This is a genomic window from Luteococcus sediminum (assembly GCF_054783495.1).
The window spans coordinates 388,590-502,210 of record NZ_BAAGQL010000013.1; the positions used below are offsets into that span (position 1 = coordinate 388,590).

At 69.3% G+C, this 113,621-nt stretch carries 99 protein-coding genes, 1 tRNA gene and 8 pseudogenes (2 of these 108 cut by a window edge); 45 read left to right on the forward strand and 63 right to left on the reverse strand.

Translation table 11 applies throughout. From position 1 onward, the window contains the following. The 3 genes in view from ACYVKA_RS08720 to ACYVKA_RS08730 are tightly spaced (each overlapping or abutting the next) and all read left to right on the forward strand, a layout consistent with a single transcriptional unit that may run on beyond the window. On the forward strand, positions 1-474 hold the final stretch of the coding sequence (locus ACYVKA_RS08720) for a lycopene cyclase family protein (RefSeq protein ID WP_460704639.1). The gene continues 654 nt to the left of window position 1, outside the view; 474 of the gene's 1,128 nt are visible here — the last part of the coding sequence; the start codon falls outside the window, past its left edge; the stop codon is at positions 472-474. Then, on the forward strand, positions 471-1,370 hold the full coding sequence (locus ACYVKA_RS08725; RefSeq protein WP_460704641.1) for a hypothetical protein: 900 nt from the start codon (positions 471-473) through the stop codon (positions 1,368-1,370). Before ACYVKA_RS08720 ends, ACYVKA_RS08725 begins: the two co-directional genes overlap by 4 nt. Then, on the forward strand, positions 1,277-1,771 hold the full coding sequence (locus ACYVKA_RS08730) for a hypothetical protein (RefSeq protein ID WP_460704643.1): 495 nt from the start codon (positions 1,277-1,279) through the stop codon (positions 1,769-1,771). The genes ACYVKA_RS08725 and ACYVKA_RS08730 overlap by 94 nt, the downstream gene beginning before the upstream one ends. Before the next feature lie 20 nt (positions 1,772-1,791). Here the strand turns inward: ACYVKA_RS08730 and ACYVKA_RS08735 are convergent, their stop codons facing one another. The 5 genes from ACYVKA_RS08735 to ACYVKA_RS08755 all read right to left on the reverse strand — a co-directional run bounded on the left by ACYVKA_RS08735 (position 1,792) and on the right by ACYVKA_RS08755 (position 8,016). Then, complete coding sequence (locus ACYVKA_RS08735) at positions 1,792-2,958, reverse strand: glycosyltransferase (protein WP_460704645.1); 1,167 nt, start codon at positions 2,956-2,958, stop codon at positions 1,792-1,794. A gap of 78 nt (positions 2,959-3,036) precedes the next feature. Continuing rightward, positions 3,037-4,314, reverse strand: a complete 1,278-nt coding sequence (locus tag ACYVKA_RS08740; RefSeq protein WP_460704647.1) for a glycosyltransferase — start codon at positions 4,312-4,314, stop codon at positions 3,037-3,039. Then, a complete protein-coding gene (locus ACYVKA_RS08745; protein ID WP_460704649.1) occupies positions 4,304-6,274 on the reverse strand; it encodes a glycosyltransferase in 1,971 nt (656 codons plus the stop codon). Before ACYVKA_RS08745 ends, ACYVKA_RS08740 begins: the two co-directional genes overlap by 11 nt. After that, positions 6,271-7,407 (reverse strand): glycosyltransferase, encoded by a 1,137-nt coding sequence (locus tag ACYVKA_RS08750; RefSeq protein WP_460704651.1) that lies wholly within the window; start codon positions 7,405-7,407, stop codon positions 6,271-6,273. Before ACYVKA_RS08750 ends, ACYVKA_RS08745 begins: the two co-directional genes overlap by 4 nt. A gap of 105 nt (positions 7,408-7,512) precedes the next feature. Beyond that, positions 7,513-8,016 carry a DUF3253 domain-containing protein gene (locus ACYVKA_RS08755; RefSeq protein ID WP_460704653.1) on the reverse strand — a complete coding sequence of 168 codons (504 nt, stop codon included), beginning with the start codon at positions 8,014-8,016 and terminating at the stop codon, positions 7,513-7,515. Positions 8,017-8,136: 120 nt separating this feature from the next. Between ACYVKA_RS08755 and ACYVKA_RS08760 the strand changes: the two genes are divergently transcribed. The 4 genes from ACYVKA_RS08760 to ACYVKA_RS08775 all read left to right on the forward strand — a co-directional run bounded on the left by ACYVKA_RS08760 (position 8,137) and on the right by ACYVKA_RS08775 (position 11,921). After that, complete coding sequence (locus ACYVKA_RS08760) at positions 8,137-8,610, forward strand: pyridoxamine 5'-phosphate oxidase family protein (protein WP_460704655.1); 474 nt, start codon at positions 8,137-8,139, stop codon at positions 8,608-8,610. 48 nt (positions 8,611-8,658) lie between these two features. Beyond that, a complete protein-coding gene (locus ACYVKA_RS08765) occupies positions 8,659-9,855 on the forward strand; it encodes an FAD-dependent oxidoreductase (RefSeq protein WP_460704657.1) in 1,197 nt (398 codons plus the stop codon). Between the two features lie 70 nt (positions 9,856-9,925). Beyond that, positions 9,926-10,639: a class I SAM-dependent DNA methyltransferase gene (locus ACYVKA_RS08770; protein WP_460704659.1), complete on the forward strand. Its 714-nt coding sequence runs from the start codon at positions 9,926-9,928 to the stop codon at positions 10,637-10,639. A 64-nt stretch (positions 10,640-10,703) separates the two neighbouring features. Continuing rightward, positions 10,704-11,921: a glycosyltransferase gene (locus tag ACYVKA_RS08775; RefSeq protein ID WP_460704661.1), complete on the forward strand. Its 1,218-nt coding sequence runs from the start codon at positions 10,704-10,706 to the stop codon at positions 11,919-11,921. On the opposite strand, the gene ACYVKA_RS08780 is transcribed toward ACYVKA_RS08775, so the two are convergent. The 7 genes and pseudogenes from ACYVKA_RS08780 to ACYVKA_RS08810 form a co-directional block, all read right to left on the reverse strand. Beyond that, a complete protein-coding gene (locus tag ACYVKA_RS08780) occupies positions 11,918-12,664 on the reverse strand; it encodes an ABC transporter permease (RefSeq protein ID WP_460704663.1) in 747 nt (248 codons plus the stop codon). The two genes, ACYVKA_RS08775 and ACYVKA_RS08780, sit on opposite strands and share 4 nt — an antisense overlap. Next, complete coding sequence (locus tag ACYVKA_RS08785; protein ID WP_460704917.1) at positions 12,661-12,948, reverse strand: hypothetical protein; 288 nt, start codon at positions 12,946-12,948, stop codon at positions 12,661-12,663. Before ACYVKA_RS08785 ends, ACYVKA_RS08780 begins: the two co-directional genes overlap by 4 nt. A 23-nt stretch (positions 12,949-12,971) precedes the next feature. After that, positions 12,972-13,415: pseudogene (locus ACYVKA_RS08790) on the reverse strand (ATP-binding cassette domain-containing protein); the annotation flags it as partial. After that, complete coding sequence (locus ACYVKA_RS08795) at positions 13,408-14,034, reverse strand: glycosyltransferase (RefSeq protein WP_460704665.1); 627 nt, start codon at positions 14,032-14,034, stop codon at positions 13,408-13,410. The pseudogene ACYVKA_RS08790 and the gene ACYVKA_RS08795, both read right to left, overlap by 8 nt. Before the next feature lie 91 nt (positions 14,035-14,125). Then, positions 14,126-14,638, reverse strand: coding sequence for a hypothetical protein (locus ACYVKA_RS08800; protein WP_460704667.1), 513 nt, complete (start codon positions 14,636-14,638; stop codon positions 14,126-14,128). Further along, a complete protein-coding gene (locus ACYVKA_RS08805) occupies positions 14,635-16,140 on the reverse strand; it encodes a cryptochrome/photolyase family protein (protein WP_460704669.1) in 1,506 nt (501 codons plus the stop codon). The genes ACYVKA_RS08800 and ACYVKA_RS08805 overlap by 4 nt, the downstream gene beginning before the upstream one ends. Positions 16,141-16,719: 579 nt before the next feature. Beyond that, positions 16,720-17,370 (reverse strand): L-serine ammonia-lyase, iron-sulfur-dependent, subunit alpha, encoded by a 651-nt coding sequence (locus tag ACYVKA_RS08810; protein ID WP_460704671.1) that lies wholly within the window; start codon positions 17,368-17,370, stop codon positions 16,720-16,722. 176 nt (positions 17,371-17,546) lie between these two features. On the opposite strand from ACYVKA_RS08810, the gene ACYVKA_RS08815 reads away from it, so the two are divergent. Next, complete coding sequence (locus ACYVKA_RS08815; RefSeq protein WP_460704673.1) at positions 17,547-18,122, forward strand: hypothetical protein; 576 nt, start codon at positions 17,547-17,549, stop codon at positions 18,120-18,122. A gap of 1,262 nt (positions 18,123-19,384) precedes the next feature. Here ACYVKA_RS08815 and ACYVKA_RS08820 read toward each other — a convergent pair. Beyond that, positions 19,385-19,709 (reverse strand): annotated as a pseudogene (locus ACYVKA_RS08820) (aerotaxis receptor Aer); the annotation flags it as partial. A 227-nt stretch (positions 19,710-19,936) separates the two neighbouring features. On the opposite strand from ACYVKA_RS08820, the gene ACYVKA_RS08825 reads away from it, so the two are divergent. From ACYVKA_RS08825 to ACYVKA_RS08840, 4 genes are all read left to right on the forward strand, one after another. Beyond that, positions 19,937-21,343, forward strand: a complete 1,407-nt coding sequence (locus ACYVKA_RS08825; RefSeq protein ID WP_460704675.1) for an amino acid permease — start codon at positions 19,937-19,939, stop codon at positions 21,341-21,343. A gap of 121 nt (positions 21,344-21,464) precedes the next feature. Further along, the gene (locus ACYVKA_RS08830) at positions 21,465-22,952 is read left to right on the forward strand and encodes a threonine/serine exporter family protein (protein ID WP_460704677.1); all 1,488 of its coding nucleotides are present in this window, start codon (positions 21,465-21,467) and stop codon (positions 22,950-22,952) included. A 126-nt stretch (positions 22,953-23,078) separates the two neighbouring features. Then, positions 23,079-24,479 carry a threonine/serine exporter family protein gene (locus ACYVKA_RS08835; protein WP_460704679.1) on the forward strand — a complete coding sequence of 467 codons (1,401 nt, stop codon included), beginning with the start codon at positions 23,079-23,081 and terminating at the stop codon, positions 24,477-24,479. Between the two features lie 138 nt (positions 24,480-24,617). Beyond that, on the forward strand, positions 24,618-25,340 hold the full coding sequence (locus ACYVKA_RS08840; RefSeq protein ID WP_460704681.1) for a hypothetical protein: 723 nt from the start codon (positions 24,618-24,620) through the stop codon (positions 25,338-25,340). A 120-nt stretch (positions 25,341-25,460) separates the two neighbouring features. On the opposite strand, the gene ACYVKA_RS08845 is transcribed toward ACYVKA_RS08840, so the two are convergent. Further along, positions 25,461-26,210, reverse strand: coding sequence for a YaaA family protein (locus tag ACYVKA_RS08845; RefSeq protein WP_460704683.1), 750 nt, complete (start codon positions 26,208-26,210; stop codon positions 25,461-25,463). Between the two features lie 154 nt (positions 26,211-26,364). Here ACYVKA_RS08845 and ACYVKA_RS08850 point away from each other — a divergent pair, with 154 nt between their 5' ends. The 3 genes from ACYVKA_RS08850 (at position 26,365) to ACYVKA_RS08860 (ending at position 29,106) form a co-directional block, all read left to right on the forward strand. Next, complete coding sequence (locus ACYVKA_RS08850) at positions 26,365-26,820, forward strand: DoxX family protein (RefSeq protein ID WP_460704685.1); 456 nt, start codon at positions 26,365-26,367, stop codon at positions 26,818-26,820. A gap of 91 nt (positions 26,821-26,911) precedes the next feature. Next, complete coding sequence (locus tag ACYVKA_RS08855) at positions 26,912-27,643, forward strand: response regulator transcription factor (RefSeq protein ID WP_460704687.1); 732 nt, start codon at positions 26,912-26,914, stop codon at positions 27,641-27,643. Beyond that, positions 27,640-29,106, forward strand: a complete 1,467-nt coding sequence (locus ACYVKA_RS08860; protein WP_460704689.1) for a sensor histidine kinase — start codon at positions 27,640-27,642, stop codon at positions 29,104-29,106. The genes ACYVKA_RS08855 and ACYVKA_RS08860 overlap by 4 nt, the downstream gene beginning before the upstream one ends. A 3-nt stretch (positions 29,107-29,109) precedes the next feature. Here ACYVKA_RS08860 and ACYVKA_RS08865 read toward each other — a convergent pair whose 3' ends face one another. Further along, entirely contained in the window at positions 29,110-30,519 is a 1,410-nt protein-coding gene (locus ACYVKA_RS08865) for a hypothetical protein (RefSeq protein ID WP_460704691.1), read from the reverse strand. Between the two features lie 232 nt (positions 30,520-30,751). On the opposite strand from ACYVKA_RS08865, the gene deoC reads away from it, so the two are divergent. Beyond that, positions 30,752-31,426, forward strand: coding sequence for a deoxyribose-phosphate aldolase (gene deoC / locus ACYVKA_RS08870; protein ID WP_460704693.1), 675 nt, complete (start codon positions 30,752-30,754; stop codon positions 31,424-31,426). 82 nt (positions 31,427-31,508) lie between these two features. On the opposite strand, the gene ACYVKA_RS08875 is transcribed toward deoC, so the two are convergent. Both ACYVKA_RS08875 and ACYVKA_RS08880 read right to left on the reverse strand, forming a co-directional pair. Beyond that, on the reverse strand, positions 31,509-31,772 hold the full coding sequence (locus ACYVKA_RS08875) for a metal-sensitive transcriptional regulator (RefSeq protein WP_394276966.1): 264 nt from the start codon (positions 31,770-31,772) through the stop codon (positions 31,509-31,511). Positions 31,773-31,776: 4 nt separating this feature from the next. Further along, entirely contained in the window at positions 31,777-32,364 is a 588-nt protein-coding gene (locus ACYVKA_RS08880; RefSeq protein WP_460704695.1) for a rhodanese-like domain-containing protein, read from the reverse strand. Positions 32,365-32,435: 71 nt separating this feature from the next. Between ACYVKA_RS08880 and ACYVKA_RS08885 the strand changes: the two genes are divergently transcribed. Then, complete coding sequence (locus ACYVKA_RS08885) at positions 32,436-34,091, forward strand: FAD-dependent oxidoreductase (protein WP_460704697.1); 1,656 nt, start codon at positions 32,436-32,438, stop codon at positions 34,089-34,091. Between the two features lie 129 nt (positions 34,092-34,220). Then, positions 34,221-36,062 carry a glycoside hydrolase family 127 protein gene (locus ACYVKA_RS08890; protein WP_460704699.1) on the forward strand — a complete coding sequence of 614 codons (1,842 nt, stop codon included), beginning with the start codon at positions 34,221-34,223 and terminating at the stop codon, positions 36,060-36,062. 592 nt (positions 36,063-36,654) lie between these two features. On the opposite strand, the gene ACYVKA_RS08895 is transcribed toward ACYVKA_RS08890, so the two are convergent. The 8 genes and pseudogenes from ACYVKA_RS08895 to dnaK all read right to left on the reverse strand — a co-directional run bounded on the left by ACYVKA_RS08895 (position 36,655) and on the right by dnaK (position 42,770). Beyond that, complete coding sequence (locus ACYVKA_RS08895) at positions 36,655-36,879, reverse strand: hypothetical protein (RefSeq protein WP_460704701.1); 225 nt, start codon at positions 36,877-36,879, stop codon at positions 36,655-36,657. Between the two features lie 23 nt (positions 36,880-36,902). Further along, the gene (locus tag ACYVKA_RS08900; RefSeq protein ID WP_460704703.1) at positions 36,903-37,289 is read right to left on the reverse strand and encodes a transposase; all 387 of its coding nucleotides are present in this window, start codon (positions 37,287-37,289) and stop codon (positions 36,903-36,905) included. Beyond that, positions 37,231-38,494 (reverse strand): annotated as a pseudogene (locus ACYVKA_RS08905) (NAD(P)/FAD-dependent oxidoreductase). The gene ACYVKA_RS08900 and the pseudogene ACYVKA_RS08905 overlap by 59 nt, the downstream one beginning before the upstream one ends. Continuing rightward, positions 38,469-38,639, reverse strand: coding sequence for a hypothetical protein (locus tag ACYVKA_RS08910; RefSeq protein WP_460704705.1), 171 nt, complete (start codon positions 38,637-38,639; stop codon positions 38,469-38,471). The pseudogene ACYVKA_RS08905 and the gene ACYVKA_RS08910 overlap by 26 nt, the downstream one beginning before the upstream one ends. Before the next feature lie 43 nt (positions 38,640-38,682). Further along, entirely contained in the window at positions 38,683-39,102 is a 420-nt protein-coding gene (locus ACYVKA_RS08915) for a MerR family transcriptional regulator (RefSeq protein WP_394274965.1), read from the reverse strand. A 2-nt stretch (positions 39,103-39,104) separates the two neighbouring features. Further along, on the reverse strand, positions 39,105-40,205 hold the full coding sequence (locus ACYVKA_RS08920; protein ID WP_460704707.1) for a DnaJ C-terminal domain-containing protein: 1,101 nt from the start codon (positions 40,203-40,205) through the stop codon (positions 39,105-39,107). Continuing rightward, positions 40,205-40,771, reverse strand: a complete 567-nt coding sequence (gene grpE, locus ACYVKA_RS08925; RefSeq protein ID WP_460704708.1) for a nucleotide exchange factor GrpE — start codon at positions 40,769-40,771, stop codon at positions 40,205-40,207. The genes ACYVKA_RS08920 and grpE overlap by 1 nt, the downstream gene beginning before the upstream one ends. Before the next feature lie 160 nt (positions 40,772-40,931). Further along, positions 40,932-42,770, reverse strand: coding sequence for a molecular chaperone DnaK (gene dnaK / locus ACYVKA_RS08930; protein ID WP_460704710.1), 1,839 nt, complete (start codon positions 42,768-42,770; stop codon positions 40,932-40,934). Positions 42,771-43,009: 239 nt separating this feature from the next. Here dnaK and ACYVKA_RS08935 point away from each other — a divergent pair, with 239 nt between their 5' ends. Continuing rightward, positions 43,010-43,921: a universal stress protein gene (locus ACYVKA_RS08935; protein WP_460704712.1), complete on the forward strand. Its 912-nt coding sequence runs from the start codon at positions 43,010-43,012 to the stop codon at positions 43,919-43,921. Between the two features lie 81 nt (positions 43,922-44,002). On the opposite strand, the gene ACYVKA_RS08940 is transcribed toward ACYVKA_RS08935, so the two are convergent. The 5 genes from ACYVKA_RS08940 to ACYVKA_RS08960 all read right to left on the reverse strand — a co-directional run bounded on the left by ACYVKA_RS08940 (position 44,003) and on the right by ACYVKA_RS08960 (position 48,275). Continuing rightward, a complete protein-coding gene (locus ACYVKA_RS08940; protein ID WP_460704714.1) occupies positions 44,003-44,887 on the reverse strand; it encodes a S1C family serine protease in 885 nt (294 codons plus the stop codon). A gap of 275 nt (positions 44,888-45,162) precedes the next feature. After that, positions 45,163-45,741 carry a DUF308 domain-containing protein gene (locus ACYVKA_RS08945; RefSeq protein ID WP_460704716.1) on the reverse strand — a complete coding sequence of 193 codons (579 nt, stop codon included), beginning with the start codon at positions 45,739-45,741 and terminating at the stop codon, positions 45,163-45,165. A 60-nt stretch (positions 45,742-45,801) separates the two neighbouring features. Next, the gene (locus ACYVKA_RS08950) at positions 45,802-46,431 is read right to left on the reverse strand and encodes a response regulator (RefSeq protein WP_460704718.1); all 630 of its coding nucleotides are present in this window, start codon (positions 46,429-46,431) and stop codon (positions 45,802-45,804) included. 32 nt (positions 46,432-46,463) lie between these two features. Beyond that, complete coding sequence (locus tag ACYVKA_RS08955) at positions 46,464-47,429, reverse strand: sensor histidine kinase (protein ID WP_460704720.1); 966 nt, start codon at positions 47,427-47,429, stop codon at positions 46,464-46,466. 105 nt (positions 47,430-47,534) lie between these two features. Then, positions 47,535-48,275, reverse strand: coding sequence for an adenine nucleotide alpha hydrolase family protein (locus ACYVKA_RS08960; protein ID WP_460704722.1), 741 nt, complete (start codon positions 48,273-48,275; stop codon positions 47,535-47,537). 320 nt (positions 48,276-48,595) lie between these two features. On the opposite strand from ACYVKA_RS08960, the gene clpB reads away from it, so the two are divergent. Further along, positions 48,596-51,178, forward strand: coding sequence for an ATP-dependent chaperone ClpB (gene clpB, locus ACYVKA_RS08965; protein WP_460704724.1), 2,583 nt, complete (start codon positions 48,596-48,598; stop codon positions 51,176-51,178). A gap of 62 nt (positions 51,179-51,240) precedes the next feature. Here clpB and ACYVKA_RS08970 read toward each other — a convergent pair whose 3' ends face one another. From ACYVKA_RS08970 to ACYVKA_RS08990, 5 genes and pseudogenes are all read right to left on the reverse strand, one after another. Then, a complete protein-coding gene (locus ACYVKA_RS08970; RefSeq protein ID WP_460704726.1) occupies positions 51,241-51,978 on the reverse strand; it encodes a hypothetical protein in 738 nt (245 codons plus the stop codon). 97 nt (positions 51,979-52,075) lie between these two features. After that, positions 52,076-52,288 (reverse strand): hypothetical protein, encoded by a 213-nt coding sequence (locus ACYVKA_RS08975; RefSeq protein WP_460704728.1) that lies wholly within the window; start codon positions 52,286-52,288, stop codon positions 52,076-52,078. Between the two features lie 43 nt (positions 52,289-52,331). Further along, a pseudogene (locus ACYVKA_RS08980) lies at positions 52,332-52,562 on the reverse strand (polysaccharide deacetylase family protein); the annotation flags it as partial. Between the two features lie 6 nt (positions 52,563-52,568). Next, positions 52,569-52,994: a thioredoxin gene (gene trxA, locus ACYVKA_RS08985; RefSeq protein WP_460704730.1), complete on the reverse strand. Its 426-nt coding sequence runs from the start codon at positions 52,992-52,994 to the stop codon at positions 52,569-52,571. Between the two features lie 237 nt (positions 52,995-53,231). After that, complete coding sequence (locus tag ACYVKA_RS08990) at positions 53,232-53,462, reverse strand: hypothetical protein (RefSeq protein WP_460704732.1); 231 nt, start codon at positions 53,460-53,462, stop codon at positions 53,232-53,234. 43 nt (positions 53,463-53,505) lie between these two features. Here ACYVKA_RS08990 and ACYVKA_RS08995 point away from each other — a divergent pair, with 43 nt between their 5' ends. Continuing rightward, positions 53,506-53,775 (forward strand): hypothetical protein, encoded by a 270-nt coding sequence (locus ACYVKA_RS08995; protein WP_460704734.1) that lies wholly within the window; start codon positions 53,506-53,508, stop codon positions 53,773-53,775. A 121-nt stretch (positions 53,776-53,896) separates the two neighbouring features. Here the strand turns inward: ACYVKA_RS08995 and ACYVKA_RS09000 are convergent, their stop codons facing one another. Further along, on the reverse strand, positions 53,897-54,196 hold the full coding sequence (locus ACYVKA_RS09000) for a hypothetical protein (RefSeq protein ID WP_460704736.1): 300 nt from the start codon (positions 54,194-54,196) through the stop codon (positions 53,897-53,899). A 216-nt stretch (positions 54,197-54,412) separates the two neighbouring features. Here ACYVKA_RS09000 and ACYVKA_RS09005 point away from each other — a divergent pair. The 3 genes and pseudogenes from ACYVKA_RS09005 to ACYVKA_RS09015 form a co-directional block, all read left to right on the forward strand. Further along, positions 54,413-54,706, forward strand: a pseudogene (locus ACYVKA_RS09005) (integrase core domain-containing protein); the annotation flags it as partial. A gap of 28 nt (positions 54,707-54,734) precedes the next feature. Beyond that, a complete protein-coding gene (locus ACYVKA_RS09010) occupies positions 54,735-54,971 on the forward strand; it encodes a hypothetical protein (RefSeq protein WP_394276530.1) in 237 nt (78 codons plus the stop codon). Positions 54,972-54,983: 12 nt separating this feature from the next. Continuing rightward, positions 54,984-55,822, forward strand: a pseudogene (locus tag ACYVKA_RS09015) (IS1634 family transposase); the annotation flags it as partial. A gap of 76 nt (positions 55,823-55,898) precedes the next feature. Here ACYVKA_RS09015 and ACYVKA_RS09020 read toward each other — a convergent pair. The 3 genes from ACYVKA_RS09020 to ACYVKA_RS09030 all read right to left on the reverse strand — a co-directional run bounded on the left by ACYVKA_RS09020 (position 55,899) and on the right by ACYVKA_RS09030 (position 60,135). Then, a complete protein-coding gene (locus tag ACYVKA_RS09020) occupies positions 55,899-56,306 on the reverse strand; it encodes a citrate lyase holo-[acyl-carrier protein] synthase (RefSeq protein ID WP_394276528.1) in 408 nt (135 codons plus the stop codon). 154 nt (positions 56,307-56,460) lie between these two features. Then, positions 56,461-59,109 (reverse strand): pyruvate, phosphate dikinase, encoded by a 2,649-nt coding sequence (ppdK, locus tag ACYVKA_RS09025; RefSeq protein ID WP_460704738.1) that lies wholly within the window; start codon positions 59,107-59,109, stop codon positions 56,461-56,463. Positions 59,110-59,244: 135 nt separating this feature from the next. Further along, positions 59,245-60,135, reverse strand: a complete 891-nt coding sequence (locus ACYVKA_RS09030) for a pyruvate, water dikinase regulatory protein (RefSeq protein ID WP_394277120.1) — start codon at positions 60,133-60,135, stop codon at positions 59,245-59,247. Between the two features lie 93 nt (positions 60,136-60,228). Between ACYVKA_RS09030 and ACYVKA_RS09035 the strand changes: the two genes are divergently transcribed. From ACYVKA_RS09035 to ACYVKA_RS09065, 7 genes and pseudogenes are all read left to right on the forward strand, one after another. Beyond that, the gene (locus tag ACYVKA_RS09035) at positions 60,229-61,284 is read left to right on the forward strand and encodes a class I SAM-dependent methyltransferase (protein ID WP_394277121.1); all 1,056 of its coding nucleotides are present in this window, start codon (positions 60,229-60,231) and stop codon (positions 61,282-61,284) included. 46 nt (positions 61,285-61,330) lie between these two features. Next, a complete protein-coding gene (locus ACYVKA_RS09040; RefSeq protein ID WP_460704740.1) occupies positions 61,331-62,119 on the forward strand; it encodes a YwiC-like family protein in 789 nt (262 codons plus the stop codon). A 138-nt stretch (positions 62,120-62,257) separates the two neighbouring features. Then, positions 62,258-63,182 (forward strand): annotated as a pseudogene (locus tag ACYVKA_RS09045) (IS481 family transposase); the annotation flags it as partial. Positions 63,183-63,483: 301 nt separating this feature from the next. After that, positions 63,484-64,554, forward strand: coding sequence for an IS110 family RNA-guided transposase (locus ACYVKA_RS09050; RefSeq protein ID WP_460704742.1), 1,071 nt, complete (start codon positions 63,484-63,486; stop codon positions 64,552-64,554). A gap of 112 nt (positions 64,555-64,666) precedes the next feature. Beyond that, entirely contained in the window at positions 64,667-65,542 is an 876-nt protein-coding gene (gene serB / locus ACYVKA_RS09055; protein ID WP_394277123.1) for a phosphoserine phosphatase SerB, read from the forward strand. A gap of 195 nt (positions 65,543-65,737) precedes the next feature. Continuing rightward, positions 65,738-66,829, forward strand: a complete 1,092-nt coding sequence (locus ACYVKA_RS09060) for a hypothetical protein (RefSeq protein ID WP_460704744.1) — start codon at positions 65,738-65,740, stop codon at positions 66,827-66,829. 152 nt (positions 66,830-66,981) lie between these two features. Then, positions 66,982-68,496 carry an acetyl-CoA hydrolase/transferase family protein gene (locus ACYVKA_RS09065; RefSeq protein WP_460704746.1) on the forward strand — a complete coding sequence of 505 codons (1,515 nt, stop codon included), beginning with the start codon at positions 66,982-66,984 and terminating at the stop codon, positions 68,494-68,496. Between the two features lie 106 nt (positions 68,497-68,602). Here ACYVKA_RS09065 and ACYVKA_RS09070 read toward each other — a convergent pair whose 3' ends face one another. Then, positions 68,603-69,250: an HAD family hydrolase gene (locus ACYVKA_RS09070; protein ID WP_460704748.1), complete on the reverse strand. Its 648-nt coding sequence runs from the start codon at positions 69,248-69,250 to the stop codon at positions 68,603-68,605. A gap of 80 nt (positions 69,251-69,330) precedes the next feature. Between ACYVKA_RS09070 and ACYVKA_RS09075 the strand changes: the two genes are divergently transcribed. The 3 genes from ACYVKA_RS09075 to ACYVKA_RS09085 are packed head-to-tail and all read left to right on the forward strand — an operon-like array spanning position 69,331 to position 71,302. After that, positions 69,331-69,927, forward strand: a complete 597-nt coding sequence (locus ACYVKA_RS09075; protein WP_460704750.1) for an NUDIX hydrolase — start codon at positions 69,331-69,333, stop codon at positions 69,925-69,927. Next, positions 69,924-70,655 carry a TetR/AcrR family transcriptional regulator gene (locus ACYVKA_RS09080; protein ID WP_460704752.1) on the forward strand — a complete coding sequence of 244 codons (732 nt, stop codon included), beginning with the start codon at positions 69,924-69,926 and terminating at the stop codon, positions 70,653-70,655. Before ACYVKA_RS09075 ends, ACYVKA_RS09080 begins: the two co-directional genes overlap by 4 nt. Before the next feature lie 38 nt (positions 70,656-70,693). Continuing rightward, complete coding sequence (locus ACYVKA_RS09085; protein ID WP_460704754.1) at positions 70,694-71,302, forward strand: hypothetical protein; 609 nt, start codon at positions 70,694-70,696, stop codon at positions 71,300-71,302. A gap of 224 nt (positions 71,303-71,526) precedes the next feature. On the opposite strand, the gene ACYVKA_RS09090 is transcribed toward ACYVKA_RS09085, so the two are convergent. Both ACYVKA_RS09090 and ACYVKA_RS09095 read right to left on the reverse strand, forming a co-directional pair. Continuing rightward, the gene (locus ACYVKA_RS09090) at positions 71,527-72,498 is read right to left on the reverse strand and encodes an IS3 family transposase (protein ID WP_460704755.1); all 972 of its coding nucleotides are present in this window, start codon (positions 72,496-72,498) and stop codon (positions 71,527-71,529) included. A 38-nt stretch (positions 72,499-72,536) separates the two neighbouring features. Further along, positions 72,537-72,758 (reverse strand): hypothetical protein, encoded by a 222-nt coding sequence (locus ACYVKA_RS09095; RefSeq protein ID WP_394275130.1) that lies wholly within the window; start codon positions 72,756-72,758, stop codon positions 72,537-72,539. A 244-nt stretch (positions 72,759-73,002) separates the two neighbouring features. On the opposite strand from ACYVKA_RS09095, the gene ACYVKA_RS09100 reads away from it, so the two are divergent. Further along, the gene (locus ACYVKA_RS09100) at positions 73,003-73,389 is read left to right on the forward strand and encodes a type II toxin-antitoxin system PemK/MazF family toxin (RefSeq protein ID WP_460704757.1); all 387 of its coding nucleotides are present in this window, start codon (positions 73,003-73,005) and stop codon (positions 73,387-73,389) included. Here the strand turns inward: ACYVKA_RS09100 and ACYVKA_RS09105 are convergent, their stop codons facing one another. Next, positions 73,390-74,235, reverse strand: a complete 846-nt coding sequence (locus ACYVKA_RS09105) for a glycerophosphodiester phosphodiesterase (protein WP_394276439.1) — start codon at positions 74,233-74,235, stop codon at positions 73,390-73,392. Between the two features lie 136 nt (positions 74,236-74,371). Between ACYVKA_RS09105 and ACYVKA_RS09110 the strand changes: the two genes are divergently transcribed. Next, positions 74,372-74,445, forward strand: a tRNA-Gly gene (locus ACYVKA_RS09110). A gap of 250 nt (positions 74,446-74,695) precedes the next feature. Next, positions 74,696-75,133 carry an RNA-binding S4 domain-containing protein gene (locus ACYVKA_RS09115; protein WP_460704759.1) on the forward strand — a complete coding sequence of 146 codons (438 nt, stop codon included), beginning with the start codon at positions 74,696-74,698 and terminating at the stop codon, positions 75,131-75,133. Here the strand turns inward: ACYVKA_RS09115 and ACYVKA_RS09120 are convergent. Beyond that, complete coding sequence (locus ACYVKA_RS09120; RefSeq protein WP_460704913.1) at positions 75,130-75,906, reverse strand: GNAT family N-acetyltransferase; 777 nt, start codon at positions 75,904-75,906, stop codon at positions 75,130-75,132. The two genes, ACYVKA_RS09115 and ACYVKA_RS09120, sit on opposite strands and share 4 nt — an antisense overlap. Continuing rightward, a pseudogene (locus tag ACYVKA_RS09125) lies at positions 75,895-77,127 on the reverse strand (peptide MFS transporter); the annotation flags it as partial. The gene ACYVKA_RS09120 and the pseudogene ACYVKA_RS09125, both read right to left, overlap by 12 nt. Before the next feature lie 287 nt (positions 77,128-77,414). Between ACYVKA_RS09125 and ACYVKA_RS09130 the strand changes: the two are divergent. The 3 genes from ACYVKA_RS09130 (at position 77,415) to ACYVKA_RS09140 (ending at position 80,292) form a co-directional block, all read left to right on the forward strand. Continuing rightward, positions 77,415-78,074, forward strand: coding sequence for a DUF1707 SHOCT-like domain-containing protein (locus tag ACYVKA_RS09130; RefSeq protein WP_460704761.1), 660 nt, complete (start codon positions 77,415-77,417; stop codon positions 78,072-78,074). Between the two features lie 32 nt (positions 78,075-78,106). Beyond that, on the forward strand, positions 78,107-78,592 hold the full coding sequence (locus ACYVKA_RS09135; RefSeq protein ID WP_460704763.1) for a PH domain-containing protein: 486 nt from the start codon (positions 78,107-78,109) through the stop codon (positions 78,590-78,592). Positions 78,593-78,798: 206 nt separating this feature from the next. Further along, the gene (locus ACYVKA_RS09140; RefSeq protein WP_460704765.1) at positions 78,799-80,292 is read left to right on the forward strand and encodes a PH domain-containing protein; all 1,494 of its coding nucleotides are present in this window, start codon (positions 78,799-78,801) and stop codon (positions 80,290-80,292) included. Between the two features lie 7 nt (positions 80,293-80,299). On the opposite strand, the gene ACYVKA_RS09145 is transcribed toward ACYVKA_RS09140, so the two are convergent. The 6 genes from ACYVKA_RS09145 to ACYVKA_RS09170 form a co-directional block, all read right to left on the reverse strand. Continuing rightward, complete coding sequence (locus ACYVKA_RS09145; RefSeq protein WP_460704767.1) at positions 80,300-81,268, reverse strand: GDP-L-fucose synthase family protein; 969 nt, start codon at positions 81,266-81,268, stop codon at positions 80,300-80,302. Between the two features lie 74 nt (positions 81,269-81,342). Next, entirely contained in the window at positions 81,343-82,389 is a 1,047-nt protein-coding gene (gmd, locus tag ACYVKA_RS09150; RefSeq protein ID WP_460704769.1) for a GDP-mannose 4,6-dehydratase, read from the reverse strand. Between the two features lie 3 nt (positions 82,390-82,392). Next, positions 82,393-83,655: a glycosyltransferase family 4 protein gene (locus tag ACYVKA_RS09155; protein ID WP_460704771.1), complete on the reverse strand. Its 1,263-nt coding sequence runs from the start codon at positions 83,653-83,655 to the stop codon at positions 82,393-82,395. A 200-nt stretch (positions 83,656-83,855) separates the two neighbouring features. Next, positions 83,856-84,971: a glycosyltransferase gene (locus ACYVKA_RS09160; RefSeq protein WP_460704773.1), complete on the reverse strand. Its 1,116-nt coding sequence runs from the start codon at positions 84,969-84,971 to the stop codon at positions 83,856-83,858. Then, the gene (locus tag ACYVKA_RS09165) at positions 84,968-85,387 is read right to left on the reverse strand and encodes a DapH/DapD/GlmU-related protein (protein WP_460704775.1); all 420 of its coding nucleotides are present in this window, start codon (positions 85,385-85,387) and stop codon (positions 84,968-84,970) included. Before ACYVKA_RS09165 ends, ACYVKA_RS09160 begins: the two co-directional genes overlap by 4 nt. A gap of 250 nt (positions 85,388-85,637) precedes the next feature. Next, a complete protein-coding gene (locus ACYVKA_RS09170; RefSeq protein ID WP_460704777.1) occupies positions 85,638-88,211 on the reverse strand; it encodes a right-handed parallel beta-helix repeat-containing protein in 2,574 nt (857 codons plus the stop codon). A gap of 240 nt (positions 88,212-88,451) precedes the next feature. Between ACYVKA_RS09170 and ACYVKA_RS09175 the strand changes: the two genes are divergently transcribed. From ACYVKA_RS09175 to ACYVKA_RS09185, 3 genes are all read left to right on the forward strand, one after another. Further along, positions 88,452-89,630 carry a polysaccharide biosynthesis protein gene (locus ACYVKA_RS09175; RefSeq protein ID WP_460704779.1) on the forward strand — a complete coding sequence of 393 codons (1,179 nt, stop codon included), beginning with the start codon at positions 88,452-88,454 and terminating at the stop codon, positions 89,628-89,630. Between the two features lie 274 nt (positions 89,631-89,904). Then, positions 89,905-90,534, forward strand: coding sequence for a YveK family protein (locus tag ACYVKA_RS09180; RefSeq protein WP_460704781.1), 630 nt, complete (start codon positions 89,905-89,907; stop codon positions 90,532-90,534). A 5-nt stretch (positions 90,535-90,539) separates the two neighbouring features. Further along, entirely contained in the window at positions 90,540-91,979 is a 1,440-nt protein-coding gene (locus ACYVKA_RS09185) for a hypothetical protein (protein ID WP_460704783.1), read from the forward strand. A gap of 90 nt (positions 91,980-92,069) precedes the next feature. Here ACYVKA_RS09185 and ACYVKA_RS09190 read toward each other — a convergent pair whose 3' ends face one another. The 4 genes from ACYVKA_RS09190 to ACYVKA_RS09205 all read right to left on the reverse strand — a co-directional run bounded on the left by ACYVKA_RS09190 (position 92,070) and on the right by ACYVKA_RS09205 (position 95,794). Next, positions 92,070-93,380, reverse strand: a complete 1,311-nt coding sequence (locus ACYVKA_RS09190) for a glycoside hydrolase family 71 protein (RefSeq protein WP_460704785.1) — start codon at positions 93,378-93,380, stop codon at positions 92,070-92,072. A 196-nt stretch (positions 93,381-93,576) separates the two neighbouring features. Continuing rightward, positions 93,577-94,452 carry a glycosyltransferase family 2 protein gene (locus ACYVKA_RS09195; RefSeq protein ID WP_460704787.1) on the reverse strand — a complete coding sequence of 292 codons (876 nt, stop codon included), beginning with the start codon at positions 94,450-94,452 and terminating at the stop codon, positions 93,577-93,579. Between the two features lie 129 nt (positions 94,453-94,581). Next, entirely contained in the window at positions 94,582-95,508 is a 927-nt protein-coding gene (locus tag ACYVKA_RS09200; protein WP_460704788.1) for an IS3 family transposase, read from the reverse strand. A gap of 13 nt (positions 95,509-95,521) precedes the next feature. After that, positions 95,522-95,794 (reverse strand): transposase, encoded by a 273-nt coding sequence (locus ACYVKA_RS09205; protein ID WP_460704789.1) that lies wholly within the window; start codon positions 95,792-95,794, stop codon positions 95,522-95,524. Between the two features lie 99 nt (positions 95,795-95,893). On the opposite strand from ACYVKA_RS09205, the gene ppgK reads away from it, so the two are divergent. Further along, entirely contained in the window at positions 95,894-96,646 is a 753-nt protein-coding gene (ppgK, locus tag ACYVKA_RS09210; protein ID WP_460704791.1) for a polyphosphate--glucose phosphotransferase, read from the forward strand. Positions 96,647-96,678: 32 nt separating this feature from the next. Here ppgK and ACYVKA_RS09215 read toward each other — a convergent pair whose 3' ends face one another. Then, positions 96,679-97,257, reverse strand: coding sequence for a YdcF family protein (locus ACYVKA_RS09215; protein ID WP_460704793.1), 579 nt, complete (start codon positions 97,255-97,257; stop codon positions 96,679-96,681). A 301-nt stretch (positions 97,258-97,558) separates the two neighbouring features. Between ACYVKA_RS09215 and ACYVKA_RS09220 the strand changes: the two genes are divergently transcribed. Further along, entirely contained in the window at positions 97,559-98,941 is a 1,383-nt protein-coding gene (locus tag ACYVKA_RS09220) for a lipopolysaccharide biosynthesis protein (protein WP_460704795.1), read from the forward strand. Between the two features lie 52 nt (positions 98,942-98,993). Here ACYVKA_RS09220 and ACYVKA_RS09225 read toward each other — a convergent pair whose 3' ends face one another. From ACYVKA_RS09225 to ACYVKA_RS09255, 7 genes are all read right to left on the reverse strand, one after another. Further along, positions 98,994-100,265 carry a hypothetical protein gene (locus ACYVKA_RS09225; RefSeq protein ID WP_460704797.1) on the reverse strand — a complete coding sequence of 424 codons (1,272 nt, stop codon included), beginning with the start codon at positions 100,263-100,265 and terminating at the stop codon, positions 98,994-98,996. Position 100,266: 1 nt separating this feature from the next. Next, positions 100,267-101,595 (reverse strand): tyrosine-protein kinase domain-containing protein, encoded by a 1,329-nt coding sequence (locus ACYVKA_RS09230; RefSeq protein ID WP_460704799.1) that lies wholly within the window; start codon positions 101,593-101,595, stop codon positions 100,267-100,269. Between the two features lie 269 nt (positions 101,596-101,864). Further along, on the reverse strand, positions 101,865-102,587 hold the full coding sequence (locus ACYVKA_RS09235; protein ID WP_460704801.1) for a hypothetical protein: 723 nt from the start codon (positions 102,585-102,587) through the stop codon (positions 101,865-101,867). Next, positions 102,587-107,551: a PKD domain-containing protein gene (locus ACYVKA_RS09240; RefSeq protein ID WP_460704803.1), complete on the reverse strand. Its 4,965-nt coding sequence runs from the start codon at positions 107,549-107,551 to the stop codon at positions 102,587-102,589. The genes ACYVKA_RS09235 and ACYVKA_RS09240 overlap by 1 nt, the downstream gene beginning before the upstream one ends. Before the next feature lie 154 nt (positions 107,552-107,705). Then, complete coding sequence (locus ACYVKA_RS09245; RefSeq protein WP_460704805.1) at positions 107,706-111,002, reverse strand: PKD domain-containing protein; 3,297 nt, start codon at positions 111,000-111,002, stop codon at positions 107,706-107,708. Positions 111,003-111,289: 287 nt separating this feature from the next. Beyond that, positions 111,290-112,417, reverse strand: coding sequence for an acyltransferase family protein (locus tag ACYVKA_RS09250; RefSeq protein WP_460704807.1), 1,128 nt, complete (start codon positions 112,415-112,417; stop codon positions 111,290-111,292). Beyond that, positions 112,414-113,621, reverse strand: the 3' portion of a protein-coding gene (locus ACYVKA_RS09255; protein WP_460704809.1) for a glycosyltransferase. The gene runs 937 nt beyond the window's last position; the window shows 1,208 of its 2,145 coding nt (coding positions 938-2,145); its start codon lies beyond the right edge, outside the window; the stop codon is at positions 112,414-112,416. Before ACYVKA_RS09255 ends, ACYVKA_RS09250 begins: the two co-directional genes overlap by 4 nt.

Consider the following 113,621-nt stretch of genomic DNA (forward strand, 5'->3'; position numbering starts at 1 on the left):
GGCGACGCAGAGCTGGCCGGCGCCGAGGTCGAACGCGTCCACATCGCGATGCTGCCGCCGACCCCGGTGCTGGCGACCCCGGTGGTGGCGCCCGGGCCGGCACGGCTGCTGCGCTTCGGCGCGGCGGGAGAGCAGGTGAACCCGATCACCGGCTACAGCGTGTTCGCCTCGCTGGCCGCCGCCGACGACCTGGCCGCCACCCTGGCCGCCGGGCGCCTCCCGGCACCACCCGACTCCACCGCTGGCTGGATGCGCCGCACCGCGCTGGAAGCCCTGCTCCAGCTCGACGGCGACGGCACCCTGGAGCTCTTCGACGCTTTCGGCCGGCTGCCCGGCCACCTTCAGCGCGCGGTGCTGGAACCCGACACCCCGGCCCCCGGCGTGCTGGCCGCGCTGGGCCGCCAGGCCACCCTGCTGCCACCGCGTCGCCAGGCCGGGCTGGTGGCCGCCACCGCGAAGGGACTGCTGCGATGACCCAGGCCCCCCGCTGCCCGATGGGTGGCCAACGCCGCTCGTCACGGCCCGGTGAGGGGGACGGGCCCAGCGTCGAGCAGGCCGGTGGGCTGTGGCGGCTTCGCGCCCTGCAGCCGGCCCGCGACCTGCTGCGCGCCCGACAACAGACCACCCAGGCAGGGTTCACCGCCGAGTACATCCCGCAGGCCGGCATGAGGCGCCGGCCCATCCTCATCGCCGACGGCCCCGGCCACGACGAGCAGCGCAGTGCCGTGGCGCGCTTCTTCGCCCCCGCCGTCGTCCGCGAGCGGTACACCCAGGCCATCGCCGCCTGCGCCGACCGGCTCCTCGACGGCGTCGCGGGCCCAGCCGGGTTCGACCTCGACGACCTGGCGCTGCACTACACCGTCGAGGTGACCGCCGACATCGTCGGGTTGACCCATGAGCCCCGCCGGCCCCTTTCCCGGTTCCTGGGCTTGTCGGGCTCCCGGCCCCTGAGCCTGTCGAAGGGACGCCAGGACGCACGCGATGCCCAGGTCGCCGCCATGGCCCGACGCCTGGTCTCCTTCTTCGACCAGCCCGCCTTCGACCTGTCCCGCAAGGACCTCGGGCGCAGCCGTCGCCAGTGGATGCAGGCCGCCGGCAAGGGTCTCGTGCCGCTGGCCACCTTCTGGTGCTTCGACGTGCGGCCCGCCGTCCGGCAGCGCCGCCGCACCCCCTCGTCCGACCTGCTGGGGCAACTCATCGCCTCCGGGGCCTCCGACATCGACCTGCTGGTACCTACGGCACCGCCGGAATGGTCACCACCCGCGAGTTCATCGCCATGGCCGCCTGGCACCTGCTCACCACCCCCGAGCTGGCCGAGCACTACCGCAGCGCCGACGACAACGAGCGCCTGGCCGTGCTGCAGGAGGTGATCCGGCTGGAACCCGTCGTCGGGCACCTCTACCGACGCGTCACCGAACCGGTGACGATCACCGACGGCGAGCACGAGGTCGTCCTGCAGCCCGCCGACCTTGTCGACGTCGACGTGCGACGGGCCAATGCGGACGTGCCCGGCGCCGACAGTGGGGGAGCCGACCCGCTGCGGCTGTGCCCGGGGCGGCCGATGCCCCCGGGGGTGCGCCCGGTCGGCCTGGCCTTCGGTGACGGCGCCCACAAGTGCCCCGGTGAACCGCTGGCCCTGCTGGAGGCCGACATCCTGCTGACCCGGCTGTTGGAACGCGACCCACGGCTGGTGCGCGAACCGCAGCTGGGATGGGACGATCTGGTCAGCGGCTATGAGTTGCGCGGGATGAGGATCAAGCTGGACGGTTGACCCGTCGCATGGCCAAGACGTCAGGACTGCCGGGTCGGGCCAGCGGAACGCCCCTGGCCGGCGGCGACCATCCGGTCGTAGAGCGTCTCGTAACCGGAGACCATCGCGGCAATGCCCAGCCGCTTCATCGCATCCTGGCGGATCTGCAGACGGTCGCTGGCCACCGCCGACTCCAGCGCTGCGGCCAGCCGGTCCAGCCCCGCCGCCAGGGCGTGCCGGGTGGGTGCCGAGGGAATCGGGGCTGCCAGGTGCGCCGCCCCGTGCCGACCCAGCACCTGGGGCAGCCCGCCGTGCGCCAGGGCGGCCACCGGGGTGCCACACATCAGCGCCTCCGCCGCCACCTGACCGAAGGGCTCCTCCCACACCGGGGTCACCAGGGCGGCGGCGCTGCCTCCAACGAGCCGGGCGAGCTCCGGCTGGCGCAGGTGGCCTTCGTAGCGGATGCGGAAATCCAGCTGGGGGCGGATGGCCTGGTCGAAATAGGCCTGGTCGCTCACCGGGCCGGCCAGTACCAGGGTGCAGCCCGCCCGCCGGGCGGCCCCGATCGCCAGATGGGGTGCCTTTTCCGGGGTGATGCGGCCAGTCCAGACCAGGTCCTCCCCGCCCGGGCCCAGCGGCCACACCTCAGGGTCCACCCCATTGGGCACCACGGCTGCCGGGCTGGGCAGGCGGCTCCACAAGCCGGCGGAGAAGGCACTCACGGCAGCGAAGTGCATCTGGCCCTGGCGTCTGGCGGCCAGCGCCGATTCCAGCCACGGGGTGGGGGGTGTGTGCAGGGTGGTCAGCCACGGCGTCACGCCACGGCCCCCGAGGGTCATCGGCAGATGATGGTAGGCGTGGCTGTGCACCACATCCACGTCCAGATGGTCGATCTCGGCCACGGCGCTGAGGTAGGCGTGGTGTTCCCGCAGCACCTGCTCCTCGGGCATCGACACGTCCCGTCGGGCCGCATCGGAAGGCGCCCATAGTTCCTCGAACTCCAACCGACGGGTCGCCACCGCTGGGTCACTGCCGGCGCGGGCAACGAGCGTCACGTCGTGGCCCCGATCGGTCAGCGCACGGCTGAGCGACCACAGATGAGACTCCACCCCACCGGCGAAGGGTTCCGCGATCGGGTAACGCCACGACGCCAACACGACGATGCGCCGACGGTGGCGCGGCGGTGGCGAAGAAATTTGCAAGGGCACGGATCGACGATAGTGCTCCGCCGCTGCCCACCGCCCCCCCTTCCCACCTCTCCCAAGGGTGGATCCATGGTGACGGGATCACACACCCCTGGACCAGTGTTCCTCCAGGGTCCTGGTGGGCTCCGGCAGATCCGCCCACAGCCCCGGCGCAAGGATCAGGTGGCGGCAGGCGCCAGTGGGGACGTGCCGCACGCCAAGCGTCACCGCCGGGTCTCCAGCAGCAGCCCGGACCACCAGATCTGGCAGCTTCGTGACCCCAGAGGGCGCATCATCGAAGGCATCGGTGACAACCTCGGTCAGCGTCGCGCCGCTGAGTGCCCCTGAACGGTGCACCTGCACCAGCCAGGTGCTCTGCCACGGGTCCCCGTCGCCGGCGCGGCGAATGCGCGGATCGGACAGCTGGGCATGCACCGATTCCGGCAGGCCCTCCACCCACACCGCGGCATCACTGCCGTCCACCAGCGAGGCCAGGAAGTCCAGGGCCTGGGCGGTGGTCAGCCCAGACACGTCGGCCAGCACCGCCACCAAGGGCACCCGCCACAGCAGACGGGGGTCCCGGGCCCCGGGCACGGGCAGCAGGGGTGCCAGCCGCAGCGTCTCGTGATCCTTGATCCGGCGGCGCTGCTCGGCGTCGTGTCGGCCGGAGAAATCCGTGCCGTCCTGCCAGGCGACGGCCCCCGGGGCATGGCGCAGCCGCCCGCCATGATGGCGCCACCGATGGGCGAACTCCCAGTCCTCACCCCCATAGCCGCTGAACTCGACGAAGCCGCCCAGCTCCAGGAAGCGCTGGCGTGGCACGGCCATCACCGCAGAGATGACGAAACGGTAGGAACGGTCGTCGGCGCGGCGCAGGTCGTCGCTGCCCCGGTAGCCGTCGGTCAGCCACTGGGGATCTCCCAGCGGCCGGGGTGAGGGCCCGCCGCCACTGAGCCAGGTGCGAACCTGCCCGGCATCCCAGCCGTCGAGGTCTGCGTGACGGCGTCGCCCCACCACCAAGGTCTCCTCCGGCACTTCGAGCATCGCCTGCAGCAGCGCGCCCAGGTAGTCAGGTTCGGGGATCATGTCGCCGTCGAGGAAGACCAGGTATTCTCCGCTGGCCTCCCTCGCACCCAGGTTGCGTGCGGCCGCGGCCCGGAAACCCTCGTCCTGCTGGCGCACCACCCGAACCGGGAAGGGCCTCTGCCCGATGAACGGCGCGATGGCAGACCCGTCGTCGGCGACGACCATCTCGGCCACCGGCACGCTCTGCAATTCCAGGGCGGCCAGCAGCAGGTTCAGGCCCTGTTGGTCCTGGTAATAGGGCACGACCACGCTCGCCGTCACGTCTGGCGTGGTTGAGGGGTGCTCAGCATCCATGACGTCCCCTTGCCGTCTGGGAGGGCTGGTGGAAGAACTCGATCGCCTCCGCGGTGGACTGCCAGGCCTGCGCCGCCGAAGGTTCCAGGCGCGTGCCCAGTGCCAGGAAGCTGGACGACTCACCGGCCAGCACGCGCCGTGCCGCCTGCACCAACTCGGCCTCGTCGCGCACCAGGGTGAGCGTGCCGGGGCAGCGCTCGGCCAGTTCGCGGGCCCAGCCTCCGTCGGCCACCAGGGGGCGACGGCCCGCCTCCAGCCATGTCCCGATCGAGCCGGAGGCGGAGGCGTGGGCATGCCAGGCCAGCGGGAGGGCCACCCGACGGGCTCGTGCCATCAGTTCCTGGTCGTCCAGGAAGCCCGTCATCTCCCAGCCGATGCCGGCCTCGAAGGCCTGCCGGGCCAGGTCGTCGGCCAGCTGCTCATGGCCTGCCGAGGTGGTGCCCAGGGCCACCACGGCCCGCATGCCCACGGCCGCAGCCAGCCGGATCGCCTGCTCATGGCCCTTGCCGGGGTAGAGATAGCCGAGCACCGCCACAACGGGCTCCAGCCCAAGCGCCCGCTCTCCGGCACCAGACGCGCCGGTGCCGCCCGGCAGCCCAGGGGATGCGGGAGCCGACGCGGCGTCGAGGGGCAGCGGCATCACCCTCACGGGCGGCAGCTGCCCGGGCTGCGCGCCCACCTGCCGTGCCGCCTCCTCCAGCAGTCCACGTTCGTGCCGGGAGGCCACCACCACACCGCTGCTGGCCCGCCACAGGTCGGTGCAGGCGAGGGCCCGCCGTTCGTAGCGCGCGGCGCCCTCCCGGAGATCGGGGAGGTCGTGCAGGGTGAGGCTCGCCGTCAGGACCTCGGCCACACGCTGCACCACCTGCACCGTGTTCTGTCCCATCAGCTGGTCATTGAGGTGCAGGTGGACACCACGCCTGGCGGCGCAGCCGATGATGGTGTGCGCCAGCTGTTCGGGGGATGTGGCTGCCGCCGACGGCAGTCGCAGCACCGGCGCCTCGCCCTGGCGCAACAGGTGCAGGGCATGGCGGGTGATGCCGTGGTCCTGGGGGCCGGGCACCACGTGCAGCACCTGGCCGGCCAGCGCCTCGGCGGGCCTGCGCCGCCACTGGCCGTCGCCGTGGTGCTCCACCAGACCCAGCTCGGCGAAGGCGGCCAGCCAGCCGTTCATGCACGGCCCTCCCCAGCGGTCCTGGAAGAGGGCCACATTGCGCACAATGTCGTCGAGGTGTTCCACAGGCGGGGTGGAGACGGGATGGTACTGGTGGAAGGCGTCGGCCCCACCGACCCACCACAACCGACCCCCGGCACGCTCCAGACGCTTGGCGAAGTCGGTGTCCTCCCCGCCATAGCCCAGATAGGCCTCGTCGAAGCCACCGATGCGCCAGAAGTCCTCGGCCCGGACGGCGAAGGACAGTGACCAGAACAGCTCCAGCCGGTCCTCCGGCTGCAGCTGCCCCGGCTGCGGGTCCGGCCTGGCCCCATGCGGCTGCCGCAGGGTGCTGAGCTCGTCACCGCCCTGCCCGGCACAACGCTGCTGCCAGTCCTGTGGCAGATAGGTGACCGGGCCGCCAACCACGAAGGGCCGCTCGGGCGACGTGCTGGCCAGCCGATCCACGGCCCCCTCATAGTCGCCGACCAGGCTGGGGCCGGCCAGGCAGTCGACATCGAGGAAGACCAAGGTCGACGCGGCGGCGGTGCGGGCACCGAGATTGCGGGCCGCCGCCAGGGCCAGCCGGTAGGGATCACAGTCCAGCTCCACCACCCGGACCTCCAGCCCCGGCAGGTCCAGTTCGCCGACCAGCGCCCCGATCCCGGGATCGGCCATCGCCACCACCACCACCTGCTCTGGCAGCCGTCGACCCTGTGCCAGCGAGCGCAGGGTCCGGCGCAGGTGCTGGTACCGGCCGTGGGCGATGATGACGACGGCCAGCCCCGGGGCCGTACCGCCGCTCATGCCGATGCTCCCGCCGTGAGGGCGGCGTAGACCCGGCGGTGGGCTCGGCGCACCTGCAAGGCCTGCTCGTGACGGCCCTGCCGGTCGACGAACCAGCCCGGCGGGGCCGTGGTGCCACACTGCCCCCGCATGGCGGCGAGGGCCGCGGGCAGCGTGCCGGCGATGTCGTGCGGCTGGTAGGTGATCGAGGGCGCCTGCGATTCATAACAGCCCACCTCGGGCACCAAGGCCACGGTGTGCACGTCACGGCAGGCCTCCAACACCCCGGAGTGGGTGCCAAAGCGGTAGGGCAGGATCACCAGGTCGGGGGCCTGCAGCTCGTCGAGGAAGGCCTCGTCGTCCAGGCGTTGGTGGACCCTCACCTGCGCGCTGCCCGCACCGGATTCGTCGCCCTGCCCAAGCCGCACCAACAGCTCGGCCAGCTGCGGATCATGACGCAGGAAGGCGGGGTCCAGTGCTTCGGGGTGGATGCTCACCTCCAGCTCACACCCGGATGCGCGCACCACCTCGACGACCTGATGCACCTGGCCGGCGGTGAGGGTGTTGGCCCGCAGGGACTTCAGGGGCAGCAGCACCCGCAACGCATCTCCTGCCCGGCGCGGGCCGGACTCGACGATGCGGCGCAGCGGCGCCACGTGAGGGTGGGCGATGACGGTGGCAGGACGCCCCCAGCGCTGCTGGATCTGGTCGGCGGCAGCCCCGGTCAGGGTGATCAGCGCATCGGCCGCCCCCACCAGCAGGTCCAGCCGGGCGGCATAACCGTCGTCGTCGGCCAGGTGCGGATTGCGCAGGTCGTGGACGGTGAGCACCAGCGGCACCCCATGGTCCCGCAGCAGCTGCGCGCACGCTTGCAGGTCAGCCGGGTCGACCCCTTCGAAGCCGAAGTGGACGTGGACCAGGTCGATGGATTGCGCGTGCTCGCCCCAGCCCTGCTCGAGCCATCGCTCAAGGGTGGCGGGGTCCAGGGCCACCGGCGGCCACCACTGGCCTCCCGGCCGGTCAGGAGGCAGCACGTCCGGCAGCACCAGCAGACCGTCGTCCACCTCACCGGGCACTGCGATGCTGTTGGCCACATAGGGGTGGCCAGCGGGGACGCTCAGCACGGCGAGGAAGCCGCGGTCAGGGTCGGTCATCGGCCCACCATGGACGATGATCGATGCCGGCGCAACTGGAACCCCGGGGTCAACGCGATCGGTACCAGTGGGTGTGAGATCCCGACACCTCGTCGACTGCGCTACTCACCGGCCCAGCGACGGCCCCGGTGCCAGCCGGATCGGCCCCCGGACGTCGGCCAGCTCCACTTCCACGCCCTTCTGCTGAACCACGAGCTCACCGGCGGCGGCGAGCTCTTCGGCCACTTCGCGGGCCATGTCCATCAGTTCGCGCCACCCCTCGCCCCCGGCGACGCGGGCAGCGTCACTGGGACAGATGGTGCTGCCCGCACGGTACCGCAGCAGCGTGCGCATCGTCGCCGCGAGCCGCACCCTGGTGCCCTCGGGCGTCGGCTCCCACCACGGGTCGCCGCGCTCCCCCAGCGCTACCTTGGCATCCTGGACGCAGGGCCGCACCGCATCGCCGCGGGTGCGCACCTCGCGGCGGGCCCGCATCAACTCCGCCACCAGCTCCGCCCGCAGGGACTCCGGGATGGCGGGGTCGCTCGCGCGCCACCTGCGGCCGTCCACGACGATGTGGCGCCCGTCGGGGGTGGTTTCGACGGGCCGGCGAGATGCTGATTCAGCCATGGGAAAAGTTTGCCCCATGGAAGCTCGCCGACTGGTGGAATGGAAGCTGTGACCCGGCGCCCCGTGGCGCGCCCCCTCCACCCCGCTCACTCCACCCCGCTCACGACACGAGGAGATGACATGGCCGAGCAGACCGACCAGCAGAAGGTGCACGAGCTGATCAAGGACATTCGCTTCGCGATGCTCTCGACCAATGACGCCGGCCAGATCGTCAGTCGGCCCATGACACCGCAGCGCATCGAGGACGACCTGGCGATCCTGTTCATCACGCAGCGCGGCACCGACGTGGCCCAGCAGTCCGACGGCCAGCCGGTGAACCTGGCCTTTGTGGACGATGGAACCTTCGTTTCGATCACCGGCACCGGCGAGCTGCGTGACGACGTCGAACTGAAGAAGCAGCTGTGGAGCACCGCCACCAGCGCCTACACCGAGACCGGCCCGGAGGATCCTGAGAACGTGGTGCTGGCGGTGGTGCCCGAGACGGCCAGCTACTGGGATTCCGCCTCGGCGCCGGTGACGGTCTTCAGCATGCTCAAGGCGGCCGTGGTCGGGGGCAGGCCCGGCGCCGGGGAGCACGACACCGTCGAGCTCTGAGGCCCCATCCCACGACGACCCCGCCCCACCGATCCCCGGAGGACACCCATGACCGACCATGACGTGATCGTGGTGGGAGCTGGCTTGGCCGGACTCGCCTGCGCCCGGGCCTTGCGCGAGCACGACCTGCGCCCGGTGGTACTGGAGTCCCAGGGACGGGTCGGTGGTCGCGCCACTAGCGACGAGGTGGACGGCTTCGTGGTGGAACGCGGCTTCCAGGTGCTCAACCCTGCCTATCCGCACCTGCGCGCCACGGGCGTGGTGGGCCAGCTGGGACTGCAATCCTTCCCGCGGTCGGTACGGGTGCGCCACGCCGGGCGCCTGGACGAGCTCACCGACCCGACGCGCCATCCCGCCTCGCTGCCGGGCGACCTGCGCACCGGCCTGGTGGGTGCACGCGACGTGGCCCTGGCCCGCGTCGCCACCCGCCTGGTGGGAGCCGACCGTCGCCGGGGCGATGCCTTCGACGCGGCCGGATTCACCGGACCGCTGCGCCACAAGGTCGTCGATCCCTTCCTGGCGGGGGTCCTGTGCGAGGACGACGGCTCCACCTCGGCCCGCTTCACCGCCTGGCTCGCATCGATGTTCCTGCTGGGCACCCCCGGTCTGCCGACGGGTGGCATGCGCCGGCTGGGGGAGGCGCTGGCGGAGGGCCTCGACGTCCGCCTGGACCATCCGGTGACCGGCATCGACACCGATGACGGGCATGTCAAGACCCCCCATGGCAACCTCACCGGCCGGGCCGTGGTGCTGGCCGCAGGGCCGGTCCCCACCGCCGATCTCGCCGGACAGGGCCGCCCGAGCACCCATCCCACAACGACGTGGTGGTTCGCCACTGAGCAGGCCCCCAGCCCGAGCGGGGCGATCCACGTCGACGGCGAGCAGTCCGGGCCGATCGTCACCACCTCGGTGGTCAGCCATGCGGCGCCCGACCACGCCCCCGCCGGGCAGCACCTGGTGGCGGCGCTCACCCTGGCCGACGGCGAGGTGGACGAACAGGCGGTGCGCGCCCACGCCAGCCACATCTACGGCATCGGCACCGAGGCCTGGCGCACCCTGGCCGTACACCACATCCCCCACAGCCTGCCGACCGTCGCACCTGGGCAGTTCGCCCAGGACCGCATCGGCTTCCAGGGGGAGGCCGTACTGTGTGGTGACCAGTTCGGCAATGCCTCCATCGACGGGGCGATCGCTTCCGGCCGGGCGGCCGCGGCCGAGGTGGCGCGTCGGCTCGGCGCCCGCTGACGCGGGGACGGCGCACGCACAGCACGCACCAGCCACCCGGTGGTGGCACCCTGCTCACGACGGGAATCCCATGGACGACACCACCCTCAGCCTCTCCAGTGGCTTCGACAGGGCCTCGGCCCGCTATGACCTGATGGTGGCCCTGAACCCGGGATACCGTCGCCACCTGCGACGGGCGGCCGAGGCCGTCGTGGCCGAGGTGACCGACCCGGTGCCCACCCTGTTCGACCTGGGTTGCGGGTCGGGCCTGAGCACCCGGGAACTGCTGCGGGCCGCCCGGCGCCGTGGCCTCACGCCGCGCATCATCGGCGTGGACGCTTCGCAGGGGATGCTCGGCCGGGCCCGGGCCAAGCGGTGGCCTGAGGGGGTGGTCTTCGTCCAGGGTCGCGGGGAGTCCTTGGACGAGCTGGGCCTTCCCCCCGGCGACGGCGCGCTGGCCTGCTACCTGCTGCGCAATGTTGACGATCTCGATGCCACCGTGGCCGGGATTCGTCGCGCCCTGCGCCCGGGGGCGTACCTGGTCGCCGAGGACTACTCGGTACGCGACTCACCCGCTGCCACCCGCCGCTGGGCACGCGTCAACCGACTGGTGATCGAACCCTTGGCCGCCCTGGTCGGCCAAGAGCGCGAGCTCTACCGCTACCTGCACCGCTCCGTCGAGGACTTCTGCGGTGTCGGCGAGCTCACGGGGCGGTTCTCGGCGGCTGGCTTCCACGATGTCGCCTCGCGCACCGTGGACGGCTGGCAACGAGACATCCTGCACCTGGTGCGCGGCCGCGCATGAGCAGGCCGAGCATCGGGGCAGCCAGGTGAGGTGCTGCCTGGTCGCCCTGGGTTCCCGTGGCGACGTGGCCCCTTTCGTCGCCATCGGCACGCGACTGGTGGCTGCCGGGCACCAGGTGCACCTGGTCGTCCTCGCCGACTATGCCCATCTCGCCGAGGGCACCGGCGTGGTGGTGCACCCCACAGCCCCCGGGTCATCCCAGGCCCTGTGGCCCGAGAACTCGTGGCTGCGCCGTGCTGCGCTGGCCCAGCCCGGCTTCATGTACCTGATGATGCGACGCCACCTGGGCACGAGTGCAGCTGCCCTGGCGGATACCGTGATCGAGGCCTCCGAGGGCTGTGAGGTGCTCGTGGCCGGCACAGCGTCACGTCGGATGGTGCGCCGTCTGGCGGCGGCGCGCGGCAGTGCGGTGGTGACGGTGCTGATGGCACCGTTGCGTCCCTCGACCAGTGCCGACCAGGCTGTCCTGGCGCCGCCGATCGGACCACGGGCGACGGCCTGGATCATCTCGACGGTGATGTGGCGCCTCACCTCGGGCCTGGGTGCCGGGCCCGACCGGGCAATGCGCAGCCGACTCGGGCCCGGTGGTGGCCGCCCGGCCCGTCATCGTGACCTCGGCGAAGACCTGGTGTGTGCCACCAGCGCGACACTGTCGGCCGGCGCCGCCGATGCGGGCTGGATCGACACCGGACCCGCCACCACACAGCCCCTGGACGCAGGCCTGGAAGGCTTCCTGGACGACCATCCTGATGCGGTGCTGATGGGCTTCGGGTCCTGCCCGTCACCGGACCTCCAGGCAGACCTGGAGCTCTTTCGGCGCGTCGCGCGCCGAGTGGGGCGTCCACTGGTGTTGCAGACCCCGCTGCTGCCACCCGGCCGACTCGACGATATGACGTGGAATGCGCCGGGCGCCGACCACCGTCAGCTGCTGCGACGTGTGGCAGCCGTCGTGCACCACGGCGGGGCCGGCACCACCCTGACGGCACTGGCCTCGGGCACCCCGGCCGTGGTCGTGCCCCATCTGGGCGACCAGGCCTGGCATGCCCGACGGGTGGCCGAGCTGGGTGCCGGGATCGCCGCCCCGCCCCGCTGGCGCCTCTCCTGCCATGCCTTGGCAGCCTGTCTGCACCGCGCGCTGCAAGAGCCCGTCAGCCACACCGCATCCCAGCTGGCTCCCGTGATCGCTGCCGAGGCAGGGGGTGCTGACCAGCTGGCCCAGATGATCATCGAGGCCGGCAGAGCCGGACCATGCGCGCCCGCCACCGACGCGGCAGGAACCTAGCCGCGCTCCCGCGAGCGCGACACCTGCCGCAGGGCAAGCAGGGCAAAGACAGCACCCCAGGCCCCGGCCACCAGCACGGACTGCCACCAGGGATCGGCGAGCTGGCCGTCGAACAGGGGCTGTCCCCCGTCGACGGGAAAGCGTGCGAGCTGCACAGAGCCGTACATCGGGCTCACCCGGCCCAGTTGCTGCAGCGGTCCGGCCAGGGGCAGGAAGACGTCACCGACGAAGGCGAACAGCACCAGCCCTGCCGAAGCGGTGGCCGTGGCCGACTGGGTGCGTCCCATGAGCCCGACGGTCATCCCGTACAGGGCCCACGGCCAGGCTCCCAGGACCACCAGCGCGCCACTGAGCAGCCATGCCGACGGCGACATCCGCACCCCGGTGAGCGCACCGGCCAGGTAGACCACGGCGGTGGGCAGGAGCCCCGCCCCCGCCGCGACGGCACCCTTGACCGCGATGTGGTCCACGTCCCGCAGCGGAGTGAGTGCGAGCTGACGCCCCCATCCCTGCACCCGGTCGACGGCGGCCTGGCCTGCCAGGGAGGAGGCAGCGGTGGCAGCTCCGTAGGAGGCCATGCCCACCATCAGGCTGGCCGGCACCAGCGCTCGATCAGCGCCCGGGGCCGGCACACCCAGGGCGAAGCCCAGGTAGAAGACCACGGGCAGGGCAATGACCACGAGCAGGCCCACCGGGTCGCGCGACAGTCTCAGCAGCTCGAGCTGCAGCAGGGCACGCCTCATCTCGGGTGGCCTTCGGTGCCGGCTGGCTCCCGGCCACATGTGCTGTGTCCGGCCAGGGCCGACAGCCCGGTGAACAGCCCGGCCCCACCCACCTCCTGGTTGCCGGCTGCGCGGATCTGGGCGGGGCTGGCGAGCGAGACCAGCCGCCCCGCCTCCAGCTGGGCCACCAGGTCGGCGGTGCCGTCGACCTCGTCGGCGTAGTGGGTGGCATAGAGCACGGTGGCGCCGCGGTCACGGTGGCTGCGCACCTGCCTCCAGAAGCGCAGCCGGCTGTGCCAGTCCATGCCGGCGGTGGGCTCTCCAGCACCAGCAACCGGGGATTGCCCACGGTCGCCAGTGCCCATTTGACGTGCTGGCGTTCACCGCCCGACAGGGCACCGACACGTCGGTCAGCCAACGACAGGAGGCCCTCGTCCAGACGGGGGTGGGGCACGCGATGGAGCGCGGCGATGGTGCGGATGGTCTCGGCCACGGTCAGTTCCGGCAACAGGCTACCGCCCTGCACCATGCTGCCGATCCATCCGGCGCGGATGGCCGCCCGTGGTGGGTGGCCGTGGACAGCCACTCGGCCGCTGGTGGGGGTGGTCAAGCCACAGACCACGTCGAGCAGGGTGGACTTTCCGGCCCCGTTGCCGCCCATCAGCGCCACCATCTGCCCGGCGTCCAGGGCGAGGGTGACATCGTGGAGGATCACGGTCCCGTCATGGGGGCGTTTGCCGACCCCCTCCAGGTGCAGGGCGGTCTCAGTCATCACAGTTCCCCTCCAGCAGTGCCAGCAGGTGTCCGGCGAGCAACCTGTCGGTCGGGTAGGCGGAGAACTCCTCAGCGATGCGCAACCGGGCCCGACGACGCTGCGGGTCGGCCAGGCAGCGTCGCACGGCCCGACGCAGCAACCAGCGGGGTGGCCTGACCAGGGGTAGGGACTCACCGGCTCCCGTGGCAACCAGGCGCCTGCCGATGTCGGCCTTCTCCTCGGTGGAACCACACTGCACCACGGGGGTGCCGGTGGCCAGTGCCAGGGTGACGCCGGGGTAGCCGCCATTGGTGACGAACAGATCCGCCTCGGCCATCGCGTCGTGGTAGTCCACCCGGGCCATGGGATGGATGCGGGGATGCTGCACCCTGCCGGGCGCCACCCCGGCAACGAGCACGTCGAAGCCCTCGGCGAGCAGCACGTCGACGGCTGGGTCGACGAGCTCGCGGGGGTCGTCGCGCCGGGTCCCCTGGCTGATGAGGGCGAGCTGGTTGCTTCGTCGGTGGCGGCGCAGCCGCTCGGGCACTGGGGCAGCGGCACCCGGCCCGGGGCCCAGCGCGCCGACGAAGTGGACGTGCTCTGGCCATGGCGTGCGGGGGTGTTCGAAGGACGGCACACAGCCCTGGAGGTGCAGCTGGCGGGAGACGCCGGCGGTGAGCAGGTCGGCGGACGGCCACAGCCCGAGCCTGTGCCGGACGCGGTTGAGATCAGCCAGGGCCTGGGAGAAGGTTGCGGTGTCGGCCGGCAGGGCCCGGCATCAGCGGCAGGCCGGTGCCGAAGGGGGGCACGTCGGGGTGTGGCCACTGCAGAGGGCCGTCGCCGATCGTGGCCCACGGCAGTTCCAGGGTCTCGGCGACCAGTCCTGCCGCCAGCATGAGCGTGTCGGAGACCACCATGTCCGCGTCGTGCCCGACGGCCAGCTCCCGCAGCGCGGGCAGCTGGTCGTCGACGGGCGCCACCAGTGCGTCACGGTAGAGCCGCCGCACCCCTGCCAGTGATCCCACCACTCCCCGTGACTCTGGATCGTGGGCTGAAAGGCCCGCCACGCCGTCGTTCATCACGACCACATCGTCGGTGAAGCGTCGGGCGTGCGCAGCCAACGAAGGCGCGACGTACCAGACCACCCGCACCCCGACCCCGACCAGCGCCCGCACCACGGGTGTGGCATTCAGGGTGTGGGCAACGATCGGGGAGCTGGCCACCAAGGCAGTGCGGGTCACGCCTGGCCCCTCGCACCGGCGGTGGGCAGCACTGGCTGACCGGCCCGCTGGGCCTGCTTGCCGCCTCCGCGCATCTGTTGGTATGCGGCCAGTGCCTCGGCGCGCGACTCCTTCAGGTCCACCACGGGCACCTGGGGTCGAGGCGCACCCTGGGGCAGCCAGTGGCTGGTGTAGCGGGCCTCGGGATCGAAGCGTTCGCGCTGCAGCTCGGGGTTGAAGACACGGAAATAGGGCGCGGCGTCGGCACCGCAGCCGGCCACCCACTGCCAGGAGACGGGATTGTTGGCCTCGTCGGCGTCCACCAGAGTGTCCCAGAACCACTGCTCACCGTCCTGCCAAGGCTGCAGCAGGTTCTTGGTGAACAGTGACGCGACCACCATCCGCACCCGATTGTGCATCCATCCGGTCTGCCACAACTGCTTCATACCGGCGTCGACGAGGCTGATGCCGGTGCTGCCTTCACGCCAGGCCCGTACCAGGCCATCATCGCGCTGGTAGGGGAAGTGGGCGAAGTCCGGCCGCATCGGCACGGTGGACACGTCAGGGCGGTGGAAGGCAAGGTGCCAGCAGAACTCCCGCCAGTAGAGCTGCCGTATCCATGCCGTGGCGTCCGCAGCCCCCACCCGGCCCTCGTCCTGGACGGTGCGGGCCGCGTGCAGCAGCTGACGGGGAGACAGCTCTCCTGCGCGCAGGTGCGGGGACAAGCGGCTGGTGGCCTCGGGATCTCCGGGGCGGTCCCGCGAGGTGCGGTAGCCGGACAACCACTGCTCGACGTCGTCGAGGCGTCTGATGGCCGAGGGCTCCCCCGGGATCCAGTGCCGCTCCACGGTCCCGGCCCACCAGTCAGGCTGCCGGTCCAGCAGGTCGAGAGCGTCGAGCTCGCACAGCATCCCGTCACGTCGCAGGGCCTCCAGGGCCGGGACCAGCGATGTTGCAGGAGTGGAGACTGGGCCCGGGGCGGGCAGCGGGATGCCCACGGCGATGTCGGCCGCGGCCCGGTGGAATGGGCTGAAGACCCCATAGGGCTCACCGGCGCGGGTGGTGAGCGTCCACGGCTCGACGAGCAGGGCCCCGGGGTGGCTGTGGGCCTCCAGACCACTGTCGAGCAGGCTCGCCTTCACCTCCGAGTCCAGCGCCCGGGCTGCGGGCGCATGGCGTCGCTGCCAGCGAACGGTCACCGCACCCAGTTGGTGCGCGACCGCAGGGACGATCATGCGGGCATCACCCCGGGAGAAGACCAACGGGATGCCGAGTGCCCCGAGCTGGCGGATCAGTGCCTCCAGGCTGCGGTGTGTCCACCAGCGCACAGCGGAACCCGCCGGACGCGGGCCCACCGGTTCGCCACCGGGGCCCGGTCCGCAGTCCTCGCGGATCCACAAGGCCACGACCGGGCCACCGTCGGCGCAGGCCGCCACCAGTGCCTCGTGGTCCCCGGTGCGCAGGTCGTCTCGCAGCCACAGCAGTGTGGGCGCGGGGTCGTGGACACTGTGGGCCGGTGCCATCGGGCCTCCTGGGGGCGGGGTGCGATGACCAATCGTCTCACGCACCACACCCGGCACGCACGGGCAGCGAGGACGGTGCCGGACATGAACCGGGACCGGACGACCCGAGTCGTCCGGTCCCTGGTGTTCCTGCCACCCGCTGATTCCCCCGAATACTGCGGGCCATGTCGATTCCCCGAATCGACTGGCGCGTGGCTTCCCCCGAAACCTGCGCCGGTACTGCTTCCAGTTCCCCGAACTGGTGGGTCGCTTCCCCCGAAGCTTCCCTCCACTGGGCCCTGATCCCCCGATCGGCGCCCTGCAATGTGACAATGATGCCTCGCATGGACAAGTGACCACAACTGAAGAGATTCCACGGCCCACGACCCGAAATGGCGCCGATTCAGGCCCGCTTCAGCCCAGGGGACGCAAGTGTCACCCGTTGCGGGGACAAATGACCCGAAAGGGCCCCGATGCCGGGCCAGGCCTGTCAGGTCATCAGGGGACACAGCAGATCTGGCCTGGTTCAGCCAGCCGTCAGGCTGGGCCCGGCTTGCCCATCATGATCTGCAGGATCTCGCGGTCGGTCGCCGCCATTCCCTACCCTGCCATCCGTCCCAGGCCCTCGATCGTGTCCTCCACCCGGTCGAAGACCAGCCCGCAGGTGCCCGCGGGCCGCTGCCCCTGCAGGCCGAGCACCACCGCGCCATGGGCCGACGAGACCGCCGAGGAGACCTTCAGCGCACAGCCCGGCGAGGCGCCGTCGCAGACCATCCCGACGGTGTCGCCCGCCATCGTCTGCACCACCTGCGTGTGCCCGCCGGCGATGCACACCCGTGCCGAGCGGCCCCCGGCATGCACCGTCACCTCGGCGCGCAGCAGCTCGTCACCGTCGGCCAGCTGCACGTCCACCCGGCCCGCGCCGACGAGCGCACGGGCCTGCTCCACGTCACCGGAAGCCACTCGCCCCAGCACCTCCAGCCCTGCCTCCGGGCCGCCGCAGACAGCCCCCAGGGCGGCCGCGATGGCGGGCCCGGGCAGGTCGGTGCCGGGGACGGTGACCGCCATCGCGTTCTTCACCAGGTTGGCCGAGGCCCTCACCTCCACCTGCTCCACCACCCCGCCCACCAGCCGGGCGGCGCGGGCGGCGGCCAGCGCGAGGCTGACCGGCTCGGTGCACCCGATGGCGGGCACCACCCCATGGTGGAGGGCCTCGATGATCCTGCGGCGGCGCTGCGTCTCGTCCTGCATGCCCCCATCCTGCTCCGCCGGGCAGCTGTGCGCGAGCTTAGGGTTCACCCTCGCGCACCTCCCTCGCCAGATCCGGCCCAATCCCGCGGGACAAGGCAAAGGACCGCCCCCGCCACACAATTCTGCCGACCGTCCGACCTGAGACTGGCAAGGGGCGCGGCTGCCACGCTGACGTCATGGACCAGCCACGGCCCACCGAACACGGGTACCCCGCCACCGCCCTGCGCACCTGCGCCGGCGTGGCGCTGGCGTGTGTCCTGATGGCCGGCGTCTCCGCCCTGCTGGCCGGCCACGAGGGATTCGTCGCCGCCCAGGGGCTCCCGTCTCCGGGCCGATTCCTGCTGCTGGCCGCCACCGCCGCCGTCACGGGGCTGCTGTCTCGCCGGGAGCGCTACGTGGAAGGTGCCGCCGCCGCGGTCGTCGGCCTGACCCTGATGGCGGCACTCGCATTCCACGGGGGCCCGCTGGGCGCCATCGAGACCCACGGCAGCTATCCCTCGCCCACCCGCCAGCTGGTGGTGCAGGTGGTCACCTCCAGCCGTCACGGGCACGTCAAGCACGTGCTGCGCCTGCAGCAGGAGGGTGGCCTGTCCTCGCGCTACTGGACCTTGGCCGTCCTGGACGGTCCGGTGAAATCGGTGCGCTGGATCGACGACGACACCGTCGCGGTGGGCGTCGGGAGCACCGTGCACCAGGTGGAGGTCTCGCCTGACGGGCCGCTGCTGGTGCCAGAAGCGCTCACCCGCTCCTGAGCGGAGACCTTCCGGTCGGGGCTCGAGGCGCTGGGGGCTGCTTGCCACCTGCGCGCCTCGTCCCTTCCACCAGGTCGTGTGCCGCCGGGCTCAGGCGCCGCGGCGGGGGCCCGACGGCACGGCCGGGCCGTCCTCGTCATCGTCGCCGGCCGACATGGCGCGCGAGGCACGGCGCGACATCTCCACGGGGGCGTCGTCCTCGTCGTCCTCGATGGGCATCGCCCGGGACGCGCGTCGCGATGGCGCGGCGGGGGCGACGTCGATGCTGCGCACCAGTCGGCGCACCTCCACCAGCTCCGTCTCGATGCCCGAGACGTCCAGCGGGACGGCCTGCTCGCGGCACTGCGCTGCCAGGTCCTGCAGCAGGGCCGAGCTGCGGTCGCCGTCCTCGATCTGGCCCGCCATCACCGGCACCAGCGCGCCGGCCTGGTCGTCGCTACGCTCGGAGGCCATCTGCTGCCAGTTGCCCAGGAGTCCCTGCGGCACCAGCATCAGGTCACGCACGGCATCGATCTGGGTGGCCACCGATGCGGCCAGCTCGGCATTGCGGCGGCCCTGCTCGGCGGTGTGTGCCATTCCCTCGTCGAGGGCGCGCGCGAGGTCGCTGATCGCGTCGGTGCCGCTGCCCCGGGCCTCCTGCCCGGCGCCGTCGATGAGCTCGACGACGAACTGGGCGGTGGCGTCATTGTGCAGACGGGCCAGGGCGATGTGGAAACGGGTGCGGGCGGAGCTGTCGGCCAGCTCGGCCAGGCTGGCCAGCAGTTCGCCGATCGCCTGCTCCACCTCGGGCATCATCGATGCCCAGACGTTGACCGCCAGCATGATCGGGGCCGCACCGTCACCGGCCGCCGCACCCACCTGCTCGGCGGTGGCACTGGAGGCAGCGGTGAGGGCGCGCAGTCCCTCGGCGCCGGCCTGAAGCGACGAGGTCAGCTCGGCCAGACGCTCCATCTGCAGGGTCCAGTCGCTCAGCTGGTGGTCGATCGCGACGACCTTGGCCAACAGGTCGTGCAGCGGCCCGTCGCCCTCGCGGGTGGGCACCGGGCCCACCACCTCGGCGCGCGCGGCCATCTCGGCGGGCAATGCGGCGAGGATGAAATCGGTATAGCTGGTCAGTCCCGCCTCGCCCAGCAGGCGGGAGAGCTCCTCCAGCCCTCTGGTGGCGACGGCCGGACCGGACATTCCCTGCTGCAGCAGCTCGCGCTCCATGGCGCGGGTTTGGGCGTAGAGGGAGAAGGCGGTGTCGCGCAGCTCGAGCGCCATCGGCCGGGAGCGCACGCTCAGGTAGCCGTCGCCCAGCGGGGTGATGGTGGCGAAGACGATGTAGGGACGGCCGTCGGCCGCCGCGTTGACGACATAGGCACAGAAGGGTTCGTGGGCCTGCAGGGTCAGCCACATCAGCTTGAAGGCCGCGCCGGGCATGTCGCCGTGGCGGATCACGTTGTGGGGAGCGCCCACCAGCTCCTGCCAAGGGTGCCGGGAGAGGCGCACGAAGACGCCATTGGCCTTCTCGATGACGCCACGGGAGTCGGTGCTGGAGAAGAAGAGCTCCTGGGGCGCGAAGTCGATCGGCGCGGGCGCATCCATGGTGTCCCTCGGTTTCTGTACTGGTTGGACTGCTTGTCAACACTAGTGCCGCCCGGCCAGTTCTTGGCGGGCCGCAATGCCCCCTCCGGGCGGCAGCACCCCCTCCATTCGACATCCCTTCCTCAGGGCTGGGCGCGCTCCATGGCCTGCCTGGCCGCCAGATGCGCGGTCCGGCACCGGGTGGACAACCGTCGGCCTCCCCGCCCCAAGCACTACACTCGGCGCCCATGAGCTCCGCGACCCGCCCCGGAAGCACCGACGTCGACCCGGTCGGCGAGCCCGACGGGCTGCGACGGTCGCTGAAGAACCGCCACATCCAGCTGATCGCGCTGGGAGGCGCCATCGGCACCGGCCTGTTCTACGGTTCCAGCCAGTCGATCTCGATGGCCGGGCCAGCCATCCTGCTGGCCTACCTCCTGGGCGGGGCGGTGATCTTCCTCATCGTGCGTGCCCTGGGCGAGATGAGCGTGCACACGCCCGTCTCGGGGGCCTTCAGCCACTACGCCTACCGCAACTGGGGGCCCTTCGCCGGGTTCTTCTCCGGCTGGAACTACTGGTTCAACTACATCGCGGTCTCGATGGCCGAGCTGGTGGTGGTGGGCACCTACGTGAACTTCTGGCTCCCGCAGGTGCCGCTGTGGGTCTCCAGCGCCGTCTTCCTGGCGCTGGTGACGGCGGTGAACCTGATCAGCGTCAAGGCCTTCGGAGAGTTCGAGTTCTGGTTCGCGATCATCAAGGTCGCCGCGATCGTCGCGATGATCCTGCTGGGGCTGGCGATCATCGTCTTCGGCTGGGGCAATGGCGGCAATGCCACCGGCATCGGCAACCTGTGGGAGCACGGCGGCTTCTTCCCGAACGGAGCCTGGGGCCTGGCCACCGCCATGGTGGTGGTGCTGTTCAGCTTCGGCGGCGTCGAACTGGTCGGCATCACCGCCGGCGAGGCGCACGACCCCCAGCGCTCGATCCCCAAGGCCATCAACCAGGTGGTCTGGCGCATCCTGCTGTTCTACGTGGGCGCCATCTTCGTGATGCTGGCCATCTACCCGTGGAACCAGCTCGACGGCCAGACCTCACCCTTCGTGTCAATCTTCGACCGGCTCGGCATCGCCGGTGCCGCCCACATCCTCAACGTCGTGGTGCTCACCGCCGCCGTCAGCGCCTACAACTCGGGGCTCTACTCCAATGGCCGGATGCTCTACTCCCTGGCACAGCAGGACAATGCGCCGCGTGTCTTCCTGCGGCTGAACCGCGCCGGCAGCCCGTGGGTGGCGGTGCTGGCCAGCTCGGCCGTCACGGCCCTCACGGTGGTGTTGAACTACCTCTTCCCGGGCAAGGTCTTCGGCTACGTCATCTCGGTGGCGCTGGTGGCCGGCATCCTCAACTGGGCGATGATCGTCATCACCCAGCTGAAGTTCCGCCGCCGCCTGGGCCCGATGGCCGAGCGCCTCACCTTCCGGATGCCGCTGCACCCCGTCAGCAACTACCTGGTGCTGGTGGCGCTGGCGGCAGTGCTGGTGCTGATGACCTTCATCCCCGACTACCGCCCGGCGGTGCTGGTGGTGGGGCCGGTCTGGATCGTGCTGCTGGCCGTCGCCTACCGGATCAAGGCGCGACGCCAGCCCCGCCTGCGCTGAGCGCGCCGGGGCCGCGGGTCGAGACATGCCGGCGAGCCGCGTGTCCAGGCTCGACCCGGCCTTGCCGGAGGCGGTACTAATGGGGGGCGCCCCCCACCGCCGTCCCTGCAGGAGCCCGAGCATGCCCGCAAGTACCCGTCTGGCACGGGCGTCCCGTTCGATGGCCCACGCCTACCGCAACAAGAAGCAGGCGCTGCAGCAGGTCGAAGAGACCGATGTCGAGTCGGCCCGGGCGCGCAGCATCGTCGCCCTGGCCATGCGGGCCGCCGAGATGATGCTCTCCAGCGGCGCGACGGCCAACCGCACGACGCGCCTGGTGCTGTCGATCTGCAGGAACTACGGCCTTCCCGCACAGGTGGACATCACCTACACCCGCATCATGGTCAGCTACGAACCGTCGGTGGCCAGCGACCCGATCACCGTGATGCGGATGGTCGCCCCGGGCGGCATCGACTACGACCGGCTGACCCGCGTCGAGAACCTCATTTCCCGGATGGGGCCCGACGAGCTGGCGCTGGACGTGATCGCCGATCGCCTGCGCCACATCCGCCACGACCCCGGCAGCTACCGCCTGTGGGTGCTGCACGCCTGCGCGGCGCTGATGGGCGGTGGCGTGGCGATGCTGCTGGGTGGCAACCAGGCCGACGTGCTGCTCGCCATGCTCACCACCTTCGGCGTCGAGGCCGTGCGCAATGCGATGACCCAGCGCGGTCTCAACACCTTCTTCACCCAGGCCGCGGCGGCCTCCGTGGCCGCTCTGGTCGGGCTGGCGGTGATGACCGGACGCGCCAACCTGCCCGAGACCCTGCAGCAGGCCAGCCCCGGCCTGGTGGTGGCCGCCGGGATGGTGCCGTTGCTGGCCGGGCTGGGCATCGTCACCACCGCCGGTGACGCCATCGACGCCTACTACATGAGTGCGGGCAGCCGCCTGGTGGAGGTGGTGGTGCTCACCTCGGGCATCGTGCTCGGCCTGCTGGCCACCCTGTCCCTGGGCCTGTGGCTGGGGGTGCCGAGCTACCTGGCCCCGATCGGGGGCTTCACCGCTGGCAGCGCGGCGCAGCTGGTCTCGGCCGGTCTGATCAGTGCCGCCTTCGGCGTGCTGTGCAACATGGGGCCGCGTTCCACCCTGGCCGCGATGGGCATTGGCCTGGTCGCCCAACTGGCCTACATGACCTCGGTGGTGGCCACCACGTCCACCCCTGCCCGCTCCACGCTGGCCGCCCTCGTGATCGGGGCGCTGGCCCGGCTGCTGACCACTCCCCTGCGCATCCCGATGGTCGCCCTGATCAGCACCGGCGTCGCACCACTGATGCCGGGCCTGCTGCTCTACCGGGGCATCTTCGCCATGGTCAGCGAGATGCCGGGCGGGGGTGCGATCCCCGACCCCGCGAACAGCGCGCAGGTGCTGCTGCTCAAGTGCCTGATGACCGGTGCCGGGCTGGCCATCGGGACCAGCTTCGGCGCTTCCCTGGCCAACACGGTGCTGCGCTATGTCACCAAGGGAACAGTGAGCCGCCCCATCCGCGCCAATGGCGACGGCTCGGCGGTGCGGCGCCGCCGCACCAGCCAGCATGGTGTTTCCGGCCGTAGCGCAATGAGGTCTTCGTGAGCGTCAGCTCCTCGGCGGGGCGCTGGCAAGGGTCGCCGCGCGGGATGGTCCGTGGGTCTGCCTGCAGGTGACAAGCTGTGTCGGTTCCCCAGCAGGAGCACCCCACGACGCAGTACCAGGAGAGCCATGTCCCAGCAGCACCGCCGGCGCGTGCCCGGCCCGGCATCAAATGCCGTCGAGACGGCCGAGCAGGAGATGGAGCTGGCCGCCGACGACGGAATCGAGGTCGAACGTGCCCGCACCATCACCGACTTCGCCAGCCACATCGGCGACCTGGCCCTGAGGGCCGGTGCCAGCGCGGCACGCACCGAGACGCTGGTGCGTCGCGCCGCCGGGGCTTTCGGGCTTCCGGTCCAGCTCGATGTCACCTATTCGCGGATCCTGATCAGCTACGAGCCCACCGCCGCCACCACCCCGATCACGATGATGCGGGCCGTCACCCCGGACCAGACCGACTACGACCGGTTGGAGCGCGTCGAGAACCTGGTCAGCGATGTCGAAAAGGACGACGGCCTGGACCTGGAGACGGCCAAGGCGCGTCTCAACCACATCACCGCCAGCCCCTTCGAGTACCCGCGCTGGTTCCGTCTGGCGGCCGCGGCCCTGCTTGGGGCGGCGATCGTGGTGCTGCTTGGCGGCGGACCCGTCGACATGGTGGTGACGGCGGTTTCGACGATGCTGGTCGACGAGGTGCGTCGCTGGCTGGACCGCTGGACGATGGGGTCCTTCTTCACCACCGCCGTGTGCGCCTCCATTCCCACCACCCTGGCGCTGCTGGCGCTGGTGCTGCAGCAGTGGGCCCCGTTCACGATGCCGACGCTCAACCTGTCGCTGGTGATCGCGGCCGGCATGGTCTCACTGCTGGCAGGCATGGGGACCGTCGCCGCCGCGGGCGACGTGATCGACGGCAACTTCCTGGGGGCGGCGGCCCGGATCCTGGAGGTGGTCTCCACCACCGGCGGCATCGTGATGGGCCTGGTCGCCACCCTGTGGCTGGGGCGCAGCTTTGGTGTGGCGGCCCAGCTGGAGCCCGGTGCGAGCCAGACGCCGGACCATGTGCTGCAGCTCGCCTCGGCCGGCCTGATCGCGCTGGCCTTCGGGGTGCGCTGCGTGATGCGCGCCCGAGCCCTGGCCACCGCCACCGTGCTCGGCATCGTGCTGTGGGCCAGCTACCTGGGCGCGGCGTGGATCACCTCCTCGCACCCGGCGCGCGTCGGGATCGCCGCGCTGGTGCTGGGCTTCGTCACGCGCCTGCTGGTGCATTGGGTCCACATCCCCCTGGTGGCCCTGACCACGACGTCGATCGCCTCGCTGATGCCGGGCATGATGCTCTACCGCGGCGTCTTCGCGATCACCGACGAGGACCCGACCACCGCCACCTGGCTGCTGCTCGGCTCCACCTATGTGGCGGTCGGCCTGGCCGCGGGCACCAGCTTCGGGGCGATGCTGGCCGCCATCGTGCTGCGCCGGCGTTCCGAAGACCTGCACCGGGGCCGGCTCGACCTGGCCGAGCAGGCGCACGGCTGAACTGCCCCTGCGACGGCTTCAGCTGGCCGGATCCGATTCACAGCTTCCTGACAAGTTCACGACAGCCCCGCCCCAGACAGGCGGCCGACGCTGGTTGGTGTCGACAGGCAGGCTGTCGGCCAGAACACAGGAGAGACCATGTCCCAGAAGAAGTCGGCCACCACGCTCGCCAGCCTGGCCGTCGCTGGCCTCGTCGTCGTGGGTGGTGCCAGCGCTGCGCTGAACGCCAATGCAGAGTCCACCGGCACGGCCAGCGCCAGCCCGTCCAGCAGCTCCAGCGCCACGCCCGGCGACCGTGGCGCAGACCAGCGAGGCCCCGGCCACCACGAGCACACCGCCGTCACCGGCGATGCGCTGGCGAAGGTGGAGGCCGCCGTCGCCGCCAAGGACAAGGCCATCACCGTCACTAGCGTGGAGGCCGATCCCGACGGCTCCTATGACGTGCACGGCACCAAGTCGGGCGCCCAGGTGATGGTGGAGGTCAGCAAGGACCTCAAGACCATCGAGGTGCGCACCGGCGGCCCCGGCGAGGGTGACCACGGTGGTCGTGGGCACGGCCCGCGCGGCACCGAGGTGACCGGCAGTGAACTCACGAAGGTCACCGAGGCCGTCAAGGCCAAGGACTCGGCCTTCACCGTCGAGCACGTGATGAAGGACTCCGACGGCGCCTACCACGTGATGGGCACCAAGGACGGCGACCGTGCGGGCTACGAGGTCAGCAAGGACCTCAAGACCATCACCGCCCACACCATGGGCGATCGTGGCGGTCGCGGCCGCCACGGCGGTCCGGGCATGGACGGCCAGCAACAGGATTCGCCGCAGGCCAGCCCCGCTCCCTCCAGCGAGGAGACCCCCGCCTGATCCCTGACCCCCTGAGATCCCCTCGCGGGTGACCCCTTCCCGTGCGACGGCCGACCGGACTCTCCCTCCGGCCGGCCGTGGTGCTCCAGGGTTGGTGTCCTCACCTCGTGCAGCCGATCCTCAGACCGCCGTGACCAGCGCCGTCCACGGGCGGCCAGCCTTGTCGGGCATCACCATCTCGACGTGGAAGCCCTCCCCCAGCGCGGCCGGCAGGTCGGTGGGCCGCTTCACCACGTCGGTCTGGCACAGCCGACGCGCCACCAGTCCGCGGGTGTGCTTGGCCCAGTGCGAGGCGCCGGGGACGTCGACCAGCACCCATCGTTCGGCCAGCGCGGCATCGCCGCGGCCAGGCAGCCAGGCCCTGCGGTAGCTGCCGGAGCGGCAGTCGACCACCAGTCCGGCGCCCACCTGGGAGGGCATCGCCTCGGCCAGCAGCGGCGCCCAGAAACGCGCCATCGGGCCGATTCCGGGCAGGTTGACGTCCATCGCGAGCCGGTAGGGGCTCACCCGCTCGTTCATCCGCAGCGCCCCGTGCAGGGCGCTGGTCACCAGCAGCCGGTTGGTGGCGCGACGCTGGTCGGCGCCGAGCGAGGCCAGGTCGAGGGCGTCGTAGAGCACCCCGGTGTAGAGCTCCCGGGCACGAAGCGTTGGCGCGGTGAGCAGTCGTGTGTTGGCCTCCACCTCGTCCCCCAGCGAGGCCCCGACGCCGAGCACCGTCAGCGCGTCGTCACGGGCACTGGCCCGGGCGAGGGCGTCGATCACCTGCTCTCGGGCGTCGGTGAGCTCGGGCAGGCTCAGCGATTCCAGGTCCATCGTGCGGCCGCGACGAGCCGTCGCCTTGCCCTCACTGGGTGGCAGCAGGATCAGCACTCGACGTCCTTCCCGATCATGGTGTGCGGTCGTGGTCCGGCTGGTCCATTCTGCCGTTCTTGCACGCCCCCACCGACCGCGCGTCACCACCACAGGCAGACCCGGGCTGCGCCTAGGCTTGGGCCATCCTCCCCTGGCACGAAATGAGTCACCCATGAGGGCCCTGGTCTCCTTCCTGCAGAACATGAGCCTGCTGGCCGTGCGCATCTGCTTCGGCCTGCTGATGATCGCCCACGCCTGGCACCGCTGGAAGGTGGTCGGCATGCCCGCCGAGATCGGCCACCTGCAGGCACACCAGGTGCCGCAGCCCTACCTGCTGGCCTGGGGCAGCCTCGCCCTGGAGGCGGTCGGCGGTGTGCTGCTGGTGCTGGGGCTCTTCGTGCCGCTGGTGGCGCTGGTGGTGCTGGTGCAGCAGGTGCTGGTGGCGGTGTGGGTGAAGCAGTCCGGCGGCCTCTACAACCACACCGACGGCTGGGAGCTGAACGCGCTGCAGGCGATGGTCGCGCTGCTGCTGGTCTTCTTCGGCTCCGGACGTGCCGGGCTGGACGCGCTCGTCTTCCGCCGGCGCCGCGAGGACAATGAACGTCTCGACGTGCGCGAGTACGCCTGATCCGGCACAGGCCTCCGGCAGACTGTGGTCTCACAGGCAGCACACAGCAAGGGCACAGCCCCCTGCTGGCCCAGCAGCAGAAAGTAGGGCCATGGCACGCTTCGAGAAGACCGAACAGCTCACCCGACCCGACGGCTCCCCCATCCGGGTGCTCACCGTCGACGACGAGAAGAGCCTCACCGAGCTGCTCAGCATGGCCATGCGCTACGAGGGCTGGGACGTGAGCACCGCCGGCACCGGCACCGAGGCCGTCACGGTGGCCCGCGAGGTGCGGCCCGACGCGATCGTGCTCGACATGATGCTGCCCGACTTCGACGGCCTCGAGGTGATGCGCCGCATCCGCACCGAGCAGCCCGACGTGCCGGTCATCTTCCTCACCGCCAAGGACGCCGTCGCCGACCGGATCGGCGGGCTGACCGCTGGCGGCGACGACTACGTCACCAAGCCCTTCAGCCTGGAGGAGGTGATCGCCCGCCTGCGCGCCCTGCTGCGCCGCAGTGGCGCCACAGCCCCGGTCAATGACTCGACGCTGGTGGTCGGCGACCTCACCCTGGACGAGGACTCCCACGAGGTGACCCGTGGCGGCGACCAGATCACCTTGACCGCCACCGAGTTCGAGCTGCTGCGCTACCTGATGCGCAATCCCAGGCGGGTGCTGTCCAAGGCGCAGATCCTGGACCGGGTGTGGAACTACGACTTCGGCGGCCAGGCCAATGTGGTCGAGCTCTACATCAGTTACCTGCGCAAGAAGATCGACCACGACCGCGAGCCGATGATCCACACCATGCGCGGCGCCGGCTACGTGCTGCGCCCCGCGGCATGAGCCAGGTCGTCGTCGGCCGACAGGCGGGATCGACCGTCGCGCTCGCTCCCCTGCCCCAGTTGGGACGCGGCACGCTGAGCCGCACCCTGGTGCTGCGGATCGCCACCTTGGTGGCCGCCCTGGCCCTGGTGCTCGGCACCGCCAGCATCCTGGCCACCCGCCACCAGCTCGTCTCCGCCGTCGACCATCAGCTGTACAGCGCCGTGGCGCGTGGCGAGCGCTTCGACGGCTCCCGCCGGGTGGATGGCCGCCCGATGCCGGGCACCCAGGTGGGCCAGGTGAACGTCACCCTGACCAGCAGCACCACGCGCGGTGAGTTGTGGGTGGAGGGTGGCAACTCCGACCTGGCGCAGAAGGTCATCCGTCAGCTGGTCGAGGGCCAGCCGCGCCAGCCCGCCACCATGGACCTCGAGGGCCTGGGCTCCTACCGGGCCGTCGCCTCCACCTCACCCAGCGGCACCACCCAGATCGTCGCCCTGCCCCTGTCCCAGGTGAACCACACCCTGCGACAGCTGCTGCTGCTGGTGCTCGGCCTGACCGCCCTGGCGATCGCCATCGCCGTGGTCGCCGTGCGGGCCGTCGTCGTGCAGGCCCTCACACCGCTGACCCGGCTGGCCGCCACCGCCACCGAGGTCTCCAACATGGCCCTGGAACGGGGTGAGGTGGTGCTGCCCGAGCGGCTCGACCGGATGGATGCGGACCCACGCAATGAGGTGGGTCGGGTGGGCTTCGCCTTCAACCACATGCTCGACAATGTCGAGGATGCGCTGTCCGCCAGACAGGCCTCCGAGACCAGGGTGCGCCAGTTCGTCGCCGATGCCAGCCACGAGCTGCGCAATCCGTTGGCCTCCATCCGCGGCTACGCCGAGCTCACCCGGCGAAGCGGCGAGCAGCTGCCCACCGACGCCGAGCACGCGATCGGACGCATCGAGTCCGAGAGCACCCGGATGAGCCGGCTGGTGGAGGACATGCTGCTGCTGGCCCGCCTCGACAACGACCCGCAGCTCGACCTGGCCGAGGTGGACGTCGTCGAGCTGGTGCTCAATGCCGCCTCCGATGCCCAGGTGGCCGGCCCCGACCATGACTGGGGCGTCGACCTGCCCGAGCATCCCGTCACGGCCCGCGCCGACGCGCTGAAACTGCACCAGGTGGTGGCCAACCTGTTGGCCAATGCCCGAAAGCACACCCCGGCCGGCACGCACGTCACCGCCGGGGTGTCCGTCGAGGCAGGCCAGGCCGTCATCACCGTGTTGGACGACGGCCCCGGCGTCGACGAGTCGGTGCGCGACCATGTCTTCGAACGTTTTGCCCGCGGGGAGGACTCACGCACCCAGTCCTCGGAGGGCTCCACCGGGCTCGGGCTGGCGATCGTCGCCGCCGTCATGGAGGCGCACGGCGGGCAGGCCAGCCTGGAATCGGCCCCCGGTCACACCTGCTTCACGCTGCGGGTGCCGCTGGCCTGAGGCTCAGCAGGACTCCACCGAATCGGTCCAGCAGGCCTCGCGCAGGTAGAAGATCGCGGCCGCGCCGCCCGCCTGCGAGGAACCCGGGTACCAGTCCAATGCCATGCCGTCCTGGTAGCCGGTGGCGCCGGCCTTCTCGTTGGTGTGCTTGGCAAGCCACTGCTGGATCTTCGGGCCCTGCTGGAAGAGCGAGGTCACCTGCTTCACCTCGGCGGGGGCGGCATCGGTGAGCGTGGCTCCCGCACCGGCCTGGCTCTTCACCTTCAGGTAGGTGACCTCCATGCCGCTGACCCGGTAGTCGATGCTGTGGGTGATCTCCTTTTCGGTGCGCTCGCACGTGACGTCGTCGGTGCCCTTGCAGGTGTAGCCGAGCTTGTCGAGCTCGGCGGCCAGCGGCTTGGCGGGCAGCAGGCTCACCGGCATGGCCCGGTCGGGCACCCAGCGGTCGACATAGGAGACAATCGAGCCGTCGCTGCTGCCACGGGCGACGATGCCCCCCTGTTCGGTCTTGGCGTACTCCTCCTCGGTGCCCGCCCGCACTGCCTTGAGCAGGGCGTCACGCTGCTTGTCGTCGGCAGCCACCTGTCCTGCCAGGTATTCCTGCAGGGCCAGTGCCTTGGGGTTCTTGCCGCCCTTGCCGTCCTGGACGTTGAGGGCGACGCGGCCCAGCCTCGAGCCCTTGGCACCGCCGACATAGGCCATCATCACCGGGTCGCTGGTGTAGTGGGTGCACATCCACGAGTCCATCCCGGCCTGGCCCTCCTCGGCACAGGTGAACCCCTCGTCGGTCAGGTGCTTCTTCACCGTGGCGACGGTTCCGGGGCCCGGCACCTGGCCGGGAGCGCGCGAGACGGTGGGCGGCGCGGAGGCGCTGGCGGGGACCGAGGCCGACGGCGAGGCGGCCGTCTGGGGCTGGGCGGGGGTGTCCTCGCGCTGCGAGAGGTACCAGGCACCGCCGCCCAGGGCCAGCACCAGGGGCAGCGCGAGCCACCACGCCTTCCTGCCGTTGGGGGCGTCATCGAGGCGTTCGGTGACGGTGGCGCCGGTGGGCACGGGGGGCGGCTCGACGGCCCGGTGACGCGGGGTGACGGGTTCCTCCCGCTCGGTCTGGGGGCGCTGGGCCCGCGCGCGCGGTGCAGCCTGCTCGACCCGCGTGGACTGGTCCTCGGGGTCGGCCGCCCGCCGGCTCGGCCTGCTGGCCGGGCGCTTGGCAGGATCCTCGAAGGGGCTGGCCTGCTGCGGCGCCGCCTCCTCCTCGGCAGGCTCGAAGATCCGACGGGCACGGCTGGGCCTCGCGTCCTGCTCGGGCTCCGCGGCGTGACTTCGCGGGCCGGCCGGGGTCTCGTCCTGGGGATCGGCGGCGCGACGGCGGGGTGCGCCGCTGCGGCCGATGGGCTCCTCGTGCTCAGTCACGCCCGCCAGCCTAGTGCTCCCAGCCCATGGATTCCGTACAGATGGGCGCACGGCTGGTACCGGCACGGCGCGTTGGCTTGCCAGCCCGTTGCTCCTCGACCACAATTCGCCCTCGACCAGCACTTCAACCCCGCCGCCAGCCAAGCCCCGAAGCCACCATGGGTGTCCACGATCTGGCCAGCCCCCAGCTCGACAGATTCCGCAGCAGGTGCCCACCACCTACTCTGGACACATGACAGACCTGACCCGCCCCGCCGTCGCCCAGATGATCGACCACACCCTGCTCAAGACCGATGCCACGCCCGAGCAGGTGCTGGCGCTGGCCGACGAGGCTCGCGAGCTGGGCACCTATTCCATCTGCGTCTCGCCGAACATGCTGGCCACCCCGGACCTGCGCGAGCGCCTGGGCGAGGTGAAGCTGGCCACCGTGTGCGGTTTCCCGTCGGGCAAGCACACCGCCGCCATGAAGGCCGCCGAGGCGCGCGAGTCGGTGGCCCTGGGCGCCGACGAGGTGGACATGGTGATCGACGTCGGCCTGTTGCGCGCCGGTGATGACCAGGCGCTGGCCCACGAGATCTCCGCGGTCAAGGCCGAGGTGCCCAGCCCCAAGGTGCTGAAGGTGATCATCGAAGCCGCCAGCCTGTCCGACGACGAGGTCGAGCGCGCCTGCCGTGCCGCCGAGGCTGCGGGGGCCGACTTCGTCAAGACCTCCACCGGTTTCCACGGCGATGGCGGCGCCAGCCTGCACGCCGTCGAGCTGATGGCCGCCACCGTTGGTGGACGCCTGGGTGTCAAGGCCTCCGGCGGCATCCGCGACTGGGCCACCGCCACCGCGATGGTTGAGGCCGGCGCCACCCGACTGGGCGTCTCGGCCAGCCGCGCCCTCCTGGACGGCGCCGAGGCCTGATCCGGTCACCACGCTGAACCACCCGACGAGGGCCCGGCCGACCGGCCGGGCCCTCGCCATGTCCGGGGTTGCCCGGCGAGGTTCAGGCGAGCGAGAGGAAGAGCTTCTCCATCGCGGCAAGGTCTTCTTCCCTGTCGGGGTTGTCATCGCCCAGGCAGCGCTGCATGCCGGTGCTGATCAGGGCGAAACCGGCCCGGTCGACGGCCTTGCTGCAGGCGGAGAGCTGGGTGAGCACGTCGCGGCAGTCCCGCTCCTCCTCGATCATCCGCAGGACGGCGGCCAACTGGCCTTGGGCGCGACGCAGTCGCTTGGTGACGGCGTCGAGTTCGTCGGCTGGGATCTCCATGGTCTCATCGTGCCTGACGCCGGGCCCGCAGCGCGTGGCGCACCGAGTCGGGGGTGGGGCAGCTGCGGGCCTGGTTCCATGGTGCCCTGGCGAGCAGCGCGGCCAGGCCGCAGGTGTCGGACAGGCCCGAGTAGAGCAGCCCGGTGCCGATCCCGGCGCTGAGCCACTTGGCCCTGGGCGCGCGGGTGCTGGCGAGGATGCCGGCCAGCACGATGCCGCCTGCGGCGGTGCGCACCTGACGCTCCATCGCCCAGGGGCCACCCTCTGGGCTGGTGGTGGGCAGCTGTGCCTGCTGCCAGGCCTGCATCCCGCCGGTGAGGACGTGGGCGCGAGGCCCGATGTGCTCGGCGAGCGCGACCGAGGCCTGGTTGGCGCGGTTGTCGGTGCGGCAGACGAGCAGCACCTCCCCCGGCATCTCCTCGGCCAGCGGGCCGGCCTGGGCCTTGAGCAGGTGCAGCGGGATGTTGACGGCCCCGTCGAGGTGGCCTCCGGCGAACTCGGCAGGCGTGCGGACGTCGACGAGCAGCGGTGCGTCCTGGCCGGTGATCCAGTCGTGCGCGGTGCGGGCGTCGAGCTGGGTGGGGTGCGTCATGGTCTCTCCTGGACTCCTGAGTGGCAACGATCGACTTGAACCTATACCCCCAGGGGTATTAGGTTCAAGTCATGGACATCGTCATCATCGGAGGCGTCGCCGCGGGAATGTCTGCCGCCGCACGCCTTCGCCGTCTCGACGAGACGGCCACCATCACCGTCGTCGAACGCTCCGGCAACATCTCCTTCGCCAACTGCGGCCTGCCCTACCACGTGGGCGGCGTCATCGAGGAGCGCGAGAGCCTGCTGCTGCAGACCCCGAAGGCCATCAAGGACCGCTTCGAGATCACCGCGCTGGTGGGCACCGAGGCCACCGCCATCGACCGGGAGCGCCGCGAAGTGCACGTCACCGAGCTGGCCAGCGGCACCGAGCAGGTGTTGCACTACGACCACTTGGTGCTCGCCCCCGGCGCCCGCCCGGTGCGCCCACCAATCCCCGGGATCGAGCGCGCCCTGGGCCTTCGCACCGTCGAGGATGTCGACGCCATCATCGCCGCACTGGAAGGGGACGGCGAGCATCCCGCCCCGCGCACTGCCACCGTGATCGGCGGCGGCTTCATTGGGCTGGAACTGGCCGAGAACCTGCTGCACCGCGGCCTGGCCGTGACCATCGTCGAGGCCACTGACCAGGTGATGGCACCGCTGGACCCCGAGATGGTCGCACCGGTGCACGAGGCCCTGCGCGCGGCGGGAGTGGACCTGCGCCTGGGCAGTGGGGTGACCGCCATCGGTGAGCAGGACGTCACCCTGGCCGACGGCAGCACTGTGCCCGCCGAGCTTGTGGTGGCTGCCATCGGGGTGCAGCCCGATTCCCGGCTGGCCGAGCAGGCCGGCCTCGAGCTCGGCCCGCGCGGTGCGATCGTCGTGGACGAGAACTGGCGCACCAGCGACCCGCACGTCTTCGCTGCCGGCGACGCCGTCACCAAGGTCGACGCCCTCGACGGCTCCACTGCCCTGGTGCCGCTGGCCAACACCGCCAACCTGCAGGGCCGTCGCATCGCCGACGTGATCGCCGGCCGCCAGGTGCGCGAGCGTGGCGTGCTGGGCACCGCCATCGTCGGACTGCTGGGCCTGCAGGTGGCCGCCACCGGCTGGAACGAGAAGCGCCTGCGCGCCGCCGAGCACCCCCACCGGGTCATCCACACCCATCCGTCCGACCACGCCGGCTACTACCCGGGCGCCAGCACCATGGCACTGAAGCTGCTCGTCGACCCCACCGATGACCGCATCCTGGGTGCGCAGGGCGTCGGGCAGGCCGGCGTGGACAAGCGCATCGACGTCATCGCCACCGCCATCACCGGCGGCATCACCGCCAGCGGACTGGCCGAGCTGGAGCTGGCCTATGCCCCGCAGTTCGCCTCGGCGAAGGACCCGGTGAACATGCTCGGCTTCATCGCCGAGAACCTTGCCACCAGTACCACCAGCACCATGCAGTGGCACGAGCTGGACGAGCTGCGGCGGCAGGGGCGAGCGGTCATCGACGTGCGCACCCCGGCAGAGTTCGCCGCCGGAGCCATCGATGGCGCGGTGAACATTCCAGTCGACGAGCTGCGTGGTCGCCTCGACGAGGTGCACGAGTTGTCCACCGGCGGCGCTCCGGTGGTGCACTGCGCCGTGGGGATCCGTGGCCACATCGCCTGCCGGATCCTCGACGGGCATGGCATCGAGGCGTTCAACCTGGACGGAGGCTGGCGCACCTGGCAGGCCGGTCACGCCGCCGGGGCCTGAGCGCGTGGCAGCCCGCGGGCCGGCGCCAAAGCCGGTCCGCGGGCGCCACCGCAGCCAGAGTCTCATAGGCTGTGCAGTGAGAAGTTCGACCCAGCGAGCTGGCGTCTCGACGCCAGGGAGGATGCACCGATGCCCCACCCAGTCACCCCGGCCGCGTTCAGCGCCACCCAGGCGCCCGTCGCACTGACCAGCGTCCATCCCGCCGAGGATGGATGGATGGGCCGCTTCCAGCGCCGCAACCACGAGGCAACGCTGCCGCACGTGATCGCGAAGCTGCAGGAGACCTCCATGCAGAACCTGCGCAATGTGCGCGACGGCGTCAAGGCCGACCACATTGGCCCCAACAACTCCGACTCCGAGATCTACAAGGTCGTCGAGGCCATCGCCTGGGAGAACGTGCGCCACGGCGAGCTGGACTTCACCGACTTCGTCGACGAGGTGGTCGAGCTGGCTGGCGCCGTCCAGCAGGAGGACGGCTACCTCAACTCGTGGGGACAGGCCCAGCCCGACTACGAGCACTTCAGCGACCAGGCGATGGGCGACGAGCTGTTCACCGGTTCACACCTGGTGAAGGCCTCCATCACGCTGGCCCGCACCGGCCGCACCGACCTGCTGGAGATTGCCCGCAAGTGGGCCGACCTGGTGGTGGAGCGCTTCGGCCCCGGCAAGGAGGGCTACGACGGCCACCCCGGTATCGAGGGCGCGCTGGTCGAATTCTATCGCGAGACCGGGGAGAAGAAGTACCTGGAGACAGCCAAGGCGCTGCTGGACCGTCGTGGCCAGAACCGCCTGCGCTACGGCGCCCTGCCGTCGAGCTTCTTCCAGGACCACGAGAGCGTCCGCGACGCCCATGAGGCCCTGGGCCACGCCCGCCGCCAGCGCTACCTGGACTCCAGCTGCGCCGACATCCTGGCCGAGTACCCCGACGACACCGAGCTGCACAAGGCTCTGGTCGCACGCTGGGACAGCGCCCATCTCTCGAAGACCTACATCACCGGCGGACTGGGTTCCCGCCACTACGACGAGAGCTTCGGCGCCCCCTACGAGCTGCCGCCCTCGCGCGCCTATGCCGAGACCTGCGCCAGCATCGCCGACGTCTCGGCCAACCACCGCATGCTGCTGCTCACCGGCGACGCCCGCTATGCCGCCGCCATCGAGCGCGTGCTGTACAACGCGCTGGCCGTGGGCGTGAGCGAGGACGGCACCCGCTTCTTCAGCTCCAACCCGCTGCAGGTGCGCAGCCGCCAGCGTGACGAGGACAACAACCGCATCGAGCGCGCCGAGTGGCTCAACCACTCCTGCTGCCCCACCAGTCTCGTGCGGCTGGCCGCCAGCATGGGCACCTATGTTGCGACCACCTCGGGCGCGACGCTGTCGATCCAGCAGTGGGTGCCCGGCACCATCGACCTGCCCGAACAGGTCGGCGAGGGCCACCTCGTGGTGGAGACCACCTACCCGGCCAGCGGCCGCGTCACGGTCCGCCTGGAGGGCGAGGCCCGTCCCGGTGCCCGCCTGCGGATGCGGGTGCCCGCCTGGTGCGAGAAGCACTCGATGAGCGGCCGCAAGGCGCTGGTGGTGGACGGCTACATCGACCGTCCGCTGGTGGCGGGCTTCGAGGAAACCCTCGACTTCCACATGGAGCCCCGCTTCGTCTACGCCCACCCGCGCGTCGACGCAGTCCGTGGCTGCCGTGCGCTGCTGCGGGGACCGGTGGTCTACTGCGCCGAGGGCGTCGACAACCCACAGATCGAGAACCTGGTCTTCCACACCGAGGCCCAGGTGCAGGAGGCGGCCGAGGGCGAGCTGCCGAAAATCACGGTGCCGGCGAGCTTCCGCAAGAAGCCGCAGGCGCTGTACTCGCACACCATGGTGGCGGTGACACCCGAGGTTCGCGAGACCACCCTGGTGCCCTACTACCAGTGGGGCAACCGCGGCAACAGCCCGATGCGCGTCTGGTTGCCGACGATCTGATCGTCTGGCTGACCAGCCGGCTCGGGCCGTTGGTCTGGCCCGCAGACTTGCGCAGACGGACCCAGGGGCCAGTGCAGAGGAGTCCTGCACTGGCCCCTGGGCCGTTCGTGGATCGCTTCCTGCTCTGCTCGGGGCTCGTCTAGCGGGACGACCGCCATCGGCACCGGGATGCTCGCCTGGGCACGTGCCACCAGCGCCCCGAGGAGGGGGGCCTGGCGCCCCGGTGCGAGCCTGGAGGCACCTACCACCGCGATACTGTCTGGCTTCCAGTCGACCTGGTCGATGACGTCGCCCAAACTGTCACCGTGGGCGACCACCACACTCACCCCGGCCACCCCGGCCGCCTTCTGTCGCGCCTCCTCGAGGGCCTCGGCCGCGTGCTGGCGCGCCTGCTCAGGCAGCTTGCGGTCGCGACGGGCCTTCACCCCGGATCGTGGACACGGTGGTGGTTGATTACGCTGCGGTTGGCAGCGGAGCGGCCCGGAGGGCCTCGTAAGTGTTCGGGGACAGGTATCCGCACCAAGAGTGGCGTCGTCGGGTGTTGTAGCGCACGAGCCAGCGAAAGTGAAGCGCCCCAGGTTCTCTGCCGCTCCTATACGGGTTGGGGCTCTCGGGTGAGCGCTTCGTAATGGGCGGCCTCGCGGGCGGCGCCGTCGTTCAGTTCGACGGTCACCCGCGGCGCCCCATAGGCCGGGTCCCCACCAGCCTTCGGGTCCTGCATGGCGCGGATCCGTGCAGCCAGGACAGCATCGTCCTCGGCGCGCTGCTGACGGGCCGGGCCAGCTTTCTGCCAGGCATAGAACGAGGAGCGGGACAACTCCAACACCTGGCACAACCGCTTCACCTGGTAGGTGGTCTGGTGGTCGGCGACGAACCAGAAGCGGTTGGCCAGCTCGTCTCCCCGGCGAAATACTTGGCCGCCTTGCCCAGGATGTCGCGCTCGGTCTCCACCCTGGCCTTGTCCGCCCGCAACCGGGCATTCTCGGCCTCCAGCCGGGCAATCCTCGCTACTGGTGACTCACCGGAAGGGGGCGTGGCTGGGGTCGGTCCGTCGTTGGTGCGGACACCGTTGACCAAGTCCTTGACCCACAACGACAGGGTCCCACGGGAGACTCCCAACTCCCCAGCGATCTGCTTCAACGTCGCACCGGGCATGGTCTCGTACAAGTCAACGGCCTGCTGACGAAACTCCATCGAGTAGAACTTCTGGGCCATGGTGATGATCATCTCGCTTCCTCCAGCCCATGCTGGATTCCACGTGTACACAACCCGGGGTCAAGGCCCCCTTGGCGCTGCCGAAGGGCGGCGCATAGGCCAGTTCCAGTTCCGCCAGATCACTGGCTATCACATGGCCGGTCATTGCCGTGGCAATGACATCGATCCGCTTGTCAACACCCTTGGGCCCACGCCCTGGGCTCCGAGGATCGCGTCGGTGTAGGGGTCGACGAGCAGTTTCAGCGCCATCTGTGTGGCGCCGGGGTAGTAGCCGGCATGGTCGGTCGGATGGGTGTGGATCGCGCGGTAGGGGCGCCTGCGGCACGCAGGCGCTTCTCATTCCATCCGACGGTGGCCGCCTGTAGACCGAACAGATCCACGATTGCGGTGCCGAGCACCGGACGGTCGCCGATCTCGCGGCCCATGATGCGGTCGGCGATCCGCCGTCCCTGCACGTTCGCCGTCTGGGCCAGCGGCACCAGGACCAAGGACCCATCGACGGCGCATGCTTGGCCACGGCGTCACCGGCCGCGTAGATGTGCGGATTGCGCGTGGTGAGGTTCCGGTCGACGACGATCCCGCCATTGGGTGCGCACTCCAGGCCCGCATCACGGGCGAGCTGCGAGTCAGGGCGCACCCCGATGGCGGCCACCACCAGGTCGGCATCCAGGACCGTCTGGTCGGCATCCAGGACCGTCTGGTCGGCGAGGGTCACGTCGTGGTCACCGATGGCGGTGACCGCGCACCCCAGGTGCAGGTCGACCCCGGCCGAGCGCAGCGCGTCGCGCAGGTGTGGCCATCTCGGGGTCGAGCGGTGCCAGGACTTGGTCGGTGGCCTCCACCAGCGCCATCTGCAGGCCCTTGCGAACGAGGTTCTCGGCGACCTCGAGACCGATGAAACCGCCGCCGGTCACCGCGTCGGTGCGGGCCTGCTGGGCGGCGGCAGCGAGCGCATCGGCGTCCTCGACATTGCGCAGGGTCAGTGCCCACTCGATGCCGGGGATCGACGGACGCGCCGGTGTGGCACCGGGCGCCAGCATCAGCCGGTCGTAGTGCAGACGCCGGGCGGCGCCAGTGGACAGGTCGGTGACGGTGTGAGCTGTGCGGTCGATGGCCTCGGCGCGGGTGTTGACCAGTACATCGATGTTGAAGCGGGCCTTGATGGCCTCGGGCGTCTGCAGCAGCAGGGCATCACGGTCGGTGATCACACCACCCACGTAGTAGGGCAGACCGCAGTCGGCGAGCGAAGGAGATGTGGCCCGACTTCGCCACGACGGTCATGGAGGCCTGCTCGTCGAAACGCCGCAGGCGGGCGGCGGCCGACATGCCGGCGGCGACGCCGCCGATGATCACGATGTCCATGGGACTTCCTTTCCGGAGGATGTCAGGGGGTGGCCGGGCGGGCTCAGCGGCCCAGACGACGCCGGGCACCCGGGCGGTGACGCCCGACCCAGACCCGGCCGTCGGCGCCCGTGGTGAACACGCGGCCACTGGGCGTGGGTATCGCGCTGTCCAGCTCGGCCCACAACTGGCCGACCAGGTGGTCGAGCTCACGTCGCGTCTGGTCGATCTGGTCGCGCAGCGCGAAGATTGAGGCCACCTGCGCGACGGGCATCCCGGCGTGCTGCACCATGTTGCGCGCCTGGCGCAGCCGGGCCACGTCGGCCCGGCCGTAGACGGGCTGGCCGGCCATGTCCTGGCCGGGATGCACGATCCCGGCCCGGGCGAAGGCATCCAGGGTGCGCGGGTGGATCCCGGTCAGGTGCACCACCTGGATGGTGGTGAACACGACGTTGTCACGCCGCTCGTGGTTGTTGCTGGTCATGGTCATTCCCTTCCCAGAATCGAGGCGCGCGGGTTGGTCTCACCCATCGCGCGGGCGAAGTCTCGGATGGCCTGCTTGGCCTGGTCATTCACGCTGCTCGGCATCTGCACCTGCAGGGTCACCAGCAGGTCACCGGTGCCGGCCTTGGTCTTCACGCCCTTGCCGCGCACCCGCAGCGTGCGGCCGTTGGGCGTGCACTCGGCCACGCGCACCGTCACCCGTCCACCGTCGAGGGTGGGCACCTCGATGTCGGCGCCCAGGATCAGCTCGTCGACGGTGACCGGCACGTCGAGGGTCAGGTCACGGCCCTTGCGGCCGAACAGCCGGTGCGGGGTGACGTGGACGCGCACCAGCAGGTCGCCGGCAGGTCCGCCGTTGACGCCGGTCGAACCCTTGCCCTTGATCCGGATGGTCTGCCCGTCGTCGACGCCGGCCGGGATGCGTACCTTCATCGTCCGCGACTGCGGCACCCGGGCGGTGCCACCGCACGAGCCGCACACCTGCGGCGGGTTGCCCGAGGTGATGCCGGCCCCGCCACAGGCCGTGCACGGCACCTGCGAGACCAGCTGCATCGACACCATCGTGCCGGCCACGGCCTCCTCGAAGCCGATGGTCACCTCACCCTCGATGTCGGCACCCTGGCGCGGGCCCTGCGGGCGGCGCCCACCGAAGCCACCGCCCTGGCCGAACAGGCCACCCAGGATGTCCTCGTAGCCGCCACCCTGGCCGAACAGGTCCTCGGCCGAGCCACCCGTGGAGTAGCTGTAGGTGAAGGGCCCACCACCGCCCTGGCCGTACTGGTCTCCGGCATCCGAGAAGCCCGCACCGTACTGGCCGGCGCCGGGTCCGTAGCCGAAACCGCCGTTGGCGACCATCTCGCGGATCTCGTCGTACTCGCGGCGCGAGTCGGGGTTGGACAGCACCGAGTTGGCCTCGGAGACCTCCTTGAAGCGGGCCTCCGCCGCAGCGTCACCGGGGTGCTGGTCGGGGTGGTTCTCGCGGGCCAGCTTGCGGAAGGCCTTCTTGATGTCCTTGTCAGAAGCGTCCTTGGAGACCCCGAGCACCTTGTAGAAGTCCTTGTCGATCCAGTCCTGGGCGCTCATCAGCGGTCCTCCTGTCCTGCCAGGTCATCGTGGGTGGTGGCCTCGGGATCGGGGTCACTGACCGCGACCCGGGCGGGGCGCAGCACCTTGTCATCGATGCGGTGGCCGGGCTGCATCACCTGCGAGACACAGGTCTGGGTGGCGCCGGGCAAGGGCTGCTGCATCAGCGCCTCGTGCAGGGCCGGGTCGAAGGCGTCACCGACCTCACCGAAGCTGGTCATGCCGTGACGGGTGGTGAGGGCCAGCACCTGGTCGGCCAGCACCTTCACCGGTCCGTCCAGCTGGCCGTGCTCGTCGGCCAAGCGGATCGCGTCGAGCACCGGCAGCAGCTCACCGAGCACCTTCTCGACACCGCCCCGCCGCGCCAGGTCGCGGTCGCGGTCTACGCGCTTCTTGTAGTTGACGTACTCGGCCTGCAGCCGCTGCAAGTCCTCGGTGCGCTCGGCCAGGCGACCTTCCAGCTCGGCCACCTGCGCGCGCAGCGCCTCGACCTGCGCGGCAGCGTCGAGCTCCTCAGCGGTCGTGCTCTGCTGACCGGTCGTGGTGGTCACGTCGTCTGCGCTCATCTGTTTTCCTCATGTCTGGTGGGTGGCAGCACCTGGCGGGTAGGCACTGCTGCGAATGGCCCATGGCCCCGCGAAGCGCCCGCAGGGGGGGTTGCTGCGGACCGATCGCGTGGCCACCGCCCGGGACGGGTGGGGCCGCGAGGCGACCCCACCCGGCGGATCACTTGTCGTCGACGATCTCCGCGTCGACCACGTCGTCGTCCGAACCACCGGCATCGGCCGGGGAGGCCTGCTCCCGGGCCTGCTCCTGGGCCTGCGCCTGACTGGCCGCATAGACGGCCTGGCCCATGGCGGAGGCCTTGGTGTTCAGGTCCTCCATGGCGGCCTTGACCTCGGAGTCGTTGTCGGTGCCCTTCAGGGCCTCCTTCAGCTTGTCGAGGGCCTCGACGACCGGGGCCTTGACCTCGTCGCCGATGTTCTCGGCATTGTCGGCCAGCAGCTTCTCGGTGCGGAAGGCCAGGGCATCGGCCTCGTTGCGCATCTCGACGGCCTCACGCCGCTTGCGGTCCTCCTCGGCGTGCGCCTCAGCGTCACGGACCATCCGGTCGATGTCTTCCTTGCCCAGCGCCGAACCACCGGTGACGGTCATCGACTGCTCCTTGCCGGTCGCCTTGTCCTTGGCCGAGACGTGGACGATGCCGTTGGCGTCGATGTCGAAGGTGACCTCGACCTGCGGCACGCCACGCGGGGCGGGCATCAGGCCGGTCAGCTCGAAGTTGCCGAGCGACTTGTTGTCGCGGGCGAACTCGCGCTCACCCTGATAGACCTGCACCATCACCGACGGCTGGTTGTCCTCGGCCGTGGTGAAGATCTCCGAGCGCTTCGTAGGGATCGTCGTGTTGCGCTCGATGATCTTGGTCATCACACCACCCTTGGTCTCCAGGCCCAGGCTCAGCGGGGTCACGTCAAGCAGCAGTACGTCCTTCACCTCACCCTTCAGCACACCGGCCTGCAGAGAGGCACCCAGCGCGACGACCTCGTCGGGGTTGACACCCTTGTGCGGCTCCTTGCCGGACAGCTCCTTCACCAGGTCCGCGACGGCGGGCATGCGGGTGGAGCCACCCACCAGGATGACCTGGTCGATCTTGTCGACCGAGGTGTTGGCATCCTTGATCACGGCATTGAAGGGCACCTTGCAGCGGTCCAGCAGGTCCTGTGTCATGCGCTGGAACTCGGAGCGGGTGAGCTTCTCGTCCAGGTGCAGCGGGCCCTCGGCGCCGGCGGTGATGTAGGGCAGGTTGATGCTGGTCTCCTGCGAGGAGGACAGCTCGATCTTGGCGCGCTCGGCAGCCTCCTGCAGACGCTGGGAAGCCATCTTGTCCTTGGACAGGTCAATGCCGTTCTTGTTTTTGAACTGCGTGACCAGCCAGTCGACGATGCGCTGGTCCCAGTCGTCGCCGCCGAGGCGGTTGTCACCCTTGGTGGCCTTCACCTCGAAGACGCCCTCGGAGATGTCCAGCAGCGAGACGTCGAAGGTGCCACCACCCAGGTCGAAGACCAGGACCGTCTGCTCCTTGCCACCCTTGTCCAGGCCGTAGGCCAGCGCCGCGGCGGTGGGCTCGTTGATGATGCGGTCCACGCTCAGACCCGCGATCTCACCGGCCTCCTTGGTGGCCTGGCGCTCGGCGTCGGAGAAGTAGGCCGGGACGGTGATGACGGCATTGGTGACGGGCTCACCGAGGTAGGCCTCGGCGTCGCGCTTCAGCTTCTGCAACACGAAGGCGCTGATCTGCTGGGGCTTGTAGACCTTGCCGTCGATCTTGATGCTCCAGTCGGTGCCCATGTGGCGCTTGACGGAGCGGATGGTGCGGTCGACGTTGGTGACGGCCTGGCGCTTGGCGACCTCGCCCACCAGGACCTCACCGGTCTTGCTGAATGCCACTACCGACGGGGTGGTGCGGGCGCCTTCGGCGTTGGGGATGACAGTGGGATCGCCACCCTCAAGAACTGCGACGACGGAGTTGGTGGTGCCCAGATCGATACCGACGGAACGTGTCATGGTGTTCTCCTCCTGTGTTGTGCGAACTGCGAACGATGGTCCAGAAGCGCTGCATGAACGGTGCGCTTCCACGTCATCCACTGTCGCCCAGGGCGCGGCTCTGGTCGATGGGTGGCGACACCCAAAGTGGCCGGGGCGATCCCCACCCCCGGGCCAGAACGCTTGGCCGGGCTGCCGGTGCACGTCGAGAGTGGAGCCACCACGAACAGCGAAGCTGTTCCTCACAGAAGGGCAACCTCATGGAGTTGAAGGATTTCACCGCTCTGGTCGTCGGCGTCGACGGCTCCCCAGCCGCCGACCGTGCTGCCGCGTGGGCCTGTCAGTTCGCCGACCGGCACGACCTGTCGGTGCGGCTGCTGATGATGGTGTCCATGCCCGTGCCTCCCAGCACCGACACCTTCGCCGGCCCGATCTCCCACTGGTACACCCCGCAGCTGGTCGAGGACCACCTCGACGCGATGCGCGCGCAGGTCAACCAGCTGGCTGAGCTGAACCGGGCTCGATTCCCCCAGGTCGACATCACCACCGAGGTGCAGCTCGGTGCCCCCGCCCACGGCCTGATCGCTGCCACCGGGCCGAGCGAGATCCTCGTGGTCGGGCGCCAGGGCCGCGACGGCATCGTGGAACACCTGCTCGGCAGCACCACTGACGCCGTCCTGTCCCACAGCAAGCAGCCAGTCGTCGTCGTGCCCATGCAGGGTGACTGGAGCCCCGACGGCCCCGTGGTCGTGGGGGTCGACGACCAGGGTTCCTGCCAGGCCCTGCACCTGGCGGCACAGATCGCCAGCAGCCACCACACCACGCTGCAGCCCGTCACCGTCGTCCACTTCGACCCCTCGTGGACCACGGCATTCGACGACCGCATGCCGGAACTGATGGCAGCCAACGCCATGGAACGTCTCGATGATCTGCTGGAGCCGGTGACCGAGCAGCATCCCGACCTCACTGTGGACGCCATCCTGGTCGGCGGCAAGCCCGTCGACGCCCTGGTCAAGCGTTCCCGCGGCGCCAGCCTCGTGGTGGTCGGCAGCCGTGGCCGGGGCGGCTTCATCGGTCTGCTGCTGGGTTCGACCAGCCGACGCATCGCCGGTCGGAGCCTGGCGCCGGTGATGGTCGTGCGCAGCGAGAGCACCCCCACCCACCAGGCCTGACCCGCCTCACCACGTCAGATGCCCTCGGCATCCCGCACGGGATGCCGAGGGCATCTGTCATGTCTGACGCGTCGGGGCGTGTCAGACGCTGGCCAGCGTCGCGGACAGCGTGAGTTCCTTGCCGTCACGCACCACCAGCAGGTTCACCTGCTTGCCGACGGGAAGTCCCCGCACATGCCCCACCAGGGACAGCGCAGAGGTGGTGGCAGCACCGTCGATGCTGAGGATGTGATCGCCGGCCTTCACCCCGGCCCGCTGAGCCGGACTGTCGGCAACCACCGAGACGACCACCGCGCTGCGCACCTTTTGCGTGCCGCGTGCCGCGATGCCGTCAGCCACGGAGATCCCCAGTTGCGAGTGCCGGGCCCGGCCATCACGAATGAGCTGTTGGGCCACCATCGACACCTGGTCGGACGGGATCGCGAACCCGATGCCGATGCTGCCGCTGCCCGGGCCCAGCGTGGCGATGGAGGAGTTGATGCCGATCAGCTCGCCACAGCCATTGACCAGGGCCCCACCCGAATTGCCCGGATTGATCGGTGCCGAGGTCTGGATGGCATTGGTCACCGTCGCGACGCTCGGTCCGGCGCCTTGTTCGGAGGCAGCCACCGGACGGTTGAGGGCACTGACGATGCCGGTGGTCACGGTCCCCTCCAGGCCCAGGGGATTGCCCACGGCCATCACGGGCTGCCCGGTGCGCACCTTCGCGGAGGTGGCAATCGGGATCGGGGTGAGCTTGGCGTCCTTGACCGTGAGCACCGCCAGATCGGTGATCGGGTCACGACCGGCGATGGTGACCGGCTTGACGGTGTTGTCGGACAGGGTCACCGACACGTCACTGTCGGTGGCATCACCCACCACGTGGGCATTGGTGACGATGTGGTGGTCATCAATGACCACCCCCGAGCCCTCACCCACCGGACGGCCGCCGCTGGAGACACCCACCGACACCACCGACGGGCTCACCGCGTCCGCCAATGACGTCCAGGAAGGATCATCCAGGCTGCACGAAGAACCAGAACTGTTCCCCGACGGGGAACCGCTGGCGGCCGCTGTCGTCGTGGGAGCCTTCGGACCAACCGGGTCCATCGGGGCGGTGTCACTACAGGCAGCAAGGGGAAGCAGCGAAACCATCGCAAGGGCGGTGACCGCCGAACGTGCAAGGCGTGGTTGAAGCATGGCAAAACTCCTGATGGGGCAAAGGGCTGTGGATGGGTTGCAAACGGGGCCGACGGATCAAGTCAGCTGTTCTTGGCCGCGCGCCACACGGCGATGGCGGCAGCGGCCTGCGTCGCGCCGATGGCCAGCAGCGTCATACCGGCCCACAGGCCGATGGTGATGATGGCGGCGGTGTGGTCGATGACGAACCAGCCGCCGGCCAGGACGAGCAGCAGCCCGCCCAGGACGTGGAGCCAGCGGTGGTCGGTTGCCTTGCGGGCCATCAGGGCGATGCCGGACACGATGGTCCACAGGCCGACGGCGACGGCGATGAAGGACAGGGTCAGGCCGGGCAGCAGCAGCACGAGCAGGCCGAGGGCGACGCCGATGACGCCGATGGTGCCGGCAATCCAGCGCAGCAGGCCGGTGGCGTGCCAGGCGCCGATCATCGTCGAGACGGACTCGACGAGCAGGAAGGCGCCGCAGAAGATGACCAGCGAGCGCAGGGTCAGGCCGGGCCACCAGATGAGCAGGATGCCGAGCCCGATGAGCAGCGCGGCGTTGAGCAGTTCGACGAGGGACAGGGTACGCAGGGCCTTGGTCATGGTGGTCTCCACAGGGTTGGACGGGATGTTCACGTCGTCCATTCCAGTGCTCGACACCCGGCGCAACCATCGGTGTCGACACCCACATGCGCAGGCACCGACATGCACCCGGCTGGTTCAGGGTTCGATGAGGCCCACCCGGATGGCGTAGCGGGTCAGTTCGAGACGGTCCTTCATCCCGAGCTTCTCCAGCAGGTTCGCACGATGCCGCTCGACGGTCTTGGGACTGATGAACAGCATCTCGGCGATCTCCTTGCCGGGGTGCCCTTCGGCGATGAGCTTGAGGATCTCCTCCTCACGCGGGGTCAGCAGCCGGTCGCCTTCGTGGGCCTCACCACGCTGGACGTACTCGCGGATGATGGTCGACATGGCACCCGGGTACAGGAAGGATTCCCCGCGTACGGCGGCACGGCAGGCGTTGAGCAGGTCGCGATCGGCCATGGACTTGTGGACGTAGCCGGCCGCGCCGATCTTGAGGGCCTCGAACAGGTACTGCTCGTTGTCGTGCATGCTCAGGATCAGCATCTGGGTGGGCAGCTTGCGCTGGGAGACCTCGCGGGCCACCTGCAGCCCGGTCATGCGGGGCATGGTGACGTCCAGGATGGCCAGGTCGATGTCGCCGCGGCTGATCCGCTCGAGGGCCTCGGCCCCGTCGGCGGCCTCCGCGACGACGGTGAAGTCGGGCTGCGGGTCGAGCATCATCTTCACGCCTTGGCGCAACAGGGTGTGGTCGTCGGCCAGCAGCACGCGGGCGACTCGGGTGGTGGGCGTGTGGATGGTCAGTCCTCCGGGAGGGTGTCGTGGGGCAGGGTAGCCCGGTCGATGCGCAGTTCGACGCGGGTGCCGCCGCCGGGGTTGTCGGTGATGGTGAGCTGGGCGTTGATGTAGCGTGCGCGGTCGTGCATGCCGGCCAGGCCCGTGCCGGGGGTGGAGCCCTGCAGGCCGCGGCCGTCGTCGGCGATGACCAGCCGCACGGTGTCCTGGTCGCAGTGCAGTGACAGGGTGACGGTGCTGGCCTGGGCGTGTTTGGCGCTGTTGGTGAGGGCCTCCTGGGCGATGCGGTAGACGCCCAGTTGGGCGGCCCAGCCCAGGTCGGGCACCGGCTGGAGGTCTCGGCGCACGACCACGCCGGTGGCCTCGGCGTGTGCGGTGGCCAGGGAGGTCAGGGCGGCGACCAGGCCCAGGTCTGACAGGACGCTGGGACGCAGGTCGGCGGCCAGCCCACGAACCTCCTGCAAGCTGGTGCGCACTGCCTCCTGGGCCATGGCCACCTTCTGCTCCTGGTCGGCGCCGTCCTGGATGGACTGCAGCAGCAACAGCGCATAGGTGAGGGTCTGGCCGATCTGGTCGTGCAGTTCCCGCGACAGGCGGGCCCGTTCCAGTTCCTGGCCCTCGATGAGCGCGGTCAGCGTCGCCCGTCGCTGGGACCACAGGCGCTCCACGAGCTCATTGTGGGCACCGACGATGCTGTCCAGGTCGGGCATCTCCGGAACGGCCTGGATCGGGGCAGCGTCGTCGAGGTTCGGTGTCTCGGCGATCTGCCGCGCGGCCTTCTGCACCGGGGCGAAGCCCCGCTCGATGGCGCGCCAGCTGATGATGGACACGATGATCACTCCAGTCAGGGAACAGGCGGTCTCCCAGGGCTTGGGGGGCCAGCTGCCGGTGAGTGGGGTTGCGACGATGAGCAGGTTCATCGACAGGAAGGCACCCGACACCATCGCCCAGACCCGCTGTTGCAGACTCATCGGGGGCTCCTCGCGAATGGGCCGTCCTCGGCGACAGTGGTGGCCGGGGGATGGCAACAGGCCCTGTCGTGAGTCTACAGTCTCGATCCTAGGGGTCCGGGACGGTCAGGGGGTCGGGTCGTGGTCGGCGACGACGGCCACCGGGGTCGAGGTCAGCCGCAGCAGTCGACGGCTCTCGGAGTTCTCCCGCTGGCCCCGGTAGTTCGGGCCTCGGCTACCGACCACGGTCAGGCTGGTTTCCAGGGCCTCGGCGAGCAGGGCATCGGCGGGTTCGTGGGGTGAGATCATGACGTCGTAGCTGGCGGGCAGCAGCTCGGCGGCGGCCCCGGTGAGGATGGCCACGGCACGGTTCCGCAGCTCGTCAATGTCCTCGCATCTCTCGTCGGCGACGACCACCTTGAGAGGCATCCCCGCGCGGCGGGCCACGGCGGCGGCGAAGCGGATCCCCGGCACGCCGGGCTCCTCCAGGTCCAGCCCCAGCACGATGGGACGGTCGAAGATGTTCCAGGTGGTGGCAGGGATCACCACCACCGGCCCGTGGGCCTCCTGCAGCAGGTCCTCGGCGACAGCGTCCATCACCGGGACGATCGGCGCATCGGCCCCTCGTGCTGGGATGACCACCATGGCCGCGGTGCGGCTGGCCTCGGCCAGGGCGGGGGCGAGCATGCCGGGTGCGGCCATGAGCTGGCCGCTGTCAGCAAGCAGGGTGCGGATGCCGGTGGCGAGGTGGGGGGTGTGCAGGATCGTCAGGGGCCAGTCGCCGGCGCGGGCGACGTCCTGGGCCCACACGGCCGCGGCGATCGGGCGGGCGAGCCGTCGACGCCCACCACGACGTGGTCTGTGCATTCCATCTGCGATGCCTCCTTGAGGACTGGGGTCAGGGACAGGACCCGCAGGCTGCGGCGGGTCCGGGACCCCTCCAGCTTCACCGGGTCTCGCGCGAAAGGCCACGGTTCACGGCCCGGATGGGCGTCGTCCCCCACACAGGTGAGTGCCAACCCCCAATTGCCTGCGAACTCCTTGACCTGCCCGGGGGCCGCTGCACACCATCGATGTGCACCGGATCCCAGCCGCCGGGCAGCAAGCCCCGCAGGCCGGGACCGCCCACGAACCACCCATGGACCACGACCCGCCACCGGCGCGGTCACCCTGACGAAGGAGCACTGATGGACACTGAGAAGCTCACCACGATGAGCCGGGACGCGGTCTCGGCCGCGATCCGCAATGCCCTGGCCGCCGGCAATCCGACGGTCGAACCCCAGCACCTGCTGCACGCCCTGCTGATGGTGCCGGAGAACTCCGTCGCGCCGCTGCTGGCCGCCGTGGGCGTGGACGCCGACCAGGTCGACCAGCGTGCCCAGGCCGCGATCGGCAAGCTGCCCTCCAGCCAGGGCAGCTCGGTGGCGCAGCCGCAGCTGTCGGGCGCCATGGCCCGGGTGCTCGCCGACGCCGAGATCCGTGCCGACAAGCTCGGTGACTCCTATGTCTCCACCGAGCACCTGCTCATCGCCCTGACCACCATCCCGTCGGAGGCCCAGACGATCCTTGTGGGAGCCGGCGCCACCACCGAGAAACTGGAAGCAGCCTTTTCCGAGGCTCGTGGTGACCGGCGCGTCACCAGTCCGGAGGCCGAGGGTGGCGAGTCGGCGCTGGGCAAGTACTCCATTGACCTGACCGAGCGTGCCCGCGAGGGCAAGCTGGATCCGGTCATCGGCCGGGACCAGGAGATCCGCCGGGTGGTGCAGGTGCTGGCCCGTCGCACCAAGAACAACCCGGTGTTGATCGGTGAGCCCGGCGTCGGCAAGACCGCCGTCGTCGAGGGCCTGGCGCAGCGCGTGGTGGCCGGCGACGTCCCCGACTCCCTCAAGGGCCGCCGGGTCGTCAGCCTCGACCTGTCGAGCATGGTGGCGGGCGCGAAGTACCGTGGCGAGTTCGAGGAACGGCTCAAGGCCGTGTTGAAGGAGATCCAGGAGTCCGAGGGGCAGATCATCACCTTCATCGACGAGCTGCACACCGTCGTCGGGGCCGGTGCCGGCGGCGAGGGCGCCATGGACGCGGGCAACATGCTCAAGCCCATGCTGGCCCGCGGCGAGCTGCGCATGATCGGCGCCACCACGCTCGACGAGTACCGCGAGCACATCGAGAAGGACCCGGCCCTGGAGCGGCGCTTCCAGCAGGTCTACGTGGGTGAGCCCACCGTCGAGGACACCATCGCGATCCTGCGCGGCCTGCGCGAGCGCTACGAGGCCCATCACAAGGTGCGCATCACCGACGGCGCCCTGGTGGCCGCCGCTAGCCTGTCCCACCGCTACATCACCAACCGGCAGCTGCCGGACAAGGCCATCGACCTGGTCGACGAGGCCGCCAGTCGGCTGCGGATGGAGATCGACTCCTCTCCGGAGGAGATCGACGTGCTGCGCCGTCAGGTGGACCGGATGAAGATGGAGCAGTTCGCGATCAGCAAGGAGTCCGACGCCGCCTCGAAGGCCCGCCTGGAGCGCCTGGAGAAGGAGCTGGCCGACGCCGAGGAGAAGCTGCGTCGCCTGGAGGCGCGCTGGGAGGCCGAGAAGGCTGGCCTGAACCGGATCGGTGAGCTGAAGACCCAGATCGACCAGCTGCGCATCGAGGCCGACAAGGCCCAGCGTGCCGGCGACCTGGCCGCGGCCGCCGAGATCTCCTATGGCCGCATCCCGGCCCTGGAGAAGGAGCTGGAGCAGGCCAAGCAGGCCGAGGACCAGGAGAAGGCGGAACGGATGGTGGCCGACGAGGTCACCGCCACCGACATCGCCGAGGTGGTCAGCGCCTGGACCGGTATCCCCGTCGGCAAGATGCTGCAGGGCGAGTCCGACAAGCTGCTCCACATGGAAGAGCACATCGGCAAGCGATTGATCGGCCAGAAGAAGGCCGTCACGGCCGTCGCCGATGCCGTGCGGCGCAGCCGTGCCGGGATCAGTGACCCGAACCGGCCCACCGGCAGCTTCCTCTTCCTCGGCCCCACCGGCGTCGGCAAGACCGAGCTGGCCAAGTCCCTGGCCGACTTCCTGTTCGACGACGAGACGGCCATGATCCGCATCGACATGTCCGAGTACTCCGAGAAGCACTCGGTCAGCCGCCTGGTCGGTGCGCCTCCCGGCTATGTCGGTTACGAGGAGGGCGGCCAGCTCACCGAGGCCGTGCGTCGCCGCCCCTACAGCGTGGTGCTGCTGGACGAGGTGGAGAAGGCCCACCCGGACCTGTTCAACATCCTGCTGCAGGTGCTCGACGACGGCCGCCTGACCGACGGGCAGGGCCGTACGGTGGACTTCCGCAACACCATCCTGATCCTGACCAGCAACCTGGGAAGCCAGTTCCTCGCGGACACGAGCCTGGATGACGAGGCCAAGCATGAGGCTGTGATGGGTGTGGTGCGGCAGGCCTTCCGTCCCGAATTCCTGAACCGGCTGGACGAGATCGTGATGTTCGACCCGCTGACGCTGGAGGACCTCACCCACATCGTCGACACGAACCTCGACAAGATCAACGCTCGGCTCGCGGAGCGTCGCATCGTGATCGACGTCACCGACGAGGGCAAGGAATGGCTGGCCCGCAACGGCTTCGATCCGGTCTACGGCGCCCGCCCGCTGCGTCGCCTGGTGCAGACCACCATCGAGGACCAGCTCGCCCGCAAGCTGCTCGCCGGCGAGATCGTCGACGGGGCCGTGGTCACCTTCGATGTCGATCCCGACACCGACGAACTGCGCATCGTCTGACCCGACCAACAGGCCGGGGCTCCCACCACGGGAGCCCCGGCCTGCTTCATGTCTGCGTGAGGTCAGGCGGTGTGGGTGGTGTCCTGGGTAACGGCACGCAGCGCCCGTCGTAGCTGGTCGACGCTGATCGTGCGGTCGGAGGAGTAGAGCGAGGTGTCGTCGCTGACGCGGCGAACGGTGACGTGGGTGCGCTGCACCTCCAGCACATGGGTGACGCCCCGGGCGGCCAGCTCCAGCGAGGAGAGCTCGGCCTCGCCCAGGTCGACGGCCACGACCCGGTCGTCACGGGTGAGGACGATGCCGTTGACGGCGCGCACCAGGCCCAGGATTGGGCCGGCGTCGAGGCTGCCGTGGCCGGTGGACGACAGGCTGAAGCCCTCCAGCGTGGCAGCCTGCTCCAGGTAGGCGCGGGCTCGGTCGCGGAAGTCGAGGGCGTCGCTGGCCAGTTCGCGCATCTCGTCGGACCCGTCGGTGGCGATCTCCTCGAGCTGCTCGGCCGCCATCTCGTCGAGGATGGCCTGCACCTCCAGGCGTTGCTCGGGGGTGAACTTGGCTCCGCTACCGGCAACGTTCACCTCGTCCGGCATGCGTCCGTACATCGCCAACAGGTAGCCAGCGGCGCTCAGTGCGACGAAGGCGACGGTGCCGATGCCGTCGCGGCCCTTGACCCACTCCAGCGCGGCGGCGAAGGCCAGCGGGACGGTGGAGGCGGCCACCAGCAGCAGCCTGCGTCGCATCGACCAGCCGGGCCGGGGCTGGGACGTCAGGGCGGTCACTGGAGGATCAAGGTGGCTGGGCATGCTTCGAGGCTACCGGGCCCTGACGCAAGAGATCGGGGTCACCTCGCGAGGAGGTGGGGCTCGAGCTCCAACCGCACCTGGCCAGTCGACTGGCGCGTCAGGCCGCCGGGTAGAGCTTCCCGGGCTTCGTGGAGCCCAGCAGCTGGCTGACCGTGACCAGCGTGTAGCCCTGCTTCTGCAGCGTGTCGATGGTGGGAGCGGCCGCATCCACGGTCCACAGGTGGATGTCGTGCATCAGCAGGATGGAGTTCCGGCTGGCGCGCTGCACCGTGAGCTTCGTGATGACCGCCGCCGTGTTGTGGCCGGCCACCCAGTCCTCCGGTGAGTTGTTCCCACACCACGACGGCCAGCCCGTTGGCGCCGACGACCTTGTCCGTGCGCTGCGTGCGGGCGGCATAGGGCGGACGCATCAGCGTCGGCTTCTGGCCGGTGATCTTCTGCAGGGCCGCATTGGTGCGCCTGACCTCCCACGCCACCTTCGCGTCCGGCAGGTCGCTGGTCGGCTTGTGGTCATAGGTGTGGTTGGCGATCTCGAAACCCTGCGCATGCGCCTGCTTGACGGTGGCCGGGATGATCGTCGACAGGTGAGGTCAGTCCAGGTGCGGCTCGACCCAGCGCCGCAGGGCCCCCAACGACATGGCACCGGCCTGTCGGGCCACCACCTGGCCATCCCGCAGCAGTACCAGCGTCGGGATCGACTGGACGCCGAAGGAGGCCTGCGTGGCTGGCGACTCGTCGACGTTGACCTTCACCAGCTTGAGACGGCCGGCGTACTGCGCGGCGAGCCTCTCCAGCACCGGCGAGTACTGCTTGCAGGGGCCGCACCACGGCGCCCACAGGTCCACCAGGACCGGCAGCTTCGACGAGTCGCTGACAGCGGCGAAGTCGGCGTCGTGGGCGTCGGCGATCCAGGGCAATGGCGCGTGGCAGGTGGCGCACTGCGGCACCCCGGCAGCCACCGCGGGGACCCGGTTGCGGGTCTTGCAGGCAGGACAGGTGGTGATGTGGGCGTCCATGGTTCCTCCACAGGTCAGGGGTTCATCGCTTCTCCAGGGGCGGCCACACCCGTGGCCAACCCGACACGTCCAGCGTGCCCCCGCACGGGTGGTTGATGCAGCAGTGGAGCTGGTGGATGGGCGGGCGTCCACGCCGAGATGGGGGCCAGACCCCACACCGCCGGCCATCCGACGCGCCGCGGTTCAGGCCGCCGCAGGGCTCGACTGGTGCGGGGTCAAGTCCCATGGGGTGCTTCCTCAGGCTTCGGGGCGGAGGCGGATCAGGGCTTGCGCTGCTGCGAGCCAGTCCTGAGATGGTGTCGGTTCCTGCAGCCTCTGCAGGGCTTGCTGTGATTCGTGGCGCTCATTGTCGCCAGCCGGGTCGAAGACCTGGTACCGCTCCAGGAGCCAGCGGCACTGGGCCTGCTGGCGCATGATCTCGTCGACCCGCTCGCCGCAACCGCGGATGCACCGCGCGTCTTCCAACATGCGCCACGTCTGCAGGAGCTGCTTCTTGACGTAGGTGAAGCGCGTGCGGCAGCTGGTCGAGCAGAAGCGGGGTGGCCGACCCGAGAGCTGGGCGTCCTACCTGGCACGTATGGCCGCCGTGTTCAGGTGCCCGCTGTCGATCCTGGAACGTCAGCTCACCGTGAAAGCCCACGCGGTGACCATCACCCCCACCGCGGCCCAGACAGCCGCGGCGCGGCTGAACATCACCGCGCACCAGGTGCATGCCATCACCTGCAGTCGCTGGACGGAATCGCCTTCGACCTGGGCGCCTGCCTCGCGAGCGGTGTCGTGACCAAACGGCCCTGGATGTGGCTGCGCCGGCCCCGAAGCTGCCCCCACTGCACCGAGGAAGGCCGAAGCGAACCGCTCATCTGGCGACTGCCCTGGATCACCACCTGTGAGTGGCACGAGACCTACCTGGCCGACTGGAACAACAAGGCCGTCCCCGGCGCGGTGCGCACCAGATCGTCGGTGCGCACCGAACACTTCACCCGCCTGCTCACCGGCGAGCAAGTGAGGATCATGGGGCACGAGCTCGCCGGCAACGAGGCGCTCGACCTGTGGCGGGCCGGCATCGCCCTCGCCCAAGCCGCGCGGCAACTGGAAGGCGCAACTGGCGATCCGGCAACTGTCGCGAAGCCGACGACGGCCTCGACATTGTCCAGCCCTTCGTCCTGGCCCGCGACGAACGCGACGCCGGCGAGCTCGTGCATTTGTGGTGCCAAGCTGTCGGGATCAGCGGCCCGTACCGCAGTGCCTTCGAACGGATTCGCCACCCCGCCGTCCGGCGGGTGCTTGCCCTGCAGAGCGGGTGTTAGGAGCATCTTGGTTCCTCGGTCCGCTTCTCGTCCTGCCGTCACCTCCCCAAGTGGGCGCTGGCTAAGGCTGTTCCTCGGGTTCTGCCTCTGCTGCGTCCACCCGCTGAACCTGCCGTCTACACCTCGAAGGCCTACGCCAAACTCTGCAAGGGTCTCGGGGTGACCCAGTCGATGGGGGCCGTGGGGACGAGCTCCGACAACAGTCTGGCCGAGTCGTTCAACGCCACCCTCCAACGCGAACTCCTCGCCGCGCAGGCCACGTTCGCTGGGCCGCAGTTGTGTCGCCGTCAGGTCTTTCGCTGGGTCACCCGCTACAACACCCGCCGTCGCCATTCCTGGTGCGGCTACCTGTCCCCGAACACTTACGAGGCCCTCCGGGCCGCTACGCTGCCAACCGCAGCGTAATCAACCACCACCGTGTCCACGATCCGGGGTGAAGGCCCGGGTCCGTGAACGGGCCTTCCAGAGCCTGAAGTACGAGCGTCTCTACCGCGAACAGATCGACGATGCTCTCGACCTCGTCCGAGAGGCCGATGCCTACCGGGCTGAGTTCAACACCATCCGACCCCACGAGCCCTTGGCCTGGAACCGGCCCTCACAGGTCCACTGCGGCCTGGCCGATCCCGCGATCCCCACCTTTCCCGAGCCCGAAATCCTGCCAACTACTTGACGCGGGACACATCTGCTCAAGGTGAAGACTGCTTCGGGCGCGACTGCGGTGCATATCGTGGACAAGGCTGGTGGTGTTCGCCGGATCGTGGAGCATCTCGGCTGCGCCCATGACGAGGCCGAACTGGCCGCGCTGATGACCGCCGGCCGGGCGAAACTGACCGCTCCAGACCAAGTGATGCTGGACTTCGGCGGCCCTACAGCCATGCAATCAGCGGTGGTCAATCAGCGGTGGTCACGGGCAGCCGATCAGCGGTACTGGTCGAGGCGATCCAGACGGCATGGTCCGCGCTGGGCTTCGAGCAGGTCCGTGATGAGGCCTTCTTCCAGCTCGTGCTGGCCAGGATCGTCGAGCCGATCTCGATGCTGGACAGGGCCCGGGTCCTGGCTGACCTGGGCATCACGCCGGTGCACCGCTCCACGATGCACCGGTGTTTGCGACGGATCGCGGAGCGAGGCTATCGCGACCAGCTGGCCACCGCCTGCTACCAGCACGCCGCCCAGCATGGGGATGCAGCCTTGGCGCTCTACGACGTCACGACCCTGTACTTCGAGGCGGAAGACGAGGACGAGTTGCGCCAGGTCGGGTACTCGAAAGAGTGCCGGGCCGATCCGCAGATCCTCGTCGGCCTGCTCGTCGACCGGCAGGGCTTTCCGCTGGAGATCGGCTCCTGGGAACCGAACTTGGCCGAAACCCAGACCATCATCCCCACCCTCGAAGCCTTCCAGGCCCGCCATCACCTGGCCGATGTGATCGTGGTCGCCGATGCTGGGATGCTGTCATCGGCCAATCTGAAGGCCTTGGACGAGGCCCGGCTGCGGTTCATCGTCGGTCACGGCCGGTCAAGGGCGAGCTGCCGACAATCACCGTGACGGCCCGTCCCCCCTCGTTGGGGGCAGGCCGTCGCCCGACCTGGGGCCGGGCTGTTCAGTCGTCGAGCTCGGCCAGCGCCGGAGCCAGCTGATCGAGTGGGCGGGGCTGGCGCGGTTCGGGGCGCATGGGGCTCCGGTGCCACTCCCCCGGCTTGCCGTCGGGGAGCACGGTGACCAGGTCGAGGTTCCACCAGGGACCCAGCGGGTGCTCGTCCTCCAGCTCCACCAGGGCCTGCTTGATGTCCATCGCCAGCCCGTTGACCACCAGCACGGCGCCATCGTCGTCGCGTTCCAGCCACCACACGGGCCAGTCGTGGGCCTGGCAGAGGCCCTGCACCTCGTCGACGGCCTCGGCCAGCAGCCGGGCGTGCCGCTCGGCGTCATGGTCGCCCTCGACGACCACCGCCACGGCGTGCAGGTCGTGCTCGGTGGCCAGGTCCAGGGCCAGGCGTCGGGTGTCCACGTGTCCTCCTCGGTCGAAGACCTCCAGCCTGCCATGTCGGCTGGGGACCTGCGGCCCGACGGCAGAGCGGCTTCGGCCCCGATCCCCAGCTGGGGACCGGGGCCGAAGCCTGTCCGAACCTGACCGTTGTGGTCAGGGGCTCATGCTCCCCAGATCACTTCCCCTGGGCCATGGCCGCCTTGGCCGCCGCGAAGCGGGCGACGGGCACGCGGAAGGGCGAGCAGGAGACGTAGTCGAGACCGACCGACTGGAAGAAGTCGATGGACTCGGGGTCGCCGCCGTGCTCACCGCAGACGCCGCACTTCAGGTCGGCCTTGGCCGAACGACCCTTCTCCACACCCGTGCGCACCACGGCACCCACGCCGTCGACGTCGATCGACTCGAAGGGATTCTTGGGCAGCACACCGTCGACGACGTAGGCGCTCAGGAAACCGTTCTCGGCATCGTCACGGCTGATGCCGATCGTGGTCTGGGTCAGGTCGTTGGTTCCGAAGGAGTAGAAGTCGGCATGCTCGGCGATCTGGTCGGCCACCATCGCGGCGCGCGGCAGCTCGATCATGGTGCCGATGGTGTACGGCAGCTCCTTGCCGGCCTTCTCGAACTCCTCCTTGACGGCCGCCTCGACGATCTCGCGCTGCTTCTTCAGCTCGGCGGGCAGGGCCACCAGCGGAATCATGATCTCGATGTCGATGGTCTCGCCCTCGCGCTCCAGCACTGCCAGCGCCGCGCGGATGATGGCGCGGGCCTGCATGTCGGGAATCTCGGGGTAGAGCATCGCCAGGCGGCAGCCACGCGTGCCGAGCATCGGGTTCTGCTCGTGCAGCTTCTTCACCTGTCCCAGGACACGGCGGGCGTCCTCGATCTCGGCGGCCGGGGCATTGGTGAGCTCCAGCTTCTGCACCAGCAGGCTCTGGTCCACCAGGTTGGGCAGGAACTCGTGCAGCGGCGGGTCGAGCAGGCGCACGGTGACGGGCAGCCCCTTCATCGCGGTGAAGACACCCTCGAAGTCGGCCTGCTGCATCGGCAGGATCTTCTCCAGGGCGGCAGCGCGCTGCTCGGAGTTCTCCGCCGTGATCATCTCGCGCACGGCCGGCAGGCGGTCGGCACCGAAGAACATGTGCTCGGTGCGGCACAGGCCAATGCCCTCGGCACCCAGCTCACGGGCCTTGCTGGCGTCCTCGAAGGTCTCGGCATTGGCCCGCACGCCCATGGTGCGCACTTCGTCCGCCCAGCCGACGACCTTCTGGAAGTCCTCGTTGATCTGCGGCGGGATGAGCTCGAGGGCCTCGCCGAAGACCTCACCGGTGGAGCCGTTGAGGGTGACCACGTCGCCCTCGGCGAAGACCTTGTCACCGATGGTGAGGGTCTTGGCGACCGGGTCGATCTTGATCCCGGCGGCACCGGCGACGCACGGTTTGCCCATGCCGCGGGCCACGACGGCCGCGTGCGAGGTCATGCCGCCGTGGGCGGTGAGGATGCCCTGGCAGACCAGGACGCCGGCGATGTCGTCGGGGGTGGTCTCGAAGCGGACCAGGACGACGGGCTCACCCTTGCCGCCGCGCTCGGCGGCGGTGTCGGCGTCGAAGACGACCTCACCGACGGCGGCGCCGGGGCTGGCCGGCAGGCCCTTGGCGATGGCCTTCTTGCCGTGGTTGGGGTCGATGGCGGGGTGCAGCAGCTGGTCCAGCTGGCCGGGCTCGATGCGGTTGAGGGCCTCGGTCTTGTCGATGACGCCCTCGTCGACCAGGTCGCTGGCCACCTTCAGCGCGGCGGCGGCGGTGCGCTTGCCGTTGCGGGTCTGCAGCAGGTAGAGCTTGCCATTCTCGATGGTGAACTCCATGTCCTGCATGTCCTTGTAGTGCGCCTCCATCTTCTTCATCGTGTCGGTGAGCTGCGCATAGGCCTCGGGCAGGACGGCCTCCATCTCGGCCAGCGGGCGCGGGGTGCGGATGCCGGCCACGACGTCCTCGCCCTGGGCATTGACCAGGAACTCGCCGTAGAGCTCGCTGGCACCGGTGGAGGGGTTGCGGGTGAAGCAGACGCCGGTGGCCGAGGTCTCACCGCGGTTGCCGAAGACCATCTGCATCACGTTGACGGCGGTGCCCAGCTCGGCGGAGATGCCATTGGCCTTGCGGTAGACGTCGGCGCGCGGGTTCTGCCAGCTGCGGAAGACGGCATTGATGGCGCGGTTGAGCTGCTCGACCGGATCGGTGGTCCAGTCGCCACCCAGGGCCTCGTTGCTGATCTTCTTGAACTCGTCGACGAGCTTCTTGAGGTCCTCGGCACTCAGGTCGGTGTCCTGCTCCACGCCCTTGCGCGACTTCATGTTGGTCAGGGCGTCCTCGTAGGCGTGGGCGTCGACGCCCTCCACGACCTCGCCGTACATCTGGATGAAGCGGCGGTAGCAGTCCCAGGCGAAGCGCTCGTTGCCGGACTCGGTGGCGACGGCCTGGACGGTCTCGTCGCTGATGCCCAGATTCAGGATCGTGTCCATCATGCCGGGCATCGAGACCACGGCGCCGGAGCGGACGCTGAGCAGCAGGGGGTTCTCCTTGCCGCCGAGCACCTTGCCGGTGCGCTCCTCGAGGCGCTTGAGGGCCTCGGCCACCTGCTCCTTGAGGCCCTCGGGCCAGGTGCCGCCCGACTTCATGGTCTCGACGCTGGCATTGGTGGTGACGGTGAAGGCATCGGGGACGGGGACCCCCACCCTGTGCATCTCGGCCACGCCGGCACCCTTGCCACCGAGCAGGGGCTTCATGGTGGCATCGCCCTCGTGCAGGTCGTAGATGTACTTCTCGCTCATCCGGGAATCTCCTTTGGTTCCGCTACAGGTGCAGGCCTGATGACATGCCATCCGGCCCAGGGTCGGGTGGCTGGCACCCGGTCTTCAGTTGTGCCCGTCGCAGGGTGCGACGGGAGGTTCGTGGGTCCTGCCCGGTCACGGCCTGATCTTCAGGCTTCCTGCCGGTCTGCGCAGCTGGGCACCAGCCCGGCGGGCGCGGTCGTCGACGATGTCGATCACGCGCGCCGCGGCCTCCTCCAGTGCCAGTCCGGTGGTGTCGACGACGGGGCAGCCGAGGCGGCGCTGCACTTTGGTGATCTCGTCGAGCTCGTCGTAGATGCTTGCCAGGTCGGCATAGCCGTCCTTGGTCCCGAATCCGCCCAAGCCCTTGACCCGCCGGTTGCGGATCTGGTTGAGCCGTTCGGCATCGATCGTCAGCCCGACGATCCGCCAGCGCTCCAGGCCCATCAGCTCCCGGGGCGGGGCGATGCCGGGCACCAGGGGGACGTTGACGGTGCGGTAGCCGCAGTAGCCCAGGTAGATGCTCAACGGAGTCTTGCCCGAGCGGGAGGCGCCCACCAGGCAGATGTCGCACTCGCGCAGGGCCTCCGGGATGGCGCCGTCGTCATTGCGCACGGCGAACTCCATGGCGCTGATCCGCTCGAAGTAGTCGGCCTCGACCGCGACGGGGCGGCGCACCACCTCGTCGGCCTCGGCTCCGGTGGCCTGCTCGAAGGCTGCCAGGGTGCCACCGAGCAGGTCGGCGCTGGCGAGCTGGAGCTCGGCGCAGGCGCCCGCGACCAGTTCGCGCATGTGCTCGTTGACCAGCGTGTAGAGCACCACGTGGCGCACCTCGGGCTGTTCGGTGACGGCGGAGCGCAGGTGGTCGAAGACGGTGAACAGTGCTTCCGGGGTGCTGATGCGCGGGTGGCGCACGATGGTGAAGGCGGTGTTGGTGAACTGGGCCTGGGCCGCGCGCGCCAGACGAGCCGCCGTCTCTCCTGTCGAGTCGGCGACCACGTGGATCTGCAGTGGCTCCATTGCCATGCCCACAACCTACAGCCTCGCACTGACGACACTGAACTGTGGGTGGCCCGGCACGATGCGGCGATCCGCCCCCTGTGCTGGGAGGATGGGCATGTGCTTGAGACCGACCCCGTTGACCTGCTGATCGCCGACGAATCGACCGACGTGACCGAGGGCGCCCGCGCCCGGCGCCTCGTCCTGCTGGACGCCCCCGCCCTGGTGGAGCGGGCGCGCGAGACCGCCGACGAGGTGGTGCTGTGGTGCGACGACCTGCGCGAACGCCAGGAGGTGCCCGAGGAGTTGCTCGCCGACAGCCTGCAGGAGGCACTGACCGGGGCCGACCTGGTCTGGATGCGCCTGCCCAAAGGACTCGGCGGGCTCGACGAGTACGCTGAGCTGATCGCCAACCATGCCGACCGGGATGTGCGGGTCGTGGCCGGTTCCCGGGTGAAGCACATGACCCTGAGCATGAACGAGGTGCTGCTGACGCACTTCGGGTCGGTCAACGCCTCCCTGGGCCGCCAGAAGTCGCGGGTGCTGCACGCCCGGCTGCCCTATGACAGCGAGCCCAGCTGGCCGCGCTCCAAGACCCACGCCGACCTGGGCGTCGAGTTGTGGGCCCACGGCAACACCTTCGCCGCGGCCAAGGTGGACCCGGGCACGAGGATGCTCGTGGACAACATCGGCAAGGTCGGAAAGCTGGTCGGCGGTTCGCCATCGGAGGCGGCCGTCGAGGGCGGGGCGCTCCAGGTGCTCGACCTGGGCTGCGGCAACGGCGTCCTGGCCACGCTGCTGGCCCGCCGCTTCCGCACCGCCCACGTGATGGCCAGCGACGTTGCCTGGTCGGCCGTGGAGGCCACCCGGCTGACCGCGAAGGCCAATGACGTGCGCGTTGACGTGCTGTGGCGCGACGGCCTGGGCGAGTTCGCCGACGACTCCCTCGACATCCTGGTCACCAATCCGCCCTTCCACGTCGGGCACGCGAAGGAGTCGGGGCCGGCACTGGAGATGTTCGCCGATGCCGCCCGCGTGCTGCGCAAGGGTGGCGAGCTGTGGTGCGTCTACAACTCGCACCTGCCCTGGCGTGCCCGCCTCAACGAGCTGGTGGGACAGACGACGATCATCGCGCAGAACCCGAAGTACACGCTGACCCGTACCGAGGTCCGCTGACCCCACCCCGGATTTCCCCCGGCTGATGCCGGGATAATCTGGGGTCATGGGCAGGATGTCAGGCAACCGCGGGTGGATCCCGCAGCAGCACGGCGCATGGGCCATGCTCGTCGCCCCGCTGCTGGTGGGGCTCGTGGTGCGGTCGCGGGACGGACTGCCTGCCTGGGCCCTGCCTCTGGCCGCCACCTGGCTGCTGGGCTACTTCGCCTTCAACGCCTGCGGCCTGTGGCTCAAGGCCGCACCACGCCGGCGCGCCAGCCACCTGCCCGCCCTGCTGACCTGGGCCGGCCTGGCCGCGCTGGCGGGCGTGGCGACGCTGTTGCTGGGAGGTTGGCCGCTGCTGTGGTGGGTGCCCTTCTTCTGCCCATTGCTCGGCACCGCACTGTGGCTCACCAGCCGCCGCCACGAGCGGGCGCTGCTCTCGGGCCTGTGCACCGTGCTGGCAGCCTGCCTGCTGGTGCCCATCCTGGAGTTCACCACGCCCCAGGCCGCCTGGGTCGCCTGGCCCCATCCGAGGCTGGCCGATGCGCTGGCCCTGTTCGGCTACTTCTTCGGCACCGTCTTCGTCGTCAAGACCCTCATCCGGGAGCGCGGCAAGCCCGGCTGGGTGGCGGCCTCGGTGGGCTGGCACGCAGTCTGGGTCCTGCTGGCGCTGGCAGGCCACCGCCACGGCCTTGCCGGCACGGCCTGGATCGTCTTCTTCGTCCTGTCGACGGCCAAGGCCTGGCTGCTGCCGTGGATCGGCCCGCGGCGCGACCGCACCATCCGGCCGGCCCAGGTGGGCCTCGTCGAGATCGCCTTCAGCCTGGCCGCGCTGGCCATCTGCCTGTGGTGAGGGTGCCGATCACTCGCAGCACCTAGTTGTTGCGGGTCATGACGTTGTAGACACGGCTGGGGATGCGAAGGGGGCAGGTCTCTCGACAGGATGAGTGGTGTCTAAGCCGTCATCACGTTGAGTCAGAAAGACCTGCCCTTGAACACCCACGCTAACGCACCCCTGTCCCTGGAGGGCCGCCGCCGGCTCGTGGAACGCTGCCAGCACCGCCCGATCGCCCACGTCGCGAAGGAGATGGGCATCTCCCGCGCCTGCGCCTCCAAATGGGTCAACCGGCACCGCGACCTCGGCGACCCAGGCCTGCTGGACGGCTCCAGCGCCCCACACACCAGCCCCACCCGAACCCCCGACAACGTGATCGAGGAAGCGCTGAAGCTGCGCCGGGCCAAGAAGTGGTCCGCGGCCAAGATCAGCACCGAACTCGCCGAGAAACACGGCTTACGGGTCTCGACCTCCACGATCCAACGCCACCTACGGCTCCACAACCTGCACCGGCGTCGCTTCCTCGACCTCGACGGCGAACCCGTGCGGGAACCCCAGAAGATCACCGCCCGCTACCCCGGCCACATGATCCACATGGACGCCGAAGTTGGCGGGCAAGATCCCCGACGGCGGCGGCTGGCGCATCCACGGCCGCGACTGCGACCAAGCACGCCAAGCGAACCGCGCGAAGAAGGGCCAGAAGGTGGGTTACACCTACTTCCACTCGGCCATCGACGGGTTCAGCAGGCTGGCCTACACCGAAGCCCTGCCCGACGAGAAAGCCACCACCGTGATCGGGTTCTGGGCCCGCGCCCGCGCCTGGTTCTCGCTCCACGGAATCGGCCGGATCACCCGGCTGGTCACCGACAACGGGCCCTGCTACAAGGCCCACGCCTTCGAACGCTCCATCACCGGCCACGTCGCGAAGCACCAGTACATCCGGGCCTACACCCCCCGACACAACGGCAAGGTCGAACGCTACAACCGGATCCTGGCCGAGGAATTCCTCTACGCCCGACCGTTCACCTCAGACGCCCACCGCAGCGCAGCCATCAAGGTCTGGAACGTCCACTACAACTACTGTGAGTCTGGTGGTGGCTGGTCTGGAACTGGCTGGCAAGGTTGGCGCCGTGCCGTCCGATGCGGGTCGTGACTCTTACAACTACTCGCCTCTTGGAGTGCGTTGCGATGGACCTGTCCGTCTCCGCAGAGGGTGGCCGGCGCCGACTTGGCCCACTTCGATGGCTTGATCAGAAGACTGTCCGTCAGCCCAGCTCGGTGACGTGACTCATCACAGTACTGCCCCGACGTGTCCCCCTCCCCAGGCCAGTGATCCGGCCCACGCGGCTCCAAATCAAGGATCGACTGGAAGGACACTCGCCATGGCAAGCGTCGCGCAAACCCGCGATTTCGTCGTCGGCGTGGACACCCACGCCCGCAGCCACACCTACGCAGTACTGGCCACCTCTACCGGGCAAACCCTGGGAATCAAGCAGTTTCCGAGCACGTCTGGCGGTATCGCTCGAGCACTGAACTGGGTCGGCCGGACCACCGGTGGCGACCTGGACACCCTCTGGGTCGTGGAATGCGTGGCAACATACGGTGCAGCCATCGCACGTGCCGCTGCCCATGCGGGCTACCCCCTAGTAGAGGCCCCCCGAATGGACTCCCGAGCCCGACGCGGCGTCGGGAAGTCGGATCCCCTCGACGCACAACGCATGGCCACCGCTGTCTTGGCCCTCGAAGTCGAGCAACTGCGCCATCCCCGGGCCGACAACGGCATCCGCGCCGCCCTGCGATTCCTCACCGCTGCCCGCGAGCAGATGACCACAGAGAAGACTGCTTACCTCAATGCGCTGACCGCGATCGTTCGCGCCACCGAACTGGGAATCGATGCACGCAAGCCACTCACCACCAGCCAGGTCCATGAGATTTCGGCCTGGCGGCACCGCGCCGAAGAGCTCTCCCTCGCCATCGCGCGCGCTGAGGCCAAGCGGCTAGCCCGGCGCATCCTGGCACTCGAAGTGGACTTGGACGACAACCAGACGCAGCTCACCGACTTGGTCAAGGACAGCCCGGCCGCGCCGCTGCTCGACATCGTAGGTGTCGGACCCGTCACGGCTGCCGTGATCTACACCGCATGGTCACATCCCGGCCGGCTCCGTAATGAGGCGGCCTTCGCGGCACTCGCCGGCGTCAACCCGATCCCCGCCTCCTCTGGAAACACCACGCGACACCGACTCAACCGCGGTGGAGACCGGCGTATCAATCGCGCTCTCCACATGGCCGCGGTGACACGAATGACCCATGATCCAGAAACCCGCGCCTACGTCCAACGTCGCAAAGCTGAAGGGCTGAGCACCAAAGAGATCAGACGCTGCATCAAGCGCTACCTGGCCCGCCGCCTCTACCGGGCCCTCGAAGCCAGTTCAGCCATGATGGCCCCTGCTTGACAGACATAGAAGAGTCCATCAAACCCACACCGCCTGCGGGAACCAGCCACCAGCCACCCGCACCCCAGCCCGCGTCATGAACGTGATGACCTCAAACAACTAGTCTGTTGCCGTGCAGCAGACCGTCCGAATCGTCCTGACCGCTCCCGGTGAGATCCCCTCGGCCCTGTCCGAGCTCGTCGTGGAGCAACTCACCGATGCCCACGATGTCGAGGGCCACCGCGCCGACTGGGGCCATGTCTTCAGCGCCACCGGTGTGCTCACCGAGCTGGTGCGCACCCGTTCGTTGGTGCGCGGGGCCGCCAACCGCGTCGGCATCGACGCCGCGATCGTGCGCGAGCCGTTGGTCGACTCCGCCCCGAAGCTGCTGGTCATGGATGTCGACTCCACACTGATCACCTCCGAGGTGCTCGACGAGGTCGCCATCCATGCCGGCAGCGGCGAGAAGGTGGCCGAGATCACCGAGCGGGCCATGCGTGGCGAGCTGGATTTCGCCGCCGCCCTGCGCGAACGCGTCGCCACCCTGGCCGGGACGGACCCGTCGGTGCTCGACGAGGTCCGCTCCCGCATCGAGTTCAGCCAGGGCGCCCGCGAGCTGGTGGCGGCCGCCAAGCGGGCCGGGACGATGGTGGCGCTGGTCTCGGGTGGTTTCGCCGAGGTGGTGGAGCCGCTGGTCGAGGGTCTGGGCATCGACGACATCTCCGCCAACCGTTTCGAGGTGCGCGACGGGCGGCTCACGGGCCTGACCCGCGGTGAGGTGGTCGATCGTGCCGCCAAGCGCCGTCACCTGTTGCGCTGCTGCGAGCAGCTCGGCTGCGGGCCCGAGGAGGCGGTCGCGGTCGGCGACGGGGCCAATGACCTGGACATGCTGGCCGAGGCCGGGTTGGGAGTGGCCTACTGCGCCAAGCCGGTGGCGGCCACCCAGGCTCCGGCGACGATCAGCTTCCCGCGGCTCGACGCGGTGGGGGCCTTCCTGCGGCTGGGGTGATGGCACCATTGACCCGAGCACGGGCCTGACGAGCAGGGACCACACCCGGGTCGCACACCCCGCGTCGCCGGAGGTCGCCTCGACCCAGGCTGGCTCCGCGTCGCTGGACCGGGGGCCCCTTCCGCAGGCTAGGCCAATGGTCATAGTCTTGCGCCACTGGTGCCCCAGCGGCGCCCCCGGAAGCAAGGAAAGACCATGATCCGCACCACAGTCGGCGTTCTGGGCGCCGCGACCCTGATGTCCGTGGCGGTGAGCGCTGGTGCCCCGGCACATGCCGCCGGCAGCGTCACCGTGACAGCCTCCGGCTGCAACACCGTCAAGATCACCAACACGACGGCCACCACCCAGTACCTGTCCTTCGACGGCGGTGACTTCGCGGGCGCCAAGCGAGGGGTCACCACCACCTTGACCCTGCCAGGCGGCGAACACAGCTGGCTCGCCGCCAATGACACGGCAGACATGCCAACCGCCTCCGGCCAGGTGAGCGTCAAACCGTGCTCCGGCACGAAGCCCCGCCCCGTCGACGGCGACCAGAACGGCGACAGGCGTGCCGACGTCCTGGGCATTCAGGACAAGACCGGGACCCTGTACTACTACCGAATGGGGGCCGCAGGACTGGCCGATGGCGTCAAGGCCGGCACCGGCTGGAACACCATGGTCTTCATGCAGCAGGTCAACGAGATCGAGGGCGCCGGAAGCCCGAACGTCCTGATCGCCGTCCGTAATGACGGCACCGTCTGGCGTTACGACAACCGGGGCTATGGACGGTTTGCCAACGGCCGCCAGATCGGCTCCGGGCTGGCCGGTTACACGAACTTCACCATCACCCAGACCAACAGCATGGTGGACTGGGGCGGGCACGCCCTGCTGGCCAGCAAGGGTGACAACCTGCACGCCTTCCTGCTCACGAACAGCTCCCTGGAGAGGTCAACCGACCCCGCCGAGGACATCGTCATGGACGGCTGGGGAACCACCACCAAGACCATTTCGACGCGCGACTTCGACGGCGACGGCTTCGCAGACATCATTTCCATCCGCCAGGACGGCACCATGTGGGCCGATATCCTGTCCCCGCGCGACATCGAGTCCGCCCCGCGCCGGGTGGGCCACGGCTGGGGCGCCATGCAGACGGTGACCTCGCCCGGATCCCTCGACGGCGACCGCCGGTCCGACCTCGTGGCCCGTCGCAGCGACGGCAACCTGTACAAGTACATCAACAAGGGCGGCTACTGGGCTCCCGCTGTCCAGATCGGCACCAACTGGCAGGGGATCCGCCTGCTCGCCTGAGCACCTGTGCGCTCGCGGGAGGCCCGCGCCATCAGTACTCCCGCGAGCGCACCGTCCCATGTAACCTGACTGTCATCAGGCCCGGTGCCGCCAGTGACGGCGGGCCGATGGTGTCCATGGGCACCACCGGGTTCATTCTTCAAGGAGGAAAAATGGCAGATCGGATCGCCAACGAGAAGTTCCGCAGCAAGGTCATGTCGGCCGCCGATGCCGCCGCCCTGATCGAGCCGGGCAGTAAGATCGGCTTCGCCGGCTTCACCGGTTCGGGTTACCCGAAGGAATTCCCCGTCGCCCTGGCCGCACGCATCAAGGAGGAGCGCGCCAAGGGCAGCGACTTCCGCATCGACTCGTTCACCGGCGCCTCGACCGCCCCTGAGCTCGACGGCGAGCTGGCTGGCGCCGACGGCATCGGTTTCCGCACCCCCTACCAGTCCGACCCGGTCCTGCGGAACAAGATCAACGACGGTTCAACCTACTACTCGGACATCCACCTGAGCCACTTGGCCAACCAGCTGGCCTACGGCTTCTTCGGAGACCTGGACTACGCCGTCGTCGAGGCCACCCAGATCCTGGCCGACGGCTCCGTCGTGCCCTCCTCCTCGGTGGGCATGAACCGCACCTACCTGACGCTGGCCAAGAAGATCATCATCGAGGTCAACGAGTGGCAGTCCGAGGGCCTGTTCGGCATGCACGACATCTACTACGACATCGCCGAGCTGCCGCCGAACCGCAAGCCGCTGCCGATCGTCAAGCCGAGCGACCGCATCGGTGACAAGGTCTACACGATCGATCCCGAGAAGGTCGTCGCCGTCATCAAGACCAGCGGCCCCGACCGCAACTCGCCCTTCAAGCCGCTCGACGAGGACTCCAAGAAGATCGCCGGCTACCTGCTGGACTTCTTCGACTCCGAGGTGAAGGCCGGCCGCCTGGGGGAGCACCTGAACCCGCTGCAGTCGGGCGTGGGCAACATCGCCAATGCCGTGCTCGCCGGCCTGCTGGAGAGTGACTACGAGAACCTCACCTCCTACACCGAGGTGATCCAGGACGGCATGGTCGACCTGCTCGATTCCGGCAAGCTGACCGTCGCCTCGGCCACGGCCTTCTCGCTGTCGCCCGAGTACGCCGAGAAGATGAACGACAACGCCTCCGAGTACTCCAAGAAGATCATCCTGCGCCCGCAGGATGTCTCCAACCACCCCGAGGCCATCCGCCGCATGGGTGTCATCGCCTGCAACGGCATGATCGAGGCCGACATCTACGGCAACGTGAACTCCACCCACGTCATGGGCTCGCGCATGATGAACGGCATCGGCGGCTCGGGTGACTTCACCCGCAACGGCGCCTTCAGCGTCTTCGTCTCGCCGTCGACGGCCAAGGGTGGCGACATCTCGGCCATCGTCCCGATGGTCAACCACGTCGACCACACCGAGCATGACGTCAGCGTCATCATCACCGAGCAGGGCCTGGCCGACCTGCGCGGACTGGCCCCGCGCCAGCGCGCCAAGAAGATCATCGAGAACTGCGCCCACCCCGACTTCAAGGAGCAGCTGCTCGACTACTTCGAGCACGCCCAGACGGTCGCCAACGGCCAGCACACGCCGCACGACCTGACCAAGTCGCTGAGCTGGCACTCGAAGTTCCTGGCCGACGGAACCATGAAGGCCTGAACCTGATCAGCAGCTGGAGACTGGGATCCCCGCACCCATGGGTGCGGGGATTCCTTTGCGTGCAAGGGCTTGCTTGCTGTCCCCGAAGCCCTGGCGGCTCGTGCGATCAGCCCAGGAGCCACCTGGCCAACTCGTCGACCTCATCGCACACGGCGGTGGGGTCGGCGAGCATCAGCTCGGTGCGGTCCCCAGCACCCCAGGTGACGGCGATCTGGTCGCAACCGGCAGCCTTGGCGGCCTGGATGTCGACCACGGCGTCGCCGACGTAGACGCCCTTGCCCGGCTCGACGCCGAGCGCCTCGAAGGCGTGCACCAGTGGATCGGGATGCGGCTTGTGCCGTGCAGTGTCGTCAAGGCTGGCCAGCAGCGGCACTCGGTGGGTCAGGCCCGCCGCTGCCAGGCTCCGCTCGGCCGCGGCCCGGTGCTTGCTCGTCGCCACCCCGAGGCGCACCCCAGCCTCCTCCAGGTCGTCGAGCAGGCGGTCGATGCCCTCGAAACTGGTCTGCAGCCGCTCCAGGTTGGCCAGGTTGAAGCGCACATAGCTCTCTCGCAGCACCGGCGCGAGCTCGCCGTGCGGGGCGTAGATGTCGGGAAGAGTACGCCCGATCCAGGCGCGCGCCTCAGCCTCGTCGAGGTCGATGTCGAGCACCTCCCGGTGGGCATGCCTGAAGGAGCTGACGATCAGGGCGATGGTGTCACACAGGGTCCCGTCGAGGTCGAAGACCGCGGCCACCCAAGGGGGGTTCTTGGACATGCATTCAACCTAGCCTGCGCGCCTGAACCCACCCCTGGGGGTAGGGTGAAGGCATGTCGAGCGAACTACATGGAGGGACGGTGCGCAGCCTACGGGACTGGGAACCGCCCAGCGCAGGCCAGCGAGCCCTGCGTGAATCCTATCTGGGCTTCCTCGACGCGCGCCCGGATGCGGTGCGCCGAAGCTGCCAACCGGGCCACCTGACGGCCTCCGCCCTGGTGCTCTCGCCCGACGGGCGCCACACCTGCATGGTCCACCATCGCATCGTCGGGGCCTGGCTCCAGCCGGGCGGACACCTCGAGGACGACGCCGACCTGGCCACCGCCGCCCTGCGTGAGGCCATGGAGGAGACCGGCCTGCAGGGTCTGGCCGTCGACCCGGTGCCGCTGCACCTGGACTGCCACCCGATCACCTGCCGTGGCTCCGGGCCCACCCGCCACTTCGACGTGCGATTCCTGGTGACCGCCCCGATGGACGATCCCGTCACCAGCGACGAGTCCCACGACGTTCGCTGGTGGCCGGTCGATGCACTCCCCGACGTCTTCGTCGAGGTACGAGAACTCGTGACACTGGGCATCGCACGATTGGCCGGCCAACTGGCCCCTGGGGCTGAGAGACTGCCGCACGAGCCTGTCCCTGCTACGGGCCTCCCTTCCGGCCCCCGAGATGACCAATGAACACGCATTCCACCCTCGACTCCACCGACACCCGCACCGTCCAACCTGCGTCAAGCCCCGTTCCCGCCCCGGCCCTGCCGCAGGACCAGGCCCCCGCCGGCGTGAGCAGCCCCGCGTCCTCGGGCTCGGCCAGTTCGCCGGAGAGTGCCGCCCGCCGGCGACGTGGCCGTCGCCCCGCCGGCGCCGGTACCCGTGACCAGATCCTGGGCTGTGCCCGCAAGCTGTTCACCGCCCACGGCTACCAGCGCGTCTCGCTGCGCGCGATCGCCCGCGAGGCCGACGTCGACCCCGCCCTCGTGCACCACTACTTCCATGGCAAGCCGGCCATCTTCCTGGCCACCCTGGCCGATGTGGGCATCGACCTGAACCGGCATCTCGCCGGCCTCGCCGAGGTTCCGCGGGACCAGCTCGGCGCCGAGCTGGTGCGCCGCAGCCTCGACATGTGCAGCGATGCCCCCAGCCAGCCCACGACACTCGGCACCAGCACCCCGCCACTGCAGGCGCTGCGCGAGTTCTTCGCCATCGACGTCTTCCCGCGCCTGCCGACCACGGCCGAGGACGGCACCGCCGACTCACTGCGCGCCGAGATGGTGGCCAGTCAGGTGCTCGGCCTGCTGTTCAGTCGCCAGGTCTTGCGCGCCCCACAGGTGCACGGCCGTTCCATCGAGGACCTCACCCGGCTCTATGGCCCGTCGGTGCAGCAGATCATCGACGCCGGTCCGGCCTGATCCGCGCCGACAGCCCGCCCGGGTAGGCTGGCCACCCGATGAACGTGACCAGCCAGGAGGTGGCCGTGGACGACGCAGCACGCGACGGCGGCATCGCCACCCTTCCCCCCGCAGAACTGTCCCACTCCGGCCTGCCGATCAGCCCCAGCACGGGGCAGCCCCGGCGCGCCAAGGTGATGGTGGCCGCCAGTGTGCTGCTGCACGGCGCGGCCCTGGTGGCTCTTGCTGGCCTGGCACTGTCGTGGTGGCGGGCGATCCACATGGCCAGCTTCGCCACTTCCTCGCAGCTGGTACACCTGTGGCAGCCGCGCCCCGGCGGGTGGCGCTCCATCGTCGCCATCGTCGCGGTTTTCGCCATCTGTTCTGCCGTCTCGGCAGCTTGCTCCGTGGCAGCCCTCAACGCCTGGAATGGTCACCGCTGGTCACGCGTGGCCGCCGCCCTCGCCACGGTGCTGGCGCTTCTCGGGTGGCTGGTGAACCCAGTGGTGCTGGCCGCCGCGGTGCCGGCACTGGTCGGCACCGCGCTGTTGTGGACACCGCCCGTGACGCGCTACTTCTCCCACTGGGAACAGTTCCGGGCCGGCGAGAGGCCCGCGGTGCAGATAGACCAGGACGTCACCTACGGCCCCCTGCCCCGCTACGTCTGACCCCGCCACCCACCAGGAGTTCTGATGGCCTTCAACTTCCGCGCCGTGCTCACCGACGTGACCCAGGTCCTGCTGCGCGAGGGCCTTCGTTCCCTGCAGCAGGGCCAGCGCCGGCAAGCGCGTCGTCCTTCCGGCGAGCCCCGGCGTACTCCCGCTCCGGCGTCCCGCAGTGGAGCCGATCAGAGTGAGGACTTCGTCGGCGTCCCCTCCTTCGACGGTAGTTGTCAAGCTGCTTTGGACAGGTTGATGCCGGTGGGTGCTGGTGGTGGGGGTGCTTGTGGGGGTCGTCGGTAGCGTTCGGGGTGGGCTTGGTAGTTGCGGTCGAGCAGGGCCTGGCGGCGGGCTTGGATGGTGTCGGTGGTGCCGGTGAACACGTGGTGCGGGGTGTGGCGGTTCAGCCCGGCGTGGCGGTGGTGGTGGGCATATCCGTGGAGGTAGTCAGTCACCCAGGTTCGGGCGTGGTCGATGCTGTCGAAGTGCTGGGGCATGGCCAGGTCGTATTTCAGGGTCTTGAACAGGGCTTCGCTGAACGGGTTGTCGTTCGACACGTGGGGACGACTGAACGACTGTGTGATGGCGCCACCGAGCAGGTTGGCCAGGTCGTGGGACCGCATCTGCGAGCCGTTGTCCGAGTGCAGGGTGTGGGGAACTCCGTGGGTGTCGAACGCTTCCCGGAACATGTCCACGGCATGGCTACGGGAGGCATCACATTCGACGCGGAACCCGATCGGGTAGCGGGAGAACACGTCCAGCACGAGGAACAGCTGGAATTTGCGCCGTCCCGGTCCTGGCAACTCACTGATGTCCCAGGACCACAACTCGTGGACCCGACTGGCGGCGGCGACGGGTTTCGCCCGGCCAGATCCACGCCCCCGGCTGGTGGAATGCCTACCACGGCGTCGGTCGCCGACCAGCCCGGCCCGGCGGGCGATCCGGTAGAACGTCGATTGTGAACACGACACCTGCTGCTCGTCGAAGGCCTGCCAGTAGGCCTGGCACACCGACAGGTGCTCGGTCCCCTCGGCGGTGAGCACGTCGAGGACCTTCTGATGCTCGGCCGGGCTCAACGCTGCCGGCTGGGCACTGTCGATGCGGCTGCGTCGCAGCCGCGACACGGCAGGATCGGGGGCGGGCTGGTTGCGGCGGTGGTAGAACGTGGAGCGTGCAAGGCCCAGCACTTGGCATGCCCTGACCACCGACCAGCCAGCAGCGGTCAAGGAGTTGGCGGCAGTGGTCAGGAGATCTTGTACTGCTTGAGCCAGTCCTGGTACTCCTGCAGGCTCATCAACGCGGTCGGCACGTCCTGGGCTGGGGTCGGGCTCTTGAGGGTGTCCTCCAAGAGCTCGTGCGCTTTTCCCATGATCGTCATCACCGCTTCCGCGGACTCCACCTGTCGACGCAGCCGCTGGTTCTCCTGCTCCAGCGCCAGGAGTCGGGCCCGGTCCTTGTTGGTCATCTCACACCTCGCCAGTTCGGTTCCAGGCCCCAGCCTGTCATCCCGTTCGGCCTGCAACCAGCGTCGCACCGTCCCATCAGCCAACCGCCACTGACGCATCAAACGTGTCCGCTCGCCCCGCAGCGACGCCGCCTCATGCCACAACCGCAGGAACTCCCGCTTCTCCTCATTGGTCCACCGCCGCTGACCCGTCGCTGAACGTCCAGGCATCCTGCCCCTCCTCGTATCGGAACTGTCCAACACGATGCTGACAATCAACGTCGAGTACTCGCCGCAACGAGGCAACACCCCCGATCCGGGAGAGGTGGTGTGGGGCTGGGTGCCCTTCGAGGAGGACCACTCCCAGGGCAAGGACCGTCCCGTCCTGCTGGTGGGTCGCGACGGCCACTGGCTGCTGGGACTGCCGTTGACCAGCAAGGACCATGACCGCGACGCCGCCCAGGAGGCCCGTGACGGTCGACACTGGATGGACATCGGCACGGGGGCCTGGGACCGCAGGGGACGGGCCTCCGAGGTGCGCCTGGACCGGGTGGTACGGATCGATCCGGCCTCGGTGCGACGCACCGGTTCGGCACTGGACCGCGATGTCTACGATGCCGTCGCGCGCGCGGCGCGGGAACGGCTCGGCTAGTCAGTCGGGCATCGGCGCGTCGAGCAGTTCGACGATGTTCGAGGTCATCAGGCCACGGCAGCCGAGCTTGAGCGCGCGGTCACGCTGCGCGATGGTGTTCACCGCCCACACGACGGTCTCCTTGCCGTAGGTGCCGGCCTTGGTCACCACCTCGGTGATGCGCTGGTCGGAGGCCTCGACCTGGACGCCGACCATGTCGAGCCATTTGGACGGCACCATCTGGTCCAGGTACCTGGTCTGGCGGTCTCCGTCGAAGACATAGCCGAAGGTTCCCCAGCCCTCCAGCTTGGCCTTCTGGAAGCCTGGGGCGTTGATCGGCCGCTTCCACACCACCCGACGGTCGGGATCCTTGGACAGCAGCGCGAAGAGCGGATCGACCGCCTCATTGGCCTTCGGCTCCACCCACAAGGTCATGTCCTTGGGCCACACCTCCAGCACCTCCTCGATGCGGGCGATCGGCCGGGACGGCTGCTCGGGGTCGAGTGTCTCCTTGGCGTGGACCTTGAGCGTGCGCAACTGGCTCCACGGCGTCTTGACGATCTCGAGGTCGCGGCCGGTCATCCGGCGGGTGCTGAAGTCGTGGTGGCAGACCAGAACCCCGTCGGCACTGCGGTGCACCGACAATTCCATGGCAGGCAGGCCGGGCAGTTTTCCGGCCTGCTGGTAGGCGTGGACCGTCATCTCGGGCCAGTTGCGTCCTCCGCCGCGGTGGGCGATGGAGAAGGCGTCGGCATACTCCGAGGTGACCCCGTCCTCGGGAGCGGAGCAACCTGCAAGCAGGGCGGCAGCCCCGACGCCGAGGCCGCCGGCCATCAGTTGCCGACGCGTGAAATGACGAGTGTCCATGGTGCCTCCAAGGATGCCGCCGCCGGGTGGCGCCGCGCCATGCAGAAGGACCCGCAGGGGCAAGTCCTCAGCGCTTCACCAGCCCTGCGGGCACCACTGCTCGGGGTGCGCTAGACTGACTGCTGCTGCACGGCACGCGGGCGTAGCTCAATGGTAGAGCGCCAGCTTCCCAAGCTGGACACGCGGGTTCGATTCCCGTCGCCCGCTCCAACGCGAAGGGCCTTGCCAATACACAGTTGGCGAGGCCCTTCGCGCGTTCTGGGGAACAAGCACCCCGCGCATCCGAGCACTCGGTGATGACCCTAAGCACACGGAGGTAGCACCACGCCCACGTTCCACAGTGTGCTCGAGCGCTCCACCGTGTGCTCGAGCGCTCCACCGTGTGCCCGAGCACCATCCTGTGTGCCCGGCACCCGCCTGCTGCATCGGCGACCTATGGCCCAGCGGCTATCGTCGTCCCATGGCAAGGATCGACGCGTGGTTGTGGTCGGTGCGACTGTTCAAGACGCGCTCGACCGCGAAGAAGGCCATCGAGGGCGGGCACGTGCGGCTCAACGGCGAACCGACCAAGCCCTCGCACACCGTCGTCCCGGGTGACACCATCACCATCCGCGAGCCGGGTCGGGAGCGCCGCTACGAGGTGACGCAGCTGATCACCAAGCGGGTGGGGGCACCCATCGCCCAGACCTGCTACATCGACCACTCCCCACCCCCGCCGAGCCACCTGCACGCCGGGCCGGTGGGGCGACGCGACCGCGGGGCCGGCCGGCCCACCAAGCGCGACCGTCGCGAGATCGACCGGCTACGGGGGCGCGACGCCCAGGCCGGGCACCTGGGTTTCGTCGGCTTCGACGTCGACGAGTTCGGCGAGCTCCGGCTGGACGGCTTCGAGGGCTAGGAGTCCGAGGACACCGGGTCGAGTCCGATGAAGCGACGGAAGGCCTCCACGCCCTCGACGACGACCGGCTCGTCTGGGCGCACCAGCCATTCGGGGCGCAGCCAGACGTACTGCTCGGTGCGGAAGGTGCCGTCGCCATTGGCCAGCCGGTGCATCCCATTGGGCTGGTAGCCGACGCGGCGGCTCACCCCGGCAGACCGCGAGTTGTCGTGGTGGTAGGCGCTCTCCAGGATTTCGGCGCCGAGGTGGTCGAAGCACAGCACCGCCACCATCTGGCGCATCAGGGTGCCGATCCCCTGCCCTTGGTGGGCCAGCCCGATCCAGCTGCCGGTCTCGAGGGTTCGACTGGCCAGGAAGTCCTGCTTGTTGAACACGTCCTGGCAGCCGATCGGACGGCCGTCGAGCAGGACGGTCAGCTTCAAGGTCCACGCCTCGGGTCGAAAGGCGGCCCAAGTTCCCCAGACGTGCTGCCACTGGTTGAGGTGCTGGTTGGGAAAGGAGGGCCAGTCCACGATGAACGGGTTCTCGCCGTCATACACGCCGTCGATGGCGGTTTCGGCCAAGGCCGGGACGTGCTCGGGGCGCGTTCCCGCCAGCTCCAGGCGTCCGCACCGCACCGACAACCCGAAGGCGGGGAAGGTCTCCTCGATCGTCTGCACGGACGAATCCTCCCAGCAAGACGCTGCGGCGCGCCACGTGTTTTCCGGCCGGCGCCCACTCGAGGCGGTGGCCGCCGGCCGGAGGTGCGAGGGCCAGCGCCCGATGTCGCTCATCTTCGACTGCGTCCACGGCGAGATGATCGCGAAGAGCACGGCAACGCCGATGGTCACCGCCCCCAGTCCGTAGTAGAAGGCGACGTCACCCAGCTCGCGGGTCTGGATGGTGAAGACCAGCGCCAGGAACCACCACGGAGCCAGGCGGGTGCCGCCGGGGAAGTTCTGGAAGCCCCAGCCCATCATGAGCGCCGAGGCCCCGATGATCGCCGCGGCGATCGCGAACTTCATCGCCGTGGTGGGGAAACGGCCGGCGCGGCGGGTGAACAGCCAGCCCAGCAGCGGGGCGAGGATCAGCACGAAGAGCGGGTTGATCGACTGGTGGGCCTCGGGGCTGATGGTCAGGCTGCCCAGTCCGGTGGCGCCATTGGTGTTGTCCTTGGCGAAGCTGGCCATCTTGTTGGCGGCCTGCTCGAAGATGATGGTGAACAGCATCGAACCGAACCACAGCGGCAGGAAGGTCCACAGGTGGCTGCGCTCGCCGGCGGTCACGTTGGGTCTGCGGAACATCATCAGGAAGTAGGAGGCCGAGGCGACCGTGGCGACGGTGAAGACCACGTAGGCGATGCCCTCGGCCAGTGCGCCGAAGAGGGGCTTGTAGATGAAGGTCAGGGCGACGACGGCAACGCAGAAGGCCACGGACCACAGCAGCATCCTGCGGCCCTCGCCCGGCTTGAGCGGGTTGGGCACGTCATAGGTGAACTGGCTCAGCCGGCCGCGGCCGTAGTAGAAGGCGGCCAGGCCGCAGGCCATGCCGATAGGGGCGGCGATGAAGCCGACGTGGTAGCCGTAGTGGTCCTTGAGCCAGCCGGTGATCAGCGGCGAGACCAGCGAGCCGACGTTGATCGACATGTAGAGCAGCTGGAAGCCGGCCTCGCGGCGAGGGTCGTCGGCGTCGTAGAACCCGCCGACGATGGTCGACAGGTGGGGCTTGATGAAGCCGGTGCCGAAGGCGATCATGAACAGCCCGATCCACGAGGTGCTGACGGTGGGCACGGCCAGCAGCACGTGGCCGGCCATGATCACCAGGCCGGTGGACTTGTCCAGCCCGAATCCACCGTTGGCGAAGGTGTCGGTGATGAAGTACAGCAGGATGGCGCGCATGCCGAACCAGCTGAGGCGTTCCCACATCTCCACCTGGAGCATCCACGGCAGGCCGCGGGGCTGGCCGAACAATCCACTGTCATCCACCGACGGCCCGGTGCGGACCGTCGCCGGACGTCAGCGGGTGGCCTGCGTGGTCTGGTGGGAGGACCTCGACGTCACGGGCATTCCTTTCGCCTGACAGTCACGAGCCGCTGCCTTGCTGCACGATGCCCTACCTGCACACGATCTTTCGTCGTGGCGCGCCCACGATATGAGATCGTTTCGGAGACCTGCCGGGGACCCCCCTGCTTGCCAGTCGGTGAGGTTTCTGGGCCGTGTGGACCCTGACTCGTCCCCGATCGGATGCCGCGGCACGACCTTCGTCGTCTCCCGTGGAGCCATCCACGGCCTAGCCTCGTGCCATGAGTTCCATCCAGCCCTCTGACCCCCCGGTGCCCGGCGATCTCCAGATTCGCTGCGCCGATGCCGACCGCGAGATGGTCGCCAGCGTCCTCAATGCCGCCTACTCTGAAGGACGCATCACCCTTGACGAGCACTCCGAGCGTCTGGAGAAGGTCTGGCGCTCGCGCACCTTCGCCGACCTCGTCCCCCTGACCGCCGATCTCGTCCCCACCGACGGCCAGCGCATGCCCCGCCAGGTGGCCACCTCGCAACCGCGACTGGTGGTCGACAGCTCCCACCAGGAGCAGGCGGCGGACACCCTGTTCACCGTCCTGGGCACGGTCCGTCGCCAGGGGGTGTGGCGGATGCGCCGGCGCACCACGGGCCTGGTGCTGCTGGGCGATGCCCGCCTCGACCTGCGCCAGGCGGTCCTGGAGGACCGCGAGTGCATCGTCACCGTGCCGGTGGTGCTGGGCGAGATCAAGGTGACGGTCCCCGATGGCGTGGAGGTGGTCGACGAGACCACCAACATCATGTCCGACGTCAAGATCCGTGGCCTGGCCCCCGCACCGGCCGGCGCGCCTCGCATCATCCTGCGCGGCATGGTGCTGATGGGCGGGATCACCGTCACCGGTCCGTGCCACAAGGGCCTGGCCGAACGTCTGGGGATCGGGGTCTGACGCCTGAGGCCTCGTGCCGTAGGTTTGCGGGGGTGGACACCTTCGACCCGCCCGCCGACCAGTGGAAGACGCTCTCACCTGCCTACCTGACGATGAAGCGCCGGATGATCCTCATCGTCTGGCCCCTGTTGTTGCTGCCCGGTTGCATTGCCCTGGGCTGGTTCTGGCACTGGTGGGCCGGTGCCGCCCTGGCGCTGGCCTCGGTGGCCTGGATCGCCTGGCGCTGGGTCCGGATGGGCCGGATGTGGAAGGTTTGGGGTTATGCCGAGCGCGGCACCGACCTGTACATCCGCGAGGGCCTGATGTGGCGTCGCATGACGGTGGTGCCCTATGGCCGCATGCAGGTGGTGACGGTGAACTCCGGCCCCATCGAACGCCAGCACGGCCTGGCCACCGTCACCTTGCAGACCGCCTCGGCCAGCACCGATGCGACGATTCCCGGCCTGGCGCAGCACGATGCCGACGCCCTGCGGGAGCGCCTCACCGAGCTGGGCGAGCAGCAGGCGGTGGGCCTGTGAACCAGCAGCTCCCCCAGCCGCCCGGCACCACTCCCAGTGCGCACGAGCCCGTGGACCTGGACCAGCTGCCCCCTCCCGCGTGCCCGGAACCACTTGCCGTCGAGACGGACGAGCCCGCCCCCAATGGGTCCGTGCACGATGTGTCAGCTCACGATGTGTTAGCCCATGATGAGCCAGTCCGCGATGAGCCCGTCCCCCTGGACGAGGTGAGCCTGGCGAGCGCCACGACCACCACCCGGTCGGTGATGGAGCGGCCGCACCCCGCCACACCGGTGATCAAGGGCTGGATGGCCCTGGTCGGCCTGGTCTTCCTGGTGGGAAAGGACCTGCTGGAAAGCCTCGGCAAGGACGGCGAACACTTCGGTGTGCGCGACATCGCCTTCTTCAGCTTCCTGCTGGCGGTCTATGTGGTCGTGACCGGGATCGGTGGCTTCTTCAGCTGGCGCACCACCCGCTTCGTCATCGACGACCAGCAGGTGCGCATCGAGCACAACTTCATCCAGCACTCCTCGGACAAGATCCCCTTCACCAAGATCCAGTCCGTCGACGTGGTCCAGCCCTTCGCCGCACGCCTGCTCGGCCTGGCACAGCTGCGCATCGATGTCGGCGCCAGCGAGGGCCGCACGATCGAGTTCCTGGGCCGCGGCCGGGCCTACCAGATGCGCGACTACCTGGTGGCCCGGGCCCACGGCCAGCAGACCACGGTGGCCGAGTCGGCCGCCTCACGCGCCACCGCCGACGCCCTCCACGACCTGGCCGACGACGAGACGGTGCTGCTGCGCGTGCCCCCGCAGCGTCTGGTGCTGGCGGCGGTGCTCTCCTCCGGTTTCCTGGTGACCCTGGCCCTCAGCGTGGCGGCCATCGCCGGCATGACCTGGGCCCGCGAGTTCGGCGCCGTGGTCGGCATCATCCCCTTGCTCACCGCCCTGGCCGGCATCATCGGCAATTCCGTCGTCAAGCAGTGGAACTACGCCCTGGTGCGGTCCGGTCAGGCGCTCAAGGTGTCCCGCGGCATGACCACCCTGGTCAGCCAGACCCTGCCGACCGACCGCATCCAGGGCATCACCGTCACCCAGCACCTGCTGTGGCGTCCCTTCGGGCTGCACCGGGTCTCCATCGACGTGCTCGGCTACGGCTCTGGTGACGACGAGGACCGGGCCAGCGACATCCTGCTTCCGGCCGGCACCTCGGACGAGGTCGCGCTGGCCATCGATGCCGTCTGGCCGGGCTTCCGCCTGGACCAGGTGCAGATGCACCCGGCACCGCCGCGTGCGAGGAAGCTGCACCCCTTCATCTGGAAGAGCCTGCGCTGGGGCCGTACCGAGGAGGTCTTCGTCGCCGCCGACGGGGGCCTGGTGCGCACCACCAGCGTCGTGCACCATGCCCGGGTGCAGTCGGCCCATCTCAAGGCAGGTCCGCTGCAGCGCCGCCTGGGGCTGGCCGACGTGCAGCTCGACACAACGGGATCCACCCTGCTGGCGCACGAGCTCGACCAGCACACCGCCCGTGAGCTGGTGCTGGCGCAGATGGAGACCTGCCGGGAGGCACGGCGGCGCGACGCGAAACGTCGTCAGGTCGCACCCCCGCGCGCAGACACCGACCCCGCGCCGGTCACGGGGTACGCCTCGCTGACCGTCGAGGCCCCGGGCCTGGGGCCCGGCGTCGGGACCGTGGCCCCACCGCCGGACGCCCAGGACTGAGGCGGCCTCACTCGCGGATGTCGTCCTTGTTCTCGCGGTACCAGGCGATCGCGTTCTCCAGGCCGGAGCGCAGGTCGTACTTCGGCTCCCAGCCCTCGCTGCGCAGCTTGCTCACGTCGAGCAGCTTCTGCGGGGTGCCGTCGGGCTTGCTGGTGTCCCACTCGACCTCGCCGGTGTAGCCGACGATCTCGGCGATCAGGCCGGCCACCTCCTTGATGGTGGTGTCGGTGCCGGTGCCCACGTTGACCTGCTGGGGCCCGTCGTAGTGCTCCATCAGGTGCAGGCAGGCCGAGGCCATGTCGTCGACGTGCAGGAATTCGCGGCGCGGGCTTCCGGTGCCCCAGTTGGTCACCGTATCGGCTCCGCTCGCGACGGCATCGTCGTACCGGCGGATCAGTGCGGGAAGCACGTGTGAGCCCTTGGGCGAGAAGTTGTCACCGGGGCCGTAGAGGTTGGTGGGCATGGCACTGATCCAGTGCACGCCGTGCTGTCGACGGGCGGCCTGCACCTGCAGGATGCCCGCGATCTTCGCAATGGCGTAGGCATCATTTGTCTCTTCCAGATAACCCGTGAGAAGTGCGTCTTCCGTGATGGGCTGGTCGGCCAGCTTGGGATAGATGCAGGAGCTTCCCAGGAAGAGCAGGCGGTCGACGCCCTGCTCCAGTGCGGCGTCCATCACGTTCACCTGGATTTGCAGGTTCTGGCTGATGAAGTCATAGGGGTAGGTGTTGTTGGCCAGGATGCCGCCCACCTTGGCCGCAGCCAGGAAGACGTAGGTCGGCTTCGTCTCGGCGAAGAAGTCGGCCACCGCCCGACGGTCTGTGAGGTCGAGCTCTGCGTGGGTTCGGGTGACGATCCTGGTGAAGCCCTGCTCGGTCAGGTGCCGCAGGATCGCGCCACCCACGAGGCCGCGATGGCCTGCGACGTAGACGACGGCATCGCGCTTGAGCGGCGCGGGTGTGAAGTTCTCGGTCATGTGTTCCCCCCGGTGGTCTTGATCATGGAAACGACGAACGGCGCCAGGATCTTCCCGGCGCCGTTCGTGGCAGGTCAGTTCTTCCTGGACCAGTCGACGGCCCAGTCCGTCTTCGGGATGTCGACGTCGTGCGCCCTACCGGACTCGAGTGCCCTGATGTCGGACTCGACCATGATGCGGGCCAGTTCAGGCGTGTGCACCTTGGCTTCCCAGCCGAGCTTCTCCTTGGCCTTCGAGGGGTCGCCGATGAGGGCATCCACCTCGGTGGGGCGCAGGTAGCGGGGATCGAACTTGACGTACTTCTCCCACTCCAGGTCGGCGGCCTCGAAGGCGAACTGGAGGAAGTCGCGCACGGTGTAGGGCTGGCCCGTGGCCAGCACGAAGTCGTCGGGCTCGTCCACCTGCAGCATCCGCCACATGCCCTCGACGTACTCCGGCGCATAGCCCCAGTCGCGGATCGAGTCGATGTTGCCCATGTAGAGATCGTCCTGCAGGCCGGCCTTGATCGCAGCCACGGCGCGTGTGATCTTGCGCGTGACGAAGGTCTCGCCACGGCGCGGAGACTCGTGGTTGAACAGGATGCCGTTGACCGCGTGCAGGTCGTAGGCCTCGCGGTAGTTCTTGGTGATCCAGTAGGAGTACATCTTCGCCGCGCCATAGGGCGAGCGCGGGTACATCGGCGTCTCCTCGTTCTGCGGCGGCGGGGTGGCACCAAACAGCTCCGACGTGGACGCCTGGTAGAAGCGCGGGCTGATGCCGGCCTGGCGCACGGCCTCCAGCAGGCGGACGGTGCCGGTGCCGGTGGTGTCGGCGGTGTGCTCAGGCTCGTCGAAGGAGACGCGCACGTGGCTCTGGGCGGCCAGGTTGTACACCTCGTCGGGACGGATGCTGTCCATCAGGGTGACCAGACGGGCACCGTCGGACAGGTCGCCGTAGTGCAGCGACAGCTTGGTGTCCGAGTCGTCGTGCGGATCGACGTAGATGTGGTCGATGCGGTGGGTGTTGAAGGTCGAGGCTCGACGAATGAGTCCGTGCACCTCGTAGCCCTTGGCGAGCAGCAGTTCGGCCAGGTACGAGCCGTCCTGACCGGTGATGCCGGTGATGAAGGCCTTCTTGGCCATGGCTTACTCCGTTTCCTTGGTGTTGATCCCTCGGCGCGGCCCCGGATGAGCCACAGACTTGCCGACCAGCCCGCAGAGCCAGCCGGCGACACGTTGGTAGGCCGAATCTGCAGACAGGTGCTCGGCCGCGAAGGTCCGAGCGCTCCTGCCGTACTCCTCGGCACGGTCCTTGGCCCGTGCGATGTCCTCGATGGTCGTCAACAGGGCCGCCGGATCACCGGGAGTGATGACGGGTCCAGCGCCTGCTGCCCTGACCTCCTCGGAGGTTGCGCTGTCGGTCTCGGTGGCGGCCACGACGGGCTTGCCCTGGACGAAGTAGCTGGTGAGCTTGCTGGGCACGGCAGACTCCCGCAGGCCGGGCTTCTCGTTGACCAGCAACACGTCGGCGCACTGAAGGATGGCTGCGTATTCCTCGTCATCGAGGCTGGGCACCATCACCAGATGCTCAATCCCCTCCCCGAGCTCGGCGAGTGCATCGCGGCGTGAGCCGTTCCCGACCAGACCGAAGACGACAGACGAGCCGCGCTCGTCGGCAAGACGAGCAGCCTCGACGATGTTCTCCAGGTACTGCTTGGCGCCCATGTTGCCGGTGTGCAGCGCGACGAGCTCGGCCTCGCCGAAGTAGGTGCGTCGCACCCCCTGCGGGTCGCCCGCCACCGTGTTGTCGATGTGGCTCCAGTTGCGGGAGATGCAGACCTTGGCGGGATCCACCCCGAGGTCGTCGACCACGTGGCGTCGGAATCGGTCGTGGATCACGAGCACGCCGTCGGCATGGCGCAGCACGGCGGACTCGAGCTTGCCGAGGATCCTGCCCTTGATGTTGCTCCCGCCGATCTCACGGGCACCATTGCTGTAGAGGTCCTGCACCCACACCACGATCGGCGGCTGGCCGGGCAGCTTGCCGCGCAAGACCTGTAGCGAGGTGCTGATCAGGGCCGGACTGACGCACAGGACCACGTCGGGCTGCTTCCAGGCGCTCGTGACGGCACCGAGGCCGAAGGTGAGTTCCTGCAGGATGCGGCTGAGCCCCATACCGCCGGAGCCGATCATGTGCCGGACACGACGCACCGGCACGCCCTTGATGGTCTCCAGACGGGTGAGGCCCGAGAAATTGGTGTAGTTGCTCCACTGCGGATAGTGGGGAGTGCCGGTGATCACGCGCACCTGGTGCCCCAGACCTTGCAAACCCTCCGCCATCGCCGCCGTGTAGGGCGCGATACCCGAGATTTCCGGCGCGTAATTCACCCCGATCGTCAAGATCTTCATGCAGTCACTCCTATAATCAAGTTCGCACCGAACCATCCCCCGATGATTCGCGGATCACCGCGATTGGGTGGATCCACGAGCGCGAAGCCGCCGCCCCGCAGGGGTGGCCAGCGAACGCAACGATACAGACAATGAGGCAACGGAACCGGACTTGAGCCTCCACTCACAGCAGGCGCTCAGCCCGGCGCCGACAGGTGCAATCAGTTGCCCTGGTAGGCCTTCACCAGCTGGTCGACGATCGGCCTCATGGAGAATTCGTTCCGGATCAGTTCCTGCGCTCGGTCGGCCGTCTCACGACGCAGTTCATCGCTGGCCAAGTACTTCCTGACAGCTGGCGCAATCTCCTCCGGGGCGTTTGTCGTCACGGTGCCGGCGTCGGCCCCGCCCACCGCTGGAGCCAGTCCACACGTGTTGGTGAGAACGACTGGCAGCCGCGCCGCCAGGGCCTCGAGGACAGACATGGGATATGGCTCGTCCACCGACGGGAGCACATAGACATCGGCCGTGGCCATGGTGTCCTGACATCCTGCTCGGTCAGCAGGGCCGTCCCAGCGGAGCCGCTCGCCCAGGCCAGACGCGGCGATGGCAGTCGCGACCTCATCGCCTTGACCCTCGTCCGGCCCCACCATGCGGAAGTACACGTCAGGGAACTCCGGGGCCAACTCCTTGGCGGCCTCGACGAAGACCAACGGGCGCTTGCGGGCCTGCAACCGAGCCAGATACAGCACTGTGGTGTGCTCGTGCTCACGCGGGCTGGGCATCGAATCTGCGTTGAGCCCGTTGTGGAGCTCTTCCACCCGGATCCGGGGCCCGGCCACATCCAGTACACCCTTACGCTCGACAGGGGTGAGGAAGAAGACCTTGGCAGCAGCCCGCAGGACGCGGCGCGTGAGCACGGCGTCCAGCGGCTTGGCGAGCAACTTGTCCGACGGGTCGATCATGCCGTGCGTCTGGACGCAGGTTCGGACACCGAGGTTTTGGACGAGAGCCGCCGCGGGAAGGCTGACGAAGTCACGCGCCAAATGGACGTGGACCGCATCCGCCTGCCGGGCGTTCTGGCGGAGCCAACCGAGCATCGCTGGGCTTGCCATGCCGGCAAAACCCGCCCCAGGGATGATCTGCTTCACCGGAAACAACTTGACCGGGACATCTTGGTACGTGGTGGGCAGGGCTCCTTCGAAACCGCTGGCACCTGCGACGAGCGTCACGTCATGACCTGCGGCGATCAGTGACCGACAGTGGTTGAAGGCGACGGTGGTGGGCCCGCCGTAGGCGTTCTCCGGAGTGATGACGGTGGCAATCTGGATGATCTTCATGACTGGGTCTCCTTGACCTCACTTCGGGGCGCCAGGACCCGGGCGCCTTCGGGAACATCCTTGACGACCAGCGCTGTGGCACCCACCACCGCATCGCGGCCGATGGTCACCCCTCGCAGAACCGTGGCCCGGGCAGCGACCCAAGCCCCGTCCTCGACCGTGATCGGGGCGTTGTCGAACTCGAAGGCCGGTTCGTCCGCTCGGTGACTTCCCGTGCACAGGAAAGCCTGCTGGGAGATGCAGACGTCCTCTCCGATGGTGATCGGTTCCAGGTTCAGCAGGTAGGTCCCGACGCCGATCCAGGTGTTGTCACCCACGCTCAGCTTCCACGGCCAATGGACGCGCACGTCATTGCGGATGTTGACGTTCTCGCCGATCTGGGCTCCGAAGGCCCGCAGCACCGTTGCTCGCGCCACGGGCGGACACATCACGGAACGCGTGAGTGGCTCGGCCACGAGGGCCCAGGCTGCGCAGACGAGGGGTGAACGACCCTTGTCGTATCCCCGCCCCGTGAACTGGGCCAAGCGCCGAAAATGGCCCGACTGTCTGGTCGTCGTCATCTGAATCCCTCGAGTGGTCTGTCCCGCACGGCGCCCCCGATGGACCCCAGGACCTTCGCCAGCATAACCGAGCAGGTCATGCGTGCAGCCGCATCACAGGGGACGCTCAGCGCGGTCCAAAGCCCCCGAGATCAAAGGCCTTGAAACCCAAATTCCCTTGCAGAGCAGGAGAATGAGAGGGGATGGAGTAGTCCCCGATGGCGGGATCCTTCAGTAAGGGGTCAGCGACGACCGAGTGCTGGTCGAGACCCCGGGCCCGCCACTGGAGCCAAGGGCTGGGGCGCGGGAAGGGACCGGCGCCCAAGGCGGTGAGCGTCGTGGCCCCCGGCCCTGCTCGGAAGCGCATGCCCACCTCGCCCGTGTAGTCATTGCGCCACCTTCCCGGCTGTTGGCTGCCTGCCCTCACCAGCTTGATGGCACCCCTGTCCGAACGGATCCGGGCGTTCACCGGCCCGAAGCTCCGCTCGGCATTGCCCACCAGGAATCGACCGTCCGGCACGGAGTAGACGTCACCGACCATGGAAGCCCCCGTCACGCGGACGGGGCTCGGATCGCGCCAACGCCATTGCCCCTGTCGCACCCGAACCAGCAGGTCGTACTCCTGGCCTGGATCGAGTGTCACGGCCTGAGACAGGTCCGTGAACTCCTCTGTGGTCGCATTGACCGCCCGGACCTCGGCCTGGGCCACCACTCGGGCATCCCGTACGCTGCGCAAGACCACCGTCGCGGTACCCCGGGGCGGCGCCGTCGGGTCCCCGGCGATGTCCCACCACAGGTTGGCATCGCTTCGCGTGGTGGCCTCGGGCGCTGCCACGAGGTTGCCGCCCTGACCGACGACGACATTGCGCTCGAACCGAACGCTCCACTCCGACAACCCGCCCAGCCCCAAACTCCGCACGCCACCACCGTCGCGCAGCTGGACCTGGCTGTTGCCGTGGACCAGGTTGTTCTCCACCACCACGCCGGAGACACTGTTGGGCGCCCAGATCCCCTCCTGGTTGTCGTGGACCAGGTTGTCGCGCACCTGCAGCAGGGCGGTTCCCTGGTCGAGGTAGATGCCTGCCGAGGGCGAGCGTCCACCCTGGACATCGTGGACGTGGTTGTGCTCCACCACGCTGTTCGTCTGCCGCCCCAGTGTGTAGATGCCCCCGAGGTCCCACAGGAGGCCCTGGCCCAAGTCGTGCACGTGGTTGTGCCGCACCCGGATGCCGGATACCCCGATGCTCTGGTAGTCCCATCGCCACCCGGTGGAGATGCCCGTGTAGAAGAGGTGGTGCACCTCGTTGTGGTCGATTTCCACCTCTGCCACGTCCTGCACGAGGATTCCGGCGGCCATGTGGAAGACCTGCCCACACTCGTGGACGCGGCAGTCGGTGACCCGCACCGCCGACGTGTTGAGCTTGCCGTTCGACGGCGCCCCCGCCTCCGAGGCGACCCGGATCCCGCCCCCACCGGCCCTGGTCACCTCACAGCCTTGGACTGTGACGTTGCGACACCCCCGGCCCACCTCGACGCCGAACTCCCCGAGGTCCGCGAAGGTGCAGCCGACGACCTCGACGTCTTGGGCGTACTGCAGCTGCAGGCATGCCCGGAGCGTGGCCGCACTCTGGGCCGCCGTCCACTGGGAGCCGTCCTCGACACCGGGCTGCAGATAGTCCCACGCGGTGTTGCCGAAGGACAGGCCCTCGCGGCGCACCCCGCCCGCCGGCGCCTGCTTGCTGCCCACGACCCTCAGCAAGGTGCTGCCGAGCGGGGCGCTGATCTCCACGCCGCCGAGTTCCTCATCCTCCATGGGCAGATAGGTGACCACGGAGGACTCCCTGTCCAGATACCACTGCCCCGGCTTGCGCAGTGCCTCCCGGACATTCTCGAGGTAGAACTCCCTCGGTGCCCAGGTCACGTCACCCAGAGGGCGTGCCGCAACCGTGCAGGTGGTGCTTGTGGCTGCGGCGATCAGTGAACGCTCGTCATACCACTCTCGTAGCGAGACCACCTCGACGTCCTGCAGGTAGCGCCACTCGGGGGAGACCGCACCCCGGTGCGAGAAGGACATGGTTCCCGCGTCACTGTCCAGGTCCGGTGCGAAGGAGTACAGGAAGTCCTGACGCTGCGTCAGGGGCATCCGGCCGGCGAGGACGTTGTCAATGGGTTCGGGCAGGCGCGGGCGTGGCCTGGCGCGACCTGCCACGAACAGGGTGCGGAAGTTCCATGCACTGCCATCGAGCCGGGGGACCTTGGCCCGCCAGGAACGCTGCCCCGACGGGAGGCGCCCTTCCACCCATCCCTCGATCACCCGGTCACCACGGATCAGGGGCGTCGCGCCCTTGCGTGGGCGCACCACGATACGGCCGGCTCCTTGACGGGGCCCCATGGTCACCGGGGAGGCGAGCCGATGGGGACCGTCGGCCAGCAGGACCGTCACGTTCTGGGCGCCCGCGGCTCTTTCCTCGGCCAGGCGCAGGGCACGCCCGAGGGTGGCCACGGCCGACGCCTCGCTCGCACCGTCCTGCTCATCGTCACCGGACGCGGGATCGACGTGCACGACAGGACCCTCAGGTCGGCGGTGAGCCAGTGCCGCGGCACCGACCCCACAGGCCACCACGGCGCCGGCACCGAGCAGACGGCGCCGCGTCATCCGCCGGTCATCGCCGGCGTCGTCATGCTCTGGGCGGTCTGTCACCTTCTCCTCCTTGGGTCACCCCCCATCATGCCCTCCGGCCGGGCGTGGCCGCGTTCGCCCGTGAACTTGACCTGACTCCACCCAGCGTCTGTGCCCCGGCTGAGGGATTCGAGGCGAGCGATGCCCGCTCGTCTAGAGTTCAGTGGCCGGACGTCATCCGGTCATGCAGAGCACTCGGGGGAGAACAAGGACGTGCGCAAGCTGGCGGGAATGCAGCGGGTCATTGGGTTCGGTGCGTCTATGGCCCTCCTCGCCGTCGCCTCCCTACTGATCATCCCGGTGATGATGCAGGCCTCCGGTGCCGTGGCATGGGGGTCGGTTGCCCTGGGCCAGTCAATAGGCGGCATCGGATCGGTCGTGGTCGGCTACGGCTGGAACATGTCGGGGCCCGCGCAGATCGCTGGGACTGACCCCACAGAGGCTCGTAGGCAGTTCCTGGAGTCCCTCCTGGCACGACTCGTGCTCTTCATCCCGGTCTGCCTCGTGGTCGTGGGTGCCTCCATGGCCTCGACCCAACCGGGGTTCCGGGCCCTCGCCGCCGCAGGCGCTGTCTCCTCGACGGTGATCGGCCTGTCGGCAAACTGGTACTACGTCGGAACCGTCCAGCCTTGGACGCTGCTGGTCACCGAGACGGTGCCGAGGGTGCTGGGCACGGTGGCGGGAATGCTCGCCATGAAGATGGGGCATTCCGCTCTTGTCGGCGTCGGCGGCCAGCTCCTGGGCATGGTCCTGGCCGTCATGGCGAGCGCCTTCTGGGTCTTCCGGAGCCTTCACCAGCAGGGGGCCGAGAAGGCACCCCCCCGTCGTGTGCACCACGTGCTGCTGGAACAGAAGGACGGTGTCATGGCCAGCGTGGCCGGCTCCGCCATGAGCGCGCTGCCGATCGTGATCGTGGCCCATGCCAGTCCCGCCGCACAGCCCATGTTCGCCTTCGTGGACAAGTTGCAACGCCAGATGGCTGTAGCCCTCACCCCCTTCGTCACAGTCCTCCAAGGCTGGGTACCGCGGGGCAACCGCGTGGAGCGAGCGAACAAGACCCTGACTTTGGGAATGGCCATGTGCTTGGCACTCACTCTGGGCATCTTCGTCTTTGCGCCCATGCTCACCAACATCCTGGGGGGCGGAGTCATCAGAACCGGATGGGAACTGAATGCTGCGATGGCTCTGTACGTCGGTCTCGGAACATACGAACTGATGCTCTCCCACGTGGTCTTGGCGACATTCAACCGCCTCACCTTCGTGGCGTCCGTCACCATGCTCACCGGCCTCGCAAGCCTTGTCATCGCGGCACCCGCCGCCCACGGCTGGGGAGCCATCGGAGCCCTCGTGGCCGTCCTCGGCGGTCTGGTTGCACGCATCCTGATCGAGGTCTGGGAGAGCCGCATCACCCTGCTGCGGGTTCCCCGACGGGCCATGTGAGCCCTGACGCTCGCTTCGGGCTCGCCGCTTCAGCTGAAGAGAGCCTTGTGGGACAGGGACATCGCCCTGCTTGAACCGACATCCCAGACCAAACTTGACGGGCTGGGCGAACGCCACCGCTGCCTCGTCTCAGCTGGAGCTTGGGTTCGGCCCTCTAGGTTGACAGTCGTCAGGTCGCCACGAGCGGCCTGTCCCCCGCCGCCCCACGTGCGGCGGGTCAGCTCGGGGGGCTGCTGCAAGTGAACCTGCCCTCGTGACCACATGGGAGTAATTCATGGACAACACGACCGCTCTATCCACGATCTTGGGTCGTTGGAAGCTGCTGGCCATCACCACACTGGCCGGGCTCTTGGCAGGTCTGGGAGTCTCGTTCGCGACGCAGCCAACGTACGAGGCGACTTCCAGCCTGTTCCTCACGCTGCAGTCCGTTGACTCTGCAGGCGAGCTGGCCCAGACATCCGACTTCACCCAGGCCGAGGCCGCGAACTACGCTGATCTCGCCACGAGGGAGGCCGTTCTGGCTCCCACCATCCAGAACCTGGGCCTCGACAGCACCGTTTCGAAACTCTCCAAGCAGGTGAGCACCGAAGTACCGCTCGACACCTCTGGCATCGCCATCACCGCCAAGTCCTCTGATGCACAGCAGGCCGCTGACATCGCCAACGAGGCGTCCAAGAACCTCAGCGCCTATGTGGCCAAGGTCGCCCCCAAGGTAGGCGGAAAGGCCACTCCGCTGGCTCTGGTTCCTGTGGCCGAGGCCACCCCGGCAGAGGCCCCCAGCGCGCCCAGCCGCCCGCTCTACACTTTGCTCGGCGGTGTGGCCGGCCTCCTGGCGGGTGCTGGTGCTGCCCTGGCCCTGGGCACCAGCAAGCGCGCGAAGCGCCGCGAAGTGCTCGCAGGTTGAGTGTGATGAGCGCCACTGCTCGACCCCTGATTCGAGCGGGCATGCCCGGGACCAAGGCCCTCAGCGCCTGGTTCCAACTGGTGATCAGCTGCCTGCTGGGCATCGCACTGCCCGCCATCCTGGTGGCGGAGATCCCCAACACGGGCAGGAGCGAGGCGTGGATGCTCGGGCTGCTGATCATGCCATGGGCGGCGTTCCACCTGGCCGCAGATCTCGTGCGTGGTACGCCGCGGTTGTTCAGTTTCTTCTTCTGGCTGTTCAACTACATCTTCATGGGAATCGCGGCCACGGCTCAGTTGCGAAGCAACACGGTCCCCTGGACCACGCTGGGCATGCCCAAGGACCTGGACCTGACAACCATGCTGTTGGTGGTCACCGGGCTACTGTGCTACGAGGTCGGCTCCTTCTTCGCGAGTCGCAAGCCTCTCGCAAGTAGGACCAGCGTTGTCGGAATCCACCCGGCGCGCGCCGTCGCCATGACCCTTCTTTCCCTGCTACTCGCCGCCGCTTTTCTCGCGAAGGTGGGGATCCAGAAGGCTTATGTGTCTCGCGACGAGGGCGGCCAGCTCCTCGAGGCCGCCTTCCCGGATCCGACCATGTCGGCCATCATCCAGGCTTTGGCCACCTTCCCGCTGCTGATGTCGGTAGGAGCATGCGCCAGTCTGGCACGCGACACCCCCCGTAACGACCGCCGCGTGGGGTATGTCCTGTTGTGCTTGGCAGGATCTGTCCTGGTCCTGCTGATCAACAGCCCGCTCTCCTCTGCGCGCTATACGTTCGGCACTGTGGCTTTCGCGCTGGTGGTGTTCGCCGGTATGACCGCCAACAAGGTGCGCACGCGCCTCCTGCTTGGTGGAACGATCTTCGGCTTCCTTTTCCTGTTCCCCCTGGCCAACGCCTTCCGCACGGCCGGGGCGGTCCACGAGCGGTCCAGCTTCTTCGGCGAGTACCCTGCCAATCCGGACTACGACGCGTTCTGGATGATCGGGAACTCTTGGTTGTACTGGGACGGGGGGCATGCGACGCCGCTGCGCCAGATCACCGGGTCCCTGTTCTTCTGGCTGCCGCGAAGCGTCTGGCCGGACAAGCCACTGGACACGAGCATCGAGCTGGCCAATTTCCGTGGGTACGGTTTCACGAACCTCTCGGCCCCCTTGTGGGGAGAAGCGATCGTGAACGGCGGCCTCATCGGCATGGTCATCGTCTTCCTGGCGACGGGGTGGTTCCTGCGGCGCTTGGACGGGCACTTCGAGGCCACCTTCAGGCGTAGCGGCTGGTGGCTCCTGGTCATGGGCGTCTTCCCGGTCTACCTGAACATCCTCCTGCGGGGATCCCTGCTCCAAGCCACGGGGTCCCTCATGGTGGCTACGGCCAGCGCGCTCGTCCTGCGCGACTACCGCGGGAATCGCTCGACTAGGGACATCCCTCGCCGCGGCACGGAGTGATCAAGCGGCCGTGGCCCCTTGGGTGGGAAGGAATGTGGTTGAGGGGCGGGCCCTTCACGAGCCCCGCCCCTCAACTGCACCCAGAGCAGATCAGCGTTGTGTCCCACCGATCACCTGGTAAGCGAGGTCCTGGGCGACCGGGGTAGAGCGCACGCCCTGGAAGGACTCACCGCTCAGGACCGGCTGTCCCTCGCGGACCACACTGTACGAGATGCGTCCGTTGCCCAGTGGTGCCTTGTGTGTGGAGACCCCGGCAGGCGCCTTCCAGAAGTACCACCGACCGCCCACCTCGAGCCCCACCTCGGCAGGACCCTTGAGGATGGTCTGGATCTCCACCTCATCGGTCGGCTCCGAAGTCTCGACGACCGATCGGCTCAGCGTGCGAGCCGCGTTCACCGGCGCGGCGGCCACCGCATGCGTGCGGAAGGAGACGTAGGCCGCATCCTGGGAGACGTCCGCGGGTTCACCACTGCGGAACTTGGCCAGGTAGTAGGAGTTCAGGCTGAGCAGCGAGTAGCCATGGTCGACGGACGGCGCGAACTGGCTGTTCTCAGAGTAGTCATTCCAGCTCACCATCAGGGCCATGTCCGCCTTTGTGCGGATGGCTCGCTGCCAGGTTGAACGGAGGGTTCCCATGTTCGAGGACTCGAAGAAGGTGCCGGACAGGTGCCGGATATCCTGCGCAGCCACGGGGCTAACCCACTTCTTCCCCAGGGCGTGCGCCCGGGCAGCGTAGTCAGGGGACCGGTCGATGACGTCGGGCGTCCGCGAGCCCCACTCACCCATACCAGTGCTCACCGACGCGTAACGGCCGATGTTGTCGCCCACATGAATGAAGATCGGGACCAAGCTGACTGACTGGCCACGCGAGGCCATCGAGTCGTTGAAGCGCTGCCACCAGGCCGGGGCCTTGGCATCACCAGCAAACGGGGACACGATCACGTGACCGTTCTGGTCGCGGTACGTCGCCGGGTACGAGGCGAGCCTCGCCATCTTCTCCGCCAGGTACTCCGGGGAGACCGCGGAGGGCCCAGCGGTCATGTCGGGCTGCAGCAGGATCTTGAACTGAGGGTTCTCAGCCTGGGCTGCAGTCAGCAGCGCCTCGACACGTTCCCAGTTGGTGCCGTCGAGCTCAAGGATGTTGATGGCGAAACCGCTCAGCCCCGCGTTGGTCGCATCACGAACCTCCTGGCGCAGATCTGCCTGCCGCCAGTTGCCAGTGCGTGGCTCGCGCGGGAGAGGCCGGTCGCGAAGGAAGCCCCCCGCTGCGGCGAACTTGCCGCCTTCACCATCACGCCGCAGGTAGTTCACGTTGTAGTAGTCCTTGGACGGTTCGTCATTGTCCAGCGATACGGGCAGGGATGGCATGTAGTGGGCGAAGACCGGCTTGCCCGAGTCCACTGCCGGAACCTTCACCGGGGAGGTGAAGGTGGCGGAGCCATCGACGGCCAAGGCGGCGCTCGCCTCGGCAAAGTGGGGCGCATGTCGTGCCTATTCTTACTTGAGGGGGTGGGGTATGCCCACAAAAGGTGGACGCTGAGAATCTTAAACTAACTCTCAACATTTCATGGACAGCGCGCTTCCCGTCCCACCGGAGTCACAGGTTGGTGATGCGCCCAGGCTCCAGCCGGCGACGGGCAAGGTCCCCCACTGCCAACCACTCCCCACGCAGACGCTGCCATCGCGACGAGCGTTCCGCGCCGGCCAGTCCCTTCAGATTGCCGACGGTGGGTCTGGCGATCAGTCGGGCCACATCCGCCCATCCCAGGCTTCCCTTCTTGCGAAGGTAGAGCGGGTTGGCCACACAGCTGTACCCGAAGCGCACGTGCTGTGTTCGGCCGCCCGAGGCGCTTCCTTGGTGCGCCACCACACACCGTGAGTCCCGAACCACGCGACCCCTTGCACGAAGGCGACGAGCGACGTCGAGGTCCTCGAGCCATGAGTAGAGCGGCAGCGCCTCGTCGAAGGGTGTGCTCAGGATGGCATCACGCCGAATCGCCATGTTGCAGCCGTACAAGGTTCCGCTCGGCACCTGTTCCACGACCTGGTCCAGGACATGGCTGCCTTCCAGGGCCGTCATCAGTTCTGCCGCCGGAATCTCACGACCCTCCGCGGCACCGTCGCAGGCCATCCTGCCTGTCATGGCGACCACCTCCGGATCCCGGAAGACCTCTGCCACGTTCTCCGCCAGGTCCTGCCGAGGCACCGAGTCATCGTCGAGGAAGATGATGACCTCGACGTCCTCCCGGACCGCCTGCACTCCCACGTTGCGCTGCCGCGAGGCGCCGCGGGCGCCGATGACCAGCTCCAGGTCCTCCGCGTCGCGCAGGCCCCCGGGGATCCCCTCCCACGTGGGAGCCGAGACCACGATCTGCTCCAGGGGGATGCTCTGGGCGCGCAGCCCCTCGACGGCCCGAAGCAATGCCTCGTGCCTGTTGACTGTGGGGACAACTGCAGCTATGCGCATGGTCATTCCATTCCTTCGGGCCGATCGGGGGCAGCGCCATCCTGCCCATCTCCGCTGTCACCCAGCTGAGCGGCGCGTGGGCGGACGTGGTGCAGCCCCCAGATGTGATTCCCCCCGAATCGTGGAGGGCTTCCTTTAAGCGGCTCTCGGGGTGAGGACCGCGGTCTCGTAGGCGATGGGTGACATCATCGCAGCGGAGCTGTGCCGGCGGGTGGTGTTGTAGAAGTTCCAGCACCAGTCCATGACCGCGGTCGCGGCCTCGGTGGTGGTGTCGAACTCGTTGCGTGAGAGGACTTCCCACTCCAGGGTGGAGAAGAACGCCTCCGCGGCGCTGTTGTCGAAGCACGAACCCACTCTGCCCATGGACTGGCGGATGCCGAGGTCCTTGCAGGCCTTGGTGAACAGGTCGGCGGTGTAGGTCGATCCTCTATCCGTGTGGAAGATGACCTTCTCGGACTCCTCTTCCCGCCAGATCGCGGCCTTGCCGCCGCGCACGGTCACGGCCATCGTGATCGCGGCCTTGGCGAGCTCGGCGTTGGGGTGGCGCGAGGTCGCCGCCCCGATCAGGCGGCGGCTGAACAGGTCGATCACGGTGGCCAGGTACAGCTTGCCGCCGGCGGTGGGGATCTCGGTGATGTCACCAACCCACCGCTGGTTCGGCTCGGCCGCGGTGAAGTCCCGGTTGATCAGGTCCGGGAACGGCGCCTTGGTCTTGTCCTGCTTGGTCAATCCGTTGCGGCGCTTGATCTTTCGCGCGATCAGCCCTTGCCGACGCATCGACTTCGCGACCGTCTTCTCGGAGACGACCCACCCGTCCTCGCGCAGGTCCGCCACCAGACGCGGCGAGCCGTGCAGGCCACGCTGCTTGACGAACATGACCCTCACGGCCCGGTCGAGGGTGTCCCGGCGCAGGTCCCGCGTGGTGTACAGGTGCGAGGGAGAGAGGGCCCGCTGCCACCACTTGTAGAACCACGAGATCGAGATCCCCAGCAGGGCACAGGTCAGCGCGACAGGAACGGCGTAGCTGGTCCTCTGGTCGGCGATGAAGCGTGCCACGCTCACTTCGTCGCCTCCTTCACCCACAGGACCACGGATCGCTTGAGCACATCACGCTCCATCCGCACTCGGCCACCTCCGCGCGCAGGCGCTTCAGCTCCTCATAGTCGGCCTCGGACAGCTCACCGCGGCCCTCGCGTTCAGCGCGGGCGCGTTGGACCCAGTTGCCCAACGTGCCCTCGTTCACGCCGAGATCGCGGGCGACCTGGGCGATCGGCTTCTTGGTCTCTTCGACGATCCGGACCGCCCCTTCACGGAACTCCCGGTCGTACCTCATTCTCTTCTCTGACATCGCAATCCTCATTGTCGATGCCTCCACGCTTCGGGGGAACCTCAGGGTTCGGGGGGAACCTCAGGGATCAGTCCCACCCAAACCGTCTAGGCTGGTCCAATGAGCATTGTTCTAGGAATCGACATCGGCGGATCCGGCGTCAAGGGCGCTCCTGTCGACCTCGACAAGGGCGAGTTCGCCGCTGAACGCTTCCGGATCGAGACCCCCGAGGAGTCGACGCCCGAGGCCGTCGCCACGGTGGTCGCCGAGATCGTCGAGCACTTCGCCGACCAGATCGGCAAGGACACCCCCATCGGGATCACCGTCCCGGCACCCGTGCGCCACGGCCGGATCCCGATGATCGCCAACCTGCACGCTGACTGGAAGGGGCTGGAGGCAGAGGCCTTCTTCTCCGAGCGCCTCGGCCGCCCGGTCACCGTCGTCAACGACGCCGATGCCGCCGGCATCGCCGAGGTCCACTACGGCGCCGCCAAGGACACCGAGGGCGTGGTCATCCTGACCACCCTGGGCACCGGCATCGGCACCGCCGTGATCAACGACGGCGTGCTGCTGCCCAACACCGAGCTGGGCCACATCGAGGTCGACGGCCACGACGCCGAGAGCCGCGCCGCCAAGAGCGCCAAGGAGCGCGAGGACCTCTCCTACAAGGAGTGGGCGGTGCGCCTGCAGCGCTACTACGAGACGCTGCAGATGCTGTTCTGGCCAGACCTGTTCGTGGTCGGCGGCGGCGTGAGCAAGAAGCACGAGAAGTTCCTGCCGCTGCTCGACCTGGAGACCCCGATCGTGCCCGCCGCGCTGCTCAACAGCGCAGGGATCATCGGCGCCGCCCGGATGGCCGCCGACCGCGCCTGAACCGACGCCCCTGCTGCCGGTCGCTGCCAGGCTCAGGCCTCGCAGCGACCCAGCCGGATCTCCTTCAGGTAGCCGCCCAGCTGGTAGGCCACCATGTAGGCACGCTGCTCGTCCCAGTAGGAGACGTGGCGCCCCACCACCGGCACCGGCGTGCCCAGGCAGCGCTCGAAGATGAAGCGGGAGCGCGCGGCGTGGAAGTCGATGGTGAGCACGGCCGCACTCGTCCAGCCATGCTCGTCCATCAGCCGCTTGAGCTGCATCGCCTCACCGCGGGTGGTCGACGGGTCGGGCACGAAACAGATCACCGGCCAGTCGGCCGAGCCGCAGTGCCGCCGTTCACGAGCCGGATCCGGCGTCGACATCACCAGGGTGCGAGCCTTGCCCCTGCGCATCAGGTCGGTGGCCATCTCCACGCGCCAGTCATCGAGCGGCCCGAGCACCAGCAAGACGTCGACGGGCTCGTCGGGCATCTGGTCCAGCTGCGGCCGGTAGACCACCCGCCAGGCGAAGACCATGACCAGGCCCACCAGCAGCACGACCGTCCCGGTCACCACGCGTGCCAGCACGTGCTCCGGGGGCCTTCGCCGGGACTGCGGCCGGGCATCGCTCATGGCCGCAAGGCTAGGCCGGGCGGGGTGAAGAAGGCCTGAGAGCCAGCTGCGAAGCCGCCTCGCCGGGCAGCGGCGTCGACGGGGGCCGGAGTAGGCTCAGCCCTCGGGTCGGGCACCGCTCCACGCACCCACTCCACCGGGAGTTGTCCTTGCGCACAAGGGGTCTGACGACCTGTCGCAGTCCAGGAGCCGCGTCGCCCGCAGCAGGGGCCGTCCGTTCAGGACCGGCCCCACACGGGTCCATCACGGGGGTAGCACCATTTCCAGCAAGTCCGGCAAGTCCAAGCAGTCCAGCTTGTGGGTGACCATCGGCTCCACGGCGGGCCTCAAGGTGCTCGTGATGGGCGTCGGCGGCGTCCTGGGCATGATCAACACCAAGCTGATCATCGCCCACTTCGGCAAGGCCGCCTATGCCCAGTACGGCCTGCTCGCAAGCCTCCCCACCCTCCTGCCCTTCGCCAGCCTCGGCATGGCGGCCGTGGTGATGAATGCGGTCAGCGCCTCGAAGGACCCGCGCAATGACCTGGCCATGGCCCGCACCATGACCACCGCCCTGCGCTACCTGGCGATCTCGGCGGCCGTCATCATCGTGCTGGGCCTCATCCCCACCCTGCTCGGCGCCTGGCCCACCCTGCTCGGCGAGGGCCTGATGCCCGGCGGAGGCATGACCACCTTCTGGTGCCTGTTCGTCTTCGCCGTCACGCTTCCGATGACCGTCTTCCCGCGCATGGTGATCGCCCTGGACCGCCCGCAGGCGCAGGTGCTCAGCCAGATCGTCGTGGCCCCCTTCATGCTGGCCAGCATCTCGATCCTGGCCCTGGCCAACCTTCCCGCCGGGCACGCCATCGCGATCCTCACCTATGTGGCCAATTCCCTGGCCGCCTTCATCTGCATGGTGATGTCGTGGCGGATGCTCGGCCCGAACTTCCGCCGCATGGTGCGCGACGTGCCCCGCACCAGGGCCGTGCCCAATGAGGCCATCATGGGGCTGGCCTGGCCACAGCTGGCCCAGATGCTGGCCCTCCCGCTGGCCCTGCAGAGCCACCGCGTGATCCTGAGCCACCTGGCCGGGCGCGACGCCCTGGCCGAGTACAACATGGCCAGCCAGTTCTTCCAGATGGTGGTGCAGACCATCACCGCCGCCGGCGTCTCGCTGTGGCCCATGTATGCGCGCGCCCGCAACGAGGGACGCATCGTCGCCCCGTGGAAGATGACCGGCATCTTCACCGCCATCGGCCTGGCCGCCGGCCTGGTGATGGCGGGCCTGATCCCCTTCATCTCCGACTGGCTCTCCGAGGGCACCATCAGCCTGGACTGGTGGCTGGTCGGCGGCTTCGTGCTCTACGTCATGAGCCAGGCCACCAACTACCCGCTGGGCATGTACATGACCGACGAGAAGGGCCTGAAGTTCCAGGTGCTGCCGATCGTGGCCATGGTGCCGGTCAGCCTCGCCCTGGCCTTCTGGCTCACCCCGCGCGTCGGCGCCGGCGGCCCCATCCTGGCCGCGGCGGTCGGCGTCTACCTGTGCCAGGTGGCCACCAATGTCTGGTACATCCACCGCGACATGGGCCAGCGCCGTCAGGCCGCAGCCGAGGGACCCGTCGTCCCCCGCCGCGCCTTCGACGAGGCGCCCGGCGAAGAGGTGGCCCAGCAGGAGATCCTCGAGGGCCCCAAGCAGCCCTGATCCTGGCGGGGTGGCGAGACCCCCCCGGCCATCAGACCGACCCGGCAGTGCCTCAGAGCTCCTCGGAGTGCCCCCGCCGCAGCACGTGCTGGCCGTGGGGCACCATGCCCAGGCCAAGGGTGAGCGCCGTCATGGGCAGCGAGGCCACCCACGGGCTGAAGGCCAGGTTCCACAGCGTCATCAGGCAGCAGAAGATCAGCACCGCCGAGGAGACCGGTCGGGTGTTGAGGGCATGGCCCAGGCCAGCCAGCACCTGGCCCGCGATCACCAGGGCGAAGAGCAGGCCCACCAGGCCCGCCCAGGCCCACAGGTCGGCCGTGATGGAGTGCAGCTCCGTGCCACGACCGAACATGAAGCGCTCCACGTAGCCGTTGTTCGGGTCGTAGTTGAGCGTCGCCATGCCGTTCTTGGCGACCAGCAGCTCCGAGGTGTTGAGGAAGGTGCCACCACCGAAACCCATCGGCCGGTGCTGGAAGAGGGCGAGAGTGGCACCCATCTCGGGACGGCCACCCACCAGCAGCGAACCGGAGGTGCGCAGCTGCTCGATGGAGCGCGCCTGCGTCTCGGCACCCAGGGCACCGTCGAGGATCGCCGCCTGCACCAGGTAGTAGGCGGCCACGGCGATGGCGCCCAGCACACCCAGCGTGCCCAGGATGGTGCTGCGGCGGCTGCTCAGGCGCGGCATCAGGCGCCACAGGATCAGCACCACCGTCAGCAGCAGCACCGCGAAGTTGGAACGGGCGTCGGTGATGGTGCAGACCAGCCCGAAGAGCAGCAGGAGTGCCACCGTGGAACGGGGGCGCCGGCGCTCGGCGACGAAGCCCACCACGATGATGGTCAACGGCACCGAGAAGCCGAACTTCCATGGGTTCTCCGCGAAGAGCTTGGCATTGGTTGGACCGGCGACCAGCATCCCGAGCCCGAAGGCGACGTAGATCCACCGTGGCTGCAGGCGCTCACGCGCCCACAGCACCAGCCCGAGGCTCCCGAGCATGCTGAGCAGGATCTTGATGATGTTGGCGCCCAGCTTCGCGCTGGTGCGGTGGTCGATGGCCGCATAGTGGGTGAGCATCCAGGAGCTGATGCAGGCGGCCACGCCCAGCGCCACCAGGCTGGTGGCGCCCCGGTAGCGGGCCAGGACCGGGAGCCACAGGGGAAGCAGCGCCAGCGCCAGCAGGTCGGCGACCACCAGGTTGCCGCCGACCGCAATGCGGGCGGAGACCATCAGCACCGAGAAGAGCGCCAGGGCCTTCTCGGCGACGATCCACTTGTCGTACTCCTCCTTGCGGATGCGGCTGGGAGCAGCCGAGGAGCGCGCCGCCATGTCAGCGCTTGCCGAAGAACCTGGAGCCGCCCTGCGACCTGGTGCGGTTCATCACCACACCCAGCACACGTGCGTGCACGGCATCCAGGGCATTGCGGGAGCTCTCCAGCTGCGTCGCGGTGGTGGAGCCCTCCCGCATCACCAGCACGACGCCGTCGCTGACGCCGGTGAGGATGGCGGCATCGGTCCAGGGCAGCAGGGCCGAGGAGTCGAGGATGACCCGGTCGTAGCGCCGGCGCAGCTCGGTCACGAGCTCGCCCAGGTTCTGGGAGCCCAGCAGCGCGGCCGGGTTCGGCGGGAGCTCGCCCGCGGGCAGCACGTCGACGCCCGCGTGGCCCTCGAGGGGGTGCAGCGCACGGTCCAGGGTGGTGCCACCGGCCAGGACGCCGGACAGGCCGGCCTCGCCGGCACCACCGAAGGCGCCGCTGGTGGCGGTGCGCAGGTCGGCGTGCACCAGGCAGACGCGCTCGCCGGTCTCGGCGAAGCTGATCGCGGTGTTGGCGGCGACGGTGGAGGCGCCGTCCTTCTCCGCGGGAGAGGTGAACTGGACGACCTTGGTGGCGTCGGTGGCGTCGATGAAGGCCAGGTTGGTGCGCAGCTTGCGGTGCGCCTCGACCCGGTCGGAGCTGGTCCCGGACTGCAGCAGCGGCGTCTTGCCGGCGGCCGAGTCGTTGGGGATCTCGCCGATCACCGGCGCGCCGACCTGGGTGCGCACCTCCTCGGAGGAGCGCACCGAGGAGTCGAGGATCTCGCGCAGCACCGCGACGGCCAGGGCCAGGGCCAGGCCGGCAGCCAGGCCGAGCAGCAGGTTCATCTTGGGCCTGGGGGCCACCGGGGCGGCGAGCAGCTTGGGCGCGGAGACGGTGTTGATCTGCACGATCGGCACCTTGCGGCCGGAGTTGTCGAGCTGGTCGACCATCGGGCCGAAGACCTTGGCGACGCCCTCGGAGATCTTGAGTGCACGCTGCGGATCGGTGTCGGTGACGCGGGCCTTGACCAGCACCGAGTCGGTGGTGGTGGTGGCCGTGATCCGCCTGGCCACCTGGTCTGCGTCCAGGTCGACGCCGCTGGCCTTGACCACGCGGGAGCCGAGTTCCTGGCTGCTGAGCAGCTCCACGTAGGAGGTCATGCGGCCGGTGGCGAACTGGCCGCTGGACTGGGCACTGATCCCGTCGGGCACCGGGGTGCTGACGTAGAACTGCACGTCGGCCGCGTACTGCTTGGGCTGCGACTTGTAGTATGCGAAACCGAGCAGCAGCCCCACCAGCCCCGCGATGACGAGCAGCGGCAGGTACTTGCGAATGATCGCAACATAGGTGCGCAGGTCCATTGGTCCTCCTGGATCGTGATGGCGCCGGCCGGGCCACGGCCCCGCAGAAGCTCTGCGGTACCCGGCGCCCGACCCCGGGGCTGGCCCGGCCCCGAGGGCGCCAAGGACCAAGTATGCCCCCGGCATCGTCGCCCCCAGCGTGCGGCACAGTGCCCTCTCAGCAGTCCGTCAGCCCTTTCCCGGGTGGAGACCCGTGCGACGCCCAGGGGCTCCCGGCAGCTGTTGCCCCCGAGCCCCTGGGCGTGGACGGTGGTGCTGGAGGGTGCAGGTCAGCCGATGTCGCCGCGGAAGACCGCCACGTCGTGGCCGGGTGCCAGCGAGACCTCCACCAGGACCGGGTTGCGCTTGGCCTGGTCGATCCGGAAGGAGTAGACGCCCGTGGCCTTGCCGCCGGCCGGGATGGTGGCCGGCAACACCTTCGTGGGGGCGCCGCTGTTCAGGTCGGCCGGCGACTGGTCGGAGCCGTAGACGTTGACCACGGCCGCGCCGGTGTCGATCGGGCTGGCGGACCGGTTGTCCACCTCGACGGTGAACTGGATGCCCGGGCCCGAACGGTCGCCGGGGATGGTGGCCTCGATCTGCGTGGCCTTCACCGAGGCCAGGCGCAGGTGCACCTTCTGGGAGACCACCGAGGTGGCATTGAGGTCCACCCCCTTCGCGCTCGTGACCGGTTTGGCCTTGACGGTGGCGTGCACGCTGCCGCCCTGGGGGGCCTTGACCGGACGGGTGACGACCGGGGTGGGCTTGACGGGGGCCTTGCTGGGCTCCTCGGAGGGCAGCGCCGTGCGCGAGGGGCTGGCGGTGCCGCTGGCCCGGGCGCTGTCCTCGGCACGCGGCTGGGCCGAGGCCTGCACGCTCGCCGACGCGCTGGCCGAGGCTCCGGCGGTGGGGTTGACCTGGATGTCGCCCTGGGAGCATCCAGCCAGGCCGCCAGCAACAAGCACTGTCGCCAGTGCCAGTCCGATGGAGCGTGGGCTGTTGGTGGGGCTCATCAGTTCTCCTTGGTGACGACGAAGTTGTCCATGGCCAGGGTGACCGGACCGTTGGTGGTGCTGCCCGAGAGATAGGCGTGGGTCCCGACCGCCCCGGGGCGCTGGAGCGCCGCGGTGGCGTCGGTGACGCTGATCTGCGCGGTGGCCGGGGGCTGCTGGCCGTCGGCCCAGAGACTGCCCGAGAGGGTGGCCGGCGAGCCACTCACCTCGAAGCGGACGTGCAGGACGCTACCGGGCCGGTAGGTGGTGCCGCTGACGGCGGCCTGCTTGAGGGTGCTGGTCACTCCCCCGCTGTTGCGGTAGACCAGCAGTTCCAGCTTGCCGTCGGGACGCCAGCGGGTGCCCAGCCCGTAGTAGCCGGTGCTGCCCTGGCGGGCCAGCAGCTGGCTGTAGAGGCCGGAGCCGGTGGGGATGCGGTCGACGGACAGGTCGGCCCCGATGGTGACATCGCTGGCCTGGACGCCGGTGAGCAGGGCCCGGGCCGATCTGCCGGCGCCCAGTTCCTGCAGCCCGGCACTGCCATCGGTGGTGAAGGCGGCAGGGGCCACCGGGTGGCTCCACGCGCCGCCCAGGTCGGCGGTGCCCCAGCGGGTCTCGGTCTGGCCGAAGGCATCGCGGGCGATGACCGTCGCCTCCGGGGCCGGGGCCGGCGGGGCCACCACCGTGAAGCCCTGGCTGGTGGTGGCCTTGGCGCCCGCATCATCGACGACGGTGAGCCTCACCTCCTGGCTGCCGGCCTCGGTGAAGACGTGCTGCACCGTGCGGCCGGTGGCGGTGCTGCCGTCGGCGAAGGTCCACTCGTAGCTGGCGATGGAGCCGTCGGCGTCGGTGGAGCCGCTGGCATCCAGCTGCAGGGCGAGGCCGTCGACGGTGCCGGTGAAGGCGGCCGTCGGGGCCTGGTTGGCCTTCTCGGCGATGGTGACGGCCCGGGTGGTGGTCACCTTCTGCCCGCTGTCGTCGGTGACGGTCAGCGTGGCGGTGTAGCTGCCGGCATCGGGATAGGTGTGCGTCACCGTCTCGCCGGTGCCGGTGGTTCCGTCACCGAAGGCCCACTCCCAGCTGACGATCGATCCGTCGGGATCGCTGCTGGTGCTGGCATCGAAGGCCACGCTACGGCCGTCGACGAGGGCATCGAAGGTGGCCGTCGGGGGCTGGTTGGTGGGCCCTGCGGCGGTGACCTCGACGGTGCGGCTGTTGGTGCCGCCCTTGTCGTCGGTGACCGTCAGGATGACCGGGTAGGTGCCCGGCTCGGCATAGGTGTGGGTGGCCTTCACCCCGGTGGCCATGGTGCCGTCGCCGAAGTCCCAGGCATAGGAGGCGATGGTGCCGTCGGGGTCGGTGCTGGCCGAGGCGTCGACGCTCAACGCCAGGTCGTCGACGGTGGGCGTGAAAGCTGCCGTCGGGGCGACGTTCTCGGGCGTGAGCACCACCTGGTGCGTGCTGGTGGTGCGCGCACCGTCGGCATCGGTCACCGTCAGGGTGGCGGTGTAGGTGCCGGCCTTGGCGTAGCCGTGCGCCGCCTTGGGCTCGGTGCTGGTGGTGCCGTCACCGAAGTCCCACAGGTAGGACTTGACCGGGCCCTCGGCGTCGGTCGAGCCGGTGCCGTCGAAGGTGCAGTCCAGTCCGTCACAGGTGGCCTTGATGTCGGCCACCGGCGCCTTGTTGTCGACGGTGACGCTCACCTGGCGGGTGGTGGTCGCCCTGGCGGCCTGGTCATCGGCCACCGTCAGGGTGACGGTGTGGGTGCCACCGGTCGTGAAGGTGCGGGTGGCCTTCACACCGGTGGCCCTGGTGCCGTCGCCGAAGTCCCAGGAGTGGGAGCCGACGATGCCGTCGGGATCGGTGCTGGCCGAGGCGTCGAAGGTGCAGGTCGCTCCGCTGCAGGTGACGGTGAAGCTGGGCTCCGGGTCCTGGTTGCGGGTGGCAGCCGAGGCCCGGTGGTGGGCGCGCACCTGGTCGGCGGACAGCACCTGGCCGTAGACGGCGGTCTCGTCCATGGCTCCGGCGAACCATGGCGAACCGCTCCAGGTGGAGTCGCCACCCACGCGCCAGTAGCCGGCGAAGTCCTCGGCGGTGGCGGTCGGGTTGGTGCCGACCAGCTCCCCGTCGACGAACATCTGCATGCCATTGGGGCCCATGCTGGACACCACGTGGTGCCACTTGCCGTCGTTGTAGGCCTTGGCCGAGTCGACGGTCCTGAAGCCGCCCGAGTAGACGCCGAAGTGCAGGCGGCCCTCGGGGTCCATCCAGGTGTGGCGGTCGTAGTGCGAGGACAGCCCGGTGCGCTCGTTGCCGAAGCCCACCAGCTTGCCGCCGGCGGTGCTGGTGGTACTGAACCAGGTCTCGGTGGAGAAGACCTGCGGGCCGTTGACGTGGGCATCCGACGCGATCCCGGTGGCCGAGCCGTCCAGCAGGACGCCGGTGCCGGCGGCGCCGGTGACGGGGCTGGGGGTGCGCATCGTCGGGGTGCCGAACCAGGTGCCGTTGGTGAGGTTCTGCGAGGCATCCAGCACGACCGGGGCGCGCGTCTCGTCCAGGCGCCACAGCAACCGCGGCTCGTCGGCCACCACCGCCGAACCATAGGGGTCCTTCGGCAGCGCCGGCAGAGGCAGGCTGCGGCCGCTGGCGGTGTAGTGGCTGCGCACCTGGTCGCGGGTCAGGGGGGTGGCATAGACGGCCACCTCGTCCAGGGTGCCGGCGAAGTCATTGGTGACGCCCTCGGCGCTGGGCCAACCGCCGAGCTGGTCGCCGCCCACCCGCCAGTGGCCGAAGATGTCCTGGGTGGCCTGGGTGGTGGTGGAGTCGGCCGCCGCCAGGCGCCCATCCACCCACAGCTGCTGGCCACCGTCCCCGACACTGGCCACCACGTGGTGGTACTTGTCGTCGTTGAAGCTGGTGGCCGAGGAGATCACCTTGGCCGAGCCATTCCACAACCCGAAGTGCAGGCGGCCGTCGGTACCCATGTAGACGGCACGGTCGTGGTAGCGGCTGTCGGCGGTGGGCTGGTCGCCGAAGCCCACCAGCTTGCCGCCGGCGGTCGTCGCCGTCTTCATCCACAGCTCGATGGTGAACTTCTGCGGAGCATCCTGGGCGCTGCCGGTGCGGGAACGGCTCGCCGCGGTGCCGTCGAAACGGGCGGCCGAGTCGGTACCGTCGCCGATGGCCCCGGCCTGGCCGAGGGTGACCCCGGAGCCGAGCACCAGGTCATTGCCCTTGCGCCAGTCGATCGAGGTCGTGGCGCCGGGGTTCTCCAGCAGGCGCCAGTAGTGCCAGGCACCGTCGGCGTCGACCGCCCGGCTGTAGTCGGTGGCCGGGATGCTGGTGCTGCCGGCGGTGACGCGCACGCGCTGGCTCTGCGCCACGTTGCCATTGGCGTCGGTGGCCGTCACCCAGTAGGAGTAGCTCTTGCCGACTGTCAGGTCGGTGTCCAGGTGGCCGAGCACGGGACGCTCGTACCAGGCCGACTCTGCCGTGGTGGTGGCGATCGGGGTGCCGGGCCGGTCGTCGCGGTAGAGCCGGTAGGTCAGCTCCAGGTCGTCACGGTCGACATTGGCCGGCCAGGCAATCTTCACGCTGGTGCCCACGACGGTGGCCGTCGGCGTCCAGTTCCACGTGTACTGCGGGCCGGACTTGCCCGGCGCGATGCCCGGGCGCGCGAAACGCACCAGACCCTGCTGCGGCTGGCCGTTGACCCTGGGGAACTCGCCACCCATCACCACATAGCCCTGGCCGGACTCGACGGTCCAGGCGGCCTGCCACATGCGCGACAGATTCGCGGCCTCCAGCTTGGGCGCCCACTCGACGCGGCTGGGCGCCGGCTGGCCGTGGAAGTCGTGGTAGCCGGTCTGGTCGTGCCGGGTGATGGTGGTGGCCCGGTCGGTGAAGGCCTGGGTGCGCTCGAAGACCTGCGGGACCTGCTCGTTGAAGGAGCCCATGTTGGTGCAGGTGTGGTGGTGGCTCACGGAGTAGGTGGTGCCGTCCATGCTGGTGGCGTCATAGGAGTCGCCGTGGCAGTCGGCCAGCCAGCGAATGCTGCCGGTGCGCGGCTCCATGCTCATGACGCCCTCGAAGCTGCCCACCCCGCCGTACCACCAGCCGGTGGCCAGCAGGTTGGTGCCGTCGTTGACCAGGGAGTAGATGCCCGAGGTGGTGCCGTGGTTCTGCACCACCTGGGTGGCAGCCATCGGCGTCATGGTGCCGTTGACCGGGTTGATGAAGGCCAGGCCGGGGCTGGGCTGGCCGTTGACAGCATTGAAGCTGCCGCCGACGGCCACCTGGGAGCCGTCGGGGGTGAGCACCACCGACTGCACGGTGAGGTCGGCGACCGGCGTCCAGCCCGTCAGTGCGCCACCGGTGGTGGCGGCAGCCAGCCGACCGCGGGGACTGCCGTCGACCGTGGAGAAGGCGCCACCGAAGTAGACCACCTCATTGGTGGCGACGATGCCGGTGACCTCGGCATTGGCGTCGGGGTGGAAGTCGGCGTCGAGGCTGCCGTCGGAGGTGTTGAAGGCGGCGATGCGCTGGCGCGACTGGCCGTTGACGGTGGTGAAGTTGCCGCCGATGTAGAGCTTGCTGCCGTCCGGGGAGACGGTGACGGTGCGCACGGCGCCGTTGACGACCGGGGCGAAGCCGGGGCGCAGGACGCCAGTGGCCAGGTCATAGGCCAGCAGGTTGCTGCGCGGAGTGAGCTGGGTGCCGGGGGCGGCACCGGCGGGGCGGGCATTGGCGAACTCGCCGCCGACGTAGACGGTGTTGCCGACGATCTCCTGGTCCCAGGCGATGCCGTCGATCTGTGTGGTCGGCAACGCATCGGCGGTCACGTCGGTCGCCGAGCGCGGAACGACGTTGTAGGTGGAGGTGACCGACGCACTGGCCTCGGTGGCGGGCTGCGCGAGCAGCAACAGGGTGGCTGCGGCCGAGCTGGCCGCGATCCGTAGTGCGTGGTTCACGAGGGGGGTTGGCATGTGGGCGTCTCTTCGTCTTTCTCCATGTTCGGGGGGACCCGATCAGTGATCCTGGGGGGGGTGGGTCGTGCCGGCCACCGGGTGGTGGCGGCGGGTCCGGCCCCACTGCGCAGCGGGACCGGACCCGGGGGTACTTCCGGTGATCGGTCGAGGATCAGGCCTTGCTGGTGACCACCAGGTCGTCGAAGGCCAGCTGGTAGGGGGCATTGGTGGCGCTGCCGGAGGCATAGCCAACAAGGCCGACGCTACCCGCCGTCTGGAGCGTGCTGTCCTGGACACTCACGGTTGCCGTGGTGGGTTCGGCCTCGGTGGGCGTCCAGGCCTTGGCGGCGACGGTCTGGCCGGTGATGTCGAGCTCGACGGTGACCACGCTGCCGGGGGTGTAGTTCTCGGCGGCGACGATCTCCTTGAGCACGGTCTCCTTGCCGGCGACCACCTTGGACACCGCCAGGTTGGCCTGCCCGGTGGACAGCAGGCGCAGCTTGGCGCGGTACTCGCCGGCAGCGGTGCGCCGGCCCGCCAGGAAGACGTTGACGCCGCCCCCGGTGGTGGTCTTGTCGATCGACACGCTGGTCTGCACGGTGACATCGGTGGCCTGCACCTCGGCCAGCGAGGCAATGGCCGTGGCGCCGGCGGCCAGGCTCATCCGCCCGGTGCCGTCGACGGTGCTGAAGGAGTTGGCACCGGCGGTGTAGCTCCAGGCGCCGCCGGTGGTGGCACTGCCCCAGCGGGTCCGGATGCCGGTGAAGTCGTCGCGGGCGACGACGCCGTCTGCGGCGGGGGCGGTGGGCTGCTCGGTCGGGGCGGGCTCGACGGGGGCGGGCTCGGCGGGGGCGGGCTCCGCCGGGGCGGGCACGGTGACCTGGACGGTCTTGGTGATCGCCTTCGTGGCGCCCTTGTCGTCGGTGACGGTCAGGGTGACCTGGTAGCTGCCGGAGCTGGCGTAGGTGTGGCTGGCGGTCTGGCCGGTGCCGGTGCTGCCGTCGCCGAAGTCCCACTGGTGGCTGGTGATGCGGCCGTCGGAGTCACGGCTGGCGGTCGCATCGAAGGCACAGGTGGCCTCGGTGCAGGTGGAATCGAAGGCGGCGCTGGGTGCCGCATTGGGCATCTGCACGCCACCGGCGGCGGCGTGCAGCCGCAGCTGCTCCTCGCTCAGCGCGGTCGGATAGACGGCCACCTCGTCGATCTGGCCCTGGAACCAACGGGAGGAGGGCTGGCTGGGCAGGCCGGTGACGGTGTCGCCACCAACGCGCCAGTAGCCGCGCATGGCCTGGCCGGTGGTGTGGTTGAGATTGCTGCCCACCAGCTTGCCGTCGACGTAGAGCTTCATGCCGGCGCTCGACAGCGTGCTGGCGACGTGGTGCCACTGGCCGTCGTTGTAACGGTTGGGCGAGATCACCGCGCGGCGGCCGCCCGAGTTGAGGCCCATCGCCAGCTGGCCGCTGTTGGTCATGTAGATGTGGCGGTCGTAGGCGCTGGAGTAGGTGTCGTAGGAGGTTCCCATGTTGACGATGGCGCCGCCCCTGGTCGAGGTGGTCTTGATCCAGGCCTCGGTCGTGTAGTTGTTGGGGGCCGTCTCGTAGTCATAGCTGGCCGAGCCGTAGAAGGTGCTGGCGAAGCGGGTCGAGGCATTGCCCTCGGTGATGCCGGGCTGGTTGCGCACGGCGGTGCGGTCGAGCCACAGCGGGTTGGTGCCCGCGACGTCCTTGGCGGTGGTGCCGCTGGCTTCGTCCAGGCGCCAGTAGTGACTGGGCGCGTCGCCCATCACACGGGCCAGGTAGGCGGCCGAGGGGTCGGCCCTGCCCGCCGTGGCCGTCACGTTGTCTCCGCGGACCCGGTTGCCGTCGGCATCGGTCACCACCACCCAGTAGGTGGCGCTCTGTCCCTCGCTCAGCGAGTCGTCGCTCCACGACAGGCGCGGGGTGTCCCACCAGTAGGAGGTGGCCTTGATGGTGTCGATGGGCTGGGTCGGGTTGTCTCTGCGGTAGATGGAATAGGTCAGCGGGCCGTTGTCACGGTCATAGGAGCTGTTCCAGCTCAGCAGGATGATCGATCCGGAGGGCGTCGCGGTGGTCTTCAACTCGGCGCCACCGACCACCGGGCCCTCCTTGCTGGGGGCGATGCCGGGGCGGGCGAAGCGCACCAGGCCCTCCTGCGGCTTGCCGTTGGCGGTGGGGAACTCGCCGCCCATCACCACATAGCCCTGGCCCGCCTCGACGGTCCAGGAGGCCTGGTTCATGCCCGACTTGTTGCCGGGGGTGAGCTCGGGGAACCAGTTCACCTGGGTGGTGGCGGGCATGCCCCCAAAGTTGCTGTAGCCCCGCTGGCGGTTCGCGCGCACGGTGCCGCTGGGCTCGTAGGCGAAGGCGGTGGCGCGCTTGAAGACGTCGTCGCCCAGCTGTGGGAAGGAGCCGATGTTCTCACAGTTGTGCTCGTGGCTGGCGACGTAGACCGCGCCGTCCATGGCGGTGGCGTCATAGGAGTCGCCGTGACAGTCGGCCAGCCAGACGATCTCGCCGGTGTAGGGCTCCAGGCGGGCGACGCCCTCGAAGAGCCCCTCGCCGTAGTTGAAGGCGGTGGCGAAGATGCTGGTGCCGTCGCTGGTGAGGCTGTAGATGCCGGTGTTGTCGGTGCCATTGCGCACGTAGTTGTTGAAACGGAAGGAGTACAGCGTGCCGTCGGCGGCATCCAGCGAGGCGGTGCCGGGCGAGCTGGCGCCGTTGATGGTGCTGAACAGGCCGCCGGCGATGACGCGGCTGCCGTCCGGGGTGGTGGTCAGTGCGCGCACGATCCGGTTCGCGCTGGGGGCCCAGCCGAGCAGGGCGCCGGTCTTCGGGTCGAAGGCGGCCAGGCGGGTGCGGACATTGCCGTTGACCGAGCCGAAGCCGCCACCGACGTAGACCGCGGTGTCGGTGACGGTGATGGCCATCACCGAGGCATTGATGGCGGGGGCGAAGCTGGAGACGAGCTTGCCGGTGGCGGTGTCGAAGGCGGCGATGCGGTAGCGGTTCTGGCCGTTGACGCTGGTGAAGGAACCGCCGACATAGACGCGGGAGCCATCGGGCGACTTGGCAATGGCATTGACGCGGCCATTGGTGTCGAGCGTGAAGTTCTGGTCCAGCTCTCCGGTGGCCAGGTCATAGGCCAGCAGGTTCGCACGTGGCGTCAGCTGGGTGCCGGGGGCGGCACCGGCGGGGCGGGCATTGGCGAACTCGCCACCCACGTAGACCTTGTTGCCCACGATCTCCTGGTCCCAGGCGATGCCATCGATCTGCGTGGTCGGCAGCGCATCGGCGGTGACGCCCTTGGCGGCGTCGCGCTCCACCAGCGTGTAGTCGCTGGGTGCGGCCTGGGCCAGGGGTGCGGTGATGGTCGACAGGCCGAGCACTGCGGCCAGGGCCAGTCCGGTGACACCACTGGGTCGAGCAGACGACGAACGCAGATGAATCATTGGCACAACTTTCCCGAGAATCATGGGGCGAACCCTCGTGGAGGTACGCCAGCATCCATGCACCCCCCGGTGCATGCAGCCGAGCCAAGACTATGAGCGACGTGCTAGAGAATTGCGCCGATCGCAGGGGCTCTCAGCCGATGCACAGTCCCCTCGTCGCCGTCCGACGGCGACATCGTCGCCCCGATCCGCCGCAGGACAGGAAAAGGGCCCGCCCCGCGGGGCGGGGCGGGCCAATTTGGCATCCGGCGCCCTTCGGGCCCGAATGGCGCAGGTTCAGTGAAGGTTCAGTTTCGCGCACGTCGCGGAGTGACGCCCTCGGGAGCTGCCACCAGCCGGGCCGGGGCCTTGAGCAGCACGCCCAGCGGGGTGCTGCGCAGCAGCGCGGCGATGCCCAGCGCCAGCGGCACGAAGACCAGCATCATCACCGGGGGCAGCACCCAGTTGGCCACTGCCTGGTGGGCCCGCAGCGTCGGCATCACCCCGCTCAGGGTCACGCCCGCGCCGAAGACCGAGAGCAGGAAGATGTGGAAGATGTAGATCGGCAGCGTGTCGCGCCCGATGCGCTGCAGCAGGCGCCCCACACGGCCGTCCATCGGGGCCAGGGCCAGCACCTGCCCGGCCGTGGCCAGTGACAGCACCGACAGCGGCAGCATGTGCCAGCTGATCTCGCCCAGTGCGCCCATCGTCAGGGCAACCCAGAAGATCGCCACGTAGGCGAGGGCCCCGATCGCACACCAGGCCCAGCGGGCCCGCTCCATCAGCCGCGTCCACAGCGGCACCAGCACCACTCCGCCGAAGAACCACAGGTAGTTGGCCAGCACCGAGGACGCCTTCACGGCATCCAGCGGGGCCTCGACCCACCCCAGCGTGTGCTGGCGCACCAGGGGTGCCAGCACCGAGAGCACCGCCAGCGGCAGCAGCAGCCAGACCGAGCGGTCACCGAGGAGCTTCAGCAGAGCATGGGTGAGCAGGAAGTAGAAGGCCAGGCACCACAGGTACCAGAAGCTGGTCGGCAGCAGCAGCGCGAGCAGGAACTGGTCCGCTCCCGGCAGGTCGTGGCCGCCGCGCGCCTGCGGCAGCAGCAGCCGCGAGACGAACAGCGCGGTCCACACCGCGTACAGGTAGTACATGCCGACGGTGCGTGCCTTCGTCGCTGCCAGGGGCCGACGCACGGCCCGGGTGGCGAAGAAGCCCGAGATGAAGAAGAACAGCGGCATCCGCAGCGGCGTCAGGAACAGTCCCAGCCGGAACCAGGGCCCCTGCACCCCCTTGTTCATCTCCTCGGTCACCCACAGCGAGCTGTGCCACAGCACGACGATGACCATGCACAGTCCCCTGGCCACGTCGGGCCAGGCCATGCGGGGCTTGCGGGCCGGGGCGGCCGGCGCGGACGTGACCGACGACCCGCTCATGCATTGCTGCGCCCGAGCACCGCGCGCTCCACCTCGGCGACGATGGCGGCCCGGTAGACCTCGGGGCCGTAGCGACGCATCGCACTGGCCCTGTCGGCCACCACCTGCTCGCACACCAGGGCCCAGTCGTCGACCAGGCTGGCCACACCGTCGGCGATCGCCGAGGGGCTGCCCGCCTCGACGCGACGGACCGCGTCGAAGCCGCTGGAGGCCTCGCGCAGGCCCGAGGTGTCACTCACCACGAGCGCACGCCCGGCCAGGATCGCCTCGACGGCGGTGTTGCCGAAGGGCTCGTCGGCCACCGAGGGCACCAGCACGATGTCGTGCTCGGCCATGGTGGGCCACACCGTGGGACAGAAGCCCAGGAAGTCGACCCGGTCGGCCAGACCGAGGCGCTCGACCTGCTCGTGCAACTCCTCCTCGAACCACTCGTAGCCGGGGAAGACCGCGCCCAGCAGGCCCAGGCGCGCGTCGATCCCGCGACGGGTCAGCTCGGCCAAGGCATCGACGGCCACGTCGGGGCCCTTGCGCGGCGACAGGCGGCCGATGAACAGCAGGTTGACCGGCACGGGTTCTGCCCGCAGCGGCTCCACCTCGGCGGGCCCGGGCACGCCGTTGTAGACCACCGTCGAGCGGCGGCCCAGCGACGGGTAGGCGCTGGTGAGCACCTGCTCGGCGAAGGTGGAGTTGAGCACCAGGTGGTGGGCCAGGAAGAGCGGCGCGTAGAGCACCCGCTTGACCAGCATCGAGGCCGAACCCTCGGCCTCGTGGACGTGCACCACCACGGAGCGGCCGGCCAGGCGACCCACCAGGCCCCACATCGGGATGGTGACGGTGTTGACCAGCACGGCATCGGCCTCGACGCGCCGCACCAGGGCGAGCTGCTGCGGCAGGGTGCGCAGCGCGCAGCCCACCAGCTGCACGAAGCCGCGCGGCTTCAGCGCGCTCTTGCGCAGCACCGGCATGTCGATGAAGACCACCCCGGCACCGCGGGCCGCCAGCTCGGGCACCAGCGGGCCGTCGCCGGGCAGGGCGACGGTGACGCGGGAGCCGGACTCGACCAGGCCGGAGACGGTCTCGAGCATGACGCGGTCGGAGCCGTAGAGGTCGGGCGAGGGGTGCGCCACCAGGACGCTGTCCACGCCCTGGCCGGCGGCCTGGCAGCTGGCACGTCGCGGAGCGGCCGGTGCCGTGGTCGCGTCGC

Coding starts and splice junctions, on each gene's coding strand:
- ACYVKA_RS08990 (WP_460704732.1), bottom strand. CDS start 53,462: ATGTTGGAAGACGCGCGGTGCATCCGCGGTTGCGGCGAGCGGGTCGAC.
- ACYVKA_RS08835 (WP_460704679.1), top strand. CDS start 23,079: ATGTCCCAGCAGCACCGCCGGCGCGTGCCCGGCCCGGCATCAAATGCC.
- ACYVKA_RS08900 (WP_460704703.1), bottom strand. CDS start 37,289: ATGATCATCACCATGGCCCAGAAGTTCTACTCGATGGAGTTTCGTCAG.
- ACYVKA_RS08755 (WP_460704653.1), bottom strand. CDS start 8,016: ATGGCTGAATCAGCATCTCGCCGGCCCGTCGAAACCACCCCCGACGGG.
- ACYVKA_RS08815 (WP_460704673.1), top strand. CDS start 17,547: ATGGACCAGCCACGGCCCACCGAACACGGGTACCCCGCCACCGCCCTG.
- ACYVKA_RS08740 (WP_460704647.1), bottom strand. CDS start 4,314: ATGGATGCTGAGCACCCCTCAACCACGCCAGACGTGACGGCGAGCGTG.
- ACYVKA_RS09050 (WP_460704742.1), top strand. CDS start 63,484: ATGGCAAGCGTCGCGCAAACCCGCGATTTCGTCGTCGGCGTGGACACC.
- ACYVKA_RS09235 (WP_460704801.1), bottom strand. CDS start 102,587: ATGAGCCCCACCAACAGCCCACGCTCCATCGGACTGGCACTGGCGACA.
- ACYVKA_RS08960 (WP_460704722.1), bottom strand. CDS start 48,275: ATGCACAGACCACGTCGTGGTGGGCGTCGACGGCTCGCCCGCCCGATC.
- grpE (WP_460704708.1), bottom strand. CDS start 40,771: ATGAGCGCAGACGACGTGACCACCACGACCGGTCAGCAGAGCACGACC.
- ACYVKA_RS09185 (WP_460704783.1), top strand. CDS start 90,540: ATGAGCGCCACTGCTCGACCCCTGATTCGAGCGGGCATGCCCGGGACC.
- ACYVKA_RS08750 (WP_460704651.1), bottom strand. CDS start 7,407: ATGACCGACCCTGACCGCGGCTTCCTCGCCGTGCTGAGCGTCCCCGCT.
- ACYVKA_RS09155 (WP_460704771.1), bottom strand. CDS start 83,655: ATGAAGATCTTGACGATCGGGGTGAATTACGCGCCGGAAATCTCGGGT.
- ACYVKA_RS09120 (WP_460704913.1), bottom strand. CDS start 75,906: ATGAGCGACATCGGGCGCTGGCCCTCGCACCTCCGGCCGGCGGCCACC.
- ACYVKA_RS08890 (WP_460704699.1), top strand. CDS start 34,221: ATGCCCCACCCAGTCACCCCGGCCGCGTTCAGCGCCACCCAGGCGCCC.
- ACYVKA_RS09085 (WP_460704754.1), top strand. CDS start 70,694: ATGAACGTGACCAGCCAGGAGGTGGCCGTGGACGACGCAGCACGCGAC.
- ACYVKA_RS08770 (WP_460704659.1), top strand. CDS start 9,926: ATGGACGACACCACCCTCAGCCTCTCCAGTGGCTTCGACAGGGCCTCG.
- ACYVKA_RS09145 (WP_460704767.1), bottom strand. CDS start 81,268: ATGACCGAGAACTTCACACCCGCGCCGCTCAAGCGCGATGCCGTCGTC.
- ACYVKA_RS08745 (WP_460704649.1), bottom strand. CDS start 6,274: ATGAGCGGCGGTACGGCCCCGGGGCTGGCCGTCGTCATCATCGCCCAC.
- ACYVKA_RS08765 (WP_460704657.1), top strand. CDS start 8,659: ATGACCGACCATGACGTGATCGTGGTGGGAGCTGGCTTGGCCGGACTC.
- ACYVKA_RS09115 (WP_460704759.1), top strand. CDS start 74,696: ATGGCAAGGATCGACGCGTGGTTGTGGTCGGTGCGACTGTTCAAGACG.
- ACYVKA_RS09195 (WP_460704787.1), bottom strand. CDS start 94,452: ATGACCATGCGCATAGCTGCAGTTGTCCCCACAGTCAACAGGCACGAG.
- ACYVKA_RS09230 (WP_460704799.1), bottom strand. CDS start 101,595: ATGGACCTGCGCACCTATGTTGCGATCATTCGCAAGTACCTGCCGCTG.
- ACYVKA_RS09030 (WP_394277120.1), bottom strand. CDS start 60,135: ATGGCAATGGAGCCACTGCAGATCCACGTGGTCGCCGACTCGACAGGA.
- ACYVKA_RS08880 (WP_460704695.1), bottom strand. CDS start 32,364: ATGACGCACCCCACCCAGCTCGACGCCCGCACCGCGCACGACTGGATC.
- deoC (WP_460704693.1), top strand. CDS start 30,752: ATGACAGACCTGACCCGCCCCGCCGTCGCCCAGATGATCGACCACACC.
- ACYVKA_RS08885 (WP_460704697.1), top strand. CDS start 32,436: ATGGACATCGTCATCATCGGAGGCGTCGCCGCGGGAATGTCTGCCGCC.
- ACYVKA_RS09175 (WP_460704779.1), top strand. CDS start 88,452: ATGGCCCTCCTCGCCGTCGCCTCCCTACTGATCATCCCGGTGATGATG.
- ACYVKA_RS09100 (WP_460704757.1), top strand. CDS start 73,003: ATGCTGACAATCAACGTCGAGTACTCGCCGCAACGAGGCAACACCCCC.
- ACYVKA_RS08955 (WP_460704720.1), bottom strand. CDS start 47,429: ATGAGTCTGCAACAGCGGGTCTGGGCGATGGTGTCGGGTGCCTTCCTG.
- ACYVKA_RS08805 (WP_460704669.1), bottom strand. CDS start 16,140: ATGGCACCGGCCCACAGTGTCCACGACCCCGCGCCCACACTGCTGTGG.
- ACYVKA_RS08830 (WP_460704677.1), top strand. CDS start 21,465: ATGCCCGCAAGTACCCGTCTGGCACGGGCGTCCCGTTCGATGGCCCAC.
- ACYVKA_RS09240 (WP_460704803.1), bottom strand. CDS start 107,551: ATGCCAACCCCCCTCGTGAACCACGCACTACGGATCGCGGCCAGCTCG.
- ACYVKA_RS09205 (WP_460704789.1), bottom strand. CDS start 95,794: ATGTCAGAGAAGAGAATGAGGTACGACCGGGAGTTCCGTGAAGGGGCG.
- ACYVKA_RS09160 (WP_460704773.1), bottom strand. CDS start 84,971: ATGAAGATCATCCAGATTGCCACCGTCATCACTCCGGAGAACGCCTAC.
- ACYVKA_RS08840 (WP_460704681.1), top strand. CDS start 24,618: ATGTCCCAGAAGAAGTCGGCCACCACGCTCGCCAGCCTGGCCGTCGCT.
- ACYVKA_RS09070 (WP_460704748.1), bottom strand. CDS start 69,250: ATGTCCAAGAACCCCCCTTGGGTGGCCGCGGTCTTCGACCTCGACGGG.
- ACYVKA_RS08825 (WP_460704675.1), top strand. CDS start 19,937: ATGAGCTCCGCGACCCGCCCCGGAAGCACCGACGTCGACCCGGTCGGC.
- ACYVKA_RS09095 (WP_394275130.1), bottom strand. CDS start 72,758: ATGACCAACAAGGACCGGGCCCGACTCCTGGCGCTGGAGCAGGAGAAC.
- ACYVKA_RS09080 (WP_460704752.1), top strand. CDS start 69,924: ATGAACACGCATTCCACCCTCGACTCCACCGACACCCGCACCGTCCAA.
- gmd (WP_460704769.1), bottom strand. CDS start 82,389: ATGGCCAAGAAGGCCTTCATCACCGGCATCACCGGTCAGGACGGCTCG.
- ACYVKA_RS09130 (WP_460704761.1), top strand. CDS start 77,415: ATGAGTTCCATCCAGCCCTCTGACCCCCCGGTGCCCGGCGATCTCCAG.
- ACYVKA_RS09000 (WP_460704736.1), bottom strand. CDS start 54,196: ATGCACGAGCTCGCCGGCGTCGCGTTCGTCGCGGGCCAGGACGAAGGG.
- ACYVKA_RS09250 (WP_460704807.1), bottom strand. CDS start 112,417: ATGAGCGGGTCGTCGGTCACGTCCGCGCCGGCCGCCCCGGCCCGCAAG.
- ACYVKA_RS08920 (WP_460704707.1), bottom strand. CDS start 40,205: ATGAGCGCCCAGGACTGGATCGACAAGGACTTCTACAAGGTGCTCGGG.
- dnaK (WP_460704710.1), bottom strand. CDS start 42,770: ATGACACGTTCCGTCGGTATCGATCTGGGCACCACCAACTCCGTCGTC.
- ACYVKA_RS08730 (WP_460704643.1), top strand. CDS start 1,277: ATGGCCGCCTGGCACCTGCTCACCACCCCCGAGCTGGCCGAGCACTAC.
- ACYVKA_RS09105 (WP_394276439.1), bottom strand. CDS start 74,235: ATGGACACTCGTCATTTCACGCGTCGGCAACTGATGGCCGGCGGCCTC.
- clpB (WP_460704724.1), top strand. CDS start 48,596: ATGGACACTGAGAAGCTCACCACGATGAGCCGGGACGCGGTCTCGGCC.
- ACYVKA_RS09225 (WP_460704797.1), bottom strand. CDS start 100,265: ATGGCGGCGCGCTCCTCGGCTGCTCCCAGCCGCATCCGCAAGGAGGAG.
- ACYVKA_RS09180 (WP_460704781.1), top strand. CDS start 89,905: ATGGACAACACGACCGCTCTATCCACGATCTTGGGTCGTTGGAAGCTG.
- ACYVKA_RS09245 (WP_460704805.1), bottom strand. CDS start 111,002: ATGATTCATCTGCGTTCGTCGTCTGCTCGACCCAGTGGTGTCACCGGA.
- ppgK (WP_460704791.1), top strand. CDS start 95,894: ATGAGCATTGTTCTAGGAATCGACATCGGCGGATCCGGCGTCAAGGGC.
- ACYVKA_RS08760 (WP_460704655.1), top strand. CDS start 8,137: ATGGCCGAGCAGACCGACCAGCAGAAGGTGCACGAGCTGATCAAGGAC.
- ACYVKA_RS08915 (WP_394274965.1), bottom strand. CDS start 39,102: ATGACCAGCAACAACCACGAGCGGCGTGACAACGTCGTGTTCACCACC.
- ACYVKA_RS08780 (WP_460704663.1), bottom strand. CDS start 12,664: ATGAGGCGTGCCCTGCTGCAGCTCGAGCTGCTGAGACTGTCGCGCGAC.
- ACYVKA_RS08725 (WP_460704641.1), top strand. CDS start 471: ATGACCCAGGCCCCCCGCTGCCCGATGGGTGGCCAACGCCGCTCGTCA.
- ACYVKA_RS08785 (WP_460704917.1), bottom strand. CDS start 12,948: ATGGACTGGCACAGCCGGCTGCGCTTCTGGAGGCAGGTGCGCAGCCAC.
- ACYVKA_RS09065 (WP_460704746.1), top strand. CDS start 66,982: ATGGCAGATCGGATCGCCAACGAGAAGTTCCGCAGCAAGGTCATGTCG.
- trxA (WP_460704730.1), bottom strand. CDS start 52,994: ATGGACGCCCACATCACCACCTGTCCTGCCTGCAAGACCCGCAACCGG.
- ACYVKA_RS08855 (WP_460704687.1), top strand. CDS start 26,912: ATGGCACGCTTCGAGAAGACCGAACAGCTCACCCGACCCGACGGCTCC.
- ACYVKA_RS09040 (WP_460704740.1), top strand. CDS start 61,331: ATGGGCAGGATGTCAGGCAACCGCGGGTGGATCCCGCAGCAGCACGGC.
- ACYVKA_RS08935 (WP_460704712.1), top strand. CDS start 43,010: ATGGAGTTGAAGGATTTCACCGCTCTGGTCGTCGGCGTCGACGGCTCC.
- ACYVKA_RS08850 (WP_460704685.1), top strand. CDS start 26,365: ATGAGGGCCCTGGTCTCCTTCCTGCAGAACATGAGCCTGCTGGCCGTG.
- ACYVKA_RS08970 (WP_460704726.1), bottom strand. CDS start 51,978: ATGCCCAGCCACCTTGATCCTCCAGTGACCGCCCTGACGTCCCAGCCC.
- ACYVKA_RS09215 (WP_460704793.1), bottom strand. CDS start 97,257: ATGAGCGATGCCCGGCCGCAGTCCCGGCGAAGGCCCCCGGAGCACGTG.
- ppdK (WP_460704738.1), bottom strand. CDS start 59,109: ATGAGCGAGAAGTACATCTACGACCTGCACGAGGGCGATGCCACCATG.
- ACYVKA_RS08810 (WP_460704671.1), bottom strand. CDS start 17,370: ATGCAGGACGAGACGCAGCGCCGCCGCAGGATCATCGAGGCCCTCCAC.
- ACYVKA_RS08860 (WP_460704689.1), top strand. CDS start 27,640: ATGAGCCAGGTCGTCGTCGGCCGACAGGCGGGATCGACCGTCGCGCTC.
- ACYVKA_RS08875 (WP_394276966.1), bottom strand. CDS start 31,772: ATGGAGATCCCAGCCGACGAACTCGACGCCGTCACCAAGCGACTGCGT.
- ACYVKA_RS09060 (WP_460704744.1), top strand. CDS start 65,738: ATGATCCGCACCACAGTCGGCGTTCTGGGCGCCGCGACCCTGATGTCC.
- ACYVKA_RS08910 (WP_460704705.1), bottom strand. CDS start 38,639: ATGGACATCGTGATCATCGGCGGCGTCGCCGCCGGCATGTCGGCCGCC.